The organism is Mesorhizobium jarvisii (assembly GCF_003601985.1).
GTDB lineage: Bacteria > Pseudomonadota > Alphaproteobacteria > Rhizobiales > Rhizobiaceae > Mesorhizobium > Mesorhizobium jarvisii.
The window spans coordinates 219,829-329,684 of record NZ_QZXA01000005.1; the positions used below are offsets into that span (position 1 = coordinate 219,829).

118 protein-coding genes and 2 pseudogenes are annotated in these 109,856 nt (G+C 63.4%); 70 read left to right on the forward strand and 50 right to left on the reverse strand.

All coding sequences use genetic code 11. The features are described from left to right. Positions 1–64 precede the first annotated feature (64 nt). Positions 65–1,045: a quinone oxidoreductase family protein gene (locus tag D3242_RS14630; protein ID WP_064980556.1), complete on the reverse strand. Its 981-nt coding sequence runs from the start codon at positions 1,043–1,045 to the stop codon at positions 65–67. A gap of 97 nt (positions 1,046–1,142) precedes the next feature. On the opposite strand from D3242_RS14630, the gene D3242_RS14635 reads away from it, so the two are divergent. Beyond that, positions 1,143–1,550, forward strand: coding sequence for a winged helix-turn-helix transcriptional regulator (locus D3242_RS14635; protein WP_019860574.1), 408 nt, complete (start codon positions 1,143–1,145; stop codon positions 1,548–1,550). 70 nt (positions 1,551–1,620) lie between these two features. Continuing rightward, positions 1,621–2,430, forward strand: coding sequence for an MBL fold metallo-hydrolase (locus D3242_RS14640; RefSeq protein WP_064980561.1), 810 nt, complete (start codon positions 1,621–1,623; stop codon positions 2,428–2,430). Between the two features lie 201 nt (positions 2,431–2,631). On the opposite strand, the gene D3242_RS14650 is transcribed toward D3242_RS14640, so the two are convergent. Next, the gene (locus D3242_RS14650; RefSeq protein WP_019860577.1) at positions 2,632–3,786 is read right to left on the reverse strand and encodes a sulfite oxidase; all 1,155 of its coding nucleotides are present in this window, start codon (positions 3,784–3,786) and stop codon (positions 2,632–2,634) included. A gap of 498 nt (positions 3,787–4,284) precedes the next feature. After that, positions 4,285–4,890, reverse strand: a complete 606-nt coding sequence (locus D3242_RS14655) for an NADPH-dependent FMN reductase (RefSeq protein WP_064980562.1) — start codon at positions 4,888–4,890, stop codon at positions 4,285–4,287. Positions 4,891–4,982: 92 nt separating this feature from the next. On the opposite strand from D3242_RS14655, the gene D3242_RS14660 reads away from it, so the two are divergent. After that, complete coding sequence (locus D3242_RS14660) at positions 4,983–5,351, forward strand: winged helix-turn-helix transcriptional regulator (protein ID WP_027047286.1); 369 nt, start codon at positions 4,983–4,985, stop codon at positions 5,349–5,351. A 500-nt stretch (positions 5,352–5,851) separates the two neighbouring features. On the opposite strand, the gene D3242_RS14665 is transcribed toward D3242_RS14660, so the two are convergent. Together D3242_RS14665 and D3242_RS14670 are read right to left on the reverse strand one after the other, a co-directional pair. Then, positions 5,852–6,247 carry an acyl-CoA thioesterase gene (locus D3242_RS14665; RefSeq protein WP_010911043.1) on the reverse strand — a complete coding sequence of 132 codons (396 nt, stop codon included), beginning with the start codon at positions 6,245–6,247 and terminating at the stop codon, positions 5,852–5,854. Positions 6,248–6,352: 105 nt separating this feature from the next. Next, positions 6,353–7,294 (reverse strand): phosphoribosylaminoimidazolesuccinocarboxamide synthase, encoded by a 942-nt coding sequence (locus D3242_RS14670; RefSeq protein WP_064980564.1) that lies wholly within the window; start codon positions 7,292–7,294, stop codon positions 6,353–6,355. Positions 7,295–7,510: 216 nt separating this feature from the next. On the opposite strand from D3242_RS14670, the gene D3242_RS14675 reads away from it, so the two are divergent. From D3242_RS14675 to D3242_RS14685, 3 genes are read left to right on the forward strand one after another with little or no spacing between them, the layout of a single operon-like run. Beyond that, on the forward strand, positions 7,511–9,127 hold the full coding sequence (locus tag D3242_RS14675) for a GMC family oxidoreductase (protein WP_064980566.1): 1,617 nt from the start codon (positions 7,511–7,513) through the stop codon (positions 9,125–9,127). Next, positions 9,124–10,338: a mandelate racemase/muconate lactonizing enzyme family protein gene (locus D3242_RS14680; protein ID WP_064980568.1), complete on the forward strand. Its 1,215-nt coding sequence runs from the start codon at positions 9,124–9,126 to the stop codon at positions 10,336–10,338. Before D3242_RS14675 ends, D3242_RS14680 begins: the two co-directional genes overlap by 4 nt. Beyond that, on the forward strand, positions 10,335–11,252 hold the full coding sequence (locus D3242_RS14685) for an NAD(P)-dependent oxidoreductase (protein ID WP_038649014.1): 918 nt from the start codon (positions 10,335–10,337) through the stop codon (positions 11,250–11,252). The genes D3242_RS14680 and D3242_RS14685 overlap by 4 nt, the downstream gene beginning before the upstream one ends. A gap of 93 nt (positions 11,253–11,345) precedes the next feature. Here D3242_RS14685 and D3242_RS14690 read toward each other — a convergent pair whose 3' ends face one another. Beyond that, positions 11,346–12,284 carry a diacylglycerol/lipid kinase family protein gene (locus D3242_RS14690; protein WP_064980570.1) on the reverse strand — a complete coding sequence of 313 codons (939 nt, stop codon included), beginning with the start codon at positions 12,282–12,284 and terminating at the stop codon, positions 11,346–11,348. A gap of 738 nt (positions 12,285–13,022) precedes the next feature. On the opposite strand from D3242_RS14690, the gene D3242_RS14695 reads away from it, so the two are divergent. From D3242_RS14695 to D3242_RS14705, 3 genes are all read left to right on the forward strand, one after another. Then, the gene (locus D3242_RS14695) at positions 13,023–13,457 is read left to right on the forward strand and encodes a membrane protein (RefSeq protein ID WP_032931388.1); all 435 of its coding nucleotides are present in this window, start codon (positions 13,023–13,025) and stop codon (positions 13,455–13,457) included. A gap of 6 nt (positions 13,458–13,463) precedes the next feature. Then, a complete protein-coding gene (locus tag D3242_RS14700; protein ID WP_064980572.1) occupies positions 13,464–14,594 on the forward strand; it encodes a hypothetical protein in 1,131 nt (376 codons plus the stop codon). A 163-nt stretch (positions 14,595–14,757) separates the two neighbouring features. Next, entirely contained in the window at positions 14,758–15,279 is a 522-nt protein-coding gene (locus D3242_RS14705; RefSeq protein WP_027047289.1) for a hypothetical protein, read from the forward strand. 5 nt (positions 15,280–15,284) lie between these two features. On the opposite strand, the gene D3242_RS14710 is transcribed toward D3242_RS14705, so the two are convergent. The 3 genes from D3242_RS14710 to D3242_RS14720 form a co-directional block, all read right to left on the reverse strand. Next, positions 15,285–15,908, reverse strand: coding sequence for a hypothetical protein (locus D3242_RS14710; protein WP_019860592.1), 624 nt, complete (start codon positions 15,906–15,908; stop codon positions 15,285–15,287). Between the two features lie 18 nt (positions 15,909–15,926). Continuing rightward, positions 15,927–17,549, reverse strand: coding sequence for an FAD-binding oxidoreductase (locus D3242_RS14715; protein ID WP_064980574.1), 1,623 nt, complete (start codon positions 17,547–17,549; stop codon positions 15,927–15,929). A 204-nt stretch (positions 17,550–17,753) separates the two neighbouring features. Then, positions 17,754–17,996: a DUF1344 domain-containing protein gene (locus tag D3242_RS14720; RefSeq protein ID WP_027047290.1), complete on the reverse strand. Its 243-nt coding sequence runs from the start codon at positions 17,994–17,996 to the stop codon at positions 17,754–17,756. Positions 17,997–18,440: 444 nt separating this feature from the next. On the opposite strand from D3242_RS14720, the gene D3242_RS14725 reads away from it, so the two are divergent. Continuing rightward, positions 18,441–18,935 carry a YegJ family protein gene (locus tag D3242_RS14725; protein ID WP_064980576.1) on the forward strand — a complete coding sequence of 165 codons (495 nt, stop codon included), beginning with the start codon at positions 18,441–18,443 and terminating at the stop codon, positions 18,933–18,935. A 17-nt stretch (positions 18,936–18,952) separates the two neighbouring features. Here the strand turns inward: D3242_RS14725 and D3242_RS14730 are convergent, their stop codons facing one another. Beyond that, on the reverse strand, positions 18,953–19,903 hold the full coding sequence (locus D3242_RS14730) for a DUF3137 domain-containing protein (protein ID WP_167470427.1): 951 nt from the start codon (positions 19,901–19,903) through the stop codon (positions 18,953–18,955). A 310-nt stretch (positions 19,904–20,213) separates the two neighbouring features. Further along, complete coding sequence (locus D3242_RS14735; RefSeq protein WP_064980578.1) at positions 20,214–21,239, reverse strand: CapA family protein; 1,026 nt, start codon at positions 21,237–21,239, stop codon at positions 20,214–20,216. Between the two features lie 169 nt (positions 21,240–21,408). Between D3242_RS14735 and D3242_RS14740 the strand changes: the two genes are divergently transcribed. Next, a complete protein-coding gene (locus D3242_RS14740; protein WP_064980580.1) occupies positions 21,409–22,671 on the forward strand; it encodes a hypothetical protein in 1,263 nt (420 codons plus the stop codon). Positions 22,672–22,777: 106 nt separating this feature from the next. Here the strand turns inward: D3242_RS14740 and D3242_RS14745 are convergent, their stop codons facing one another. The 4 genes from D3242_RS14745 to D3242_RS14760 are packed head-to-tail and all read right to left on the reverse strand — an operon-like array spanning position 22,778 to position 27,669. Beyond that, a complete protein-coding gene (locus tag D3242_RS14745; RefSeq protein ID WP_019860599.1) occupies positions 22,778–23,068 on the reverse strand; it encodes a hypothetical protein in 291 nt (96 codons plus the stop codon). Positions 23,069–23,101: 33 nt separating this feature from the next. Then, positions 23,102–24,037, reverse strand: a complete 936-nt coding sequence (locus tag D3242_RS14750) for a hypothetical protein (RefSeq protein ID WP_064980582.1) — start codon at positions 24,035–24,037, stop codon at positions 23,102–23,104. Further along, entirely contained in the window at positions 24,037–26,745 is a 2,709-nt protein-coding gene (locus D3242_RS14755; protein WP_064980584.1) for a hypothetical protein, read from the reverse strand. The genes D3242_RS14750 and D3242_RS14755 overlap by 1 nt, the downstream gene beginning before the upstream one ends. Before the next feature lie 54 nt (positions 26,746–26,799). After that, positions 26,800–27,669, reverse strand: coding sequence for a protein-L-isoaspartate O-methyltransferase family protein (locus D3242_RS14760; RefSeq protein ID WP_038649039.1), 870 nt, complete (start codon positions 27,667–27,669; stop codon positions 26,800–26,802). 101 nt (positions 27,670–27,770) lie between these two features. Between D3242_RS14760 and D3242_RS33280 the strand changes: the two genes are divergently transcribed. The 10 genes and pseudogenes from D3242_RS33280 to D3242_RS14810 all read left to right on the forward strand — a co-directional run bounded on the left by D3242_RS33280 (position 27,771) and on the right by D3242_RS14810 (position 38,132). Continuing rightward, positions 27,771–27,974, forward strand: a complete 204-nt coding sequence (locus D3242_RS33280; protein ID WP_147377462.1) for a hypothetical protein — start codon at positions 27,771–27,773, stop codon at positions 27,972–27,974. Between the two features lie 213 nt (positions 27,975–28,187). Next, positions 28,188–29,816 (forward strand): DUF2778 domain-containing protein, encoded by a 1,629-nt coding sequence (locus tag D3242_RS14770; RefSeq protein ID WP_064980586.1) that lies wholly within the window; start codon positions 28,188–28,190, stop codon positions 29,814–29,816. A gap of 126 nt (positions 29,817–29,942) precedes the next feature. Beyond that, complete coding sequence (gene uvrB, locus D3242_RS14775; protein WP_064980587.1) at positions 29,943–33,101, forward strand: excinuclease ABC subunit UvrB; 3,159 nt, start codon at positions 29,943–29,945, stop codon at positions 33,099–33,101. A 293-nt stretch (positions 33,102–33,394) separates the two neighbouring features. Beyond that, on the forward strand, positions 33,395–34,300 hold the full coding sequence (locus tag D3242_RS14780; RefSeq protein WP_064980588.1) for a DMT family transporter: 906 nt from the start codon (positions 33,395–33,397) through the stop codon (positions 34,298–34,300). A gap of 248 nt (positions 34,301–34,548) precedes the next feature. Next, positions 34,549–36,073: pseudogene (locus tag D3242_RS14785) on the forward strand (ABC-F family ATP-binding cassette domain-containing protein). Positions 36,074–36,190: 117 nt separating this feature from the next. Further along, positions 36,191–36,472: pseudogene (locus D3242_RS14790) on the forward strand (type II toxin-antitoxin system RelE/ParE family toxin). A 12-nt stretch (positions 36,473–36,484) separates the two neighbouring features. Next, a complete protein-coding gene (locus D3242_RS14795; RefSeq protein ID WP_019860611.1) occupies positions 36,485–36,784 on the forward strand; it encodes a HigA family addiction module antitoxin in 300 nt (99 codons plus the stop codon). Between the two features lie 133 nt (positions 36,785–36,917). Continuing rightward, positions 36,918–37,103 carry a hypothetical protein gene (locus D3242_RS14800; RefSeq protein ID WP_064980589.1) on the forward strand — a complete coding sequence of 62 codons (186 nt, stop codon included), beginning with the start codon at positions 36,918–36,920 and terminating at the stop codon, positions 37,101–37,103. A gap of 160 nt (positions 37,104–37,263) precedes the next feature. Next, complete coding sequence (locus D3242_RS14805; protein ID WP_019860613.1) at positions 37,264–37,686, forward strand: VOC family protein; 423 nt, start codon at positions 37,264–37,266, stop codon at positions 37,684–37,686. A 92-nt stretch (positions 37,687–37,778) separates the two neighbouring features. Next, complete coding sequence (locus D3242_RS14810; protein ID WP_038649055.1) at positions 37,779–38,132, forward strand: DUF1428 domain-containing protein; 354 nt, start codon at positions 37,779–37,781, stop codon at positions 38,130–38,132. Positions 38,133–38,276: 144 nt separating this feature from the next. Here D3242_RS14810 and D3242_RS14815 read toward each other — a convergent pair whose 3' ends face one another. Together D3242_RS14815 and D3242_RS14820 are read right to left on the reverse strand one after the other, a co-directional pair. Further along, positions 38,277–39,911 (reverse strand): tetratricopeptide repeat-containing sulfotransferase family protein, encoded by a 1,635-nt coding sequence (locus D3242_RS14815; protein WP_064980590.1) that lies wholly within the window; start codon positions 39,909–39,911, stop codon positions 38,277–38,279. Between the two features lie 186 nt (positions 39,912–40,097). Beyond that, complete coding sequence (locus D3242_RS14820) at positions 40,098–40,322, reverse strand: hypothetical protein (RefSeq protein ID WP_019860617.1); 225 nt, start codon at positions 40,320–40,322, stop codon at positions 40,098–40,100. A 323-nt stretch (positions 40,323–40,645) separates the two neighbouring features. Between D3242_RS14820 and D3242_RS14825 the strand changes: the two genes are divergently transcribed. The 6 genes from D3242_RS14825 to D3242_RS14845 all read left to right on the forward strand — a co-directional run bounded on the left by D3242_RS14825 (position 40,646) and on the right by D3242_RS14845 (position 43,748). Further along, on the forward strand, positions 40,646–40,852 hold the full coding sequence (locus D3242_RS14825; protein WP_010911078.1) for a cold-shock protein: 207 nt from the start codon (positions 40,646–40,648) through the stop codon (positions 40,850–40,852). A 168-nt stretch (positions 40,853–41,020) separates the two neighbouring features. Continuing rightward, a complete protein-coding gene (locus tag D3242_RS14830; protein ID WP_064980591.1) occupies positions 41,021–41,290 on the forward strand; it encodes a hypothetical protein in 270 nt (89 codons plus the stop codon). Beyond that, positions 41,287–41,553: a hypothetical protein gene (locus D3242_RS14835; RefSeq protein ID WP_019860620.1), complete on the forward strand. Its 267-nt coding sequence runs from the start codon at positions 41,287–41,289 to the stop codon at positions 41,551–41,553. Before D3242_RS14830 ends, D3242_RS14835 begins: the two co-directional genes overlap by 4 nt. A 39-nt stretch (positions 41,554–41,592) precedes the next feature. Then, positions 41,593–41,730, forward strand: a complete 138-nt coding sequence (locus tag D3242_RS33515; protein ID WP_164987223.1) for a hypothetical protein — start codon at positions 41,593–41,595, stop codon at positions 41,728–41,730. Positions 41,731–41,821: 91 nt separating this feature from the next. Then, positions 41,822–42,040, forward strand: a complete 219-nt coding sequence (locus tag D3242_RS14840) for a hypothetical protein (RefSeq protein ID WP_019860622.1) — start codon at positions 41,822–41,824, stop codon at positions 42,038–42,040. 145 nt (positions 42,041–42,185) lie between these two features. Beyond that, entirely contained in the window at positions 42,186–43,748 is a 1,563-nt protein-coding gene (locus D3242_RS14845; protein WP_064980592.1) for an EAL domain-containing protein, read from the forward strand. A gap of 53 nt (positions 43,749–43,801) precedes the next feature. On the opposite strand, the gene D3242_RS14850 is transcribed toward D3242_RS14845, so the two are convergent. Next, entirely contained in the window at positions 43,802–44,212 is a 411-nt protein-coding gene (locus D3242_RS14850) for a Kazal-type serine protease inhibitor family protein (RefSeq protein WP_027047293.1), read from the reverse strand. A gap of 504 nt (positions 44,213–44,716) precedes the next feature. Between D3242_RS14850 and D3242_RS14855 the strand changes: the two genes are divergently transcribed. The 3 genes from D3242_RS14855 (at position 44,717) to D3242_RS14865 (ending at position 46,087) form a co-directional block, all read left to right on the forward strand. Continuing rightward, positions 44,717–44,929, forward strand: coding sequence for a cold-shock protein (locus tag D3242_RS14855; protein ID WP_006202520.1), 213 nt, complete (start codon positions 44,717–44,719; stop codon positions 44,927–44,929). A gap of 324 nt (positions 44,930–45,253) precedes the next feature. Then, positions 45,254–45,466 carry a cold-shock protein gene (locus D3242_RS14860; protein ID WP_008877668.1) on the forward strand — a complete coding sequence of 71 codons (213 nt, stop codon included), beginning with the start codon at positions 45,254–45,256 and terminating at the stop codon, positions 45,464–45,466. Between the two features lie 177 nt (positions 45,467–45,643). After that, positions 45,644–46,087 (forward strand): BA14K family protein, encoded by a 444-nt coding sequence (locus tag D3242_RS14865; protein WP_064980593.1) that lies wholly within the window; start codon positions 45,644–45,646, stop codon positions 46,085–46,087. Between the two features lie 88 nt (positions 46,088–46,175). Here the strand turns inward: D3242_RS14865 and D3242_RS14870 are convergent, their stop codons facing one another. From D3242_RS14870 to D3242_RS14880, 3 genes are all read right to left on the reverse strand, one after another. Continuing rightward, positions 46,176–46,814, reverse strand: coding sequence for an MBL fold metallo-hydrolase (locus D3242_RS14870; protein ID WP_027047294.1), 639 nt, complete (start codon positions 46,812–46,814; stop codon positions 46,176–46,178). Positions 46,815–46,955: 141 nt separating this feature from the next. Continuing rightward, on the reverse strand, positions 46,956–47,267 hold the full coding sequence (locus D3242_RS14875; protein WP_019860630.1) for a hypothetical protein: 312 nt from the start codon (positions 47,265–47,267) through the stop codon (positions 46,956–46,958). A 145-nt stretch (positions 47,268–47,412) separates the two neighbouring features. Then, positions 47,413–48,306, reverse strand: a complete 894-nt coding sequence (locus D3242_RS14880; protein WP_064980594.1) for a branched-chain amino acid aminotransferase — start codon at positions 48,304–48,306, stop codon at positions 47,413–47,415. Between the two features lie 261 nt (positions 48,307–48,567). Here D3242_RS14880 and D3242_RS14885 point away from each other — a divergent pair, with 261 nt between their 5' ends. The 4 genes from D3242_RS14885 (at position 48,568) to D3242_RS14900 (ending at position 52,648) form a co-directional block, all read left to right on the forward strand. Further along, entirely contained in the window at positions 48,568–49,101 is a 534-nt protein-coding gene (locus D3242_RS14885; protein WP_027047295.1) for a MarR family winged helix-turn-helix transcriptional regulator, read from the forward strand. Continuing rightward, complete coding sequence (locus D3242_RS14890; protein ID WP_019860633.1) at positions 49,088–49,807, forward strand: response regulator; 720 nt, start codon at positions 49,088–49,090, stop codon at positions 49,805–49,807. Before D3242_RS14885 ends, D3242_RS14890 begins: the two co-directional genes overlap by 14 nt. A gap of 147 nt (positions 49,808–49,954) precedes the next feature. After that, on the forward strand, positions 49,955–51,370 hold the full coding sequence (locus D3242_RS14895) for an ATP-binding protein (protein WP_019860635.1): 1,416 nt from the start codon (positions 49,955–49,957) through the stop codon (positions 51,368–51,370). A gap of 255 nt (positions 51,371–51,625) precedes the next feature. Next, positions 51,626–52,648 carry a glycosyltransferase family 4 protein gene (locus D3242_RS14900; RefSeq protein ID WP_064980595.1) on the forward strand — a complete coding sequence of 341 codons (1,023 nt, stop codon included), beginning with the start codon at positions 51,626–51,628 and terminating at the stop codon, positions 52,646–52,648. Between the two features lie 181 nt (positions 52,649–52,829). On the opposite strand, the gene D3242_RS14905 is transcribed toward D3242_RS14900, so the two are convergent. The 3 genes from D3242_RS14905 to D3242_RS14915 all read right to left on the reverse strand — a co-directional run bounded on the left by D3242_RS14905 (position 52,830) and on the right by D3242_RS14915 (position 54,362). Beyond that, a complete protein-coding gene (locus D3242_RS14905; RefSeq protein WP_064980596.1) occupies positions 52,830–53,189 on the reverse strand; it encodes a tRNA-binding protein in 360 nt (119 codons plus the stop codon). Positions 53,190–53,214: 25 nt separating this feature from the next. Next, on the reverse strand, positions 53,215–53,715 hold the full coding sequence (locus tag D3242_RS14910) for a type III secretion system chaperone family protein (protein ID WP_013893499.1): 501 nt from the start codon (positions 53,713–53,715) through the stop codon (positions 53,215–53,217). A 344-nt stretch (positions 53,716–54,059) separates the two neighbouring features. Then, positions 54,060–54,362 carry an accessory factor UbiK family protein gene (locus D3242_RS14915; RefSeq protein ID WP_064980597.1) on the reverse strand — a complete coding sequence of 101 codons (303 nt, stop codon included), beginning with the start codon at positions 54,360–54,362 and terminating at the stop codon, positions 54,060–54,062. A 170-nt stretch (positions 54,363–54,532) separates the two neighbouring features. Between D3242_RS14915 and D3242_RS14920 the strand changes: the two genes are divergently transcribed. From D3242_RS14920 to D3242_RS14965, 11 genes are all read left to right on the forward strand, one after another. Further along, a complete protein-coding gene (locus D3242_RS14920; protein ID WP_064980598.1) occupies positions 54,533–54,793 on the forward strand; it encodes a type II toxin-antitoxin system ParD family antitoxin in 261 nt (86 codons plus the stop codon). Then, the gene (locus D3242_RS14925; RefSeq protein ID WP_317452351.1) at positions 54,790–54,996 is read left to right on the forward strand and encodes a type II toxin-antitoxin system RelE/ParE family toxin; all 207 of its coding nucleotides are present in this window, start codon (positions 54,790–54,792) and stop codon (positions 54,994–54,996) included. The genes D3242_RS14920 and D3242_RS14925 overlap by 4 nt, the downstream gene beginning before the upstream one ends. Further along, a complete protein-coding gene (locus tag D3242_RS34370) occupies positions 54,996–55,088 on the forward strand; it encodes a hypothetical protein (RefSeq protein ID WP_342634142.1) in 93 nt (30 codons plus the stop codon). The genes D3242_RS14925 and D3242_RS34370 overlap by 1 nt, the downstream gene beginning before the upstream one ends. 102 nt (positions 55,089–55,190) lie before the next feature. Next, positions 55,191–55,424: a BrnA antitoxin family protein gene (locus tag D3242_RS14930; RefSeq protein WP_019860643.1), complete on the forward strand. Its 234-nt coding sequence runs from the start codon at positions 55,191–55,193 to the stop codon at positions 55,422–55,424. A gap of 136 nt (positions 55,425–55,560) precedes the next feature. Continuing rightward, entirely contained in the window at positions 55,561–56,421 is an 861-nt protein-coding gene (lgt, locus tag D3242_RS14935) for a prolipoprotein diacylglyceryl transferase (protein WP_019860644.1), read from the forward strand. After that, entirely contained in the window at positions 56,418–57,506 is a 1,089-nt protein-coding gene (locus tag D3242_RS14940; RefSeq protein ID WP_064980599.1) for a class I SAM-dependent methyltransferase, read from the forward strand. The genes lgt and D3242_RS14940 overlap by 4 nt, the downstream gene beginning before the upstream one ends. A gap of 116 nt (positions 57,507–57,622) precedes the next feature. Further along, positions 57,623–58,417, forward strand: coding sequence for a peptidoglycan editing factor PgeF (pgeF, locus tag D3242_RS14945; RefSeq protein ID WP_038649079.1), 795 nt, complete (start codon positions 57,623–57,625; stop codon positions 58,415–58,417). Beyond that, positions 58,417–59,568 (forward strand): M24 family metallopeptidase, encoded by a 1,152-nt coding sequence (locus tag D3242_RS14950; RefSeq protein ID WP_019860648.1) that lies wholly within the window; start codon positions 58,417–58,419, stop codon positions 59,566–59,568. The genes pgeF and D3242_RS14950 overlap by 1 nt, the downstream gene beginning before the upstream one ends. Before the next feature lie 43 nt (positions 59,569–59,611). Further along, positions 59,612–60,226, forward strand: coding sequence for a hypothetical protein (locus D3242_RS14955; RefSeq protein ID WP_019860649.1), 615 nt, complete (start codon positions 59,612–59,614; stop codon positions 60,224–60,226). Between the two features lie 168 nt (positions 60,227–60,394). Continuing rightward, the gene (locus D3242_RS14960) at positions 60,395–61,330 is read left to right on the forward strand and encodes a ribose-phosphate pyrophosphokinase (RefSeq protein WP_019860650.1); all 936 of its coding nucleotides are present in this window, start codon (positions 60,395–60,397) and stop codon (positions 61,328–61,330) included. Positions 61,331–61,472: 142 nt separating this feature from the next. Beyond that, positions 61,473–62,450 carry a Bug family tripartite tricarboxylate transporter substrate binding protein gene (locus D3242_RS14965; protein ID WP_027047297.1) on the forward strand — a complete coding sequence of 326 codons (978 nt, stop codon included), beginning with the start codon at positions 61,473–61,475 and terminating at the stop codon, positions 62,448–62,450. A 25-nt stretch (positions 62,451–62,475) separates the two neighbouring features. Here the strand turns inward: D3242_RS14965 and D3242_RS14970 are convergent, their stop codons facing one another. Continuing rightward, positions 62,476–63,354 carry an AraC family transcriptional regulator gene (locus tag D3242_RS14970; protein ID WP_019860652.1) on the reverse strand — a complete coding sequence of 293 codons (879 nt, stop codon included), beginning with the start codon at positions 63,352–63,354 and terminating at the stop codon, positions 62,476–62,478. A gap of 151 nt (positions 63,355–63,505) precedes the next feature. Between D3242_RS14970 and D3242_RS14975 the strand changes: the two genes are divergently transcribed. Next, entirely contained in the window at positions 63,506–64,735 is a 1,230-nt protein-coding gene (locus D3242_RS14975; protein WP_064981639.1) for an MFS transporter, read from the forward strand. Positions 64,736–64,868: 133 nt separating this feature from the next. Here D3242_RS14975 and D3242_RS14980 read toward each other — a convergent pair whose 3' ends face one another. Then, positions 64,869–65,246 (reverse strand): nuclear transport factor 2 family protein, encoded by a 378-nt coding sequence (locus tag D3242_RS14980; RefSeq protein ID WP_019860654.1) that lies wholly within the window; start codon positions 65,244–65,246, stop codon positions 64,869–64,871. A gap of 238 nt (positions 65,247–65,484) precedes the next feature. Next, positions 65,485–66,342: an alpha/beta fold hydrolase gene (locus D3242_RS14985; RefSeq protein WP_064980600.1), complete on the reverse strand. Its 858-nt coding sequence runs from the start codon at positions 66,340–66,342 to the stop codon at positions 65,485–65,487. A 149-nt stretch (positions 66,343–66,491) separates the two neighbouring features. On the opposite strand from D3242_RS14985, the gene D3242_RS14990 reads away from it, so the two are divergent. From D3242_RS14990 to D3242_RS15030, 8 genes are all read left to right on the forward strand, one after another. Continuing rightward, positions 66,492–66,920, forward strand: a complete 429-nt coding sequence (locus D3242_RS14990; protein WP_019860659.1) for a MarR family winged helix-turn-helix transcriptional regulator — start codon at positions 66,492–66,494, stop codon at positions 66,918–66,920. Between the two features lie 288 nt (positions 66,921–67,208). After that, complete coding sequence (locus tag D3242_RS14995; protein ID WP_064980601.1) at positions 67,209–68,120, forward strand: hypothetical protein; 912 nt, start codon at positions 67,209–67,211, stop codon at positions 68,118–68,120. Positions 68,121–68,441: 321 nt separating this feature from the next. After that, complete coding sequence (locus tag D3242_RS15000) at positions 68,442–69,083, forward strand: 50S ribosomal protein L25/general stress protein Ctc (protein WP_019860662.1); 642 nt, start codon at positions 68,442–68,444, stop codon at positions 69,081–69,083. 22 nt (positions 69,084–69,105) lie between these two features. After that, positions 69,106–69,828, forward strand: coding sequence for an aminoacyl-tRNA hydrolase (gene pth, locus D3242_RS15005; RefSeq protein ID WP_019860663.1), 723 nt, complete (start codon positions 69,106–69,108; stop codon positions 69,826–69,828). A 95-nt stretch (positions 69,829–69,923) separates the two neighbouring features. Then, positions 69,924–71,027 carry a redox-regulated ATPase YchF gene (ychF, locus tag D3242_RS15010; protein ID WP_064980602.1) on the forward strand — a complete coding sequence of 368 codons (1,104 nt, stop codon included), beginning with the start codon at positions 69,924–69,926 and terminating at the stop codon, positions 71,025–71,027. Positions 71,028–71,332: 305 nt separating this feature from the next. Continuing rightward, positions 71,333–72,307 carry a magnesium/cobalt transporter CorA gene (gene corA / locus D3242_RS15020; protein ID WP_064980603.1) on the forward strand — a complete coding sequence of 325 codons (975 nt, stop codon included), beginning with the start codon at positions 71,333–71,335 and terminating at the stop codon, positions 72,305–72,307. Positions 72,308–72,421: 114 nt separating this feature from the next. Next, entirely contained in the window at positions 72,422–72,892 is a 471-nt protein-coding gene (locus D3242_RS15025) for a MaoC family dehydratase (protein WP_019860666.1), read from the forward strand. Continuing rightward, positions 72,889–73,362 (forward strand): MaoC family dehydratase, encoded by a 474-nt coding sequence (locus D3242_RS15030; protein WP_064980604.1) that lies wholly within the window; start codon positions 72,889–72,891, stop codon positions 73,360–73,362. The genes D3242_RS15025 and D3242_RS15030 overlap by 4 nt, the downstream gene beginning before the upstream one ends. A gap of 143 nt (positions 73,363–73,505) precedes the next feature. Here the strand turns inward: D3242_RS15030 and D3242_RS15035 are convergent, their stop codons facing one another. The 6 genes from D3242_RS15035 to petA form a co-directional block, all read right to left on the reverse strand. Beyond that, the gene (locus D3242_RS15035) at positions 73,506–74,051 is read right to left on the reverse strand and encodes an adenine phosphoribosyltransferase (protein WP_027047299.1); all 546 of its coding nucleotides are present in this window, start codon (positions 74,049–74,051) and stop codon (positions 73,506–73,508) included. 167 nt (positions 74,052–74,218) lie between these two features. After that, positions 74,219–75,364 (reverse strand): alpha-hydroxy acid oxidase, encoded by a 1,146-nt coding sequence (locus D3242_RS15040; protein ID WP_027047300.1) that lies wholly within the window; start codon positions 75,362–75,364, stop codon positions 74,219–74,221. Between the two features lie 172 nt (positions 75,365–75,536). Further along, positions 75,537–76,232 carry an acid phosphatase gene (locus tag D3242_RS15045; protein ID WP_064980605.1) on the reverse strand — a complete coding sequence of 232 codons (696 nt, stop codon included), beginning with the start codon at positions 76,230–76,232 and terminating at the stop codon, positions 75,537–75,539. Between the two features lie 125 nt (positions 76,233–76,357). Beyond that, the gene (locus D3242_RS15050; protein ID WP_038649099.1) at positions 76,358–77,215 is read right to left on the reverse strand and encodes a cytochrome c1; all 858 of its coding nucleotides are present in this window, start codon (positions 77,213–77,215) and stop codon (positions 76,358–76,360) included. A gap of 27 nt (positions 77,216–77,242) precedes the next feature. After that, positions 77,243–78,544 (reverse strand): cytochrome b, encoded by a 1,302-nt coding sequence (locus D3242_RS15055; RefSeq protein WP_019860673.1) that lies wholly within the window; start codon positions 78,542–78,544, stop codon positions 77,243–77,245. Positions 78,545–78,560: 16 nt separating this feature from the next. After that, positions 78,561–79,121: a ubiquinol-cytochrome c reductase iron-sulfur subunit gene (gene petA, locus D3242_RS15060; protein WP_010911121.1), complete on the reverse strand. Its 561-nt coding sequence runs from the start codon at positions 79,119–79,121 to the stop codon at positions 78,561–78,563. Positions 79,122–79,436: 315 nt separating this feature from the next. Between petA and D3242_RS15065 the strand changes: the two genes are divergently transcribed. Both D3242_RS15065 and D3242_RS15070 read left to right on the forward strand, forming a co-directional pair. Continuing rightward, a complete protein-coding gene (locus D3242_RS15065) occupies positions 79,437–79,781 on the forward strand; it encodes a cupin domain-containing protein (RefSeq protein WP_019860674.1) in 345 nt (114 codons plus the stop codon). 71 nt (positions 79,782–79,852) lie between these two features. Further along, a complete protein-coding gene (locus tag D3242_RS15070) occupies positions 79,853–80,737 on the forward strand; it encodes an alpha/beta fold hydrolase (protein ID WP_064980606.1) in 885 nt (294 codons plus the stop codon). Here D3242_RS15070 and D3242_RS15075 read toward each other — a convergent pair. From D3242_RS15075 to D3242_RS15095, 5 genes are read right to left on the reverse strand one after another with little or no spacing between them, the layout of a single operon-like run. Then, the gene (locus D3242_RS15075; protein WP_064980607.1) at positions 80,718–81,029 is read right to left on the reverse strand and encodes a DUF6665 family protein; all 312 of its coding nucleotides are present in this window, start codon (positions 81,027–81,029) and stop codon (positions 80,718–80,720) included. The two genes, D3242_RS15070 and D3242_RS15075, sit on opposite strands and share 20 nt — an antisense overlap. A gap of 1 nt (position 81,030) precedes the next feature. Beyond that, positions 81,031–81,498: a GNAT family N-acetyltransferase gene (locus D3242_RS15080; protein ID WP_051726863.1), complete on the reverse strand. Its 468-nt coding sequence runs from the start codon at positions 81,496–81,498 to the stop codon at positions 81,031–81,033. Positions 81,499–81,502: 4 nt separating this feature from the next. Next, complete coding sequence (locus tag D3242_RS15085; protein ID WP_038649108.1) at positions 81,503–83,386, reverse strand: ABC transporter ATP-binding protein; 1,884 nt, start codon at positions 83,384–83,386, stop codon at positions 81,503–81,505. 10 nt (positions 83,387–83,396) lie between these two features. Continuing rightward, positions 83,397–85,283: an ABC transporter ATP-binding protein gene (locus tag D3242_RS15090; protein ID WP_019860680.1), complete on the reverse strand. Its 1,887-nt coding sequence runs from the start codon at positions 85,281–85,283 to the stop codon at positions 83,397–83,399. Between the two features lie 30 nt (positions 85,284–85,313). Next, positions 85,314–85,709, reverse strand: a complete 396-nt coding sequence (locus tag D3242_RS15095; RefSeq protein ID WP_081295906.1) for a hypothetical protein — start codon at positions 85,707–85,709, stop codon at positions 85,314–85,316. A 491-nt stretch (positions 85,710–86,200) separates the two neighbouring features. Between D3242_RS15095 and D3242_RS15100 the strand changes: the two genes are divergently transcribed. The 3 genes from D3242_RS15100 to D3242_RS15110 all read left to right on the forward strand — a co-directional run bounded on the left by D3242_RS15100 (position 86,201) and on the right by D3242_RS15110 (position 87,510). Then, on the forward strand, positions 86,201–86,659 hold the full coding sequence (locus D3242_RS15100; protein ID WP_038649114.1) for a tRNA (cytidine(34)-2'-O)-methyltransferase: 459 nt from the start codon (positions 86,201–86,203) through the stop codon (positions 86,657–86,659). Between the two features lie 154 nt (positions 86,660–86,813). Next, a complete protein-coding gene (soxR, locus tag D3242_RS15105; RefSeq protein WP_064980609.1) occupies positions 86,814–87,257 on the forward strand; it encodes a redox-sensitive transcriptional activator SoxR in 444 nt (147 codons plus the stop codon). A gap of 43 nt (positions 87,258–87,300) precedes the next feature. Beyond that, entirely contained in the window at positions 87,301–87,510 is a 210-nt protein-coding gene (locus D3242_RS15110) for a hypothetical protein (protein ID WP_019860686.1), read from the forward strand. Here D3242_RS15110 and D3242_RS15115 read toward each other — a convergent pair. Continuing rightward, on the reverse strand, positions 87,507–87,764 hold the full coding sequence (locus D3242_RS15115) for a hypothetical protein (RefSeq protein ID WP_023770299.1): 258 nt from the start codon (positions 87,762–87,764) through the stop codon (positions 87,507–87,509). The genes D3242_RS15110 and D3242_RS15115 overlap by 4 nt on opposite strands. A 171-nt stretch (positions 87,765–87,935) precedes the next feature. Here D3242_RS15115 and hemF point away from each other — a divergent pair, with 171 nt between their 5' ends. From hemF to D3242_RS33790, 4 genes are all read left to right on the forward strand, one after another. Next, the gene (gene hemF / locus D3242_RS15120; RefSeq protein WP_019860687.1) at positions 87,936–88,850 is read left to right on the forward strand and encodes an oxygen-dependent coproporphyrinogen oxidase; all 915 of its coding nucleotides are present in this window, start codon (positions 87,936–87,938) and stop codon (positions 88,848–88,850) included. A 192-nt stretch (positions 88,851–89,042) separates the two neighbouring features. Then, positions 89,043–89,228 carry a DUF1059 domain-containing protein gene (locus D3242_RS15125; protein WP_027047304.1) on the forward strand — a complete coding sequence of 62 codons (186 nt, stop codon included), beginning with the start codon at positions 89,043–89,045 and terminating at the stop codon, positions 89,226–89,228. A 260-nt stretch (positions 89,229–89,488) separates the two neighbouring features. After that, positions 89,489–90,067 carry a hypothetical protein gene (locus tag D3242_RS15130; protein ID WP_064980610.1) on the forward strand — a complete coding sequence of 193 codons (579 nt, stop codon included), beginning with the start codon at positions 89,489–89,491 and terminating at the stop codon, positions 90,065–90,067. 86 nt (positions 90,068–90,153) lie between these two features. Further along, a complete protein-coding gene (locus D3242_RS33790; protein ID WP_081295865.1) occupies positions 90,154–91,134 on the forward strand; it encodes a S8 family serine peptidase in 981 nt (326 codons plus the stop codon). Between the two features lie 80 nt (positions 91,135–91,214). Here D3242_RS33790 and D3242_RS15140 read toward each other — a convergent pair whose 3' ends face one another. Genes D3242_RS15140 through D3242_RS15150 form a run of 3 tightly spaced genes read right to left on the reverse strand, consistent with a single transcriptional unit; the run spans position 91,215 to position 93,735 of the window. Next, the gene (locus D3242_RS15140; protein ID WP_064980611.1) at positions 91,215–92,477 is read right to left on the reverse strand and encodes a CCA tRNA nucleotidyltransferase; all 1,263 of its coding nucleotides are present in this window, start codon (positions 92,475–92,477) and stop codon (positions 91,215–91,217) included. Continuing rightward, a complete protein-coding gene (locus tag D3242_RS15145) occupies positions 92,474–93,106 on the reverse strand; it encodes a CoA pyrophosphatase (RefSeq protein ID WP_038653270.1) in 633 nt (210 codons plus the stop codon). The genes D3242_RS15140 and D3242_RS15145 overlap by 4 nt, the downstream gene beginning before the upstream one ends. After that, positions 93,106–93,735 (reverse strand): DUF1285 domain-containing protein, encoded by a 630-nt coding sequence (locus D3242_RS15150; RefSeq protein WP_064980612.1) that lies wholly within the window; start codon positions 93,733–93,735, stop codon positions 93,106–93,108. The genes D3242_RS15145 and D3242_RS15150 overlap by 1 nt, the downstream gene beginning before the upstream one ends. Positions 93,736–93,876: 141 nt before the next feature. Here D3242_RS15150 and D3242_RS15155 point away from each other — a divergent pair, with 141 nt between their 5' ends. The 4 genes from D3242_RS15155 to D3242_RS15170 are packed head-to-tail and all read left to right on the forward strand — an operon-like array spanning position 93,877 to position 100,756. After that, complete coding sequence (locus D3242_RS15155; protein WP_019860694.1) at positions 93,877–94,881, forward strand: AAA family ATPase; 1,005 nt, start codon at positions 93,877–93,879, stop codon at positions 94,879–94,881. Next, complete coding sequence (locus D3242_RS15160; RefSeq protein WP_038649130.1) at positions 94,881–95,858, forward strand: DUF58 domain-containing protein; 978 nt, start codon at positions 94,881–94,883, stop codon at positions 95,856–95,858. The genes D3242_RS15155 and D3242_RS15160 overlap by 1 nt, the downstream gene beginning before the upstream one ends. After that, the gene (locus D3242_RS15165; RefSeq protein ID WP_064980613.1) at positions 95,855–98,674 is read left to right on the forward strand and encodes a DUF4159 domain-containing protein; all 2,820 of its coding nucleotides are present in this window, start codon (positions 95,855–95,857) and stop codon (positions 98,672–98,674) included. Before D3242_RS15160 ends, D3242_RS15165 begins: the two co-directional genes overlap by 4 nt. 3 nt (positions 98,675–98,677) lie before the next feature. Beyond that, positions 98,678–100,756 (forward strand): membrane protein, encoded by a 2,079-nt coding sequence (locus D3242_RS15170; RefSeq protein ID WP_038649135.1) that lies wholly within the window; start codon positions 98,678–98,680, stop codon positions 100,754–100,756. A 177-nt stretch (positions 100,757–100,933) separates the two neighbouring features. Here the strand turns inward: D3242_RS15170 and clpS are convergent, their stop codons facing one another. The 4 genes from clpS to D3242_RS15190 all read right to left on the reverse strand — a co-directional run bounded on the left by clpS (position 100,934) and on the right by D3242_RS15190 (position 102,445). Further along, a complete protein-coding gene (clpS, locus tag D3242_RS15175) occupies positions 100,934–101,239 on the reverse strand; it encodes an ATP-dependent Clp protease adapter ClpS (protein WP_010911143.1) in 306 nt (101 codons plus the stop codon). Between the two features lie 138 nt (positions 101,240–101,377). Further along, entirely contained in the window at positions 101,378–101,692 is a 315-nt protein-coding gene (locus D3242_RS15180) for a hypothetical protein (RefSeq protein WP_032920723.1), read from the reverse strand. Between the two features lie 162 nt (positions 101,693–101,854). Then, entirely contained in the window at positions 101,855–102,109 is a 255-nt protein-coding gene (locus D3242_RS15185) for a hypothetical protein (RefSeq protein ID WP_019860699.1), read from the reverse strand. A 36-nt stretch (positions 102,110–102,145) separates the two neighbouring features. Beyond that, on the reverse strand, positions 102,146–102,445 hold the full coding sequence (locus tag D3242_RS15190) for a hypothetical protein (RefSeq protein ID WP_019860700.1): 300 nt from the start codon (positions 102,443–102,445) through the stop codon (positions 102,146–102,148). A 343-nt stretch (positions 102,446–102,788) separates the two neighbouring features. Between D3242_RS15190 and D3242_RS15195 the strand changes: the two genes are divergently transcribed. Then, positions 102,789–103,505, forward strand: a complete 717-nt coding sequence (locus D3242_RS15195) for a response regulator (protein ID WP_064981642.1) — start codon at positions 102,789–102,791, stop codon at positions 103,503–103,505. Then, positions 103,502–104,911: an ATP-binding protein gene (locus tag D3242_RS15200; protein ID WP_019860702.1), complete on the forward strand. Its 1,410-nt coding sequence runs from the start codon at positions 103,502–103,504 to the stop codon at positions 104,909–104,911. Before D3242_RS15195 ends, D3242_RS15200 begins: the two co-directional genes overlap by 4 nt. Before the next feature lie 6 nt (positions 104,912–104,917). Here D3242_RS15200 and choV read toward each other — a convergent pair whose 3' ends face one another. From choV to D3242_RS15215, 3 genes are all read right to left on the reverse strand, one after another. Further along, positions 104,918–106,099, reverse strand: coding sequence for a choline ABC transporter ATP-binding protein (gene choV / locus D3242_RS15205; protein ID WP_019860704.1), 1,182 nt, complete (start codon positions 106,097–106,099; stop codon positions 104,918–104,920). Next, a complete protein-coding gene (gene choW, locus D3242_RS15210) occupies positions 106,096–106,950 on the reverse strand; it encodes a choline ABC transporter permease subunit (protein WP_019860705.1) in 855 nt (284 codons plus the stop codon). The genes choV and choW overlap by 4 nt, the downstream gene beginning before the upstream one ends. Before the next feature lie 137 nt (positions 106,951–107,087). Continuing rightward, on the reverse strand, positions 107,088–108,023 hold the full coding sequence (locus D3242_RS15215; protein ID WP_020629012.1) for a choline ABC transporter substrate-binding protein: 936 nt from the start codon (positions 108,021–108,023) through the stop codon (positions 107,088–107,090). Positions 108,024–108,280: 257 nt separating this feature from the next. Here D3242_RS15215 and D3242_RS15220 point away from each other — a divergent pair, with 257 nt between their 5' ends. Further along, positions 108,281–108,892, forward strand: coding sequence for a thymidine kinase (locus tag D3242_RS15220; protein WP_038649140.1), 612 nt, complete (start codon positions 108,281–108,283; stop codon positions 108,890–108,892). 22 nt (positions 108,893–108,914) lie between these two features. On the opposite strand, the gene D3242_RS15225 is transcribed toward D3242_RS15220, so the two are convergent. Beyond that, positions 108,915–109,811: a DMT family transporter gene (locus D3242_RS15225; protein WP_064980615.1), complete on the reverse strand. Its 897-nt coding sequence runs from the start codon at positions 109,809–109,811 to the stop codon at positions 108,915–108,917. Positions 109,812–109,856: the final 45 nt, after the last annotated feature.

Below are 109,856 nucleotides of genomic sequence, written 5' to 3' on the forward strand. Positions count from 1 at the left end.
GGGGTGAGTTGATAAAGTCCTCTCCCGCTTGGCTGCTCGATGGCCTCTCCAGGGAATAATACCGTCAGGGCACCAGCACGACCTTGCCGGTCGAGCGTCGCTCATCCAGCAGCCGGTGCGCCTCGCCGGCATGGCCGAGCGGGAACCGGCCACCGATCGCGACCCGCAACCGGCCGCTCGCCGCCAGCTGGAACAGTTCCGACAGGCTCGCCCGCAACACCTGCGGCGACAGCAGCGGCAGCAGCGCGAAGCCCCTCAGCGATTGGTTACGGCCGATCATGGCTTCCAGATCGGAAGGTTCGAGCCCATAGCGGCCGAGTGCAGCGAACACCAGTTCGCCGCCGGGCGCCAAAGCCTGCAGTGACAAAGCCGTCAGCGCGCCGCCAACCGTGTCGTAGATGATGTCTGCACCCTCCCCGCCTGTCAGCGCGCGGACGCGCGCGGGCCAGTCCGATCCGATGTAATCGACGGCGGCATCGGCGCCGAGCGACAGAGCAAGCTCGATCTTGCCCGCGCCGCCGGCGGCCGCGATCACCTTGGCCGCGCCCTTTGCCTTCGCAAGCTGGACAAGCAGCGATCCGACGCCACCGGCAGCGGCAGGCACCAGCACCGTCCTGCCCTCAGGCGGGCTCTGGCGCAGCAAATGCAGTGCCGTCAGCCCCTGCGCCATCAGCGCTGTCGCTTCCTCGAAAGAGACGTCATGCGGCAGCGGCACGGTCAGATCGGCTGATATCGTCACCTGCTCGGCATAGCCGCCATAAGGGCGCTGCGAGGCAAACAGCGGCGCCGCGACACGTCTCCCCAGAAGCGCAGCATCCACGCCTTCGCCGACGGCCTCGACGATACCAGCCACTTCCACGCCGGGAAACATCGGCAGTTGCGGCGTCACCGCGTAGCGGTCCGCGCGCATCAGCACCTCGAAGAAGTTGATGCCGGCGGCGTGAACGCGGACCAGCACCTCGCCGGCCTGCGGCACCGGCGCCGGCAGCTCGACGATCTCGAGCACCTCGGGGCCGCCGAAGCGGCTGAATTGAACGGCTTTCATGGCAAACTCCGATCGCACTGGCATCGGCCATGGTTTGCCACTATCTGCGCAGCCGCGACTACACACTCATTTCTCCCCTGCTGACCAGGAGGTGACCATGGCCGGCCCAGCCAGCAAGATGCCGATCAAGCGACTGCCGATGCTGCCGGCGGAGCGCGCGCTGAAGGTGATCGCCGGGCGTTGGAAGGCGGTCATCCTCTACCATCTCTTCGATGGTCCAAGGCGGCTGTCGGCGCTGAAGGCGATGATGCCTGGCATCACCCAGAAAGTGCTGATCCAGCAGCTGCGCGAAATGGAGGAGCATGGCCTCGTCAGCCGCGAGATCTTCGCCGAAGTGCCCGCCCGCGTCGAATATTCGGCGACCAGCCTTGGCCTCAGTCTCGAGCCGATCCTGCTGGCGCTCTGCCAATGGGGCCAGCACCACGCGGATGCGCTGGACGAGAAGCATCGTCTCGCCGACTGCATCATCCGGCCGCGGCAGGCGCAGCACGCGCTTATGGCCTAGATCGAATTGACTTGCCGGGTTGCCGACGCCGGCTGCCCGTCACAGATTGTCTGCAGAAACGGATCGGCAAATGCACCGCATAGCTTCGGGCGAACTTTATCGGACCTACACTCTTGGTGACCTGCGCATCACCGCCTTGCGCGATGGCTACGTCGACATGCCGGTCGGGCGGCTTCGGCAACGCGGCGACAAGCCGTTTGGCGACGAGTTGCCCGAACAAGTCGCGTTGGTTGGCGGCCAACTCAGGCTTTCCGTCAACGCCTTCGCGATTGACGATGGACATGAGATAACACTGATCGATACCGGCGCTGCGAATGCCTGGCACCCGACCATGGGCCGGCTTCCCCAGGCGCTGGACGAAGCCGGCATCGATGTCGAAAAAGTCCGCACCGTCTGCTTCACCCATACGCATCTCGACCACATCCAGGGTCTTGTGCTTGCCGACGGCCGGGACGCTTTTCCGCGCCTGGTGCGCCTGCTCGTTCCCAGGCAGGAACTCGACCTCTTCCGCACCGATGCGCGGCTCGAGCGGTTTCACGACATGGCTGAACCGTTCGAGGCCGGAGACCGTCTCGGGACCCATGTCGACATTATCGGCGCTCACGGCCATGAAGTGGGTCACAGCTGCTTTCGCGCTTCGAGCGGCGGCGAGAGCATTTTGATCTGGGGCGATACCGTTCACGTCCCATCGCTGCAGTTCGATCGGCCCGAGGTGACGTGGGAATTCGATACGGATCAGGACCAGGCGCGCGAGAGCCGGTTGCGGCTGCTGGCGCTTGCGGCGGGCGATCATTACCTCGTTGCCGGCGCGCATTTGGACTCGCCCGGCATTGGCCGCGTCGTCCGGTCGGGCGGCAGCTTTCGATTTGAGCCGCTATAACTAGAAAGGGCGGCGCAAGCGCCGCCCCGTATCCCTTGGCATTGCGCGCCTTCTTCAGCGCCTTGCCCCACCGGGCGAAATCATTGACCAACGCCGTGGCCGCCTGGCTTAGGTGCTCAAGGTCTTCGAGCTTCTTCTCGCCCTGATGGACGGCCAGGAAGTGCGCCAGGATATGGATGGCGGACTTGCCCGTCGCAACCGTCAACCGATCTGAATGCGGCGCGTCACCTGTCCGTTGCTCTCCCAGTAGGTGTGTTTCTTGGCGATCCACGGATCACTCATCGCCGGCTGGATGTTGCCGCTCGTATCGATCGCGCGTGAGGTGACAGTGTGCTCCCCGGCGGAAGGTTTGGGCCAATCGAGAGACCACATCTTCCAGGCGAACTCCGCCTTGTCGGCGTCGTCGATGGTCGCCGGCATCCACGGCCCATCGTCGATCTTCACCTCGACCCGGTCGACTGGCGCGCCCCAGGCGGCTCCGACGATTCGGTAGTCGTTGCCGATATGGGTAACCCTGGCCGGTGCCGATTTGAGCCTTGCCCGTCCGACGGAGGTTTCCGCCCACACGGTCTCGCCATTATGGTCTTCCTCGCGGACCGTGACGTAGTCGCGTCCCATGAACCGGCTCTCGAAGCGCTGGTCGCGCACGTCGATGCGCTTGAGCCATTTCGCGTTCGCGATCCCGTACCAGCCCGGCGCTATCAGCCGCAGCGGGAAGCCGTTGTCGGGCGGCAAAGGAGCGCCGTTCATCTCGTAGCAAAGGATGTTTTTTGGATCCATTGCTTCGGCGAGCGACATGCTGCGCGCGAAATTCTGCTTGAACGTGACCTCGTCGGCGCGTTTGATCTCACCTTCGTCGGCGCCCCAGAAGACAACCTCGATGCCGCTGTCGTGAACCCCGGCCTCCTTCAGGATCGGGGCGAGCGGCGTACCCGCCCAGCGGGCATTGCCGATTCCGCCGTTGAAAAACGGCAGGCCGGTATTGCCCGAACATTCGATCGTGAAGGTGACTTCCTCGCGCGGCCGGGACTTGATGTCGGCAAGCGTCAGAGCCATCGGCTTTTTGACCAGCCCGCCGATTTCCAGCTTCCACGTGCTTTCCTCGATGACCGGCCGGTTGAAGTGCGCGATCGAAAAGAATTTGTCGTTGGGCGTTACCCAGGCATCGAGATCCTCCCAGACGAGCTGGTTCTTGATGACCTGCGGAACCGGATTCGGCGGCAGTTGATCGAGCCATTTGACGACTTCCTCGCCGGGCCGTGTCGGAAAAGCGTAAGCCCGCGAGGCATGGAGAGCCGCGATTGCGGCAACGGCCACGCTTCCCTGGATAAGTTCTCTGCGTTGAAGATGAGGCATGCTGTTTCCCTCCCAGTTGATCCGGAACGGGCTGCAGCGTGCTATTTGGGCCGTAGCCTGATCTCGGACAGGCGCACAAAGAAACGACTTCCACCCGGAAATATCCGGATGGGTCATGCAATCAGCGACGCGTCTCAAGCATGTGAGGCATTGGGCGAAACTCTTGTTTGGGTTTCGTGCTTGAAGAGTGCGCCCTGAAAAAGGATGTGTCCACAACTTGGACGGGATATGATGACCTTGCGGCCGATTTACGCTCGTTGCGGCTAGGGACCCGCTTCTGGCGCGATGTGTTCGCTCTGACGGTGCCGGTCTAGCTAGGGGGCACTAAGGCCTCTCACCGCCCGCCCTTGGCCTTGCCCATAGGCGTTCGGGCTGGTGTCGGGCGTGTGGCAATCGGATTGCTAGCGGCTACCGGCAACCGGCAACAAGCGTTTCACAATTGAAAAGGGCGGCGCAAGCGCCGCCCCATATCCCTTGGGAGGATAATTCGACCGGCGATCAGGCCGCCTTGATTTCCTCGTCGACCACGTCGGCATCGCGCGCCTTCTTCAGCGCCTTGGCCCACCAGGCGACGTCGTTGACCAGCGCGGTGGCGGCCTGGTTCAGGTGGTCGAGGTCTTCGAGCTTCTTCTCGCCCTGGCGCACGGCGAGGAAGTCGCCCCAGGCGATATGGACGGCCGACTTGACCGGCGCCATCTGCAGTTCGACGGCATGGAGGCGGAGCTGCTCGACGGCGCGGGCGCCGCCGACGCTGCCATAGCCGGCGAAGCCGGCCGGCTTCTTGTTCCACTCGTTGGCGGCGTAGTCGATGGCGTTCTTCAGCACGGCCGTCGGGCCGTGATTGTATTCGGCGGCGGTGAAGATGAAGCCGTCATACTCGGCGACCTTCTTCTGCCAGCGCTGCGCCACTTCGTTGGTCGACGGTACCCATGCGGAAGAGGCGACTTCGTCGAAGAAGGGCAGCGGGAAGTCTCTGAGGTCGACGACCTCGACATCGATGTCGGCATGCGACTTGGCGATCTTGGCGATCCATTGCGTGGGCACATCGGCGAAGCGCGCGGCGCGCGTCGAACCGACGATGATGGCGATTTTCGGCTTTGACATGGGGGGCTCTCCATTCCGGTAATAAGCTGGTATCATTTAGATACCGGCGCTATATGAGATACTGTCAACTGCCGACGCAAGGAGGCACCGTTTTGTTACTGAGGCACCCGCACAACACCGAAGACTGTCGCGCGATTTCGGAAATCCTGCAGCGCGTCGGCGACAAATGGACCGTGCTCGTGGTCGGCAAGCTTGGCCACGGACCACTGCGTTTCAACGAGCTGCGTGCCGCTGTCGGCGGCATCTCGCAGAAGATGCTGACCACCACCTTGCGCGGCCTGGAACGCGACGGCTTCGTCACCCGCACCGTGTTTCCGACCATTCCGCCGCGCGTCGACTACGAACTGACCGAGCTCGGTCACGAACTGTTGATCCCGGTCAGCGCGCTTGGCGAATGGGCACGCAGGAACACGCAGCGTGTGCGGGAGGCACGCGAAAAATTCGACGTCATGCATGGCTGAAACCCTTGCACGGCAAGGAATCCAGAGTTTTGCGTTGAGCGGAATTGCCTGGACGGCAGGGAAGTCGTGGTCCTCTTGGCGCGGGCTCGCAACTTTGTTCTAGGGCGCCGGTGGCAGACCAGCACACACGCTATTTTGAGGACGACAATCGCGGACCAAAAGCAACTCCTTCAGCTTCTCGGCGCCAGGCCATCGCAGGGCGCCGTGCTCAGGGCACACATGTCGCGGCCGGCTTCCGGTCACCCTTGTCGCCTTGCGGGCATGCGATGGGCCGAAGGTCGTTTTTGACTTCGGCATAGGCGGTTACGCCGAGCAGGCAGACCAAAGCGACAAGGGCTGCCACGAGCCAGCTGTTCAGTATGTGTTGACGCATTGTCTCTCCCCCAACGCCGGCACGATCGGGCGTGAAAGCAACCATTGAATGTCGCGGAGCGCATCGCTGGAACGGGCGATGTTACAATTGCCCTGCGCTGGAAAAACGGGACGCGAGAATGGGCTCGTCAACCCTCGGCCGGAACGGCCTTCGGCTTGCCCTCGCCGTCCAAAGCCACCATGACGAAATCGGCGTGGGTGACTTTTTCCATCAAATCGGAGAGATAGCGCTGCGCCCAGGCTTCGACCTTGAGCGTCATCGAGGTGCGGCCGACGCGTTCGACATGAGTGTAGATGCACAGCGTGTCGCCGATCTTCATCGGCTTGGCGAAGGACATCTCCTTGACCGCCGCCGTCACCACGCGGCCCCTGGCGCGTTCGGCGGCGCGGATGCCGCAGGCAAGGTCCATCTGCGCCATCACCCAGCCGCCGAAGATGTCGCCGGCGGCGTTGGCGTCCGAAGGCATGGCCAGGGTGCGCAATGTGAGGTCTCCGATCGGCCGGCCGTCCGCGTAGTGCACCATGCGAGAAATCCCCCGAGGTCGAAGGCTTGAGATCGACTGCCCTCGATCCCGTAGCGTCATGGCGCGGACGCGTCAACGCGCGCCGGGCAAGGCTTCGCCTGGCTGCTAGAAGTAGCGCACCAGGTTCGAACGGATGCGATCGAGAACCGTGTCCCCGGAAAGGTCGGGAACGAATGCCTTGCCCGTGATCGCCTCGTAGGCTTGGGCATAGATGCGCGAGGCCTGTTCGACGATCTCGTCTGGAATCCTGGGGATCGGGTCCTTGTAAGGATCGCAGCGCGCCGCCACCCAGGAGCGGATGAAATCCTTGTCGAAACTGTCCGGCCGCGTGCCGCTGGCCAGTGCCTGTTCATAGCTCGCCGCGATCCAGTACCGGCTGCTGTCGGGCGTATGGATTTCATCGGCCAGGATGATGGTGCCGCTTCTGTCTGTGCCGAATTCGTATTTGGTGTCGGCAAGGATCAGGCCGCGCTCGGCGGCACGCGCCTGGCCGCGCGCGAACAGCTTCAAGGCGTAATCCGAGACGGTGTCCCATTGCGCCTGCGTGAGCAGTCCCTGTTCGAGGATCTCCGCCCTGGACAGCGGCTCGTCATGGGCGCCATCCGCTGCCTTGCTTGTCGGCGTGATGACCGGCGCGGCCAGCTTCTCATTGTCGCGCAGGCCGTCCGGCAGGCGCATGCCGTACATGTCGCGCTCGCCACGACGATAGCGGGTCAGGATCGAGGTGCTGGTGGTGCCGGCGAGATAGCCACGCACGACGATCTCGACGGGCAGGATGTCGAGCCTCGTGCCGACGACGACATTGGGGTCGGGATATTCGAGCACATGGTTCGGGCAGATATCGGCGGTTTCCTCGAACCAGTAGCGCGCCGTCTGGGTCAGGATCTCGCCCTTGAACGGGATCGAGGTCAGGATGATGTCGAAGGCGCTGAGACGGTCGGTGGCGATGATGATGCGCCGCCCGTCCGCCAGATCGTAGTTTTCTCGAACCTTGCCCTTGTAGTAGCCCGGCAGCTCGGGAATGAACGCATCCGACAGGGTCCGCATATGATTTCCCGCCTTCCGCAGAGGTGGCCAGAGCAAACGAATGCCCTCGCATAGGCTGTCGAGCCCATGCTTATCAAGCGCGATTGTCGATATTCCCCGCAACTCGACCTCGCATTCCAGTCGCATTTTTCACAACGCATGCCGGAAGGCCCGGCGACGCGGCGAACCCCTCGCGTCTAGGCTGCGGCCAGATTTCCGGAGCCGCCCGTTTCAATCATGCAGACTTTTGACTTCATCATCGTCGGCTCCGGCTCGGCCGGCTCCGTGCTCGCCGACAGACTGTCGGCCTCGGGCCGCTTCTCGGTTCTGGTGCTGGAGGCCGGCGGCACGGACCGGCGCTTCTACGTGCAGATGCCGCTCGGCTATGGCAAGACCTTCTTCGACCCAGCCGTCAACTGGAACTACAAGACGGAAGCCGATCCCGGCCTCGGCGGCAATGTCGATCACTGGCCGCGCGGCAAGCTGCTCGGCGGGTCGAGCTCGATCAACGCCATGGTCTGGATCCGGGGCGCGCGCGAGGATTTCGACGACTGGCGCGCCGCCGGCAATCCCGGCTGGGGCTATGACGAGCTGTTGCCGATCTTCAAGGCGCTCGAGGACAATGAGGCCGGCGCCGACAGATGGCGCGGCACCGGTGGTCCCCTGCACATCAGCGATACGGCCAACGCCGTCCACCCGCTGACCAAGCGCTATCTTGCCGCCGGCCAGCAGGCCGGCCTGCCGCTCAATCCCGATTTCAACGGCGCTGCCCAGGAAGGCGTCGGCACCTACCAGATCTCGACCAAGAGCGGCCGCCGCATGTCGGCGGCGCGCGCCTTCCTGCGCCCGGCGATGAAGCGCGGCAATGTCCGCGTCGAGACCAGCGCGCTGGCCAGCCGCATCCTGTTCGAAGGCAAACGCGCCATCGGCATCGAATATCTCCAGAACGGTCAGACGAAGACGGCGCGGGCCGGCCGCGAGGTGATCCTCTCCGCCGGCTCGATCAACTCGCCGCAGCTGCTGCAATTGTCGGGCGTCGGCCCCTCGGCGCTTCTGAAAGGGCTGGGCATCGCTGTCGTCCACGCCAACGAGAATGTCGGCGCGAATCTGCAGGACCATGTCGGCATCAACTACACCTTCAAGGGCAAGGTGCCGACGCTCAACCAGATCCTGCGTCCCTGGTGGGGCAAGCTGCTGGTCGGCATGCAGTACATACTGACACGCTCGGGGCCGCTGTCTCTGTCGATGAACCATGGCGGCGGCTTCTTCCGCACCGATCCGGCGTTCTCGCGCCCCAACATGCAGCTCTATTTCCAGGCCTTCTCGACGGTTATCCCGAAGAGCGGCGAGCGGCCGATCCTGACGCCGGATCCCTGGCCGGGCTTCTCCATCGGCCTGTCCAATTGCCGCCCGTCGAGCCGCGGCGAGATCATGATCCGCTCCAGCAATCCACTGGACTATCCAAAAATCACCGCCAATGCCTATTCGACCAATGCCGATGTCGAGGAGATGCTGGCGGCGGTGAAGTTCGTGCGCAAGATCGCCTCGATGCCGGCCATGGCCGAAATCATCAGGGAAGAAGTCCTGCCCGGCCCGTCGATCCAGTCCGACGCCGACCTGATCACGGATTTCAGGAAGCGCTCCGGCACCGTCTATCACCCGGTCTCGACCTGCCGCATGGGCCCCGATCCCGCGCGCGCCGTCGTCGATCCGCGCCTGAAAGTGCACGGGCTTGAGGGCTTGCGCGTCATCGACGCCTCGATCTTTCCCGACAACATCACCGGCAACACCAACGCCGCCTCGGTCATGACCGGGTGGAAGGGCGCCGAACTGGTTCTGGAGGACCAAAAATGAAGATCACCGACGTCAAGACCTGGGTTGTCGGCAACCCGCCGCCCGGCATCGGCGGCAAGTATTTCGTCTTCGTCAAGCTGACCACCGATGGCGGCGTGGTCGGTTATGGCGAAGCCTACAACGCCACCTTCTCGGCCCATGTCACGGCGAAAATGGTCGAGGACATGGCCGAGCGCTATCTCGTCGGCCGCGATCCGCACGACATCGAGAACTTCTTCCGCCGCGCCTATTCCTCCGGCTTCACCCAGCGCCCCGATGTTTCCGGCATGGGCTGTTTTTCGGCGCTCGAAATGGCCTGCTGGGACATTATCGGCAAGGAGGCCAACAAGCCGGTCTACAAACTGCTCGGCGGTCAGGTGCATGAGACGCTGCGCTCCTACACCTACCTCTACCCGCACACCGGCAGTGTCCATTCCGAGGACGCGCCGGACGGCAGGAATGTCTACAACGACCCCGAAATGGCGGCGGCCTGCGCGCTCGAATATGTCGAGCAGGGTTTCAATGCCGTCAAGCTCGACCCGGCCGGTCCCTACACCGCCTTCGACGGCCATCAGCCGCGCCTCATCGACATCGACGTCTCCACCCGCATGGTCAAGGCGATCCGCGAGGCGGTGGGCAACCGCGCCGACATCCTCTTCGGCACGCACGGCCAGTTCACCGCGTCGGGCGCGCTGCGCATGGCCCGCGCCATCGAGCCCTACGATCCCTTGTGGTTCGAGGAGCCGGTGCCGCCCGACATGCCCGAAGTGATGGCGCAGGTCGCCCGCGCGACCTCGATCCCGATCGCCACCGGCGAGCGGCTGACGACCAAGTTCGAATTCGCCCGCGTCATCGAAAACCGCGCCGCGACCATATTGCAGCCGGATCTCGGCCGCTCCGGCGGCATTCTCGAAACCAAGAAGATCGCGGCGATGGCCGAGGCCTATCACATTCAGGTCGCGCCACACTGCTATTGCGGGCCGATCGTCGGTGCGGCCAACATCCAGCTGGCGGTGACGTTGCCCAACTTCCTCATCCTGGAATCGCTGAAGCAGTGGGACGGCTTCCACGCCACGCTCCTGAAGAAGAAGATCGAGTGGCAGGACGGCAACGTCATCCCCTCGAAGGAACCGGGGCTGGGCGTCGAGCTCAACGAAGCCGTTTGCGATGCGCATCCCTACACCGGCAAAGATCTGCATCTGCAGATGATGCAGACCCCGTTGATGCCGTGAGCGAGAGCTACGCCTTCATCGGCCTCGGCCATCTCGGCGGCAACCTTGCCGCCAGCCTGATCCGCAACGGCTTTGCGGTCACTGTCTTCGACCGCGACTCGGCTGCCGTCGAGCGCCTCGTGGCGCTCGGCGCCACCGCAGCCGACAGCGCTGCCGACGCGGCGGCGCGGGCCGGCAACGCCATCACTTGCCTGCCCTCGCCCAAGGTCAGCGAAGCGGTGCTTGCCGGACCCGGCGGCTTGCTCGAGGGCTTGCCCAAGGGCGGCACCTGGATCGAGATGTCGACCAATGGCCGCGACGAGATCGTGCGGCTTGCCGCCCTCGCCTCGGCCAAGGGTGTCGAGACGCTGGAGTGCCCGGTCACCGGCGGCGTGCATCTGGCGGCGGCCGGCAAAATCACCGCCCTGGTCGGCGGCGATGCAGCCCTTTACGAACGCCATCGCGCGGCCATCGAAGCAATGTGCGCACGTTCCTTCCTGATGGGGCCGATCGGCTCGGCCGCGGTGATCAAGGTGATCACCAACATGCTGGCTTTCATCCACCTCGTCGCCGCCGGCGAAGCGCTGATGCTGGCCAAGCAGGGCGGGCTCGACCTCGCCCAATCCTACCACGCCATCGTTGCCTCCTCCGGCAACAGCTTCGTCCACGAGACCGAAAGCCAGCTCGTCCTCAACGGCTCCTATGACATCGGCTTCACCATGGACCTGGCGCTGAAGGACCTCGGTTTTGCGTTGGGCATGGGCAAGGATTTCGGCGTGCCGCTGGAGCTGGCATCCCGCGTCAATGCGATTTTCGAACAGGGCAAGGCGGCCTATGGCGGCAGCGCCTGGTCGACCCAGATCGTCAAATTGCTGGAAGATACGGTCGGCACCGAACTGCGTGCGCCCGGTTTTCCAGCCAGACTGGCAATCTGATCGGCGAGCGGAAAAACAAGCAATTTCATCTGCTTGAATCGATAGCCGGATTCAGTTTCGAAAAGGCTTGAATCAATCTCGCAACGCCTTGATTCAATATCTGAGCGTCAGCGCGCCAGGCAGGATCTCGAAGGTCGCCGGTATGCGTCCGGGCGACTCACCGTCTATGTCGACCAGCGCGCCGTTCTTTTCCACATCGTCGAGCGGTTCGACAACCACTTTCTTGCCGCGCAGGATCGTGATCGCCGGATGGTTGCGGTGCCGGCCGCCATAGAGCAGGCGGATATCCCAGATCAGCTTCAGCTTGCCAGCCGCGCGCAGGATGACGATGTCGAACTCTCCGTCGGTGAGCTCGGCATCCGGCGCGATCATCATGCCGCCGCCGAAGAACTTGCCGTTCGCCACCGCCACCAGCGCCATGCGCGCCTCGACCGGCGCGCCGTCGTCGACGGTGATCCGCACATGCTGGAAGCGGTAGCGGATGAACTCGACCACGGTGCGCCACAGGAACAGCGCCTTGGCCGACATCTTGCCCTTGCGCTTGTCGACATTGACGGCGCGGTCAGTGGCGCCCGACAGGCCAAGGCTTGCGATGTTGATGAAGTGGCGGCTGGCCAGTGCGCCATGGTCGTCGATGTAGCAGATGCGCCCGGCATCGACCTTGCGGCCCTCTGCCCCGGCGATCCGCTTCAAGGTCGCGTCCACCGCTTTCGGCAGGCCAAGACCGCGTGCGAAATCGATGCCTGTGCCGCATGGCAGCAGGCCAAGCTCGGTCGTCCTGCCGCTCTCCTCGAATGCCTGCAGCAGCCCGTCGGCCACTTCGCTGGCGGTGCCGTCGCCACCGGCGGCGATCACCAGGTCGAAGCCGTTTGCCGCGAGGTCGATGGCCAACCGTTCGGCATCGCCCTCGGCCTGTGTCTCGCGCAACTCGAAATCGCCGAAGTGCTTTTTCAGCGAGGCGGCAACCTCAGGCCAATGCCGCTTCAGCCGGCCGCCACCGGCTATCGGATTGAGAACCACCCCGACTTTCAATACGCACCCTCCCCGGCGCCGGACATCCATGTCCGATCGTTTGCCGGCATTGAAGCCCGCGCCCGGCGGCGGAGCAAGGGGCGCTGTCGATCCGAGCGCCGAAAAGAGGGGACGGCTGTTTAAGGCAGCAGGCACCGAAGGTCCCGGGCCCTCGCCAAACGGTCCCCGATAATCCCGCTATCCACAGGCCCATGGCCATTCCCCAGGCCCCTTACCCGGCGTACGTTAAACCCATCTCAGGCGGCCACCGATCGCCAAGCCGAAAGGCGAAAGTGAAAGGCGGATTTCCTGAGGCCCGTACGGCCCGGAGCGAGAGCAGGCTTGCCTGTTTCGAGGGACGGTAGCCGAGACCTACGGGGCCGCGGAAAGCGTGCCAACGCCGACGGCGGACCGATGCTGCCATGAAGGACGGCAAAAACCTTCGATGGCACGCAGGGCAAAGCCCGCAAGGGCCAAGACCAGCGTGGTCTGGAACGGACACTGCCTTGGGGTGGTGGCTGGCAGGACCGTCAAAATCAAGGCCGGCATGGCGCGACGACTTTACGGAAGTTGCTGCCGCGACCGTGTCCTGATCTGACAGGGAGGCGCTGGGAGAAATCCCGGCGCCGACTGTTGTTTTGGCCCTTGATCTCCTTTGCTGACGATCTTGCGGGCGCCGCTTCACCGCGCGCTAAAATCGGTTAGTATCCCAACGTCGTCAGAGTCCGTTTTAACGGGCTCGTAGGAGGGGGATACTTCATGACGCTGATCCAGAAGCTTGCCGTTGCCTATGCTTTCCTGTTCTTCGCGGTCGTCGCCATCGGCTACATACCGGCGTTCAACGATGCCAACGGCAATCTGTTCGGCCTGTTCTCGCTGCAATGGTATGACGACCTGCTGCACGCCTTCTCCGGCGTCTGGGCGCTGGCCGCCGCCTTCATCTCGCATCGCCAGGCAGTGTTCTATTTCAAGCTGTTCGGATCGGTCTATCTGTTCGACGGGGTGCTCGGGCTGATCACCGGCTCCGGCTGCCTCGATGCCGGCATCTTCATCAACGGTTTCCGCTCCCTCAACGACATCGAGTTCCCCACCCGCTTCTTCGCCAACCTGCCGCATCTCGTCATCGGCGGCTTCGCCGTCTATGTCGGCTTCTGGCTGTCGAAGCGCATACACGACCACTTCGCCACGGCCTGACCGGCCATGTTGCTGTTCCGCTGGCTGAAGCGCGTCATCAAGACGATCGTCTGGCTGATCGTCATCATCATCCTCATCCCGATCGTCGGGCTGAGCTACGGTTTCCTGACGACGCCGTCGCTCGACAAGACCCCGCTGCCCGGCATTGCCGATGGCGCGCCGCCCAAGGCGCTGGCCGACAAGGTCCGCGCCGAAATCCCCGGCTACCAACGGCCTGAGGAATCGACCTTCCTCACCTATCCCGAATGGACAATTGTCTACGCCGCGCGCGAATATGCCGGCTTCGTCGCCAAGGACCAGCCGAGCGGATTTCCCTATTGGTCCTATGTCGGCCGCTTCTGGCAGGACTACGCCACCGTGATCCGCGCCAGTTCCCCATACAAGTTCAACTATGCCAACCACCAGATGCTGGTCATCATCGGCACCAGCCACTCGATCGAGCACATATTGCAATGGGCCTATGAGAACACGGTCGGCCGCGTCACCGAGGCGACATCGGCCAAGCGCACCGCCGCCGACATCTACCAGGCCAAGGTGGCGGCCGAATACGCAGGCTTTCTCGACCAGGTGCCGTGGTACCAGTTCGCCTATGCCGAGAAACGCGCCGGCCTGTTTGCCGTGCAGCCGGCGCCGGGCGACAGCTCCGTCCGCACCAGCGAACGCAAGCTCGCCTTCGGCCTCGCCGACACCATCAAGCAGGGCTATGCCGACCTGATCAAAAAGGCGCTCGCCGCGACCTCCGACCCGGCCTTCCTCGACATCCATGTCTGGGCCAAGGGCCCGGTCGGCGAAGCCACCCGCAACGAGCCCGACACCTTGCTGGAGCGCGACCTGGGTCCTGACGGCACCATCTTCGTCACCAAGCGCTATCAGGTCTTCACCGACATGATCCCGCGGCTGATCGACAAGGGCGTCTCCTTCGTCGAGATCGGCGGCAATGACGAGATCATGGTCACCATGCTGTCGACCGACTCGATCGCCGTCCCCGAAGGCATGCGCATCCTGTTCAGCTATCCGCTGCCGGCCGATCCTTCGACGCGCCGCACCGGCATGGTCGTGGCCGTGCGCAAGCTGCATCTGGTGCTATCGTCGCTGATGAAGGCCGGCGCCAAGCTCGAACACGTCTACGATTATTGAGGCCTTTCGGCCACGCCCGGCCAAGATCAGACGCGCGGCCATGCTCATTCCACAATCGCGGCCAAATCCCGCCTTGTTCGCGCGCGATGGAATGGTGCACGTTGCCTGACGGGCGACATGCACCTGAATGGGCTGCCGGGGGGCATCTCGAAGGGACAAGACCGTGATCAAGACCGCCCTTGTCGCCATGACCATTGTCGGCTGCGACTGCGACGCCAAATTGTGCGAATATATCGGCGAGACGCCTGCCAAGTGGTCGACCATCGCCGAATGCGAAGCCGCAATGAAGAGCCAGATCCTGCACCAGCGCAATTTCGACTATCCGCTGGTGTCCGGCATCTGCCGCCCCAAGGGTTCGTCATCCTCCTCGCAACTGGCCGCCACCGCATCCCGCCCGGAACTCAAGCCCGCCAGCAGGATCGTGCGAACGGAAAGCCCGCTGCCTCCGGAACTGAGCCATCGGCCGAGCGTGCCCGTCGGCTCGCCGACGACGACCGTCGACGCGGATGCCGCCCGGCCCGTCGCCTATGAACAGGTGGTCGATGGCGGAACCGGCGTGCTCTACCGCACCAAGAACGGCTATGCCGTGGTCAAGACCGATCTTGGCCGTGCAGCTTCCGCGACCGCCGATGCAGCCAAACGCTCAGTGAACTGGCTGGCCGGCCTGGTGCCAACGGGGCTTTAGTCCCTTTACATCTTGAGCTTCAGGCTCTCCCAGAATTTGTCGATCAGCGGCTGTTCGGTGGCCAGATCCCCGCTGCCGACGCGCGTGACGAACAACAGCCCCCGATCGGCCAGGCCGTAGCCGACGATCTCGAAATACGCGGTGTCGGTGCGCGTCTTCACCTCGGCGCGGATGCCGGTGAGTTCCTTGCCGTCGGCGAGCTTGCGCGTCGTCGGCTGCTGCGTCAGCGTCGCACCGGCCTGCACCGATTCCCTGGTCATCTCCTGCAGCATCAGCTGGTTGAGCGACACCGGATTCATCTTGCCGTATTCCTGCACGACGACGATCGTGCCCAGCGCCGAAGCCATCAGATATTGCGTGATGTTCTCGCCGAGATCGGTCTTGGTCACCGAAATGCCGGTCGGATGGACGAAGGAGAAGCTACCGCCTGAAAAGGTGGCGAAGTCGTTGCGCTCGAGCGTCACCTTGCTCTGCTTGCCGCCGGGCAGCGTGATGGTCGTGCTCTCGCCGGGATCGATATCGACCGCCACGCCGTCGATGGTCAGCTTGAAGGCCTTGAGGTCCTCGGCCCCGGCCGGTCCAGCGCACAGCGCGATGAGAGTAAGGGCTGCGGCCGATAGCATGCGCATCGATTGTTCTCCTGCTTCCTACGCCACCCCGCTCAGCGCCTTGATGGCACGGTAGAAGGTCGAGGAAAACAGTTCCGTCGGGTCATAGTGCCGCTTCGCCGCAAGGAAGGCCGGCAGTTCGGGATAGGAGGCCAGCAACTCCTTGCCCGTATAATGTAGCTGGTAAGGTAGGAAGAAGCGCCCGCCATGCTTGATCGTCACGTCGATCAGCGCCCGCGTCAGCGCCCGCATCTTCGCATTGCCGTCGGTATCGGTCGGCTGGTTGATGTAGAGCACCAGCGAATAGGCCGGCTCCGGCGCATAGGTCAGCGCCACATCCTCCTTATGGACGATGCGCACCGAGGCATTGAGCACCGGCAGGGACTGGTTGCGCAGGATCTCGCGCGCTTCGGTGATGAACTCGACATAGGCGGCGCGCGGAATGAAATATTCGTGCAGTATGTCGGTCTCGTTGTTTAGATCGTTGAACAGATACGGCACCGAATCGTGCATCGGGTTGTTGCGGGTGACGAGGCAGGCCTCGCCTTGCGCCATTGCTGTCGTGCGCGCCACGGTGCAGTTCTCGAATTTCGGCTCAAGCGTCTTTTCGGTGAACCACTTCAGCTCCTGGAACACGCTGCCCCATTTCGCCAGATTGATGATCACCCGCTTCAGCCCGACCGAGCCCGGTTCGCCGATATCAGGCTGGTCGGCCGGCGGCTCTTCGGCCACCTTGTCGTAGCGATAGACGATCATGTCCTCGAGGAAATTGGCCGGTGCCGTCGACAGATGGCCGTAGAACAGGCCGATATCCTTGTTCGGCTCCAGCACATCGGCAAAAAACTTTGGGAAATCGTCGGATTTGATGATTTCGCGCGAAGTGCGGTAGACGGCATTGTCGACGATATCGAGCGTTGCCTCCACCACCACGCCGAACAGGCCGTAGCCACCGACGACATGGCGGAACAGCTCGCTGTTCTGCGTGGCCGAGCAGGTCGTCACCGACCCGTCGGCCAGCATCATCCGCATCGAGCGGATCGAGCCGGCAACCGAACCCGCCTGGTGGTCCATGCCATGCGCGTTGACCGACAGCGAGCCGCCGACCGAAAAAATGTCGGTCGACTGCATCGCCTTTACCGCGAAGCGCGGATGCAGCAGGTTCTGGATGTCGTGCCAGCGCGCGCCGGGCTGCAGCGTCATGGTCCTGGCCGCCGCATCGACGCTGACCTTGTTGAATTTCTTGAGGTCGAGCACCAGCGCATTGTCATCGAAGGCATGGCCGCCCATCGAATGACGGACAGCCGCCAGCGACACTTTCAGCCCGTTGGCACGGGCAAAGGCCAGCGCCTTGGCGATATGGTCCTCCTCGCTGATCTCGACCACGCCATAGACCGGCGTCCGCGACAGGCCGCTGGCATCGTTGATGTCGCCGCCCTTGGCCGACCAGGGCAGCGAAGGATCAAAGGCCGGCGGGCTGGCGATCGGTTTCAGCGGCAGGGCAATGCCATCGATGTCGGCGATGCGCCCGGCATTCTTCGGCCCCGACGGTCCGCGTGCCAGCCGCGCCATTGTTGTTCCGCCCCACAGCACCGCGCCGCCGACGACAGCCGCGCCGAGCACCAGCCGGCGCGACAGGCGAAACCCCTTCTGTTCGTCAGCCATGCGGATCCCCCGTTGGCCAAGGGATAGCGCGGCTCTTTGGCAAAAACCATAGGGGCGCCGTCGGGGCAGCGTTCCGCCACCCTGGCCGCCTGGCGGTGAGTGACCAAGAGCACGAAAATGGCCGATCCCCGAAGGAACCGGCCAAGATTGGAGCAGGGGCTGAAAAGTACGGTCAGCAGGTCTGCCGACGCATGACGCTCGCGGCTACGAAGCCTTCTTGATCGAGGTCACCATGCCGGTCTTGTCATCGACGGTTACCGCCACCTTGGCGCCGACCTTCAGTTTGCCGATCTTCGCTTCCGGCGACAGCTGGTAGATCTTGCCGTCGTCGAGCGTAATCGACTTGGTCGTCGGATCGACCGCCTGGATGGTGCCCTGAACGGACGCGGCATAGGCCGTACCAAGGAAGGCGAGCAGAGCGGCGGTGGTTGCGAGGGTCTTCTTCATCGATAGCACTCCGTGCTGTTTCACTTTTCCGGGGCCGCCGCGTTGGGCAACGACAGCACCGAACGAGCCGACACTGGGCCTGAAAGTCTGCTGGCCGCAAATCACATTGAGTGACTTTTCGCAAAGGAAATCATAGGCTTAATTCTGACACATTGCTTGCGGCTGACGCGGTTTCCAGCCGTTTCGTTTGCCTCGACGAGCGCTGTTCGCCCACGAAAAGAATCGTTTAGGCGATTGCGGCGGGTGCATCGAGGCCATCACGCAGCCGCCATAATCCGCCCCGAATTGCATCACGCAACAGCCCGCTGACCTTCGGTTGATACAAATTTTGTTTCATGGACCAGCTCAACCGCCACCGCAAAAGCGGACAAAACTCGCGCCGTGGTTGCAAATTCGAAATGGATACAGGATCATTGCAACCGCTACGACGAGGGGGAACTCACCATGAAACTGGCAGTCCGAACCATGATATCCCTGATGCTGGCGCTGGCGCCGGGATTGGCCGGCGCACAAGGCGCTGAGCCAGGCGGCGATAAAACGGTTATGTTTGCTAGGGACGATCCCGAGATGGCGGTAGCGATTGCGAAGGCGCGTGCCAGCTTGGATGAGTTCCTGGCCCTGACCGAAGCGCCGCCCTCGGGGACGGACAGGTTCAAATTAAAGGTCGAGGTGCACGATGGGGATATCAGCGAGCACTTCTGGGTCATCCCGTTCCGACGCAACGAAACCGGCTTCGTCGGCATATTGGCAAACGAACCGGTAGCAGTGCGCAATGTCGTCCTCGGCCAGAACATAGAATTCACCAGGGACGATATTTCCGACTGGGGATACAGACGCGACGGGCGTCAAGTCGGCAGCTTCACCGTCTGCGTGATGTTCAAGAGAATGTCGAAGGAAGAAGCAGACACCATGCACGAGGAATCCGGTTACGATTGTTGATCTTATGCCCGGTCCGATTAGCTTGCCTCGTCCTTCGCCCCGATCTTGCGCACCAGCGCCGCCGTCGCCAGCATGGCGCCCATGTCGGAAATCATCGGCGCGACATGCCTGGTGTAGTCGAGAGGCACTGAAATCTCCGGCAGCTCGAAGAAGTTCTTCGCCTGCGGCAACAGCAGGAAACCGTCGCCGCCGTTGAGCGCGACGCGGGCCGGATCGTCGGGCCAGGTCTCGCCGAGCCATTTCAGCGCCTGCGCCAGACGGCCGGTCACCAGCGGCCGCGCCGCCTCGACATTGTCGGTGCGGAATTCGTAGGCCGCGTCGAGAAATGGCTCGCCCGACGACAGTTCCTGCAGCTTGGACCCGAACAGGCCGCGGAAAAAGCCGACGACCGCATTGGTCCGCCGCGTCGCCACCAGGATTCCCGGGAACGGCTCGACCGCTTCGAAGGCGACGATGACACCCTTGAAGGCCGTCGATGAGCCCTTGCCGGTGCCTTCCCGCAGTTCGGCCTCGTAGAGCTCGAATGGAAACCCTTCGTAGTGGCCGGAAACGACATCGTCGAAGGCTTGCCGGTTGAAGGGCCCGACCGCCTCGCGCGGCAGCCGGTCGAACGAGTTCGGTCTGCCGCCATGCTGGTAGCCGATGTCACGGATGAAACCGAAGATGATCGGCAGCAGCGTGTCGCGGAACGATTGCTGCAGCCGCGTCGCCGGCTTCATGGCCTGGAAATACAGCAGGATCGAAGCGGCAAAGCCGATGAAATAGAGGAATACATGCGGCGTCGAGAACCATTGCTCGTTGGGGTCGGCGACCTTGTTGAACAGCCAGGCGATCACCGCCACGGCCACCAGCACCAGGCCGACGAACAGCGGCACCCGCCAGCGCACCTGCCGCACCGCCGAAGCCCGCGCCGCCTCATAGGCCTCGATGTTTTTCCGGATGCCGGCGATGACAGCCTCATCAGGCATGAAATCCGCTGCTTCCACCGCCACCCCCGTCGCCTCGACAAGTTCATGATAGCTGGTTTTGTCGGATGTATCGACTGCGGTGCCTCCACAACAGATGCTCGCGCTGCCCCTCATCGCCCTGCCGGGCACCTGTCCCCGCAAACGGGGCGAAGGACGCCATCATCGATGGTCTCGCCAATTGCCAGCGTTGCAAGTGGAGCGCCGCCGGCACGGCTAATCTCCCTTCTCCCCGTCACTATACGGGGAGAAGGTGCCGGCAGGCGGATGAGGGCAGCACGACGCTTGTAGAATAGTCTCGCCGCTTGCAGCTCTAAGGAAAGATTGCTCTCAACCGTCTTTCAATCTTTCCCCTCATCGCACCGTCCAACGCCTCCACCGGCACAAGCCGCTCATGATCCCCGTCCCGCAGCCGCAGGAACGGATGCACCTGGTAAGCCGCAACAGCACCGCGCGTCCCCTCCTCCGCGCTGACATCAGCGACAAAAATCCCGCCAATGCGCCCCGGCCATGGCTGGCGGGCGAGCGCAGTGCCGAGGAAATCGCCGAGCCCATAGGCGACGACAGTCTCGCCGATCCGTTCCACCGGCTGCACCACATGGGCGTGATGGCCGGCGATCAGCCCGACGCCCTGCCCGGCCAGGCGCCTCGCCAGCGCCTTGGTCCCGGCCTGCGGAAAATGCCGGAACTCCCAGTCCCAATGCGGCACTGCGCAAATAAGGTCGAACCCGCGCGGCCAGCGCTCTGCATCGCTGCCCATCGACACACGCCCGGCAAACAGGCTCTCATCTGCATTGCACCATAGCGTGAAGGCCGCGAAGCCGACATTCAACAGCCCGACCTTGACCGGCTGCACCGAGCCATCGGCGGCAAGGCCTATGCTGCGGATGCCGAGCCGCTTCAGCGCCGCCACCGTCTCGTCGAAACCGGCGACGCCCTGGTCGAGCACGTGATTGTTGGCCAGCGACAGCACCAGTCTTTCGTGCGCGATGCCGGCCGCAGCGAGCGCCTCGGCCAGAAACCGCTCACTCATCGCATGATGCGTGCCGAGCTTCGTGCCGAGCACCGCGCTCGGCCTGCCCACGACAGGGCTTTCGCAATTGCCGATCACCAGATCGGCAGCGCCAAGCAGGGCCTTGATCGCCGGATCGCAGTGCGGCGCCCGGCGGTTGGCCACGGCCGAGATATCCCCGATGAAGGCCAGCCGCACCGTCCGCTTTGGCGGCGGCTCCATCAACCTCCCCGCCATCGGCGCAAACCCGCTGCCGTCACCGCCAAGCGACGGCTTCAGAAAACGCGGCAGCCAGGACAGTTTGTAGGAGAGCGGATAATTCGACACGCGACGCCCAATCGTTTGCCTTCTGTAAACCGTCCGCCGGGCGGGTTGAAGCGCATCCCTCGACAATCATGCAACGATGTGGACAGCGCATCGGCGCTGACGGGCGCGACGCCGCAAATAGCCGCAAATCTGTGTATGGTCGTCGGCGACAAATGCTTGGGAGGGAAAGATGACACGAATAGCAAGCCTGATGGCATCCGCATTCATTCTGCTTGTGCCGCTGTCTTCGGCGCAAGCCGCCATGCCCGAAGCGGCAACCGCGCTTTTCGAGGCGAAGACCGTGGCCGCGCGCGACAGCGCCCTGTCGACGCTGGAGGCCGCCGCACCGAAAGATCCGGCATCGGCCTTTGCCGCCGGGGCCGGTGAGTTCTTCACCGCACTGGAACTGCTCGCCAGCGGCCTGCACCGCCACGGTTTCGAAAGCCCGCAATCCTTCATGCTGCCGCTGATGCAGCTGCCGGTGCCCTCCAATCCCAATCCCGAGCCACTGACCTACGAAGAGTTCCGCGCCATACTGGTCGCGTTCCGCGACAGGCTGGCAAAATCCGCCGCGACGCTGGGCTCGGTGCCGGCCGATGCCGATGCCGATATCGGCATGGTCATCGATCTCACCCATGTCGGCATCGACCTCAACGAGGACGGCATGATCGCACCGGACGAAAGCATGGCGGCCATCATGGCCGCGCTGTCGCACGGCAGCATTTCGCAGGGCGATAGCGCACCGGTGCTGACCTTCCGTTTCGACCGCGCCGACGGCTATTGGCTGCGAGGCTATGCCGAGTTCCTGATGGCGCAGGCCGATTTCTGGCTGGCGCATGATTTCAGAACCACTTTCGACGGCTCCTTTCACATGCTGTTCCCGCGCGCCAAACTGCCATTGCAGGACATCCTGGTGCCGCCGCCCAGCGAGATGGGCTCGAGCATCTTCTCCTCGGAGTGGCGCATCGCCGATTTCATCTCGATGGTGCACATGATCAACTGGCCGGTGGTCGAGCCGGAGCGCCGCAAGGCCGCACGCCAGGAATTGCTCGAAATGATCCGGCTGTCGCGCGAAGACTGGAAGGCAATCCGCGCCGAGACCGACAATGACCGCGAATGGCTGCCCGGGCCGCAGCAGAAGGGCGAGAACCCGCTGACCGGCCTCGAAGTCGGCGAGGAGCAGGTGCAGGCCTGGCTGGCCACCTTGAGCATGGCGGAGGACCTGCTCGAAGGCCGCGCGCTGCTGCCGCATTTCCGCATCACCGGCAAAGGCATCAACATGAAGCGCTTCTTCGACGAGCCGAAGCCTTTCGACCTGGTGCTGTCGATCACCGGCCCTGGCATCGCGCCCTATCTGGAAAACGGCAGGATCCTGACCAGCGAGGATTTCGACCAGATCCAGCGCGAATTCGGCGGCGGCGGGTTTTTGACGTTCGCGCTGTGGTTTAACTGAGAACCTGGGTCCCTGCCCTCGCCAAGTGGTGAAAGGAACCCAGTATCCGCCGGGTCCGCCAGCAATTGCGGGAAAATCGTGAAACGGTTTTCCCGCAGAAATTACGTCAAACAAAAAGCTGGAAAAGCCATCGCTGGAGCCGCAGCAACCCGGCCATGGCGGCTACTATCAGTGCGTTCGATATCACGCCGATCGCGGTGGTCGTCCAGGCAATGTCGCCGGATTGGCCAAGGACAACGAACGGAAATGCAGCGGCGATGACGACAATCGCCGCGCACAATCCCAGCCAGGCCACGCCCGGCCGCTTAACCGACCGGCTGAGGAAATAGGCGATCCCGACCAGCAGGATCCGCAGCGGATCCAACATCTGGGCGATGACAATAGCAATCAGAAGCATGGATAAGAACTGGGACTGGAGTGCCAAAAGGTCTTAGCGCGGGAACCCGTGCAACCGGGCGAGCAGCCACTGCAGCGGATTGCCGACGAAGGCACGGGTGACGAACGTGTCATGGGCGGCATCGGATGCAAGCAAGGCGATGGTGCCGGCTTCGAGGCGGCGCGGCGGATCGGGACTGGCGGCGATGCCCTGGCCCGCCAGCAACTGCCGGATTTCGGCATTGCCGGAGGCCGAGGATTTGCCATAGGCGCTGACGAAGAAGCTCTGCCGGTGCTGCGCGATCCAGCTGGCGAAAATGTCGGCCTCGTCGAAGACGGCGTCGAGCAGGACGACGCCGAGCAGGCGTCCACCGATGTCGCCGTTCCTGAGAATGGAAGCGGCCGGATTGTAGCCGCCGCTATAGGCCACCAGCACCACCGCCATGGCGTCGAACTTTGCCGCCTTGGCGCCGGTCAGCCTGGCCATACTTTGCGCAGCCTCGGCCATGAATTTGGCAAAATAGCCCGGCGTCCAGAAATTACCGGCGCTGGAATCCTGCGCGTTGCTGGCGAATTGCGGCGCCACCAGAACGGCGTTGAGGCCCGACGCCTCGACCTGCGCGACCACTCGCTGGCGGCCGACCACGTCGCGCTGCAAGGTGGCGCCATTGCCGTGGAAGAACACCACGATGACCGCCGGCTTGGCCGGATCGAACCCTTTCGGCACGGCCAGCAGCGTCGAGCGGTCGGAATAGGTCTCGTCTTCCCAATAAATGCCGCCGCGCGGCGAGGTGTGGCCGCGCCTTCCGTCCGCCGCCATGACGTCGAGAAACGGCGCGGAGCCGTCGGGTAGCTTGCCCCAGTAGGGAAAGGGCGATGCCTTGAACGGCACGATGGTGGAGATGGCCTTGCGCAAGCGCGCCCCCTGGCTGGCCACCGGAAACATCGCCGTGGCCAGCAATCCGGCGACGATGGCGCGCCGGTCCGGCATCAGGCCGCCACCAGCCGGATGGACGGCGCCTTCGACGGCAACAGCACGGCGAAGAAGGCCGGAATGGCGATGAGATAGGCAATCGCCGCCCATTGCAGCACGGCGCTTAAGCCGAAGCTGGTGGCGACGATCGGCACGGCGGCCGAGCCGATGACAGAGAAACAGCCATTGATGCCCCAGGCCCAGACGAAAAGATGCTCCTTGCCGAGCCGCGCCAGCCAGGTCATGGCGGTGGCCATCGGCATGCCCATCAGGAAGGCCGGCGGCGACACCAGGAGAAAGCAGAGCAGCAGGCGCACCGCATAGGGATAGGCGCCGATCCGGTCGAGCACCGGCGACAGATAGAAGCCATAGGCGAGCAGCAGCCCGCACACCGCCAGCAGCACGAGCGGCAACATCGTCCTGGCGCGGTCGAAGATGCGCTCGGCAAACAGGCTGCCGAGGCCAGAAAACACCAGCATCGAGGAGATCAGCACCGAGGCCGACACGGTCGGGTTGGCCAGCACGACGGTGAAGCGGCTGATCAGCCCGACCTCGACCATGATGTAGCCAAGGCCGAGACAGGCGAAATAGAGGATGGTCCCGAGCTTGCCGCGCGAGCGCGAGAACACGATGCGCCAGCCGAAGATGACCGGCAGCAGCACCAGCGACGCCGCCGTAATGCAGGCAATGCCGAGCGTCGCCCAGATCAAGAGATAGCCCCAATCGTCCTGGAACAGGTCGAGCCGGTCAAGCGTGCGCGGCAAATCGGCGACCTTCACATAGGCGGCGAAATAGGGCTGGTCGTTGCTCAGCGCCCGCGCGTCGAAGACGTAGTCGCCGGCAAGTTTTTCCCAGCCGCCTGTCAAAAGCGCGTGCCAGGTCATGCGCTGCAGTTCCGTCGCCGGCAGCACTTGCGGGCCGGCATCGCCGCCGGCCCCCGCGCAGGCGTCGAGCGTCGGATCGGCCGGCGCCGTCGGGTCGCAATCAGGATTTGCCGGTGCGGTCGGGTCGGCCGGTGCGGTCGCGCCGGCGGCCGGCTGCTGCGTCAGCGTCGCGTCCTGTCCGCTGCCGAAGATCGAGGCGCGGTAATCGTCGAGTACCTTTCGCGCGCCCGAACCGTCATAGATCATTCCTGGATAATAGACTTCCTCCCAGGACATCGACTTGGTGTAGTCGCGCAGCGTCTTGATTTCGGTCTCGGAGAAGCCGCCGCGCTTGAACAGCACGGTCGTGGTCGAGAGATAGCTCGACACGGCGAAGATGTCGTTGGCGGCACCCTGCGGGTCGAAGGTTTTCGCCGCCTCGGCGACGGTTGAATAGAGCTTCAGAACCGATTTCGGCGGCTCTTCCTTGTTCCACAAGGTGATCGACAGCACGCCGCCATCGGCCAGTGCGTGCATGTAGCTCAGCATCGCTTCCCGCGTGTAGGCGTATTTCTCCGAGATGGCGAAGCCGCCGGGATTGGACAGGCCGACACTGTCGGCGAGGCTGAGGTCGATGACGTCGTACCGCTCGCTCGTGTTGGCGAGGAACAGCCGTCCGTCATAATCGATGACCTTGAGCCGCGGCTCGGCCAGGATATCGCCGGTGACGTCCTTCAGCACCGGGTCGCGGAACGCCCGCAATGTCATCGGATTGCTCTCGGCGACGGTCACCGAGGTCGAACCGGCATTGAGCGCGGCCTGCGTGGAGATGCCGCCGCCGAACTGCACGACGAATGTCTTGGGCTTGTCCTTGATGACATAGGGATAATGCATCGGCAGATAGCGGAAATAGACCTGCTCGGCCGGCGCCAGGTTGCGCATGATGCCTTCCGGCCCATCGCCGTCGCGATACATGCCGACATAGGTGTTGGCCGGCACTTCAGGCATGCCGAAGGCGGCATTGTCGCTCAGGCCCGGCGCGAAATGCATGTAGGAACTGGCATAGACCTGCAGGTCGCCGAAGGGTGAGACGCTGCGGTAGATGCGCTTGCCGTCCGGAAAGTTGCGGGCATAGGCGACGCCCTTGTATTGCGACACGGCAATGTCGGGGATGCCGAGCAGGTTGGGCAGCATGAGATAGCCTGATATCGACAGCGCCGCCACGGCCACGCCGGCGACGACGCTCTTCCAGGCGCCGAATGCGAAGAACCACAGCAGCGAGCCGGCTGCCCACAACAGCAGCGGCACGACGATGATGGTTTCCGGCGCGAACAGATAGAGCGACACCAGCACGGCGAGGCCGGCGAGCCCCGAACCGGTGAGGTCGGCGAAATAGACGCGGCCGAAGGCGGTGCGGCTTTTCAGGAAGACGATGCCGAGGAAGAACGCACCGGCCAGGAACGGCAGGAGATAGAGCAGAAAATTGGCGAGCAGCCGCCATTTCTGCGCCGGGTCGGAAACCAGGAAGATGGCGTTGAACGGCACCGTCTGGGCGACCAGGTTGGAGCCCACGGCGAGCGGGCCGATCAGCAGCAGGGCCGCGGTGGCGGCACCTTGCCAGTGGCGGTCGAACCAGCCCTTGCCGGCGAAGATGACGACGCTGGACAGCGAAAAGCCGAGCATGGCAAGGCTGACCACCAGCGAACCGAAATGCGACCAGCTGCCGACGGCGAACACGCGCATGACAGCGATCTGCAGCGCGATGATGGCGCCGGCGATCAGCCCGACAGCGAGGTAATGCGCGAGCCGTGGCGCCTCCAGCGAGGCGATGCTAGGTCGAGAGGTCGATACAACAGCCGTCATTCAGGCCCCTTGATGCGGCAGTTTAGCCCGACAGGCTTGGACCGGCACGGCAGCTCAGCCGTTATGCGTGCCGACGATCTGGTCGCCTTCCAGCTTGGTGAACGGCACGAACGGCACCACCTTGCCATTGTAGATGTCTGAGCGGACGATGTTGAACGTGCCGTCGGCGAGCTGCTGCTTGGTCACCTTGAGCACGTGCTGCGCGCCCGGCGGGCCGACCGGAATGACCATCACGCCATTGGGCTTCAGCTGCTGCAGCAGCGACGGCGGGATGTGGTCGATGCCGCAGGTGACGATGATCTTGTCGAACGGGCCGACGCTGTCCCAGCCATAATAGCCGTCGGCATTGCGGCTGGTGACCGAACCGAACTCACTGTAGCCGCGCTCGACCAGCCCGTCATAGGTGCGCCGCGTGCGCTGCGCCAGCGGATTGATGATCTCGATCGTGTGCACCTTGTCGGTAAGGTTGGCGAGATAGGCCGACTGGTAGCCCGAGCCAGTGCCGATCTCGAGCACCGCCTCGCCGAACTGCACGTCGATCGACGTCGTCATCCGCCCGACCAGGTGCGGACCCGAAATCGTCACGCCATAGCCGATGTCGAGGAAGGCATGGTCGTAGGCGCGGCCCAGATTCTGCGGCAGCACGAATTCCTCGCGCGGTGTCAAAAGAAAGGCGCGCTTGTTGCGATCGTCCAGCACGTCCTTGTTGTAGACCATGATCTGGAAGCGATCGAATCGCTGCGCCAAGAACTTCGGATCCTCGCCGCGATTGGCCACCATCCAGTCGATGAACGATTTTTTGTCGTTGAACGGCACTTCGGCGTTGCGGTCGTAGGGCACGGGCACGTTGGCCCTGACCGTGGCTGGAAGAATGGAGAACGCCGCCGCACCCGCCGACAGCGTCAAGAAATCCCGACGCTTCATGGAAAAAGCCTCCAAAAGTGGCCTTTGCCACCCCAAAACCAAGCACTTCAACCCGATTGCACCGCCTCCCAAAACGAGTCAATGGGCGTCGAGGGACGACCGTGCAGGCCGAAAAAATGTGGCAAGCGGGCAACAGTTTTGTCGATGCCATCGGCTTTTTCAGGACCGAGGAACGGCGCGCCGCATTGCCGCAGGGCTCGCCGGGGCGGCGTTGTCTTATATTAGCAATGGCTGTTTTGCTTGACTCGGTCGGCAAAAACAGGCAGCAAACCAGTATCGGAAGGGCTGAAATACCGCGTGCATGATCGTGGACGAGCCTTTTTTGGCACAAAGTCCACGTCTCTCGGTTGGTTTTGAGAGGGATTGGTTAACCAACTTTGTCCATATTTTGAAGCAATCGGCAATCAACGACAGGCGCGGCAAACGCGTCGGGGACCACCCTGGGATCACTCGCAGAATGGTCGTCGCGGCTGACAAGGCCACGTACGGGGAAAACCGATTGGAGCGAGATTGGTTGCATGGCGTTGTCGAGTAAACACAAAATAATCCGGGACCAGCGCGAGGGCGGCGAGTTCGTCGATGCGCAGCGCACCCCTTCCTTCAACCCGAAACGGATCGTCCGCTGGATCGCGGTGCCCGGTGCCAGCGCCGCCGTCGGCCTCTGGCTGATCGGCACCATGGCCGGCCTCAGTTCCGTCGGCGCCTCGCTGTCGGCGACATCGAGCGGCCTGCCCCAGACCCTGGCCATGCCGGGCTCGCTGGCGATGGCCGATCCGCTGAAACAGCATTTCCTGAGGTCTTCGGCGCCGTTCGCGCTGGCCAATGCCCATGGCGGCGCCCGGGCCCTGCATGACCATGCCGTGCAATGCGGCGCTAGCTGCTTCAAGCTGGCCCGTGTGAGCCCGCTGGGTGAGAAATCCGCGCGCCTCACGATCCATGCAAGACCCGAACAGCCAATCTTGAAGTCGAAGGCGCAGGAGCGCTTCGACCGCATGGAGGCGTCGCTGTCGCCGACCAAGCTCGCCGCCGCCTTTGCCGGCGCCGGCAAGCCCGTCGCCACGGCCGACGCCCGCCCGGTGATTTCCCAGGCCGCACCGCAGATTACCGAGGCGTCGCTAGTTCCGTCGGTCCAAGTGATGGCCAGCCTGTCGAGCGACATGCCGGCTCCCGTGGCGGAACGCTTTGCCCGTGCCGATACCGGCGTCGTCCAGACCGCGCCGGCGCCGATGGGCCTCGCCCAGTCGCAGACGCCTGACAACACGCAGCTGGCCCTGGCCCTCGTCCAGTCCCTGCCGGTCGAGGACGAAGCATTCGCCTCGCCGCTGCCGATGACCGAATCCTCCGCCGATGTCGCGATTGCACCTGCCGAGACCCAGCCGCAACAGCCCGGCGACGCCGCTTCGCTGCCGGATGCGCTGACCGACGACGTGCCGCTGCCGACCCGCCGCCCGCAATACGACGCGCCGCGGCAGCCAAAGGCCGTGGTGGAACAGGATGAGCCGGCGCCGCAGCCCAAGTTTGCTCAGCCCAAGATCGCGCAGCAGAAGCCGGCGCCGCAGGCAAAGCCGGTCCAGCAAGCCCAGCCCACAAGGCCTGCCCGGGCCGGCCGGTCTGGCGAGGGCGGCGATGTGCTGGCCTATGCCAAGCCGGATACGCCGTCGGGCGGCCTTGGCCAGGCGTTCAGGAATCTTTTCAACGGACCAAGCGGCGGAAGCGGAGCCGGCCACGGCGTCGCCGTCTATGACATCAGCGCCAAGACCGTCTACATGCCGGACGGCCAGCGGCTCGAGGCGCATTCCGGCCTCGGCGCCATGGTCGACCAGCCGCGCTATGTCCACGTGAAGGATCGTGGCCCGACGCCGCCTAACACCTATAATCTGTCGCTGCGTGAATCGCGCTTCCATGGCGTCGAGGCCCTGCGCCTGACTCCGGTCGGCGGTGGCAACAAATACAACCGCGACGGCCTGCTCGCCCATACCTACATGCTGCGCGGCGGCCGCGCCGAGTCCAATGGCTGCGTCGTCTTCAGGGACTATGCCCGCTTCCTCGCCGCCTTCAAGAAGGGCAAGGTCACACGTCTCGTCGTGGTCCCGCGCCTCAACGGATCGCCGACCCAGGTGGCGACGGACAACGCCCGCGGCGCCTGACCGCGGGCAGGTACCCCCTCGGCAATTGCCTTCTCCTGACAGCCTTCTGTCAGGAGCCGCATCGAGGCATGCGCCCCACCGCATCGCGCTCTTTCCATTTTCGCCAAGACCTCCCATATTCGGGGCATGGCCAAATCCCCCGAGAAAAGAACGCCGCCGACGGCGAATGACGACCGCGCCGCGCCGAAGCGGCGCAGCCCGCTGACCGATTTCCTCGACGCCTCGGAACCGCTGCACAGAGGCGGCTTCGCCGAGATGCCGCAGGCCGAACTGTCGGGCACGCCGCTGACCGGTTCGATCGCCGACTGGGCCGAGCAGATCGAGCAGGAGGCGGAGCGCGAAGGGCGCCAGGCCGGCAAGGGCGACGGCGGCAAAGCGCCGAAGGCGGCGAAAAAGATTCCCGAGCGCTCGACCTCCCCCGGCCGCACCGCGCGCGGTACCTCGATGGGTGGCGCGGCGACAGCCAGGGAGCGCACCGCAGCCGGCCTCAATCCGGTCGCCGGCCTCGACATCTCGCTGGAAGAAGCCGAGACGATGACCTCCAGTGGCGTCACCGCCACGGTGGCCGCCCTGTCGGCGCTGATCGAATCCGGCAATCCGCTGCACAAGGACGGCGTGTTGTGGACGCCGCACCGCCCTGCCCGGCCGGAAAAGTCGGAAGGCGGCATCGCCATCAAGATGGTGTCGGACTTCGAGCCGGCGGGCGACCAGCCGACCGCCATCAAGGACCTTGTCGAAGGCGTCGACAACAATGACCGCACCCAGGTGCTTCTCGGCGTCACCGGCTCGGGAAAAACCTTCACCATGGCCAAGGTGATCGAGGAGACGCAGCGTCCTGCCCTGATCCTGGCGCCGAACAAGACGCTGGCCGCGCAGCTCTATTCCGAGTTCAAGAAATTCTTCCCCGACAATGCGGTGGAGTATTTCGTCTCCTACTACGACTACTACCAGCCGGAAGCCTATGTTCCGCGCACCGACACCTTCATCGAGAAGGAATCCTCGATCAACGAACAGATCGACCGCATGCGCCATTCGGCGACGCGCTCGCTGCTCGAACGCGACGACGTCATCATCGTCGCCTCGGTGTCCTGCATCTACGGTATCGGTTCGGTCGAGACCTATACGGCGATGACCTTCCAGATGCAGATCGGCGACCGGCTCGACCAGCGCGCTCTGCTCGCCGACCTCGTCGCCCAGCAATACAAGCGGCAGGACATCAATTTCGTGCGCGGCTCGTTCCGCGTGCGCGGCGACACGATCGAGATCTTCCCGGCCCACCTTGAAGACCGCGCCTGGCGGATCTCGATGTTCGGCGACGAGATCGAGCAGATCACCGAATTCGACCCGCTGACCGGCCAGAAGACCGGCGAGCTGAAGAGCGTCAAGATCTACGCCAACTCCCACTATGTGACGCCGCGCCCGACGCTGAACCAAGCGATCAAGTCGATCAAGGAAGAGCTCAAGCAGCGTCTGGTCGAACTGGAGCGCGCCGGCCGCCTGCTGGAAGCGCAGCGGCTGGAACAGCGCACCCGCTTCGACCTCGAAATGCTGGAAGCCACCGGCTCCTGCGCCGGCATCGAGAACTATTCGCGCTATCTCACCGGCCGCCAGCCGGGCGATCCGCCGCCGACCTTGTTCGAATACATTCCCGACAATGCGCTGGTGTTCATCGACGAAAGCCACGTCACCGTCCCGCAGATCGGCGGCATGTATCGCGGCGACTTCCGGCGCAAGGCGACGTTGGCCGAATATGGCTTCCGTCTGCCCTCCTGCATGGACAACCGGCCGCTGCGCTTTGAGGAATGGGACGCCATGCGTCCGCTCTCCGTCGCCGTTTCGGCGACGCCCGGCGGCTGGGAAATGGAACAGTCCGGCGGCGTCTTCGCCGAACAGGTTATCCGCCCGACCGGCCTGATCGACCCGCCGGTCGAGGTGCGCCCGGCCAAAAGCCAGGTCGACGATGTCGTCGGCGAGATCCGCGAAACGACCAAGGCCGGCTACCGCACGCTGGTCACGGTGCTGACCAAGCGCATGGCCGAGGACCTGACCGAATACCTGCACGAACAAGGCGTGCGCGTACGCTACATGCACTCCGACATCGACACGCTGGAGCGCATCGAGATCCTGCGCGATCTGCGCCTCGGCGCTTTCGACGTGCTGGTCGGCATCAACCTTTTGCGCGAAGGCCTGGACATTCCCGAATGCGGCTTCGTCGCCATTCTCGATGCCGACAAGGAAGGGTTCCTGCGCTCGGAAACCTCGCTGATCCAGACCATCGGCCGCGCTGCCCGTAACGTTGACGGCAAGGTCATCCTCTATGCCGACCAGGTCACCGGTTCGATGGAGCGGGCGATGGCCGAGACCAACCGCCGCCGCGAAAAGCAGATGGAATGGAACGCCGCCAATGGCATCACGCCGGAATCGGTGAAGTCGCGCATCTCCGACATTCTCGACTCGGTCTACGAGAAGGACCATGTCCGCGCCGACATCTCGCAGTTCACCGACAGCGCCGGCGCCATGATGGGCAATAACCTCAAGGCGCATCTCGACGCGATGGAGAAACAGATGCGCGACGCCGCCGCCAATCTCGACTTCGAGAAGGCTGCCCGCATCCGCGACGAGATCAAGCGGCTGCGCGAGATGGAACTGTCCATCTCCGAAGACCCGCTGGCCAAATACGCCGACATGGAAAGCCCGGTCTCGGGCCGCGAAAAGGGCAAGCACAACAAGGGTGTGGCCAAGCATCGCACGGCGGAGGAACAGGAGCGTTTCCGCAAGCTCGACGAGGCACGTGCCGCCGAAGAGGCCGCCAGAGCTGCCCGGCCCAACCTTTTCCGCAAGCCTGATCTCGACGAGATGGGTGCCGACAGCGCCGTGCCGGTGAAGAAACCGCTGTTCGCCAAACCCTCGATCGACGACATGGGGCCTGGCACCGACATGCCGACACCGGCAGGTGCGGTGTCGCGCTCGCTGTTCAAGAAGCAGTCGGCGTCCGAAGCGCACGGCTCCGACTTCGGCATTCCCGGCGAGCCGGTCAAGCCGCTGTTCAAGAAGAACTCGCTCGACGAGATGACCGTGCGGCGTACGGAAAAACCGGTCGAGGGAAAAGTGCCGGCGAAGCCCCAGCCGATCTCCCCCCCTGTGGGAGCCGGCAGGATAGACGCGAAGGATCGCGACGAAAAACCGATCATCCGCCAGCGCACCGGCATCGGCTCCTACGAGGACCCAGGCGACGCGCGTCGGGAGAAGCGCCGGCCCGGGAAAACGGGCAGGCCGGGGAAGTAGCGGCCTCTTCCTTCTCCCCCCTGTTGGAGAAGGTGGATCGGCGCGCCAGCGCCGAGACGGTTGAGAGGTGTTCCAGCAGAATGAGGCGTTGGTGTTCCCTGGATCACCCCTCGTCCGACCTCGCTTCGCGAGGCCACCTTCTCCCACAAGGGGAGAAGGAAAACGCTCCATCGGCGCACCTTGAGTCGGAACAGCCTCTGGACTATGCGCTCGCGCTTGCCGCCAGGCGGTGGAAGCGATAGCACGGCTGCAATCCTGCCTCTGCCAGCAAAGCTCCCATCCGCCCCCACCTCATGAAACCCAGGGACATCGCCGCCTACGCCTTCCTTGCCGTCACCTGGGGCCTTTCGTTCCTCGTGCTGCTCAAGGTGGTGCACGCATTCGGCTGGGTCGGCGCGGTCACCTTGCGCTCGCTGATCGCCGGCATCACGCTCTTCCTGCTGGCGGCGGCAACGCGGCGACGGCTCGATTTCAGCGCCGGCTGGGGGCACGTCGCCATCGTCGGCGCGACGACCGTCGCGGCGCAGCTGATCGGCTTGTCCTACGCCACGCCGCGTATCGGCACGGCGATGGCGGCCATCCTCGTTGCCGCGATCCCGCTGTTCTCGATGATCCTTGGCCAGTTATGGGGGCTCGAGCGCATCACCGTTCGCGGGCTTGCCGGCTTGCTGCTCGGCGCCGCGGGTATCGTGGTCCTGGTCGGCTTCCCTTCGGTGCCGATCACGCCGTCCTTCGCATTCGGCTGCGCCGCCTCGCTGTTCAGCTCCTTCTCCGCCGCCTTCGGCAGCAACTACGCCAATCGCCATCTGCGCTCGGCCGGCTCGTTCGAACTCACCGGCGCCGCCTTCCTGTTCGGCGGGCTGATGACGCTGCCGTTGCTGCTGGCCGTGCCGGTGCCGGCCATGCCGCGTCCTGTCGATTTCCTCTATCTCGTCCTTCTCGCTTGCGTGATGAGCGCGCTGACCTATGTCGTCTATTTCCGGCTGGTGGCCAGCATCGGCGCGACCAGGACGATCAGCGTCGAATTCGCAGTGACCACGATCGCCGTACTGGTTGGCACCATCATGCTTGGCGAGTCGCTGACAATCATCCAGGCCTTCGGCGCGGTGGCGATCATCGGCGGCTGCATATTGGTGCTGGATCCGTTCCCGCGCCGGGCGAAAGCGGCGGCCTTGCCATCCGCCCCGCCTTTGGTGTAATCGCTTCGCACACTCGAACGTCTTGAAAGGAGGGCTCACGTGTTCACGTTTCATCGTCACCATCGTCAGCGTGGCCCGATTTCTGCCCTGCAAGCCAGCTTGCAGGGCTGACCAGGGACGGTCCGGGTTTTTCCCGCTTCGATTTTTTGGTCTGCCCTTCGTGGTGCCGCAACGCCGAGCCTGATGGCCAGCACGCGCACCGTCAAAGTGCATCCGGAGTTGTTTCCGGCAAGACCAGAGAAATCCAAATGGCCCTGATCAGCCTCAAATCCCTCGGCGTCACCATGAGTGCGCCGCTCTTCGCAAACCTCGACCTCACCATCGGCGCCGGCGACCGTCTCGGCATCGTTGCCGCCAATGGCCGGCAAGTCGACCCTGCTCAAATGCCTGACCGGCGAGATGGAGCCGACATCAGGCGACATCACCCGCACGCGCGGCTTGCGCGTCGGCCATGTCGAGCAATCGGTTCCCCCTGCCCTTCTCGGCCGCACCTTTCATCAGGTGGTGGCCGACGCCTTGCCGCCGGAGCAGGCCGAAAGCGAGATGTGGCGCGTCGACGTAGTGCTGGATTCTCTCGACGTGCCCGAGACGATGCGCGAGCGGGAAATGCAGGCGCTGAGCGGCGGCTGGCAGCGGCTGGCGCTGATCGCCCGTGTCTGGGTGACCGATCCCGACGTGCTGCTGCTCGACGAGCCGACCAACCATCTCGACCTTGCCCGCATCAGCCAGCTGGAAAGTTGGCTGAATGCGCTGCCGCGCGACGTGCCCGTCGTCATCGCCAGCCATGACCGCGCCTTCCTCGACGCCACCACCAACAGGACGCTGTTCCTGCGCCCGGAACAATCGCCGGTGTTTGCGCTGCCCTACTCCCGCGCCAGGCAGGCGCTCGACGAGGTCGACGCCTCGACAGCGCGAAAATTCGAGCGCGACATGAAGATCGCCCAGCAGCTGCGAAAGCAGGCCGCCAAGCTCAACAATATCGGCATCAATTCCGGCAGCGACCTTTTGGTGGTGAAAACCAAGCAGCTCCGGGAACGGGCGGAGAAGCTCGAAGAGGCAGCGGTATCGGCACATCGCGAGAAGTCGGCCGGAGCGATCCGGCTTGCCAATCGCGGCACCCACGCCAAGGTGCTGATCACGCTCGACGACCTGGCGGTGGAAACGCCCGACGGCACGCTGCTGTTCAGGACCGGCAAGCGCCATATCTGCCAGGGCGCCCGTATCGTGCTGCTCGGCCGCAATGGTGTGGGCAAGTCGCGCTTCGTCAGCATGATCCGCAACGCCATCGCCGAACCCGAAACGATCGCGAATGTGAAGGTGACGCCATCGACGGTGCTCGGCTACAGCGATCAGGCGCTGTCGGGCATCAGCGGCGACGACACGCCGCTGGCGATGGTCTCGTGCCGCTACGAGGTCGGCGAACAGCGCGCCCGCTCGCTGCTTGCCGGCGCCGGCGTGGTCATCGAGATGCAGGAGAAAAGGATCGGCGTGCTGTCCGGCGGCCAGAAGGCGCGGCTGATGATGCTGGCGCTCAGGCTCGCCAACCCCAACTTCTATCTGCTCGACGAGCCGACCAACCATCTCGACATCGATGGCCAGGAAGCGCTGGAGGAGGAATTGCTGAAGCACCAGGCAAGCTGCGTGCTCGCCTCGCACGACCGCTCCTTCATCCGCGCCATAGGCAACCGCTTCTGGCTGATCGAGAAGCGGAAGCTGACGGAGGTCGAAGACCCCGAGGGCTTTTTCCGCGAGGTGGCCGAAGCCGGCGGCTGAGCGGCGAGGCAGAATTCCGGCTTGCCGTCGGCAGGCCAGAATTTCGTATCATTTCATGAGACGTATCGTTGACTCCCGAAACGTATCATGCCATGGTACGTTTCTTGGATTCGACTGATGATACGCTCGTTCAAGGACAAGACCAGCGAGGCCGTTTCGAATGGCAAGTCTCCAAAGGGCTTCCCGTCGGACCTTGTTTGATCGGCCCAGCGGAAACTGTTCATGATCGACAACGCGACCGAGTTGTCGGACCTGAAGACTCCCCCAGGCAACAGGCTCGAGCCCTTGAAGGGCAACCGTGCCGGTCAGCATTCGATCCGCATCAACGACCAGTTTCGCATCTGCTTTCGCTGGGTGGACGGGCAGGCTGAGGATGTCGAAATAACTGACTACCATTGAAGGAGGTCTCAAATGCTGAACATCAACCCTCCCATTCATCCCGGAGAAATCCTTCGAGAGGAATACCTCGTCCCGCTTGGCCTGAAGCCTTACACGCTAGCCAAAAAGCTGCATGTGCCGCGCACGCGCATCGAGCGCCTGGCAAGCGAGGCGACACCGGTAACGCCCGACACCGCGCTACGCCTTGCCAAGTTTTTCGGAACCACGCCGCAATTCTGGATGAACATGCAGGCGAGCTACGACCTTGCCGTAGAGGGAGAGGCCAAGAAAGCCGACCTTGAAACGATCGAGCGCTTGGACACAGCTGCCTGAATTAAACCGCGCTGGAACAGCCGGTCTCAAGCTGCTCGAAAAAAGATCCAGCGCCCTGTCGGATCGCCTGAACCTGCCGCGTCCTTGGGATGCCGACACGATGATGCCGGCATCAACCCAGGGAGAGAACATCATGTCGGTCCTTTCATCCATCGGTCGCATCGCAACCCAATATGCGGCGGCACGTGCCCGCCATCGCAGCGAACGCATCCTGCTCTCGCTGCCAGCCGAATTGCGCAAGGACATCGGCTTCCCGGAACTCTTCGACGCGCAGAACAACAGCCGTCGTGCAACAACCTTCTCGGCAAAGGTCATATGACCGCGACCAGCCTGTCCATGCGATTGCCCCTCAAACCCGCCGGCTGCCCGGTCCGTCCGGGCCCGGCCCGCAAAAAAAATTTCGCGGCCATGTAGGATTGCCGTCACCTCGTGCGTCCTGTGGTTCGCTAGGCCAAGCCGAACGCAAAGAGGAGCGAGACATGACTGACCAGACCCCCATTCAGCCCAGGGCAGAAGTGCTCGGCGGATTGACGCCTTATCTGCAGGTGGACGGCGCCTTCAAGGCCGCCGATTTCTACAAGAAGGCCTTTGGCGCCAAGCAGGTCTTTGCCTACCCGGCCGACGAGCAGGGCCGTACCATGCACATTCATCTCCACGTCAACGGCTCGACGCTGATGCTTTGCGATGCCTATCCCGAGCACGGCCATCCGCATAAGGCGGCGCAAGGCTACACGCTGCAGCTCCATCTCGACGATGGCGACATCGAGACCTGGTGGCAGCGCGCCGTCGACGCCGGCTGCGAAGTGGTCACGCCGCTGCAGGTGATGTTCTGGGGCGACCGCTGGGGCCAGCTGAATGATCCGTTCGGCGTCGCCTGGGCGATGAACGCGCCGGTGAAGTAGCGAGCAGGCGTCGCCCGCCAGGGTTGACGCGCTCACCGCGCCGGGTCGCATCCCCGCCGACCCGGCGCTCGTTTTTCAGCAAAGGAGGTCACATGTCCTATGTCGACGGTTTCGTGCTTGCCGTGCCAAAGGCCAAACTCGACGACTACAAGAAGCTGGCCAACCTCGCAGGCCCCATTTGGATGGAACACGGCGCGCTCGCCTATGTCGAATGCATCGGCGACGACGTGCCCCATGGCGAACTGACCTCGTTTCCGCGTGCCGTTCAGGCAAAGGACGACGAGATCGTCGTCTTCGCCTGGGCGCTCTATGAATCCAGGCAGAGCCGCGACGCGGTTATGGCCAAGGTGATGGCCGATCCGCGTTTGACACCCGATTTGGGACCCATGCCCTTCGATATGAAGCGCATGATCTTCGGCGGCTTCCAGCCCTTCATCGAGCTTTGAATTGCTCTGCCCCAAGATTGGTTGAGATTGAGGTCAGACCGAGCCGAGAATGGTGGTTTCCGAGAACCGGAACGGAACGTACTTAAGTACGTGAGTACCGGAAGCGCAGGGAACCGCCGTTCGCAGGCCGGCCTCACCTCAATCTCAGTCCAGCTTGTCGAGCAGCGGCTTCAGCCGGTCCCCATAGCGCTTCCACAGGTCGACCGAGCCTTGATACATCGGCTGGCGCACCTGCGCGGCGGAAGCCGTGCGCACCGGCCGGTCGGTCTCGTGGAACGACAGCACGGCATCGTCCCACGGCAGGCCGAGATACTCGATCAGCGCCCGGCTCTGCCCTTCCTGGTCGGCGACGAAATCCTCGTAGCGCACATCATGCACGACGCCGGGCAGCACCTTGTGCCAATGCGCCATGATGTCGGTGTAGAGATTGTGGAAGTCGGCGAGCTCGCCGAGATCGTAGCCGTAGCGGTGGCTGTCGCCGCGGAAATGCACCTTGTAGATCGACAGGCAGGTTGCCGCCGCATCGCGGGCGCAGTGGATGATCTTGGCCTTCGGCATCATCATGTGGATGAAGCCGACAAGCAGGAAGTTGCCCGGCATCTTGTCGGTGACGTGGCTGACATGCGGATAGCGGGCATGCAGCATGTCGAGATAGGCCTGGCCCGCCTCGGCGAAATCCGCATCGTCCGTATCCGATACGCCCCACGGAAAGCCACCCGGCATGGTCGCTGGGAACTGCTTGCCGACCGCGTTCTTCAGGATGCTGAGCTCGCCCGCGCCATAGACCTGCGGATGGCTGGCGATGATCTGCTCGACCAGCGTCGTGCCCGAACGCGGCATGCCGACGACGAAGATCGGCGCGTCATCGGTGATCGGGCTCGGTCTGTGCCTTTCGAAGAAGCCGGCATCGAACACCGTCTTCATCGCCGCGAATTCCTCGTGCGTCCTGACGGGATCATAGTTGATCCCCTTGCGGCGAATGGCGTTGCCTTCGGCAAAATAGTCGAAGGCCTTCTCATAGTCCTTCAGATCGTCATTGGCCTTGCCGAGGCCGAACGACAATTGCATGCGCGCCAGGCTGTCTTGCGGCGCCTTGGCGTGCTGGGCTTCCATGCCGGACAATTCGGCGTCGCGCTCCTTCTGGCGCTTGACCTGCGTCAGCATCAGCCAGGCCGTTGCCATGCCCGGGTTGACCGCCAGCGCCTGCCGGAACAGGTCGGCCGCCTCGTCGAGCTTGCCCTTTTCCATCATTCCGACGCCCAGCCCATGCAGCAGGTCGGCATCCTTGGGGCGGATGGTCAGTGACTCGCGGAAGACAGCCAGCGCCTCGTCCAGCCGTCCGGCTTCCTGCAGGGTTTCGGCAAGCCCGATGCGGGCGCGCACATGGAAGGGATTGCGAGCGACCGTGCCGCGATAGATCTCTTCGGCCTCCTCGAACCGGCCGAGCTGCTTCAGCGACGAGCCGAGATTGTCGCGCGCGGCGAGCTGCTCCGGCCGCAGATCCACCGCGCCGCGGAAAAAGTCGATTGCCGCGGCCACGCGGCCGAGATCGCGCATCACCGTACCGAAATTGTTGAGGAAATCGGCATTCGTCGGCTGCAGGCTCACCGACCGCTCGATGAGATCCAACCCTTCTTCGCTGCGCCCGGTCTGGTGCAGCAGCAGCCCCAGGAAATGCGCGGCCGCCGCGTGTTTGGGCTGGCGCGCCAAGACTTGCCGGTAGATCGATTCTGCCTCTTGCCGGCGCCCGGCCTGGTGCAGTTGCAGGGCCTGCTGCACATACTGGTCGAGACCCAGCGGCGGCTGTCCGCCCGCGCCTGGCCTGGTTCCCGCACCCGCCGCTCGTCTTTGATCTCTGTTAATGGGAAACCTGCCGTGTTTGTCCGCCTGCCGCGATCTAGGCCATTGGCGCTGCAGGTTCAAGTCTTCGCGGGCTTCCGAGCTCTTTTGGGATGCCTTGAGCGATCAGATCAGGCGGTTGGTCTCGGCAACCTGCCTCGCCCGCCTCACCGTGCCATCGGTATCGGAGATCGTCCGCCTTGCCGCCTCATCGCTTCTGATCGTCAGCCGTGCCGACTTGACGATCATCGGCTGGCCGGTCGGGCCAACGGCAATGGCGTGGATGGCGATTGGCTTGATGATCGGATTGACCGCGACGGTCTTCCCCCTTGAGCCTCTTGTGGAAACCATGGTTTTATCCTCGTTCCGGAGTAAATAAAAAATACCGAGCCGGAGAAAAATTCCGACACGCTCTCAAGAATTTTTTAGAAATATGCTGAACCATAGCAGAAATATCGGAGCGCCTATAGCCATCTATTTTTCACTTTGAGCGGGTTTAATTTCCAAATCGTCTTGAATATCCGCGCCAATCGATCTACATAAGATGGATCGTTTTGGCCAGAATTGGCATCTCGCGGCGTCAGAGGTTCTCGACCCGCCAATCTCATTCCAAATCGTCGATGACGCACGGCACATTCGCCCTGCGACGATCTTTCAATCCGCGAAAGACAGATATGACCACGGGAATCGTGAAATTCTACAATGGCCAGAAGGGTTTTGGCTTCATTCAACCAGCTGACGGCGGCAAGGACGTTTTCGTCCATGTCAGTGCGCTGGAGCGCGCCGGCTTTCCCGGCCTCGCCGAAGGCCAGAAGCTGCAGTTCGACCTGGAGCGTGACGGCAAGGGCCGCGAGTCGGCCGCCAATCTGCAACTGATCTGATCCGGCCGAATTCGATGAACACTGACCACGGATGTACTGGCAGCTCTCGAAAGCGGCTTATTTCCAGCGATGGCCGGAAATAGAAAAGCGGGGCTCGTCCCCGCTTTTTTGCATTCAGGCCGCCGTTTTACGTGGCGCCCAAGGCGCGAACCAGCCAAGGCCAGGACAATGCCGGACCGCACCACCCATTCCATCGCCCATTTCGCTGCCTCCTTCATGCTCGGAGGGTTGGAAGGGCCGTTGCCGGCCGGCGACTACGACATCGATCATGATGAAGAGCTGATCGAGGGCATGTCACGCATCGCCTGGCGCCGCGTCGCCACCTTCATCCACCTGCCGGCAAGAGCGGTGAAGAATCCCACGACCAGCCAGCTTGTCGCCATCGACCATCTCGAACTCGAATCCGCGCTCAAGCGCGACCGGGAGAATGCAGCATGATCCGTTTCCAGCAGAATGCGCGTCCGCGCAACGACACGCCCTCGCACCTTTTCGCAATCGGCCAGACGGTGCGCATGAAGAGCCGCACCGGCCTCGTCCAGAAGACGGCGGAGCTGTTCGAGATCAAGAGCAGGCTGCCGGTCAAGGACGGCTCGCCGCAATACCGTATCCGCAGTGAGCAGGAGACCCACGAGCGGGTCACCACGGAAGACAATCTCGAACCGGCCGACAATCCGGCTGTCGCCAACAATCCAGCGGTCTGAGATCCCGAACCGCCAACCAAAACGCACAAGGAGCAGTCCATGTCCAAAGGTCAACAGCGAAGCAATCGCGAAGCGCGCAAGCCGAAGAAGGATAAGGTGGTGGCCAAGCCCGCCTCCCCGTTCGGTTCGGCAGTCAAGCAGGCGGAGAGCGGCCTGAAGCCGAAGTCCAAGGGCTGACAGCCTTGGGGCGCCTCGCATGCGCCCCATCCCCTGCCTTGGGAAGGCGATGAACTGACAGCCCATGCCAAGTCCTGCCACGGAGGCTTGCTTGAACTTCGTCATCGAGTTCTACCGGTCGCGCGACGCCGAGGAGGCAACGCTCGACAAGGTGTCGCTGGAAGCGCCGACCTTGCGCGCCGCCTTGCAGGCCGCGGCCGCACTCTTCCACACGCTCGCAATGCCGCAAATCCCCGACCGCCTGCGCATTTCCGATGAGCACGGCAGCGAGCTCTATGCCGGGCCGGCCGATGGGGCGTATCCATCCTAGCCGGCTGTCGAAGAAGCCGTGCTTGCCGCGCGGCCATTAAAGTTCGTGTAAGGACGAGACAATAAGATCCGCCTGCCTCCGAAAACGGGGGCCCGAGACTATTTCGGCTGGCAAGATCGCCAGCCACGGCCGAGGCAGGAGGCGTATGGACAGGCTACGCATCATCGTGATGGCGGTGGTGCTGGGCTTGGCTGGCGCCATCGCGCCCATCGCGGCGATGTTTCACCTTTCATGGACCCAGGCCGTTCAGAACGAACACGAACGGCTGCATCTGTTCGCCGGCCGTGCCATCGCCAGGGCCGACATGTCGCTCGACGAAGCGCGGGATGCCTTGCGGCAGATCGACCGCTTCACCGGCATCCCTTGTTCGGCGGATCACATCGCCCGCATGCGACAGCTCACCATCAACACACGCACCATCGAGGAAATGGGCTATTTCGAAAATGGCCTGCTCAAATGCTCGTCATGGGGACCGACCGACGGTCGCGTCGCGCAATCGAAGCCGGACTTTGTCACCAGCGACGGCATTGCCGTCACCGCTCGCATGCAGCCGGTGATGAGCGCGGGCCACACGCTGATGGCGCTGCGCTACAAGGACCACAACGCCCTTGTCGATCCGGTGCGTTTTGCCGACATTATCGTCGACCCCGGTGTCCAACTTGCCCTGACGACGGAAAACGGCATCCTGGTCGGCGCACTGAACGCCCCCGATCCCGCCCGTATCGGCAAGATCGTCGCCGGTCCTGAAGAAGGCCTGGACGACGATCTCCTGTTTGCCACGGCGCGCGGAACCGGCTGGATCGCCGTCGCCACCGAACCGCAAAGCCAGATCCTGGACGGTGTGCGCCGGCAGCAGCGTCTGCTGCTCCCGCTCGGCGCCTTCATTGCCGCCTTCATCATCGGCATGGTCGTCTGGCTGTCGCGGAGGCGTCTTTCGCCCCTGGGCGAATTGCAGATCGCCGTGCGCAAGCGCGAATTCATCGTCCACTATCAGCCGATCGTCGAACTCAGGACCGGCACTTGCATCGGCGCGGAAGCGCTGGTGCGCTGGAAGCGGCCGGACGGATCCCTGGTCCAGCCCGATCATTTCATTCCACTTGCCGAAGAGAGCGGACTGATCACGGCGATCACCGATCAGGTCATTGCGCTCGTCGTGTCCGACCTCAACAGCCTTCTGGTTGCCGATCGCTCCCTTCATATCGCCATCAACCTCAGCGCCACCGACGTCGGCACGGGGCGGGTTCTGCCGGTTATCGCAAGGGCATTGCAGCATACGGGAATCCAGCCACGGCAGATCTGGCTCGAGGCAACGGAGCGCGGCTTCGTGGATATCGAGGCGGCGCGATCGACGCTCACGCGTGCCCGCGAACTTGGCCATGCGGTGGCGATCGACGATTTCGGCACCGGCTATTCCAGCCTGTCCTATCTCGAAGGGCTGCCGCTGGATGCGCTCAAGATCGACAAGTCGTTCATCGACACGATCAGCACGAATTCCGCCACCAGTTCGGTCACGCCGCACATTATCGAGATGGCCAAGACGCTGAAGCTGAAGATTGTCGCCGAAGGGGTCGAAACGCAGGCCCAGGCCGACTACCTCTTGGAACGCGATGTCGACTATGGCCAGGGCTGGCTATTCGCCAGGCCCATGCCCGCGGCCGACTTCATTGCCTATTGCCGCCGGGCGAAAGTGCCGTCTGGCAAGGTCTAACTCTTGTTCTAAGCAGCATCCACCTTCTCCCGGGAGAAGGCGGACCTGCCCTCTCAGCACGGGCCATCGCCGACGATGCGGTAGTCCGCGGCGCGGGCTTCGCAGGCATTGGGAAAGCTGCGCATCTCGCCATGGCGGCGGGCGCAGACGGGCGCGTATTCGCGGGTGCAGAACGTCTGCTCTTCGCCACCACCATCGCCGCCGTCGCCGCGGCAGGGGCCGTCGCGCACGATGCGGTAGCCGGCGCGGTCGGCAAGGCAGGCATTGGCGAAGGTCTGGCGGTCGCCGCCGCGCCGGGCACAAACGGGCTCGTATTGCCTGGTGCAGAATTCCGGTTCGGGACGCGGCGGCCGCGGGCGTGGTCCTGGCCCATCATCGACGACCACGGTGCAGGCGGCCAGAAGCGCCGACAGGAACAGGACGGCAAACCCTTGCCGCGAAAAAACCGACGCCAGGAATTTCATGCTGATTTCTCCCTCGATCCCATCCCCGATCACGATCCTCGCCATTCCCCTGTCAAATGCAACCCTGTCGGATGCAACCGCGTTCGCGGGGGCGGAAACGGCGATTACGGCCATGGCCGGCATCCGCCGGCAACACTGGCCCATGCGCGATCCTCTCTGTGGGTCAATGACCGGCCCGGCAACGAGGCCTATTTGCGGCCCGTCGACGCTCAGATCGGTCGATTCTTGCGTCGGGATGCGCTCTGTGTGGCGGCCCGCGGCGGTATCTTGCAACCTTCACGTTTCCGTGCGATAAATTCCGTGTTCGGGCATTTGCGACCCGGAGAGCGGAACGTTTTGGACGACCTTTCCCCGATACTGTGAATCTCTGACGGCCCCGTTTTTCGGCGGGGGGTTTGACCATGCGCCAATGCATGACTGCCGAAAGCAACCACCGGGAACTGCCCTCGACGCCAGGTGGCGGGCAGGACCACCAAAGACTGAACGGGTGAAGGAGTTTCCCCAATGGCCCAGACCGGCACCGTTAAATTCTTCAACGCGACCAAAGGCTTCGGTTTCATCACGCCCGACGGCGGCGCCAAGGACGTGTTCGTCCATATTTCCGCGATCGAGGCATCGGGCCTGCGCACGCTCGTCGACGGCCAGAAGGTCACCTTCGACGTCGAGCCGGACCGCATGGGCAAAGGCCCGAAGGCGGTCAACCTCCGCGCTGCCTGAACCATCGGCGCCGCGCGTCCCTGACGGCGGGCGAACGAGGGTTTGAAGCTTGCCCAGCCTGTGGGCATGCAGACAGATTTTTTAAAAAGGCGCGGCGATTTTCGTCGCGCCTTTTTCATGTCCGTGGCGCAGCATAAGTGCATGTCGGCCAGAAGTGGATCCTACTCCGTGTCAACGACATGCATCATAACAAGGGCTTAAAGCTGACGCGCTTTAAGTGCCCGCAAAACTTTCTCTTGCCGATGACGCTAAAATAAAGGACAAATTTCCTCTCGGGCATTTGCCGGCCCGAGACTGGAGTTTATGGGATCAAAGGAGCTTCCCATGCCGCAGACCGGCACCGTCAAATTCTTCAATCATGCCAAAGGCTTCGGCTTCATCACGCCGGACGATGGCGCGAAGGATGTCTTCGTCCATATTTCGGCCGTGCAGGCGTCGGGTCTTCCCGGTCTCGAAGATGGGCAGAAAGTAACATTCGACACCGAGCCGGACAAGCGCGGCAAGGGACCCAAGGCCGTCAACCTGTCGGTCGGCTGAGACTGTCGGCTCCAGCAGCGCAGCCAGCTCGATCAGAGCCTGGTTTTTGACGCCTCTCTTGGATCGGCAGGTCGAAATCCGTTCAGCCTCCGTTCAGCCACGGTCGCATATTAGTCTTGGGTAAAGCCGGACCGCATCCCCTGCAAAACTGCACGGCCCGGTACGAAGGAGACCAAGATGAACAGAATTTTCAAGACAGCCGTGCTGTCCGCCGCCATGGCGGCCACCATGCTTGTGGCCTTGCCCGCGGCCAACGCCGATGAATGGCGCCATCACCGCCACCACGGCAATGGCGACGCCATTGCCGCCGGTGTGCTTGGCCTCGCCGCCGGCGCCCTGATCGGTGGCGCACTGGCCAATGACCAGCCACCGCCTGATGCTAACCGCTACTACGATGACGGCTACTACAATGACGGTTACTACGATCGTGACGTGCGGATCCGCCCGGCACCGGTTCGCCACTACTATGTCGAACCGCGGGTGGTCTATGCGAATCGCTATGCCGAGCCGTGGACGCGTGACTGGTACGAATACTGCTCGGACCGCTATCGCAGCTTCAACTCCCGCACCGGCACCTTCACCGGCAATGACGGCGAGCAGCATTTTTGCACTGCAAACTGAGGCTTCCCTGCCCCAAACAAAGGAGCGCTGACCGCAAGGCCAGCGCTCCTTTGTTTTGACTCTACGACCTCGAGTGGAGGCGCTGATCTTAGACCAGGAACGGATTGGTCCGCCGCTCCTCGCCAAAACGGCCGCCAGGGCCGTGGCCGCAGATGAAGCCGATATCGTCGCCGAGCGGCAAGAGCTTGTCCTTGATCGAGGCGATCAGCGTTGCGTGGTCACCGCCGGGCAGGTCGGTGCGGCCGACCGAGCCACGAAACAGCACATCGCCGACATGGGCGAACTTGGCCGCGCGGTTGTAATAGACGACGTGGCCGGGCGCATGGCCGGGGCAATGCAGCACCTCGAATACGTGGCCGCCGAACGACACGGTCTCACCTTCGGTTAGGAACCGGTCGGGCACGCAGTTGCGCGCGCCGGCAATACCGTAGAGCCTGCCCTGTTTCTCCAGATTGTCGAGCAAAGGCTTGTCGGCTGCATGCGGCCCGATGATGTCGAGGCCGAGCGCTTCCTTCAGCTCCATGGCGCCGCCGGCATGGTCGATATGGCCGTGCGTGATCCAGATCGCCTCGGCTGTGATCGCATTGTCCTTCAGCACCGCCAGCACCTTGTCGATGTCGCCGCCCGGATCGACGACGACGCCGTGCTTGTCGTCCATGTCGAACAGGATGGTGCAGTTCTGCTGAAACGGTGTGACCGGCACGATGCCGGCATTGAGCTGACCCATGATCGTCCTTTCGATGTTCACGCGGTGATGTAGAGGCGCGAATGAAGGGCGTCCACCCTCGAAAGACGAACAGTCAGTCGTTGCACAAACAGAAATGGGCGGCCGAAGCCGCCCATTTGAACAAACCCGAGACCGTCAGACTTACTTCTTCATGGCGCCCATGACGGCGCCGATGATGCCGGTCAGGATCGCGCCGCCGCCGGCGCCACCGATGATGTTGTCGAGGTTGAGCGCACTGCCGAGACCGCTCGTCGCTGCAGCAGCCGCCGCCGGATCGACCGCGCCGTGGCCAAGCAGGCTGCCGAGGATTGCCGCGCCGCCGACGCCGCCAATGGCGCCACCCAGAATCTTGGGAAGCTGGCCCATCGCCGCGTTCTTGAGTGCAACACCGACCGCCTGACCACCGATGATACCCGTAATCACCTGTACAATGATCGGAAGAAGCGTTTCCATATGATTAGTCCCTCCATAGCTGCCAGCCTCCCGGGCCGACACCATCATGAGACGCCGAATTGACTGAAAGTCAAATGCAGAAACGCTGAAATAAAAGGGGCGGTCCGAAAACCGCCCCTGCTTGCGCGAAAAGCTGTGACTATCGTTATTCTGCGGCGATCGCGTGCTTCGGCTGAACCGCGGCAGAATAGTCATTCATGAGATTCTTGGCGATTTCGCCAACCTCGAATCGGTAAGGTCCGACCTCCGAAACCGGCGTTACTTCCGCCGCCGTTCCAGTCAGGAAGCATTGTTCGAAGCCTTCGAGTTCTTCCGGCAGGATGGCGCGTTCGATCACTTCCAGGCCACGGTCCCTGGCGAGCCCAATGACCGTGCGGCGGGTGATACCGTCGAGGAAGCAATCGGGCCTGGGCGTATGGATCTTGCCGTCCTTGACGAAGAAGATGTTGGCGCCGGTTGCCTCGGCGACCTGACCGCGCCAGTCGAGCATCATGGCGTCGGCATAGCCTTTTGCTTCGGCGGCGTGCTTGGACATGGTGCAGATCATGTAAAGGCCGGCGGCCTTCGACTTCGACGGCGCCGTGCGCGGGTCGGGCCGGCGCCATTCCGCGACATCGAGGCGGATGCCCTTCAGCTTCTGCGCCGGATCGAAATAGCTCGGCCACTGCCAGATGGCGATGGCGACGTTGATGCGGTTGTTCTGCGCCGAAACGCCCATCTGCTCGCTGCCGCGCCAGGCAATCGGCCTGACATAGGCGTCCTGGAACCCTTGCTTCTTCAACAGCGTGGTCGAGGCGTCGTTGAGCTCGGCGACTGAATAGGGAATCTTGAAGCCGAGCAGGCGCGCCGATTCATGCAGGCGCTCGGTGTGCTCGTTGAGCTTGAAGATCTCGCCGCCATAGGCGCGCTCGCCCTCGAAGACTGCGCTGGCGTAGTGCAGACCGTGGGTCAGAACATGGATCTTGGCGTCGCCCCACGCAACGAATTCGCCATTCATCCAGATGAAGCCGTCCAGTTGATCGAAGGGAACGGATGCCATGGTAACCTCCCGCGGGTCGCGGCCCGCATATCCTTAGTGTCGTAGCGTGTTCTTTTTGGCCGCGCCGTGTGATTGGAGACGCCGGCCGGTGTTGCGAAGCGTAGGCGGATAATCGCGCTCTGGCAAACTCAGGAAGTTCCGGAAAAACCGGCCTGCCTTGCCTTTTCGTTCGCAATCCGCCCAAAAGCTTGTCAAAAATTACCATTGCAGGGAAATTACGTCAATAGTACTGACATAATCTCCCGTTCCCATGGAGAAATGATGACGGATCGAAGCCCAGCCGCCGGAAAGCCGATCAGGACCGCGATGTCAATCGAAGACGGCATAGACTTCGCCATCATCGAACTGTTCTTCTTTGCCTATCGCGACTTCACCTCCGATCCTGATCAGATCCTGGCTGACTATGGCTTCGGTCGCGCCCACCATCGGGTGCTGCATTTCGTCAACCGCCGGCCGGGCCTGACGGTCGCCGAACTGCTGGACGTGCTGAAGATCACCAAGCAGAGCCTGGCGCGCGTGCTCAAGCAGCTCATCGACACCGACCATGTCGTGCAATTGCAAGGTCCGCGCGACCGCCGCCAGCGCGAACTCTATCCCACCGCCAAGGGCCGCGCGCTGGCGCTGGCCCTGGCGCGGCCACAGTCACGCCGCATCCGTGCTGCATTGGAAGATTCCGGCGCCACCGAACGGGCCTTGGTGGAACGCTTCCTCGAAGCGATGGTCAATCCGGAACTGAGAGCTCAGATCGACGTTGGGTCCGCAAAAATGTCAGGAAAAAGCCATGGAGAGCACTGAGAGGGTCGATCAGGCGGCCGCACCGGACGACGACGCGCCGCATCTGCTTGTGGTCGACGACGACACCCGCATCCGCAATCTTCTCAAACAGTATCTGACTGAAAACGGCTTTCGCGTCACCGTCGCCGGCAATGCCGGCGAGGCCAGGCGCAAGCTCGCCGGCCTCGACTTCGACCTGCTTGTGCTCGACGTCATGATGCCCGGCGAAAGCGGCGTCGATCTCACCAAATCGCTGCGCGCCGAAAAGAACGTGCCGATCCTGATGCTGACCGCGCTTTCGGAAACCGACAGCCGCATCTTGGGGCTCGAGGCCGGCGCCGACGACTATCTGCCAAAACCCTTCGACCCGCGCGAGCTGATCCTGCGCATCAACAACATCCTGCGCCGCGGCGGCCCGGCGACCACGCCCAAGGTCGAACAGCTGGTCTTCGGTCCCTACACGTTCCAGATCGCCAGGCGTGAACTGAAGCGCGGCGGCGAGGCGCTGAAATTGACCGACCGCGAGCAGGAGATCCTGGCCATCTTTGCCGCGCGGGCCGGCGAGACCATCCCGCGCCACGAACTGGTCGGCGACGATTCGGAGGTCGGCGAGCGCACCATCGACGTGCAGATCAACCGGCTGCGCCGCAAGATCGAGCGCGATCCGTCCAATCCTGTCTGGCTGCAGACCGTGCGCGGTATTGGGTATCGGCTCAGCGTGGAATAGAATACCGGCCGCGGCTCTAGAGCATGATCCCGAAAGTGGGAACCGGTTTTCGGAAAAGATCATGCTCCAACAAAGAGTTAGATCAGGAAGACGATTTAACGGAATCGTCGTCCTGGTCGAGGGCCGCGGGCGAAATGAAAAGAGCCAATGGCAACGACGGAACTGGAAGGGCCGGGACCTGACGGCTTGAGCGCACGCGCTACGCGAACGCTCAAGGCGGTGCCGCGCATCTGGAACCGCTTCTGGCGGCTCGTTTCGCTTTACATGCCCAAGCGCCTTTACGCGCGCTCGCTGATCATCGTCATCGCGCCGATGATCCTGCTGCAATCGGTGGTCGCCTTCGTCTTCATGGAGCGCCATTGGGCAACGGTGACGCAGCGCCTGTCGCAGGCCACCGTGCGCGACATCGCCGCCATCATCGACCTGATCGAGACCTATCCGCACGACGCCGACTACGCCAACGTCATCCGCATCGCCCAGGACCGCATGCAGCTGAAGGTTGACCTGCTGCCGCCGGATCCCTTGCCGCCGCCCGGTCCCAAACCGTTCTTCTCGATCCTCGACGACGTTCTCTCGTCCGAGATCACCCGCCAGATCAACCGGCCGTTCTGGATCGACACGGTCGGCAATTCCAACATCGTCGAGGTGCGCGTCCAGCTCGAGAACAAGGTGCTGCGCGTCTTCGTGCGCCGCAGCCAGGCCTATGCCTCCAACACCCACATCTTCCTGATCTGGATGGTCGGCACCTCGCTGGTGCTGCTGATGATCGCCATCCCCTTCCTGCGCAACCAGATCCGACCGATCCTGACGCTTGCCGAGGCCGCCGAAAGCTTCGGCAAGGGCCGGCCGATGCCGCGCGATTTTCGCCCGCGCGGCGCCGAGGAAGTTCGCCGCGCCGGCTTTGCCTTCATCCAGATGCGCGAGCGCATCGAGCGCCAGATCGACCAGCGCACCGCCATGCTGACCGGCGTCAGCCATGATCTCAGGACGATCCTCACCCGCTTCAAGCTGCAGCTGGCGCTGGCCGGCGGCAAGGCTGAGACCAAAGCGGCGCTCAACCAGGACATCGACGACATGCAGTCGATGCTCGAAGGCTATCTCGCCTTTGCCCGCGGCGAAGCCTCGGAGGACCCGGGACGTTTCGATCTCGAAGCCTATTTCCAGAAGCTCAGCGACGAGGCCGCCTTGCGCAAATGCAAGCTGTCGACAACGCTTTCGGGTGATCCGACCGTGCATGTGCGGCCGAACGCCTTCGCGCGGCTGTTGTCCAACGTCATCGGCAATGCCTTCCGCTATGCCAAGACGGTGGAGGTCAGCGCCGATCACGGCCGTGGCTCGCTCGTGGTCACCGTCGACGACAATGGTCCCGGCATTCCGGCCGACAGGCGCGAGGACGTGTTCAAACCCTTCGTGCGGCTCGACGAAGCCCGCAACCTCGATGCCAGCGGCACAGGGCTCGGCCTGTCGATCGCCCGCGACATCGCCCGCAGCCATGGCGGCGACATCACCCTCGACGACAGCCCGCTCGGCGGCCTGCGCGCGGTGATCAAGGTTCCAGCCTAGGCGGAGCATGATCCCGAAAAGTGGAAACCGGTTTTCGGATAAGATCATGCTCCCAGAAGGACTGCTTCATCCGCCCGTCATGAAATCATGGTGAAGAGCGCGCATGAAACGCGCGACTTCACTTGATTCGGCCTTGCCGCCTCACTTCGATCCCGTGCCCGCCCGGGTGCGCTGGAGCGAAGCGAGGGCTGGCGGCTGGTCGCCGTTCCGGCATCGTCTCAAGGCAACCGTCGACCTTTCCAGCAAAGGGCCGCCATGCGCATATTGATGGTCACCGACGCCTGGCGCCCGCAGGTCAATGGCGTCGTCCACACGCTGGAGCGGCTCACCGAAACGCTGAAATCCTTCGACGTCGCGTTGGATTTTCTGACACCCAACATCTTCCGCACGCTCCCCCTGCCGACCTACCCCGACATCAGGCTGGCGCTGACCACGCCAGGCCATGTCGCGCGCCTGATCGACGCCTACAAGGCCGACCACATCCACATCGTCACCGAAGGGCCGCTCGGCATCATGGCGCGGCGCTATTGCCGCAATGCCGGCCGGCCGTTCACCACCAGCTATCACACGCGCTTTCCCGAATATCTCAGCGCCCGCCTGCCGGTGCCGGAAAGCTGGGCCTATCGCTGGCTGCGCGACTTCCACAATTCCGGCCAGGGCACGCTGGTCGCCACCCAGTCGCTCGCCGATGACCTTTCGGCGCGCGGCTTCAACAAGCTGAGGCCATGGACGCGCGGCGTCGACACCGACCATTTCCGCCCGGACAAGCGCAAGGACCTCGGCCTCCCCGGCCCGGTCTTCCTCTGCGTCGGCCGCGTCGCCATCGAGAAGAACCTCTCCGCCTTCCTCGACCTCGACCTGCCCGGCAGCAAGGTGATCGTCGGCGAAGGTCCGGAGCTTGCCAAGCTCAAGTCCCGCTACCCCAACGCGCATTTCCTCGGCCATCGTCCCAATGACGAACTGGCGGAGTTCTATGCCTCGGCCGATGTCTTCGTCTTCCCCAGCCGCACCGACACCTTCGGCAATGTCATCATCGAGGCGCTGGCCAGCGGCACGCCGGTCGCCGCCTATCCGGTGACCGGGCCAATCGACATTGTCGGCGACGGCTTTGGCGGCGCGGTCTCCAACGATTTGCGCGAAGCCGCGCTCGCCGCGCTCGGGGTCGACCGTGCGCAGGCACGAGAACGCGCCATGCGCTACAGCTGGAAAGCCTGTGCGGAAATGTTTCTCGACACGGTCGAGGAAGCGCTCGGCAGGACGCGCAAGCTGGCGGCCTAAGGACATCGTGGCCTGGGATGTGTTGAGATTCAGGTCAGGCCGAGCCGAGAATGGTGGTCTCCGAGAACCGGAGCCGAGCGTACTTTTGGTACGTGAGCTCAGTTCTACTGCGACGCAGTAGAACGGGGAAGCGCAGGAGACCGCCGTTCGCAGGTCGGCATCACCTGAATATCAACGCATCCTAAAACAACCGCCCGCCGTCCGGCACCTTGCGCTCGATGGCGCCAAGCACCACGGCGCCCTCCTCATCGGGAAAGCCCAGTGTCAGCACTTCCGACATGAACGGCCCGATCTGGCGCGGCGGAAAATTGACTACGGCGAACACCTGCCGGCCGACCAGCGTCTCCGGCGTATAGTATTTGGTGATCTGCGCCGACGATTTCTTGATGCCGATGTCGGGTCCGAAATCGATCTTAAGCTTGAAGGCAGGCTTGCGCGCTTCCGGAAACGGTTCGGCCTCGACGATCGTGCCGGCGCGGATGTCGACACGATCGAAATCGGCAAAACTGATCTCAGGCTTACGCTCGCTGCTCGAACTCATCTCGTCTTGTTTGCCTCGCCGCCGCTCAAGCGTTGCCGTAGGTCTCGAACAGCACGCCGGCCAGCGCATCCTTGGCCGAGGTTCCCGACCAGACGACGAACTGGAAAGCCTGGAAATAGCATTCGCAGGCTTCCAGCGCCGAGGACAAAAGCACCTCCACCTGCTGGCTCGACGGCTCGACCCCGCCGGCCAAAAGCAGCGACTGACGGAACATGATCGCGCCTTCCTGCTCCCAGAGGTCGAAATGCCCGAACAGCATCTGCTCGTTGATCAGCGACAACAGCCGCATCACTTCCAGCGCCCGGGTCTCCGGCACCTTGATATCGAAGGCGCAGGCCAGATGCAGCGCCTCGAAATCCTCCATCCAGGAGAAGGAGACGTGATAGTCGGTCCAGCTGCCTGCGACCGAGATCGAAATTTCATCGTCGCCGGCCCGTTCGAAGGACCAGTCATTGTTGTGGGCCACCTGCTCGATAACATCCACCGGATGGATTTCGCGGGAGAATTCGAGTTCGAGAAGTTCCATGGAATGCTTCCTGTCGTTCTGAGGAGCGCCGCCACACGCTCCGCGGGAGGGCACACACAACGAACAATCTGATCTAGAACTCGGACGGCCAGGACTTTCTTCGCGCTAAAGACTACTTCTCGACGCAAAGACCCCAGACCGGACCCCACCGCCCGGCCGCATGACCCTGCTCCGAATCATGCAACAAATTCAGTCTATTGATCGGGAGTCGCGTGAACAGCCCAATTTTTCGCACTGCGTCATTCGCATGTGGAAAGGCGCTGTCACAAAGATTCATGCAATGCCGTTAAGCGATTCACGGCAAAGCGATTTTCAGGATCGGACTATGTGGAAAAGTTTAACGATTATTTTTTTGCGCGGGGCTTCGCCGCCGCCGCTGGTGCGGCATCGCCGGCGAATTCGGAAAGCTTGGCCTCGAGCGCTTCGATGCGGGCGGCAAGCCTTGCATTCTCGTCCCTGGCCTTGGCGGCCATCTCGCGCGCGGCCTCGAATTCCTCGCGCTGCACCACGTCCATCGAATTGAGGATGCGCTCCGCCTGGCCCTTGAAGGCGGTCTCGACCTCGCGGCGCACGCCCTGCGCGGCACCCGCTGCATCAGTCATCAGCTTGGCGAATTCATCGAGAATGCGGTTCGGTCCGGTCGACATGGCAAATCCTCGCTTTGCTCGAAATGACGTAGTGGCGCGGAGCGCCGAATGCAAGAACGTTGAGGGCCGGTGCGGCATCAAGTCGGATCCCTCACCAAATCACTGGCAAAATCACTGGCAAACTCGATCAATAACTATTATTGTTCTAGGGTATTTTTAGGAGCGCCGTCATGGCCATCAGCGCAGACTTGGGCAGCCGTCTCGAAGATGTCGTGAACCAGCTCGTCAGCACGGGCCGCTACAATTCGAAGAGCGAAGTGCTGCGTGAGGGCGTTCGCCTCGTCGAAGAGCGGGAGAAGCGCCTCGCCACCCTCGATGCAGCCCTCACCAAAGGCATCGCAGATGCCAATGCAGGCAGAGTTAAGCCTGGTGACGAGGTACTGAACAGGCTTGAAGCCAAATACAGGGCAATGGCAGAGAAGACCAAGTGAGGCAATTGGTCTTCACAGATCAAGCCGAGGCAGACCTTGAAGCCATTGCTGATTACATCGCGCTCAACAGTCCATTCCGGGCCATAACGTTTATCCAGGAATTGCGCCGCGATTGTATGGAGCTGTGCACCATGCCGGAGCGCTATCCGCTCCTTGAGCGGCATTTATCGCCATCCGGCGACGCGTCCACGGCAACTATCTGATTTTCTATCGCGTTGGCACCGACACCGTGGAGGTACTGCACATAATACATGGTGCGATGGACATCGAGACGATCTTGTTTCCGGAAAATTGACAACATGAAGGCGCCCTATACGGGCTGGCGCTAAGTCGCCTATTGTGGCGTTTTCATCGCGACTTCCGCCAAGCACGAGTCACCTCCAGTCAGGGTCACCCAATGGCAACGCCCCCACGCCGACCGACAAATCCGTTCGCGGCCGCCGAAGCGGCCTTCAAGCCGGTCAAGAAGCCGGCAGCGCCCGTTCGCGAACCCTCGACCGCCCCGAATGTGCGCGAGCTTGTTTCGATCCGGATCGACCGGGCCGTGCTCGACCATTTCCAGGAAGACGGTCCAGGCTGGCAGGACAGGATCAACGACGCATTGCGGCAATGGGTGGCCGCAAAGGGTTGAGCGCACCACCCCCACGGCGCGATGGCTGGCAATGGTGACCCGTCGCGACACTTGACGGCGACCAGCTTGCCTTGACCCTGCCAAAACCCTGCCGCATGGTCCGCGCCCGAATGCGACCGCAACCGAGAGCTCCCCGTTGAACGAATATTTCCTGCTGCCGCTGGCCTCGTTGCCCTTCCCAAACATCAACCCGATCCTCATCCAGATCGGGCCGCTGGCGGTGCACTGGTACGGCGTCGGCTACATCGTCGGCATCCTCTTTGCCTGGTGGTATGCCAAGCGGCTCGCCGCCAATCCGAAGCTTTGGCCCGACGGTATCCTGCCTATGAAGCCGGAGGATCTCGACGATTTCATCGTCTGGGCGGCCATCGGAGTCGTCCTCGGCGGTCGCACCGGCTATGTGCTGTTTTATGACCTGGCGCGCTATATCGCGCACCCGCTCGACATCTTCGCCGTCTGGCAAGGCGGCATGTCGTTCCATGGCGGCCTGCTTGGCGTCATCCTCGCCATGACGCTGTTTTCCATCAAGCGCGGCATCCGCACTTGGTCGCTGTTCGATGTCGTGGCCGCCGGCGTGCCGGTTGGGCTCGGTCTGGTGCGCGTCGCCAACTTCATCAATTCCGAGCTCTGGGGCCGGCCGACGGATGTGCCCTGGGCAATAGAATTCCCCAATGGCGGGCCGTTCACCCGCCATCCGAGCCAGCTCTACGAGGCCCTGCTCGAGGGCCTGGTTCTGTTCCTGGTCCTGCGCATCCTCACCCATTCGCGCCTCAAGCTGAAGACGCCGCGCTTCGTCGGCGGCGCCTTCATCTGCGGCTATGGCCTGTCGCGCATCTTCGTCGAGTTCTTCCGCGAACCCGACCAGCAGCTCGGCTACCTCCTCGGCACCAACTGGCTGACAATGGGCATGATCTTGTCGACGCCGATGGTGTTGGCCGGCATCTGGGCGATGGCCACAGCCAAGCCGGTGAAGCAAGCACAGCCGCAGGCGACATGACGCGGCTGAAGACCCGCATCGTCGACCTGATCGAGGCGCTCGGCCCCCTTCCCGTCAACGAATACATGGCCATGTGCCTGTTCGACCCCGCGGACGGCTACTACACGACACGCGAGCCCTTCGGCGCCGCTGGCGACTTCGTCACCGCGCCGGAGATCAGCCAGATGTTCGGCGAACTCGTCGCGGTCTGGCTTTATCAAGCTTGGACAGCGATTGGCCGGCCGATGCCAGTGACCATCGCCGAGATCGGCCCCGGTCGCGGCACGCTGATGAAGGACATGCTGCGCACCCTGTCGCGGCTCGATCCTGATCTGGCCAATGGCGCCGCCTTCGCCATGATCGAGACCAGCCCGCGCCTGACTGAAATCCAGAAGCAGACGCTCGACGTGACACCTTTCGCGGTTCGTTGGCACGAGACCATCGACACCCTGCCCGATCAGCCGCTGCTCATCGTCGGCAATGAATTGTTCGACGCCGTGCCGGTCCGCCAGTTCGTCCGCGCCGGCACGGGCTGGCGCGAGCGCATGGTCGGCCTCGACGACGAGGAGACGCTCTGTTTCTTCGCCGGCGCCGGCTCGGTCGACCCGACGCTGCTGCCCCCCGACGCCGCTGAAGCGCCGCAGGGCGCGATCGTCGAAGTGGCACCGGCTCGCACCGCGCTGATGGCCGCCATTGCCGGCCGCATGGCCCCAAACGGCGGCGCCGGCCTGTTTCTCGACTATGGCCATCTGCAGCCGGGGGTCGGCGACACGCTGCAGGCTCTGCGCCAGCACAATCACGAAGATGTGCTTGCCAACCCCGGCGAGGCCGATCTCACCTCGCATGTCGATTTCGCCGCCCTTGCCGCCACCGTGCGCGCATATGGTCTCGACGCCCATCTGTCGACGCAAGGCGATTTCCTGCTCGGCATGGGCATTCTCGAGCGCGCCGGCCGGCTTGGCGCCGATGGCGACCAGGCGGCCCGCGACAAGATATCAGGCGATGTCGAGCGTCTCGCCGGGCCGCAAGCCATGGGCGAACTGTTCAAGGTGCTTGCCGTCCTGCCGCGCGGAGTGCCGATCCGGCCCTTTTCGACGGCGGATTGACTTTTCACCGCTACCCCTCCCAATCTCGCGTCCGGTAAAAGAGCGGCCGAACCGCCGGCCGTCTCGCTTCCCGACTTTTTCTTGACGAAACCGCCCACACGGACAACAACGCCCGCATGCTGAATCAGACCAAACCGGATCCCGTTCGGTCACCGCTGCTGGACAAGGCGCAGGCACAAGGCATCCGCCATGGCTATTTCACCCGCACGGGTGGGGTCTCGACCGGCATCTACCAGGGGCTCAACATCGGCACCGGGTCGGATGACGACAAGGCGCTGGTGGCCGAGAATCGCGCCCGCGTCGCCGCCTGGATGGGCGTGCCGGCAAGCCATCTGCTGACCGCCTGGCAGGTCCATTCGCCCGACGTCATTATCGCCAGGGAACCCTTTGCCGGCGAACGGCCCAAGGCCGATGCCATCGTCACCGACCGCCCGGGCATCGCCATCGGCGCCTCGACCGCCGACTGTGGCCCGGTGCTGTTTGCCGATTCCGGCGCACGCATCATCGGCGCGGCGCATGCCGGCTGGAAAGGCGCTTTTACGGGCGTGCTGGAAAACACCATTGCCGCCATGGAAAGCCTGGGCGCCCGGCGCGAAAACATCGTCGCCGTGCTCGGCCCCTCGATCGGCCCCGCCAATTACGAAGTCGGGCCGGAATTCGTCGCCCGCTTCGTCGAGGCCGACGCGGAAAACATCGGCTATTTCGCGCCCTCCGCCACATCAGGCCATGCCATGTTCGACCTCGTCAGCTACACGGTCGACCGGCTCATCAGGGCCGGCGTGACCGCTGAAGGCCTCGGCCGCTGCACCTATGCCGAGGAAGATTTGTTTTACTCCTACCGGCGCACCACGCACCGCAAGGAACCCGATTACGGCCGGCAGGTTTCGGCCATCGTTTTGGAGAGTGAATAATGGCGCTGCATTTTGAACGATCGGAATTTGACGCGCGGCGCGACCGGCTGATGATCGAGATGGCCGAGAAGAAGCTCGACGCCATCCTGCTGTTCGCGCAGGAAAGCATGTACTGGCTGACCGGCTACGACACGTTCGGCTTCTGCTTCTTCCAGTGCCTGGTGGTGAAGGCCGACGGCTCGATGGTGCTCTTGACCCGCTCGGCCGACCTGCGCCAGGCGCGCCACACCTCGATCATCGACAACATCGTGCTGTGGACCGACCGCAACGGCGCCAACCCGGCGGTCGACCTGCGCAACCTGCTCAACGACCTCGACCTGCTTGGCGCCCGTATTGGGGTCGAATACGACACCCATGGCCTGACCGCCTACAATGGCCGCCGGCTGGACGAGCAGTTGCAGACCTTCGGCCAGATCGCCGACGCATCCGGCATTGTCGGCCGGCTGCGACTGTTCAAGAGCCCGGCCGAGATCGCCAAGGCCGAGAAGGCCGCCAATCTCTCCGACGACGCGCTGGACGCGGCACTGCCGCTGATCAAGCAGGGCGGCGACGAGGCGCTGATCCTGGCCGCCATGCAGGGCGCGATCTTTGCCGGCGGCGGCGACTATCCCGCCAATGAGTTCATCATCGGTTCGGGCGTCGATGCGCTGCTGTGCCGCTACAAGGCCGGCCGCCGCAAGCTCACCAAGAACGACCAGCTGACGCTCGAATGGGCCGGTGTCTTCCATCACTACCATGCGCCGATGATGCGCACGGTGCTGACCGGCAAGGTGTCGAAGCGCCATCAGGAGCTGTTCGACGCCGCGCGTGCCGCCCTTCTCGCGGTGGAAAAGGCGATGACGCCGGGCAATACGTTCGGCGACGTCTTCGACGCCCACGCCCGCACCATGGAGGCGCACGGCCTGACCAAGCACCGGCTGAACGCCTGCGGCTACTCCGTCGGCGCCCGCTTCACGCCGTCCTGGATGGACATGCCGATGTTCTACCAGGGCAATCCCGAGCCGATCGCGCCGCACATGACGCTGTTCGCCCACATGATCATCATGGATTCCGAGACCGAGACGGCGATGACGCTTGGCCGCACCTACCTGACCACCGAATCCCAGCCGAAGCCGCTTTCCCGCCATGATCTCGACTTGATCGTACAGTGAATCCATAATGGGAGGCGTTCTTCGCCAAGGAGTTAGAAGGCAAATGAGACGATCGCATGTGACGACCGTGTCATTGCTTGTGGCATTGGCTCTGGCTGCCTGCACCAACGCAAAGGACGTTCTCGAACCTTCCGCCATCACCCCTCCGGCGACTTCGGGGCCGGTTGCGCCGGGAGCCCAGGGCAGCACGACGGCCACCGTTGCAGTTGCGTCACCCACCGCGCCTGCTGCAACCACCACCACGCCGCTCACCTCGGCGCAAAGTGCTGCCATCCTGTCGAAGACACGGCTGCAGATCGCGCCGATCGTCGGTGCTTCGGTCGAGGCCGCGACCCCGCTGACGGCGGAACTGCAGACGCGCGCCAGGCAGCGTGGAATTACGCTCGCCGGCAGCGCCGACCAGACCGCGACCCATGTGCTGAAAGGCTATTTCTCGGCGATTTCGGAGGGCAAGGACACCACCGTCATCTATGTCTGGGACGTCTACGACCCCTCGGGCAACCGCTTGCACCGCATCAACGGCCAGATGAAGGCGCCTTCGGTCAGCTCCGGCACGGGCGCCGACAGCTGGAAGGGCGTCTCTCCGGCCACCATGCAGGCGATCGCCGACCAGACCATCGACCAGTTCGCGGCATTCCTGGGTGGCAAGGCTGGCTAGCAAGGCATGCTTGAGTGTTGCCTCTCGGCGATGGCACGAACCTTTCTTCAGCTTAGCCGGCGGATTCCCGATCTCGGCGCTTGCAATACCAGCGCGGGCCGCTAAAAGCCCGATTAAAAGGTCCGGGAGAGTCTGTCAGGCCTTCCCATCCTCCACCAGGAACGGTGCATGAAACTCTTCGCGGGCAATTCCAACAGGGTGCTGGCCGAAGCGGTCGCCCGCTATCTCAACATCCCGCTGGGGAAGGCCAGTGTCAGGCGCTTCGCCGACCAGGAAATCTTCGTCGAAATCCAGGAAAACGTGCGCGGCGAGGATGTTTTCATCCTGCAGTCGACCTCCTTCCCGACCAACGATCATTTGATGGAACTGCTCATCATGATCGACGCCTTCATGCGCTCCTCGGCCAAGCGCATCACGGCGGTGATTCCCTATTTCGGCTATGCCAGGCAGGACCGCCGGGCGTCGGGCCGCACACCGATCTCGGCCAAGCTGGTTGCCAACATGATCACCCGCGCCGGCGTCGACCGCGTTTTGACGCTCGACCTGCATGCCGGCCAGATCCAGGGCTTCTTCGACATCCCGACCGACAATCTGTTCTCGGTGCCGGTGATGGCGCGCGACGTGAAGGCGAAATACAAGCAGCTCGGCAATGTCGTGGTGGTGTCGCCCGACATTGGCGGCGTGGTGCGGGCACGTGCGTTGGCCAAGCGCTTCGACGCGCAGCTCGCCATCGTCGACAAGCGCCGTGAGCGCCCGGGCGAATCGGAAGTCATGAACATCATCGGCGCGGTCGCCGGCAAGGATTGCCTGCTGATCGACGACATCGTCGATTCCGGCGGCACGCTGTGCAATGCCGCCGATGCACTCTTGGCCAACGGCGCCACCAGCGTCACCGCCTATATCACCCATGGCGTGCTGTCGGGCGGCGCAGTCGCGCGCATCAGCGGCTCGAAGCTGCAGGAACTGGTGATCACCGATTCCATCCAGCCGACGCAAGGCGTGCTCGACGCCCCCAACATCCGCGTCATCTCGATCGCCGACCTGATGGGCGAAGCGATTTCGCGCACAGCGACCGAGGAATCGGTGTCGAGCCTGTTCGACTAACCCCCCGCGATCGACGAAACGTCGGCCGGGCGCAGCGTACGCCCCTACCGTCGGCTCCTTGTCTGCGCCCCTCGCGAGCAGACATTTCTCCTGGCGCGCCCGCCGTGGCATACTGCCCCCGTAGACAATGGAGGAGTAGCATATGCCAATCCGGCGAAGGACTTTGCTCGGGCTTGCCGTTTCCGTCGCGGCTCTCTTTTCGGCGCCGACGGCTTGGGCCGCCGATTTCCCGGACCGGACCATCACGATGGTTGTTCCCTTTTCCGCGGGCGGCTCCACGGACCTGGTCGCTCGCCTCGTCGCCAACAAGATGTCCGAAAACCTCGGCCAGCAGATTGTCGTTGAAAATGTCGGCGGCGCCGGCGGCAGCATCGGCGCGGCCCAGGTCGCCCGGGCGGATCCGGACGGCTACACGATTCTGATGGGCACGGTTGCGACACACGCACTCAACCCGCTCATCCTCAAGACCAAGCCCTACGATGCGGAGAAGGATTTTGCTCCGATATCGCTGCTTGTGCTGGTACCGAACGTCCTGGTCGTGAACCCTCAATTTCCAGCCAAGGACGTCAAGGAACTGATCGACCTATTGAAGAAGGACCCGGACAAATACGCCTACGCTTCATCGGGCAACGGCACCCCGCTGCATCTCTCGGGCGAGCTTTTCAAGACGATGGCCGGCGTGAGCATGCAGCACATACCCTATAAGGGCGCCGGGCCGGCCCTGAACGACGTCATCGCCAATCAGGTGCCGATGATGTTCGACAACCTGCCGTCTTCATCGGGGCATATCAAGGGCGGGACGCTGAGGGCCCTGGGCGTCACCACCAAGGAGCGCGTTCCCTCCTTCCCTGACGTGCCGGCAATCGCCGAAACCATTCCTGGCTATGAAACCTACAGCTGGAACGCCCTGTTCGCGCCCGCCGGCACCCCGGCGGACGTGATCGAGGTTCTTCACAAGGCAGCAGCCAAGGCGCTGCAGGATCCCGATGTGATTGCGCGCATGGGCCAATTCAGCGCCACGATCGTGGCCTCCACCCCGGAAGAGTTGGCAACGCATGTGAAGGCTGAACTCGCCAAGTGGGAGCCGATCGTCAAGGCGAGCGGCGTTCAGATGGACTAGGCGTCAGTGCGCTCGGCGCCGCTTATTATGGCGCAGGAGCCTCAAGGCGAGGCGGGGCTCGCCTTATGCCTTCGCCATTGTCTCGCGCGCCGCGCATATAGCCGCGCGGCGACGAGCCCAGCATGCGCTTGAACATGGTGATGAAGGCCGGCACGCTGTCATAGCCCAGATCGAGCGCCACCCGGGTGATCGGCTCGCCATCGGCGAGCCGCGGCAGCGCCGCGAACAGGCAGGCCTGCTGGCGCCATGTCGACAGCGACAGGCCGGTCTGGCGCTGGAAGGCGCGCGTGAAGGAGCGCCGGCTCATGCCGGCGGCATCGGCCCATTCGTCGATCGTCGCATGCGGTGAAGGTGCGGCGACGAAGCGGCGGCACAGCGCCGCCAGCCTTGCATCGGACGGGAATGGCAGACCGAGCGGCCGTTCCGGCAAGGTCGGGATCTCATGCAGCAACAGCTTCATGATCAACCCGCCGCGTCCTTCCAGTTCGCCGCCTTGCGGCAGCTTCTCTGATTCCACGATCAGGCTGTGCATCAACGCGGTGACGCCGACGACGCGCAAGCCTTCCGGCAGCCCCGGGATCGCGCCCGGCATGACATAGACCGAGCGCATCGAGACATCGCCCAGCATCTCGACGGAATGCTCGATGCCGGCCGGAATCCACATCGCATGGTCTGGCGGCACCATCCAGCGCCCATGCCGCGTCGTCACCAGCACGACGCCGACCAGCGCGTGCAGCAACTGGCTGCGCCTGTGGCGGTGTTGCGGCACGTGATAGCCGTCGGGATATTCGGTCGGCAACGCCACCGCCGGCCCGGCGACTTCCTCCAGCCATTGCCAGCGGCTCTGGTGCAATTGGCCGAGATCGGCATTGCCGGCGCGGAAGATTTCCCTGCCATGCGGCATCTTGTATGGCCCACTTGCGAAACTATTGGACCAAACCACGAAAGAAGTCGCGCGGCAAGCGGCCTATAAGGCAACCGTCCCTAAGGTGGCCGCGGGAGCGTCCGCCAGATTGCCTGCGGGCGTGCCCGCCAAAAAGACCACGGAGCCTGCCTTGACCGATACGACAGCCGCCAGCGTCGCGTCACCAGCGACCGCCAGTCACGCCTCTGCCCAGGCGACGGCCTTCACCGTCATCCTGGCGGTGAGCTTCTGCCATTGCATCAACGACATCATGCAGTCGCTGCTATCGGCCATTTATCCGCTTCTGAAACAGAATTACGGCCTCGATTTCTGGCAGATCGGCCTGCTGACCTTCACCTTCCAGGTGACGGCGTCCTTGCTGCAGCCGGTGATCGGCATGATCACCGACAAGCGGCCGATGCCCTATTCCCTGCCCTACGGCATGGCCTCGTCGCTGATCGGCCTGGTCGTGCTGGCCTATGCTGGGCACTATTATCTGCTCTTGATCGGCGCCTCGCTGATCGGCGTCGGCTCGGCGATCTTCCATCCCGAATCCTCGCGCATCGCGCGTTTCGCCTCGGGCGGCCGGTTTGGCCTGGCGCAGTCGCTATTCCAGGTCGGCGGCAATTTCGGCCAGTCGATGGGGCCGCTGCTGGCGGCCTTCATCGTCGTGCCGTTCGGACAGACCAGCATCTCCTGGTTCGCCGTCGGCTCGCTGATCGGCATCGTCGTTTTGTGGCAGGTCGGCGGCTGGTACAGCCGCTTGCGCGCCGCGCAAGGCACCCGCAAGGCGGCAAGCTTCGTCTCGCCCTTCCCGCGCCGCAAGGTTATGAGCGCACTGGTCGTGCTGACGCTGCTGGTGCTGAGCAAGAACGCCTACATCGCCAGCCTTGCCAGCTACTACACCTTCTACTCCATCCATAAGTTCGGAGTGTCGGTGCAGATGAGCCAGGTGATGCTGTTCCTGTTCCTCGGCGCCTCGGCGCTGGGCATCCTGCTCGGCGGCCCGTTCGGCGATCGCTACGGACAGAAGGCGATGATCTGGTTCTCGATCGTCGGCGTGCTGCCCTTCACGCTGGCGCTCCCCTACGCCAATCTGGAATGGACGATGGTGCTGACCGTTCTGATCGGCCTCATCCTCTCGTCGGCCTTCTCCAACATCGTCGTCTTTGCCCAGGAACTGGTGCCGGGCCGCGTCGGCATGATCGCCGGCATCTTCTTCGGCTTCGCCTTCGGCATGGGCGGCATTGCCGCCGCCGTGCTCGGCGTCGTCGCCGACATGAAGGGCATCGATTTCGTCTTCCAGATCTGCTCGTATCTGCCGTTCCTGGGCCTGCTGACGGTGTTCCTGCCCAATATGAAGGAAGCAAGAAAAGCCTAGACAGTCGTTGCTAAAGACGGAGGCAGCGTGGGCGTGGATAAGATCATACGCCGCGTTGCCCTCCTTCTCACGCGGCGAAGCAAGGCTCCAAGGCCGGTTTCGGGCATGGCAACTCGTTCAGTGAACGGGCGTATCAGGTGCCGGCGGGATCAAGAAAAACAAAAAGAGAGTGGATCAGGTTGCCGTGCAAATGCGCGACATCGATCCCGGTGACGGCGACAGGGCCGTTGAGCGGCCCGGACTGCCATTGCAGCCGCCCGACGCCGTGATGGCCGACGGCAGGGCCCGTCGCCGTGAAGGCGAACGTCGGCGGTAGGCTCGACAGCAGCTTACTCACCGCATGATTGATGGCGGCATGGCCCGTTGCCGAAGCATCCGGCTCGTAAAGCACGGCATCGCCGGCGTAAAGTTCGCGGATCGCCACAAGGCGCCGGTCGGCATCGCGTTCGCCGAATACTCGCGCAAGGTTAGCCTGCATCAGGCCGTTGTAGTCGATCGATTCCGCGTTCATTTTCCACCCTCCGGATCACGAATGCCGGAGGAGGCGGAGGGCGCAAAAACGCTCGATCCGATGTCTCACGCCTGTCCGGTCAAGAAACTATCGTTCACGGCCGCGCGCAATGCAACGCCCGGGCGAAGTGCGACCGCGACAGGCCGCCAGCGCTGCCAGGCGCGTCCGATGAGCATCGTCTGAAGCCGACCGAAGCACCCGCCGCAATGGCGGGTGCCGCTGTTGTGCCGGGTGCGACCTATGCCTTGAAGAAGGCCAAAAGGTCGGCGTTGATGACATCGGCGTGGGTTGTCGCCATGCCGTGCGGGAAACCCTTGTAGACCTTGAGCTCGCCCTTCTTGAGCAGCTTGATCGACAGCAGCGCCGAGTCGGCGATCGGGACGATCTGGTCGTCGTCGCCATGCATGACCAGCACCGGCACGTCGATCGCCTTCAGATCCTCGGTGAAGTCGGTTTCCGAGAAAGCCTTGATGCAATCGTAATGCGCCTTGGTGCCGCCCATCATGCCCTGGCGCCACCAATTGTCGACGACGCCTTGCGAAACCTCGGCGCCCGGACGGTTGAAGCCATAGAACGGACCGGCAGGAACGTCGCGGAAGAACTGGGCGCGGTCGGCAGCCTGGGCAGCGCGGAAACCGTCGAAGACCTCGATCGGCAGGCCGCCGGGATTGGCAGCCGTCTTGAGCATGATTGGCGGCACCGCGCCGATCAGCACCGCCTTGGCGACGCGGCCGCCCGAGCCGTACTTCGCGACATAGCGCGCCACCTCGCCGCCGCCGGTCGAATGGCCGACATGGATAGCGTTCTTGAGGTCGAGATGCGCGGCAAGTTCAGCGACATCGGCGGCGTAGGTATCCATCTCGTTGCCGATATCCGTCTGCGTCGAGCGGCCATGGCCGCGCCGGTCATGGGCGATGACGCGGTAGCCTTGTGCCAGGAAGAACAGCATCTGTGCGTCCCAGTCGTCGCTGCTCAACGGCCAGCCATGATGGAAGACGATGGGCTGACCGGTTCCCCAGTCCTTGTAGAAAATCTGCGTGCCGTCCTTGGTGGTGATCGTGCCGCTGCCGGAACCGGATTTTGCCTGCGAAGCCATCTCAATCTCCTTTGATTGGTTTTCGCGATAAACAATATCGCGATATCTATATGGCTAGCGCAGCGCGGAAGCCATGTCCACAAAAATATGTATCGCGATATCATTTTTCGTGGTACATATTTCGTGATTAATCGGCAAAGGAATGCGTCGTGCCCCTCCCGTTGGACAATCAGCTCTGCTTCACGCTCTACGCCACCTCGATGGCGATCAACCGCACCTACAAGCCGATGCTGGACGAGATGGGAATCACCTATCCGCAATATCTCGTGCTCAACGCGCTGGGCGAGGCCGATGGCATGTCGGTCGGCGGGGTCGCCCATCGGCTCGCTTTGGAATCGAGCACCGTCACCCCGCTGGTGAAGCGCATGGAACAGGCCGGGTTGGTCACCCGCCAGCGCAGCCAGGCGGACGAGCGCCAGGTCCAGGTCGACCTGACATCGGCCGGGCGCGCGCTGCTCGTCCAGTGCAACTGCCTCAACGAGACCTTGATCGAGCGCTCGGGCATGACGCTGGCTGAGCTCGATACGCTGAACCGGCAAATCCAGGCGCTGCGCGATACGTTGAGCGGCGATCGGTAGCCACCGGCTGACTCTTGACTGCCTCGGCGCGGCTTGACCGCGCTCGCACGGCATCGAAATGCTCCCTAGTTCGCTTCTCGTGCCCAGGCTGGCATGAAACGAAATTCGAGCATGCGGAGTCGCGGGGAATTGACCCACAGGCTCTCGATTCTGCTATAGGGAATGCCGCGGCGAAGATGAGATGAATGGGTGTCATCAGCCCCAGGATAAGTGGCTTCGTCATGACCTGCGGCAGAGGAGAAATTCCCAAGACTTGCTTGCGTTCTCTGCGCTTTTTCTGGATTCGCCATGCACGCCCAGCCGCTTCGTGTTTTGACCCTTCTGGTGCGTCACGGCACCGAAAAATATCCGACCGCATGGCAGGACTTGCGAGCTATGTTCGCCCGCCAGATGCCGGACGTTGAGCATCGCATGCTCGTGATCGACAATTCGCTGCCAGTCGGTCATGGCTCTGATTTGGACCGCGGGGTCGAACTGATCGGCGGGTCGAATGAAGATTGGGAATTCTCCGCGTGGGACTGCGGCATCAATCATACCGGCGCCAAACTTCATCAGTATGATCTGGTCCACTTGGCCACTTCTGCTTTCGCGGCATCAGCACCTGATCATCTCAAATCGATTGATGGTGGCTCGTTGCGGTCGTTGCTTGGTTTGCAGGGAGCGCTGGGTTGCATTGATTCTCGCCGCGAGGCCTTCTCGATTTTCGGAATCCGCTCGCAGGCATGGCTCCGCAGTTCGTTCATCCTGATGAACCCGCGGCAACTCAGCAGCCTGGGATCCCTGGTAAGCGTCGGCAGGGACACGCCGATTTTCACCGGCAACCCTCGACAGCCCTTCCGTGATGACGCACCGATCTCGCGAGCATATCAGCAGTCTTTGCTGCATTGGCTCACCGGCGACGGAGCTGGCGAGGGAGTAATCTGGCATTCAAGGTTCGATCTTACACCTGAAACGCTACCGTTTTTCGAAAGCAAGGCTCGGGCTATTCTCAATGAGCTGATGCTCACCAACCGGTTGCTAGCCAATGGATACGCGCTCGTCGACATGACATGGCTGGCGCAGAAGGTTCGGGCGGGGAGCACGGAATCCGAGAATGTTATTCCGGACTGGCGCGTGCAGATCAGCTCCCGAGCGCGAGTCAGACGCACTTTGATCCAAAAGCTTCGCCGCTGGTTGTCTAAACATATGCCGCGGCAATGATGACTGCCATCGCTGGTTGTCCGCCGCAGGCATGGCAAGCGCTGGCGGACTGTCAGACGAAGATCGACCCTCGAACGGCTCTTCATGCCTTCCAGCCCAACCGCTTGCGCCTCTCGCCACGTTCCGCTATAGAGCCGCCACCCGCGTAGACACCCTTGGAGGCAACGCGGCGGAAGGCTGCCTTCCCTTGTGATCCCGAACAAAGCTCCGTCTCAAAACGGGTGCCCGCATTCGGACATCGAGGTCTGGCGGCTTTCGACGTTTACGGCTTGGGCAAATTGCCTTCCCGCAAACGCTCCATAACACGCGAAAGGAAAAGCCATGAGCCACGATACTTACGAGCTCAAGGCCGAAGCGCGCGAACAGGTCGGTAAGGGGTCCGCCCGTGCAGTTCGCCGCAACGGTAAAGTGCCTGCAGTAATCTACGGTGACAAGCAGCCTCCCCTGGCGATCGCTCTCACCTACAAGGACATCTACTACAAGATCCATGGCGGCGGGTTCCTGACCACGATCGCCACGATCGATGTCGACGGCAAGAAGATCCAGGTCCTGCCCAAGGACTTCCAGCTCGACCCGGTCAAGGATTTCCCTGTCCATGTCGACTTCCTGCGCATCGGCAAGGACACCGAGGTCAATGTCGACGTGCCTGTCCACTTCATCAATGAGGACAAGTCGCCCGGCATCAAGCGCGGCGGCGTGCTCAACATCGTGCGTCACGAAGTCGAGTTCCACTGCCCGGCCAACGCGATCCCGGAATTCATCACCATCGATCTCACCGGCACCAACATCGGCGACTCGATCCACATCTCGGCGGTCAAGCTGCCGGCCGGCGTCAAGCCGGTCATCTCCGACCGCGACTTCACCATCGCGACCATTGCCGGTTCGTCGGCGATGAAGCCGGAGACGGAAGAGACGGCTGAAGTGGCTGCACCTGAAGCAGCTCCTGCCGCCGAAGAGAAGTAACTCTTTCCGCCCGGAGCAGACGATGCTGCTATTTGCAGGTCTCGGCAATCCGGGCGCGAAATACGCTAACAACCGGCACAATGTCGGCTTCATGGCGGCGGACGCAATCGCCCGCCGCCATTCCTTTTCGCCCTGGTCGAAGAAATTCCAGGGCCTGATCGCCGAGGGCACGATTGCCGGCGAAAAGATCATCCTGATCAAGCCGCAGACCTTCATGAACCTGTCCGGCCAGTCGGTCGGCGAAGCCCTACGCTTCTACAAGCTCGAGCTTTCCGCGCTCACCGTCTTCTATGACGAGATCGACCTTGCCGAAGGCAAGCTGCGCATCAAGACCGGCGGCGGCGCCGGCGGCCACAACGGCATCCGCTCGATCGACGGCCATGTCGGCAACGCCTACCGTCGCGTGCGCATCGGTGTCGGCCATCCCGGCGTCAAGGAAATGGTCCAGCACCATGTGCTAGGCGATTTCGCCAAGGCCGACCGCGAATGGCTCGATCCCCTGCTCGACGCGATCGCCGACAACGCCGCCATGATCGTCAAGGGCGACGAATCCGGCTTCATGAACAAGGCCGCCCTTGCCGTCCAGGGCAAGGCGATAGCCGAGCTGGAAAAGCCGGCGCAGAAGCAGCAGCCTAAACAACAAAGCCACATCCGCCAGGCGCGGTCGCAACAAGCACCCGCCAAACTGCCGGAGACCGGCCCGATGGCTGCCATGCTGAAGAAACTCTTCGGCAACAAGGACTGAGCGGGCACGCATGCGGCCTTACGGGGCTTGACGTTGATCACCCCTATCGCCCATAGCCCTCATCAAATTTCGCTTTTCCGATAGGACTGGACAAAATGGGTTTCAAATGCGGCATCGTTGGCTTGCCCAACGTCGGCAAGTCGACGCTCTTCAACGCGCTGACCAGGACGGCGGCGGCTCAGGCCGCCAACTATCCGTTCTGCACCATCGAACCGAACACCGGCGAGGTGGCGGTGCCCGACCCGCGCCTGCAGAAGATCGCGGCCATCGGCAAGTCCAAGGAGATCATCCCGACCCGCATCTCCTTCGTCGACATTGCCGGCCTGGTGCGCGGCGCCTCGAAGGGCGAAGGGCTGGGCAACCAGTTCCTCGCCAACATCCGCGAGGTCGACGCCATCGTGCATGTGTTGCGCTGCTTCGAGGATGACGACATCACCCATGTCGAGGGCCGCATCGACCCCGTCGCCGACGCCGAGACGGTCGAGACCGAGCTGATGCTCGCCGACCTCGACAGCCTCGAGCGCCGCATCGTCCAGATTCGTAAGCGCGCCGGCAGCAAGGACAAGGAAGCAACGACCGTGCTGCCGATGATGGAGGCGGCACTCGAACTGCTGCAGGCCGGCAAGCCGACCCGCATCCTGCTCAAGGGTATTTCCGCCGACGATTTGCGCATCCTGCAGGGTCTGAACCTGCTGACCTCGCACCCCGTGCTCTATGTCTGCAATGTCGCCGAGGCCGATGCCGCGACCGGCAACGAGCACACCAGGGCCGTGGAAAAGATGGCCGCCGCGCAAAGCGCCGGCACCGTGGTGATCTCGGCCGCGATCGAGGCCGAAGTCGCCCAGCTCTCCGACGAGGAAGAGATGGAATTCCTGTCCTCGCTCGGCCTCGACGAGCCGGGGCTCAACAAGGTCATCCGCGCCGGTTATGAGCTTTTGCATCTCATCACCTATTTCACCGTCGGGCCGAAGGAGACGCGCGCCTGGACCATCCACAAGGGCGACAAAGCCCCGCAGGCGGCCGGCGTCATCCACACCGATTTCGAACGCGGCTTCATCCGCGCCCAGACCATCGCCTATAACGACTTCGTCACGCTGGGCGGCGAAGTGGCGGCCAAGGAAGCCGGCAAGGCGCGCGACGAAGGCAAGGAATATGTCGTCCAGGACGGCGACATCATGCTGTTCAAGTTCAATACCTGACGCCTGGCGGATCGCCACCAGGATCTGGCGCTCGCCTGCCGGAGCATCCGCTACAATCTCGCAGAGGCCTGGATAGTGCCTCTTCTCCAACGGTACGGGCCGCCGGAAACCGAGCCGGCGAAGCTTTCCTGGTATCGGCTGCTCGACGAGTTCTTCTGAGCGGCCGATCCCGGCCCGGCTCCAGGGCTTGTCTTGATTTTGTCATGGCACGGGTCTAAGCGGCTGCCACACGGTCGCGCACACGACGAAGAGCCGTGCAATCCGACACGACGCGCAATCCGAACCTTCGCAGGGGAGATCTGGCGATGATCAAGGCATTTGTCGTGGACAATGATCGCTTGCGCGTCGTCGACAACCTGCTGGCCGATGGCGACAGGGTCGTCTGGGCCGACCTGATCAGTCCGACCAAGGAAGAAGAAGCCACCATCGAGAGCTGGCTCGGCGTCGCCATCCCGACCCGCGAGGAGATGGAGGAGATCGAGATTTCCAGCCGTCTCTACATCGAGGATGGCGCCTACTTCATGACCGCCACTTTGCCTGCCCAGACCGAGGTCGACGATCCCCTGATGTCGCCGGTCACCTTCGCGCTTGCCGGCAAAAGGCTGATCACCATTCGCTACCATGAGCCGAAGGCCTTCAAGACCTTCCCGCTGCGAGCCGAGAAAGTGGCGACCGGCTGCACCAGTGGCGACACCATCCTGATCGGCCTGCTGGAGGCGATCGTCGACCGTCTCGCCGACATCCTCGAACGCGCCGGCCGCGACATCGAGGCGATTTCGCGCGACATTTTCGAGGCACGCTCGACCAAGGTGTCGAAGCGCAACCGCGACTTCCAGGAGCTCTTGAAGGCCATCGGCCGCAAGGAAGACATCGCCTCGTCCGTGCGCGACAGCCTGATCTCGCTGCAGCGCCTTGCCGGCTTCCTCGCCCATGTCGCGACCCAGACCAAGATGAGCAAGGATGTCCGCGCCCGCATCAAGACCCTGTCGCGCGACGTGCTGTCGCTCGCCGACCACGCCACCTTCCTGTCGCAGAAGATCTCCTTCCTGCTCGACGCCACGCTCGGCATGATCTCGATCGAGCAGAACGCCATCATCAAGATCTTCTCGGTCGCCGCCGTCATCTTCCTGCCGCCGACACTGGTCGCCTCGATCTACGGCATGAACTTCGACGTTATTCCCGAGCTGAAATGGGAGCTTGGCTATCCCTTCGCCATCGGCCTGATGATCCTGTCGGCGATCCTGCCCTTCTGGTATTTCCGCCGCCGAGGCTGGCTCTGAGCGCCGCGACGGGCAGCCGCGCCCTCGGCCTGGCTCACCAGAAAGGACTTGACCAAATCGCTGCCGGCCTGCATCCGGGTTGCCCGATCCTTGGGATTTAGCCGGATTGCCGACATGACCGCAAAGACATGGGCCTATGAGGATTTCGTCGAGGGCGCCTCGTTCGACCTCGGCACGAAACAGGTGAGCGCGGCCGAGATCATCGAGTTCGCCAGTGAATTCGATGCCCAGCCGATGCATCTCGACGAGGAAGCCGGCAAGGCCAGCATCCTCGGCGGCCTCTCGGCTTCGGGCTGGCACACCTGCGCCATGTTCATGCGCATGTTGTGCGATGCCTTCCTCCTGGACTCCACCTGCCAGGGCGCGCCCGGCGTCGACCAGGTCAAGTGGAAGAAACCGGTCTTGGCCGGCGATACGCTCAGAGGCAATTTGGTTGTCCTGGCCAAACGCCTGTCGCGATCGAAACCGCAACTGGGCTTCATCACCATGCGCAGCGAGCTGGTCAACCAGCGCGGCGAAAGCGTCTTCGAGCTTGAGAATTCCGTCATGTTCCTGACGCGCGATGCCGCGGGGTATCAGGCATGACCTTGGATGAATTCTTCCGCATCGGCACCACGGTGACGCTGGGCTCGCACACATTCGAACCCGAGGCGATCAAGGCGTTCGCCCGCAAATACGACCCGCAGATCTTCCATATCGACGAGGAGGCTGCCAGGAAGAGCGTGCTCGGCGGGCTCTGCGCCTCCGGCTGGCACACCTCCGCCACCTGGATGAAGCTCAACCTCGAAGCGAGCATGGATGCCGAGGGGGCCAGCTGGAACGGCCCCGGCCCGGTCCCGGAATTCGGCCCCTCGCCCGGTTTCAAAAACCTTAAGTGGCTGAAGCCGGTCCATGCCGGCGAGACCATCACCTTCAGCCGCACCGCGCTGTCCCATCGCGCCATCGCCTCGCGCCCCGGCTGGCGAATGCTGTCGCTGCGCGCGGAAGCGTTCGATTCGACCGGCGACAAGGTGCTGGAGTTTGAAAGCGCCGTGCTGGTGAAGGTGGGTGAGTAGCCGGTTCGCGTAAGCGAATTCATCGTGCCAGTGGCACGATGAAAGGCTGACGAACGCGGGGACGCTGCGAAGCAGCGGGGACCCGGCAGGCCGCGGACATCAAGCTCGACCCCGTACTTGTCTCCGTGCAGTATTTTGCTGCCTCAATGCCCCTCGAACCCGATCAGCGTCCTTACCGGCACGCCAAGCGCCTCGAGCTTGGCGCGACCGCCGAGGTCCGGCAGGTCAATGACGAAGCAGGCGGCAAGGATATCGGCGCCGATCTGGCGCAGCAGCTTCACCGCCGCTTCCGCGGTGCCGCCAGTGGCGATCAGGTCGTCGACCAGGATCACCTTTTCGCCAGGGGAAATGCCGTCCTTGTGCATCTCCATTTCGTCCAGCCCGTATTCCAGGCTGTAGGCGACGCGCACCGTCTCGAAAGGCAGCTTGCCCTTCTTGCGGATCGGCACGAAGCCGGCTGAAAGCTGGTGAGCGACGGCGCCACCCAGGATAAAGCCGCGCGCCTCGATACCGGCGATCTTGTCGACCTTCTGGCCGGCATAGGGATGCACCAGTTCGTCGATAGCGCGCCGGAAGGCGCGCGCATTGCCGAGCAGCGTCGTGATGTCGCGAAACAGGATGCCGGGCTTGGGATAATCCGGGATGGTGCGGATCGCGGCCAGCAGCGTGTCTTCGAGCGAAGGTTTCATGAGGCGGCTCCGGATGATCCAGCTGACAGGTTTGAAACGTGCGGGAGGCAGATCGTAGCCCGCCGCGACCGACAACGGCTAGCGCGATGTGGCGGCCGAGACAAGCGCGTCCGGCAAAGGATTGGCCTGGACCGGCGCAGTGACCGTCCGCGCCGATGCTCTGCTGGTCACCGGAAGCGCAGGTTCTCGCGCGACAATTGTCCGATCGAACTGCAGCCCATCAGCTTCATGCCGCGTTCGATCTCGACCCGCATCTGTTCAAGCGCCCGTTCGACACCCGGCTGGCCGGCCGCCGCCAGCGGAAACAGATAGTAACGGCCGATGCCAACCGCCTTGGCGCCGAGCGACAGCGCCTTCAGCACATGCGTGCCGCGCTGCACGCCGCCATCCATGATGACGTCGATCCGGTCGCCGACGGCATCGACGATCTCGGCCAACTGGTCGAATGCCGCCCGCGAGCCATCCAGCTGCCGGCCGCCATGATTGGAAAGCACAATGCCGCTGCAGCCGATCTCGACGGCGCGTTTGGCGTCCTCGACCGACATGACGCCCTTGAGGCAGAACGGCCCCGACCACTGCCTGACCATCTCGGCGACATCGTCCCAGGTCATCGACGGGTCGAGCATTTCGGTGAAATAGCGGCTGATCGACATCGTGCCGCCGCCCATGTCGACATGCTCGTCGAGCTGCGGCAGCTTGAACCCCTCATGGGTGAAATAATTGATCGCCCAGGCCGGCTTGAGCGCGAACTGCGCCATCCCCGCGAGGTTGAGCTTGAAGGGAATGGCAAAGCCGGTGCGCTTGTCGCGCTCGCGATTGCCCCCGGTGATGCTGTCGACGGTCAGCATCATCACCTCGACGCCAACTTGCTTCGCCCGCTGCATCATCGCCCGGTTGAGGCCGCGATCCCGGTGGAAATAGAACTGGTAGACCTGCGGACTGGCGCTGATCCCGCGCGCCTCCTCGAGGCTGACGGTGCCAAGCGAAGAGACACCGAACATGGTGCCGTATTTGGCGGCGGCCTTGGCCACCGCGCGCTCGCCCTGATGGTGGAACAGTCGCTGCAGGGCGGTCGGCGAGCAATAGAACGGCATCGCCAGCTTCTGCCCCATCACCGTCACCGACATGTCGATCTCGCCCACCCCGCGCAGCACGTTGGGAACGAGGTCGCAGGTCTCGAAGCTTTCGGTGTTGCGGCGATAGGTGACCTCATCGTCGGCCGCGCCATCGATGTAGTCGAAGATCGGGCCCGGCAGCCTTCGCTGCGCCATGCGGCGGAAATCGGAAAAGTTATGACAGTCGTTGAGTCGCATCATCGATTTCCAAGGCCGTGGCGGGCCAACATTCGCCGCCCTTCGATGCCTCGAATATCAATCCGATGCAGCCCTGCCAACGGACTAATTGCTGAACTGCCGCCGAGCATGGCCGTGAGAAGAAAGGGGCGCCTGAAGCGCCCCTCGCATCGAAGCCGACTGCTGACGAAGATTACATGCCGAGATCGGAACGAAGCTCTGCCCTGGCCACTTCATATTCGGCCTTGAAGTCGTCGCGGTTGAGCAGGACCGCGGCAATGACGCTGCCGGAAATCTTGCCCATTTCTACGTCGGACGCATAGTGGATACCGCCAACCTCACGGTTGTGGGCGTATTCGGCCGCGCGCGCCATGATCTCGGCGCGCTTCTCCGGAACCATGTCGGCCAGGATGATGCCCATCATGGTGCCGACGGTGGCGTGGCCGGACGGCCACGAGCCGGAGCTCGACAGCTTGACCGCCGGCTTGACGAGATCGCTGAGCTGATGCGGACGCGGCCGCTTCCAGACATCCTTGGCCGGATCGACGACAGCGCCTTCGGTCTCGACCACGCGATCGAAGAAGGCGCTGAATTTCGGCAGCTTCTCCTTGTTGAAATTCGGCCCCATCACATTGGCGAAGCGCCAGACATTCTCCTCGGAGTCGGCAACGGCGCTGGCTGCCATCTCGGTCGTGCGCGTCACCTGCAGCGTCAGCACCTCGCCGAGTTCGGCCTTGGTCTGCGCCGAATCGTTTGCCGGTGGCGGCGGCAGGATCATCGTTAGGTCGATGTCTTTGTTCGTGACGAAGGGTTTTGCGTCTTCGGCCTGGGCGGCCGAGCCGATGACCAGCAACAGCAGACCGGCAGTCAGCGATGCGAATTTCTTCATGGGTGCGATCCTTTGTTGGGAATGGCGCAGGATCGCCGTTGGCGGTGACGGCCATGTGACACAGCCTGTCGCCGGAAAAGCAAAAAGGCGCCTTTCGGCGCCTTTTTGGTCGTTGGTTGCGCGGCTTAGTGGGCCACGCCTTCCCACACCTTGCGCTTGGTCAGGTAGACCAGCGCGCCGAAGAGCAGCAGGAACACCAGCACGCGGAAGCCCGTCTTCTTGCGGTCTTCCATATGCGGCTCGGCGGCCCAGGTCAGGAAGGCCGATACGTCGCGCGAATACTGGTCGACGGTCTGCGGCGAGCCGTCGTCATAGGTCACCTGACCGTCGGAGAGCGGCTTGGGCATCTTCAACGACACACCCGACATGAAGTACGGGTTGTAGTGCGTGCCCTCGGGAATGACCATTCCGGCAGGCGGCGTCTGGTCGTAGCCGGTCAGCAGCGAATGGATGTAGTCGGGCCCGCCCGCGTCATACTGGGTGAAGATATCGAAGACGAACTGCGGAAAGCCACGCTCGACGCCGCGCGCCTTGGCCAGCAGCGACATGTCGGGCGGGGCGGCGCCACCATTGGAGGCAGCCGCGGCTTCCTCATTGGCGAACGGCGCCGGGAAATGGTCGGACGGCTTGCCGGGACGGTCGAACATGTCGCCGGCGTCGTTGGGGCCGTCATGGATGGTGTATTCGGCGGCCAGCGTCTTGATCTGGGCGTCGTTGTAGCCGAGGTCCGACAGCGTGCGGAACGCCACCAGGTTCATCGAATGGCAGGCCGAGCAGACTTCCTTGTAGACCTTCAGACCGCGCTGCAGCTGCGCCTTGTCATAGGTGCCGAACGGGCCGGTGAAGCTCCAGCTCATTTCCTTCGGCTCGTTGATCGGGAAATGCGTGGGTGCCGCCGCATTGTGCGCCTCTTCGGCCGCGAACGCTGCGGTACCGGCAGCCACAAGGCCGACCAGCGCCAGCGAAGTGAGAATCTTTTTCATGCCAAATCCCCTTAGATTCTCTACCGCTCAGCCCTTGGTCTCTGGCGCGGCCGTGGCGCCCGCCGGATGCCCGCTGCCGCCCTTGTTCTTTTCGAGCACCGCCTCGGTGATCGAGTTCGGCAGCCTGCGGGGCGTCTCGATCAGGCCAAGCACCGGCAGCGCGACCAGGAAGAAGGCGAAGTAGAACAGCGTCGCCATCTGCGCCATGAACACATAGCTGCCTTCCGCCGGTTGCGAGCCCAGCCAGCCCAGCAGGATGGCATCGGCCACGAACAGCCAGAAGAACAGCTTGTACCAGGGCCGGTAGACCGCCGAGCGCACCTTGGAGGTGTCGAGCCACGGCACCAGAAACAGCATGACGATGGCGCCGAACATGCACAGCACGCCGCCGAGCTTGGAATTGATCGGCCCGATGTTGAAGGTGATGGCGCGCAGGATCGCGTAGAACGGCAGGAAGTACCATTCCGGAACGATATGGGCCGGGGTCTTCAGCGGGTTGGCGACCGTGTAATTGTCCGGATGGCCGAGATAGTTCGGCAGGTAGAAGACGAAATAGGCGAAGAAGAACAGGAACACGATCATGCCGAACGCGTCCTTGATGGTCGCGTAGGGCGTGAAGGCGACGGTGTCGGTCTTCGACTTGACCTCGATGCCGGTCGGGTTCGACTGGCCCACCACATGCAGTGCCCAGACGTGCAGCACGACGACGCCGGCAATCATGAACGGCAAGAGGTAGTGCAGCGCGAAGAAGCGGTTCAGCGTCGGGTTGTCGACGGCAAAGCCGCCGAGCAGCAGCTGCTGGATCCAGTCGCCGACCAGCGGAATGGCGCTGAAGAAGCCGGTGATGACGGTGGCGCCCCAGAAGCTCATCTGCCCCCATGGCAGCACATAGCCCATGAAGCCGGTCGCCATCATCAGGAGATAGATGATGCAGCCCAGGATCCACAGCAACTCGCGCGGCGCCTTGTAGGAGCCGTAATAGAGGCCACGGAAGATGTGGATGTAGACAGCGATGAAGAAGAACGAGGCGCCGTTGGCATGCATATAGCGCAACAGCCAGCCGGAGTTGACGTCACGCATGATCTTTTCGACGGAGCCGAAGGCGAGATTGGTGTCGGCCGTGTAGTGCATGGCCAGCACGATGCCGGTCAGGATCTGCGCCACCAGCATGATCGCCAGGATGCCGCCAAAGGTCCACGCATAGTTGAGGTTGCGCGGCACCGGATAGGCGATGAAGCTGTCGTAGACCATCCGCGGCAGCGGCATGCGGGCGTCGAACCAGCGTTCGATACCGGTCTTGGGCGTATAGGTCGAGTGTCCCTCGCTCATCGAAATATCCCCTGCCTCAACCGATAAGGATCTTGGTATCGGAAATGAATTTGAATACCGGCACAGCCATGTTCTCGGGCGCCGGGCCTTTGCGGATGCGGCCGGCCGTGTCGTACTGCGAACCGTGGCACGGGCAGAACCAGCCGCCGAAATCGCCTTCCTGGCCGAGCGGGATGCAGCCCAGATGCGTGCAGACCTGAACCATCACCATCCAGGCTTCCTTGCCGGGCGTGGTGCGGTTGGCGTCGGTCGCCGGCGCATCGGCCGGCAGATTGGCGTTGCGGGCGATCGGATCCTTGAGATCGGAGAGGTTGACGGCCTCGCCGTCCTTCATTTCCTTTTCGGTGCGGTTGCGCACCACGACCGGCTTGCCGCGCCACTTGACGATCAGCGACATGCCAGGCGTCAGCGAGGCGACATCGACTTCCACCGAGGCGAGCGCCAGCGTCGAGGCATCGGGGCGCATCTGGTCGATGAAAGGCCAGGCGACGGCGCCGGCCCCGACCACGGCAGCCATGCCCGTGGCGACATAAAGAAAATCTCGACGATTGGGATCGTGGATATCGGTTGCGCTCACGGGTGCCTGATCCTTTCGCCTCTTCCGCGCCGGTGGCCGAGCCTTGTTCCCCGCTCAATCACGCCAACCCGACAGCGCATGGCGAACAGGCTAGCGAATTCCTCCGGCATTTGGACTTCGGTTTATGCGTGAAGCCCGTTTTTGTCCAGACGGGTCAAGGCACAAGGGCAGATTGTCGCGGGGACAAAATCCCCTATTGTCCGGCGGGACGGCGAATGGCCGCAAAAGGCGGCTAAACAACCGGGAAACAACCGTAAATCCAAGGGCTCCAGCTTGCCTCGACACAGGGCGCCGGTGTGATCTATCCTCCCAGGCATGGCACACGTCATAGACCGTGAGGAATGGGCGGTTCGCTCCGACCACTGGAAGGGCGAGCTGCAAGGCGGCGCCTACGGCTCCAACTCCTGCCTGATCTTCAACTACCTGCCTGATGAAGGCGGCGGCCCGCGGCTGCATTCCCACCCTTACAGCGAGATCTTCATCATCCGCCAGGGCACTGGCCTGTTTACCGTGGGCGACAAGGAAATCGAGGCTTCCGCCGGCCAGATTGTCATCGTGCCACCCCACACGCCGCACAAATTCACCAATCTCGGTCCGGGTCCGCTGGAAACGACCGACATTCACGAGAACGGCACGTTCATCACGAAGTGGCTCGAGTGACGGTTGATAGCCCTGTCGATTTCCCGATTGCCGACTAGATCTATGGCATAGGCAGTCGGCAGGATCAGGACATGCAAATCTCGACCGTCGAAATCGAAGGGCTGAGCATTGCCATCCGCGAGGCGGGTCCGCCCGAAGCGCCGGCATTCCTCCTGCTGCATGGATGGCCGCAAAGCTCCTACGCGTTCGAACGGGTGATCAGCCGGCTGGCAGCCGACTACCGGGTCGTCGCCCCCGACCTGCCCTGCATCGGTGGCTCGCAAGGCATGCCCCGGGCCGGCGACAAGCGGACCCTGGCAAGGCTGATGAGAGGCGTCGCCGAAGCTTGCGGGCTGCGGCACCTGGTGGTTGCCGGCCATGATGTCGGCGGCCAGATCGTATTCGCCCTGTTGCGCGACCATCCGGAGATTCTGTCCGGCGCGGTGATCATGGATGTCGTCATTCCAGGCGTAGCGCCATGGGAGAAGGTCATTCGCAATCCGCGGATCTGGCACTTTGCATTCCATGCCGTTCCAGCCTTGCCGGAAACGCTGGTGAGCGGCCATCAGAGCGCCTATTTCGACTTCTTCTTCAATGTGCTTTCGAAGGACGGGGCCTCGATCGCTGACGATGCCAGGGAAATCTACGCAAGGGCCTATTCCCGGTCCGAAAGCCTCCAGGCCGGTTTCGGCTGGTATCGCGCCTTCCCCGAGGATGCCGAGGCCAATGCCAAGTGGGCCGGCAAGCCGATCGCGGTTCCGGTGCTGTATCTGAGGGGTGCGGCCGAGCCCGGCGAGATCGGCGACTATGTCGATGGCCTGCGGCCGGCCGGGCTCTCAAAAGTCGTGGGCGACATCATCGCCGACAGCGGGCACTTCGTCGCCGACGAGAATCCCGAAGCGCTCGCCATCCGCCTGGCGCGATTCCATAGGGAAATCAGCGCCGCAAGCTCCGAGCCTACCGGGCGCCGAGCCTGACCAGCACAGCCCTGGGGATGTCGTATTCGCGGATGACGCCATCGTGCTTGCGCAAGCCGCACAGCTCGCGCTGGATGAAATAGCCGTGCACCGCCTCGGCGGCCTCCTTGAGAAGCCTGGGGCGCAACTCCTCATCTGCATTGTCGCGCAACCTGGCCAGCGTTTCCTCGACCTTTTGGCCGGCACGGCCAAGTGCGGCCGCCTTTTCGGCCAAGATTTCGTGGCCAAGCGCGCCAAAGGCCGCTTCAGCGGCTGAAGAGCCGGCAAGATGGGATGGTGGACGCAAGGACATTTCAGTTCCCCTTCCCGAAACGCATGCGGTGGGTGACGAATTCTTCGCCTTCCACGCGCCGGAAGCCAAGCCTTTCATAAAAGCCGAAGGCGTCCTGCGGCGCGCGGGTGTTCAACGCAGTGAAATAGCGGCGTGCCCGATCGATGACGGTCTCGACCAGCATGCGGCCGAGGCCGGCGCGGCGGTGAGGCGCGCTGACGAACAGGTGCCGGACCCGCCCCTGGTCCCTGCCCTCGACATAGGGATCGATGTTCAGCCCGCATACACCGGCAAGTTCGGCGCCATGCCACGCCCCGAACAACGCCTCGCCCCGCTTCAGGAACTTGTTGCGGCCGCTTGCCCAACCATCCGCCAGGCGCACCAGCATCCAGTAGCCTTCCAGCCGGCTCTCATCCTTCAGCCTGTCGAAGGCCGGCGTGGTCGGCCGCAGCCGCTTGAGCACATAACCGACTTCCGGCGTTCCGCCCATGCGCCTACTCCGCCGGCCGCGTCTCTTCGAGCACGCTTTCCTCGTGATAGAGGAAGCCGCCGGACTGCCGCTTCCACAGCCGCGCATAAAGCCCGTCGAGCGCCACCAGTTCGTCATGCGTGCCTTGCTCGACGATGCGGCCGCCGTCCAGCACCACAAGACGGTCGAGCGCGGCGATGGTCGACAGCCGGTGGGCGATGGCGATAACCGTCTTGTCCTCCATCAGCCGGGCGAGATTCTCCTGGATCGCCGCCTCGATGTCGGAATCGAGCGCCGAGGTCGCCTCGTCGAGGATCAGGATCGGCGCGTCCTTCAGAAAGACACGGGCGATCGCCACGCGCTGGCGCTGTCCGCCCGACAGTTTCACGCCGCGCTCGCCGACAAAGGCCTCGTAGCCGGCTCGGTCCCGGTTGTCGCGCAGGCCCAGGATGAAGTCGTGCGCCTCGGCTTTTTTTGCCGCGGCGATCACGTCGGCGTCGGTTGCGTCAGGCATGCCGAGCTTGATGTTGTCGCGCAGCGAACGGTGGAAGAGCGCGGTGTCCTGGCTGACGACGCCGATATTGGCGCGCAGTGAATTCTGCGTCACGTCGGAAACATTCTGGCCATCGATGGTGATCGACCCGCCCTCCAGGTCGTAGAGCCGCAGGATCAGATTGGCGAGCGTGGTCTTGCCGGCACCCGATGGCCCGACCAGTCCGACCTTTTCGCCCGGCTTGACGACGAGGTCGATGCCGTTCAGCACGCCGAACCCCTTGCCGTAGTGGAACTCGACCCCTTTTACGTCGATGCGACCGCCGGCCACGACAAGCTCCCTGGCGTCGGGCGCATCGACAAGCCCGAGCGGCTGCGAGATCAGCGCCTTGGAATTCTCCAGCACACCGAGATTGCGCAGAATACTGTTGAGCTGCATCATCAGCCGGCCAAGCAGCATGTTGAGCCGCAGCACCAGCGACAGCGTGAAGGCGACCGCACCGACGGTGATCGAGCCCTCGACCCAGAGATAGACGGCAAAACAACCGATCGCCGTGATCATGATGCCCGACAGCGTCGTCAGCGCCATGCGCACGCCGGTCAGCCGGCGGGTGAAGGGGCGCAGCGCGTCGAGATAAATGTCGAAGCCGTTCCGGATGTAGCGGTCGTCGCCGTCGGCCGTGAACAGTTTCAGCGTCTGCACGTTGGAATAGGAATCGACGATGCGGCCATTGATCATCGAGCCGGCCTCGGCGGTCGCCTCGGCATGTTTGCGGATCGCAGGCAGATAGAGCTTTGCCAGCCAGCCGAAGGCGGAGATCCAGATCACCACCAGCACCGCCAGTCTGAGATCCAGTCCGGCGACCAGCGCCAGCGTCGTCACCGTGTAGACGACCATGAACCAGACGACTTCGATGAAACTCTCCATCAGGTCGCCGGTCGCTTGCCCCGCCTGCCAGACTTTCGTCGCGATACGGCCGGCGAAATCGTTCTGGAAGAAGGCATAGGACTGGCGCGACACATGCCGGTGCGCCTGCCAGCGCACCAGATTGTAGAAGCCGGGCGTGATCGTCTGCTCGTCGACCAGTGCCGACAGGCCGACGACGATGGTACGGATGACCAGCACGACCGCGATCATGAACACCAGCTCGGGGCCGGCGGCGGTCCACAGCGCGTGCCAACTGCGCTCGCCGGGAAGCTGGTCGAGTATATCGACCAGCCGCCCGACGAAGTAGAACAGGCCGGCCTCGACCAGCGGCGCGATGCCGCCAATGACCAGCATGGCAAAGAAGGCGAACTTCGCCTGGCCGACATAGTGCCAGAGAAAGCCGCCGACGCTCGACGGTGGCCGAAGATTCGCCGGCTCCCTGAACGGATAGACCCAGTTCTCGAACCAGCGATAGATGGCTGTCATCATGCGGCGGCCATCATTCTGCGGCTTGCCCCTTCGCGATCACGTCATTGGCGATTTCGGCCGGTATGTCCTCGAGCAGGAACCCGCCCGACTGGCGTTGCCAGAGCTGCGCGTAGAGCCCGCCCTTGGCGACCAGTTCGTCATGCGAACCTTCCTCGATGACTCGGCCCTGATCCATCACCACAAGCCTGTCCATCGCCGCGATTGTCGACAGCCGGTGGGCGATGGCGATGACGGTCTTGCCCTGCATGAGCTTGTAGAGGTTCTCCTGGATGGCCGCTTCCGCCTCGGAATCCAGCGCCGACGTCGCCTCGTCAAGGATAAGTATAGGCGCATCCTTCAACATAACGCGAGCAATGGCGATGCGTTGCCGCTGGCCGCCGGACAATTTGACGCCGCGGTCGCCGACATAGGCGTCGAACCCCTTGCGGCCCTTGTGATCGGCGAGCCCGCCAATGAAGTCCAGCGCCTCGGCCCGCCGAGCCGCCTCGACAAGCATCTCGTCCGAAGCATCAGGCCGGCCGTAGAGGATGTTCTCGCGCACCGACCGATGCAGCAGCGAGGTGTCCTGCGTGACCATGCCGATCTGGGCGCGCAGCGAATCCTGCTTCACGCCGGCGATCTCCTGGCCGTCGATCAGGATCTTGCCACTTTCCAGATCGTAGAAGCGCAACAGCAGATTGACCAGCGTCGACTTGCCGGCGCCCGAGCGGCCGACAATGCCGACCTTCTCGCCCGGCTTCACCGTCAGCGACAGGTTTTCGATCACGCCCTTCTGCTTGCCATAGTGGAAGCGGATATCCTCGAAGCGGATCTCGCCCCTGGAAACGGCGATCTCCTTCGCGTCCGGCCTGTCCTCGACAAGGCGCGGCAGCGAGATCGAGGCGATGCCGTCCTGCACGGTGCCGATGTTCTCGAACAGGCCCGACATCTCCCACATGATCCACTGCGACATGCCCCACATCCGCAGCACCAGGCCGATGACCACGGCGACCGCGCCGATCGTCACCACTTGCCCCATCCACAGCCACAGCGAAATGGCGGTGACCGAGAACAGCAGCAGGGCGTTCAGGATGTAGAGCGTGCCGAAAAGCACCGTCACCAGCCGCATCGACCGGTAGACCGTGTCGAGGAAGCCCATCATGCCTTCCCTGGCGAAAGTCGCCTCGCGCTTGGCATGACTGAACAGCTTGACCGTCTGGATGTTGGAGTAGCTGTCGACGACGCGACCGGTCATGACCGAGCGCGCATTGGCCTGCTCCTCGCCGACCTTGCCCAGGCGGGGGATGAAGTAACGCAGCAACAGGATGTAGCCGACCAGCCAGACGCCCAGCGGCGCGGCCAGCCGCCAGTCGGCGGAGCCGACGATCAACAGCATGCCCAGGAAATAGACTATGACGTAGTTGAGCACGTCGATCACCTTGATGACGCATTCGCGCACGGCGAGCGCGGTCTGCATCAGCTTGGTGGCGATGCGGCCGGCGAACTCGTCCTGGTAGAAGCTCATCGACTGGTTGAGCAAGTAGCGGTGCACCTGCCAGCGGATGCGCATGGGATAGTTGCCCATCAGCGTCTGCTGGTTGAGCAGCGAATGCACCCATACCGTGCTCGGCAGTGCGAACAGCACGATGAAGGCCATGGCGGCAAGCTTCCAGCCTTCCGTTTGAAGGAAGGTTTCGCGATTCTGCCCCGACAGCCAGTCGACGATGCGGCCAAGGAAGCCGAACATCCACACTTCCGCGATGGCGATGGCCGCGACCAGCACCGCGTCGACAAGGATATAGGGCCAGGCGCCGCGCGTATAATGCAGGCAGAAGGCCACCAGAGTCTTGGGCGGCTCGACCGGTTCCGCCGCGGGGAACGGATCGAGCCTTCTTTCAAACCAGCTGAACAACAACATAGGTCATGCCTGTGAAAATCTGTTTTCCGCTTACGCGGCGCGTGAACGTACGAAGTCCTCGGACCGTGTGGCGCCGAGGGCCGACGGTCCGGAATCATCCGGACCGTCGGCCCTGCTTCGCGCTATATAGGGGTTCGCGGGCTTTTCGCCGACAGGCTCGTTTGCTGATCCTGACGGCGCGATGTCGACAAGCCGGATTTTCGCGCCCGGCCGGATCAGCCGGATGATCCGGCGCACCAGCGAAGGCCGGCTGGGGTCCGGAACAGCGTGCGAGAAATCGACATCCGGCAGCATGCCGCGATGCGGCCGGCGCCGGACTTCGGCATGGACCGCCGACGAATGGGTCTCGCCGATCAGCAGTGCCCAGGTCGGCAGTCGGTGGATATGCAGGCTCCTCGAGCCCGGTATTCTGTAGGGATCGAACATCGGTCCGTCCTCCGTATGAAAATAGAGATGAAAAGGCCAAGCAACATCGTCCGCCGGCATTCGGCCGGAGGCACGGATTGCCTCGGTCCGCAACCGACGCTCGGCATCGGTCTGGACACGACAAGTGTCGGTCCGGACGCGACTGAACGAGTCGGTCCGGACATGTTCAGGTGGGGCGTTCAGCCCTTTTGACTTTTTGAAAAACATCGCAGGATTCCTTCGAGAGCCGAAAAATCGTTTCGGCGGGAATCGGTGCGATCAAGTCTTAGAGAGTCAGGAGAATCGTCGAACCGAAGCCGCCGGCAGGCGTACAAGCCCACGAGAGGGGCGCTGGATGTGCATGGTCATCATGAGTGTCCCCTCCATCGGTTCGGGTTGACAATGCGACTGACATACCCGACTTCGCAGAAAATGGCCACCCGCAGGTCCAGGAATTTCCAAAACCGGGAAACTCCTGTGGCCGATCTGCCACTTATTAGAAGGATGCGGAAATGAACTGTCGTCTCCGCATCGCGCTCTACCAGCCGGACATTGCCGGCAATACCGGGACAATCCTGCGCTTCGCCGCTTGTCTCGGCCTTGGCGTCGACATCATCGAGCCGGCCGGCTTTCCGCTTTCCGACAAGGCGCTCAAGCGCGCCGGCATGGACTACCTCGAAATGGCTGCCCTGACCCGGCATGTCGACTGGAACGCCTTCGAGGACCGGCGCAAGAAGGACGGGCGCCGGCTGGTGCTTCTGTCGACCAAGGCGGCGACCCCCTACACCAACTTCAGCTTTGCCGACGGCGACATGCTTCTGTTCGGCCGCGAATCCGCGGGCGTGCCGGATCCTGTCCATCAGGCGGCGGATGCGCGGCTGACCATCCCCATGCAGGGCAGCGCGCGCAGCATCAATGTCGCGCTGTCCGTCGCCATGGTGGCGGGCGAAGCCGTCCGGCAGCTCGGATAGGATCGGCGGCCCATCGATGGCCTCGTCGTCGCCGACGACAGCGGTTTCTCCGGTCATTCTCACCCAGGCGCACATCGCCTTCTCCTGTCATTGCCCAATCAACATTTCTTCGCTACAAGCTCAACTTAACTTGAGGTCAAGCGGAAAGTGAGAAATGGCACCGGTAACGGAATTGACGGTCGGCCAGGTGGCCATGCGCAGCGGCGTCGCGGTGTCGGCGCTGCATTTTTATGAGACGCGCGGGCTGATCCGCAGCCACCGCACGTCAGGCAACCAGAGGCGTTATGGCCGCGACGTGCTGCGGCGGGTGGCAATCATCAAGGTCGCGCAGGAGGTCGGCATCTCGCTGGCCGAAATCGGCGAGGCACTGGCCTCCCTGCCGGAAGGCCGCACGCCGACGCGCGACGACTGGGGATTGCTTTCGACCGCCTGGCGCGACGCGCTCGACCACAAGATCGCCCAGCTGAAGAAACTGCGCGACGGGCTGATCGACTGCATCGGCTGCGGCTGCATGTCGATCGACAAATGCCCGCTCAGGAACAAGGGCGACCGGCTGGCGAAGGAAGGCACTGGGGCGAGAAGGTTGGTTGCAACCTGAATGAAAGCAATGCGACTATGAGGCGATACGGAAGGAACCGTCAGTGCTGGGACATCTAATCCAACCTGAAGAAGAGACACAACTCATTACGATCTACCGGGTGGACTCCGGCGGCATGCCAACGCTCTTTACGTCCTTGAGCTTCGACGAGGCGCGGAAAATGGGCTTTGAAAAATTCGGCAAGCTACTTGGCGAGAACCTGATCCTGGATTCTCCAAAATTGCGCGACCTATTTTCTCGTGACGTTCTTTAGTCCGCCGCCGGCAACCGCCTGATCGTGAACTCGATCAGGTCGCCCGGGCGTTCGAACCAGCTTTCGATCTCGGTCCAGTAGGCTTGCTTGGGAAAGCGCTCGAACCACTCCTTGGCCTTGAGCCGCGCATCGGAGCGCGGCAGGACGAAGGTCTCACGCAGAAAACCGTCGCGCGGCATGCGTGCGCGCTCAGCCCGGCTTTGATCGAGCCTTTTCTTCAGGCCATCCAGCGGCGGTCTTGCCGGGGTGCGCACCAAACAACTCCCTGCGCCTGGCGCATGACCCGAAAATCGGAATCCGAGTTTCGGAAAGGATCATGCGCAAAAGCAAAGTGACTTGACCCTGTTCCCTAAGAGATTAGGGATCGCGCCGGCAAAAGACGAGTCATTTGTAGGGGCGGTCGCCCCGCAACCGGAGACGGCATTTTGGAACGACCTGAAATACTGGTAGGCCTGCCCGCCGACATCGAAGAAAAGAAGATGAAGGCGCGCCTGTGGTTCGAGGCGCTGCGCGAACGCATCTGCGGCGCTTTCGAGCAGATCGAGCAGGATCTCCAGGGCCCTCTCGCCTCATGGTCGCCGGGCCGCTTTGAAAAGACACCCTGGGAACGTGATGCCGGCAAGGGTGGCGGCGGCACCATGTCGATGATGCATGGCCGTGTCTTCGAGAAGGTCGGCGTCCACACTTCGACCGTTTACGGCGAGTTCTCGCCCGAATTCAGGAAGCAGATGCCCGGCGCCGAGGAAGACCCGCGTTTTTGGGCCTCCGGCATCTCGCTGATCGCGCACCCCTGGAACCCCAACGTTCCGGCCGTGCACATGAACACACGCATGGTGGTCACCTCGAGGCAATGGTTCGGTGGCGGCGCCGATCTGACGCCGGTGCTCGACCGCCGCCGCACCCAGGACGACCCCGACACTGTCGCCTTCCACCGCGCCATGCAGTTCGCATGCGAGAAGAACGCCGCCATTGCCGACCACCCGAAATTCAAGGCCTGGTGCGACGAGTATTTCTTCCTGCCGCACCGCAACGAGCCGCGCGGCGTTGGCGGGATTTTCTTCGACTGGCTGCATTCTGGCGAGGACAAGGGCGGCTGGAACGCCGACTTCAACTTCGTCCAGGACGTCGGACGCTCCTTCCTCGTCGTCTACGGCCACCTCGTGCGCGCCAATTTCAACGAAAACTGGACAGACGGCGACCGCGACGAACAGCTCATCCGCCGTGGTCGCTATGTCGAATTCAACCTGCTTCACGATCGCGGCACCATCTTCGGCCTGAAGACCGGCGGCAACGTCGCCTCGATCCTGTCCAGCCTGCCGCCGGAGGTGCGCTGGCCGTAGGATCAGCCGGAGCAATTCCGTCCGGAATCGCGTCAAGTCGAGGAGACAGGGCGGGTGGCGCACGATGCTTTGATGCAACCAGACCGCCCCTCCCGTGTTATAGTTCTCGCCCCGCCCACGTCCGGGAATGGACCGTGGGCCAAAAAAGTGGCGGAGCCTCGACCGGCTCCCTGGAGGAAAAGGAGAAATCCGATGAAGCAATTCCACTGCGGCTCGCTTGTTCCCGGCTGTGAGTGGCACACCCGTGCCGACGAGGAAGCCGAAGTGATGCGCCGTGCCGTCGAGCATATGCGCGAGACGCATGGCGAGACGACAATCCGCGAAACTATGATCGAAGCGATCCGCTCGCGCATAGAGAAGGTGCGCGACGCCGCCTAGGCTTTGCCCTGGCCAGGAGCCGTCGGCAACGGAAAAACAGCCGCGTTGGCGCTTCGAGATTGAATGGAAGCGCCATCGCGGACGCCGAGCGAGCCAGACCCCGCAGGGTCAAAAAATCATATTTGCCTCAGCTAAAATAAACCACGCGGTAACCGAACCCGTGCCACTGTCGGTCGGATAATCCGGCTACAGTGGGCTGCCAGAGAAGCCCTTCGCCACCAGGCACTGGTCCGGAATCAGTGGGGCGAGGTGTTTCGCGCATGCGCGAAAAGTCCGGCAGTCGAGTGAGGTTCGGCACGATGGTGTTCCTGCTGGGCGCGCTCATCGGGGCGTCCCCGGCTGCTGCCCAGGACATGACGACATCGTTGGTCGACATACATCAGGGCTCGCCGCTCAGTGATCGCGCGAGAAGCCTGGGCAATGGCGGCTACGAACTGCAGAACGGGACCTTTGTCTCCTTCAACCAATGGTACCGGGCAAGCTGGGTCGACATGCATGTAGACCTGCTCACCCAGATCACGGAGGATACCGGCATCCTTTGGGGATTTGGGACCGGCGAACAGGGCGAGAAGTATCGGATCGAGCCCAGCCTCAAGCTTGGCTTCCTCACTCAGATGCATCCGAACCCGAACAGCACCCTTTCCCTTTCACTCACCACGACCATCGGCGGCAAGCTCACCGAAAAGTCCTGCGAAGCCGACTACGGTGATTTTGGCACCTACAGCGTCAATTGCCGGCTCGCGGCCAGCCAGATGGCGCCTGAGGAAACCTTGAAATATCTGGTTAACGCTAAACCGGAGAGCCAGCACATCTGGCTGAATTACCGTGTTACTTTCTGATCGCCGGGAGGATGTAAATGAGAAAATCATCTCGCCCCGAAATTCGCGATCACCCGTCTTGGTTCTTGTCTGAACGGAGTAAGAGCATGTCCCGGAGTTGCCTGAAATTCGGTATCGCCACGGCTCTCGCCATCCTGTCGGCGCCGATGGCGTCGGCACAGGAGGCGGTCAGTGCGGACGAGATGGCCGCGCTGTGCCACGGCGGCGGCCTGTCCACATGCGTGAGCGCAACGATCCCGGCCGCGGGCACGCCAACAGTGCAGCGGTGGATGAGCCCCGACGTAGGCGCCGCTTGGGCGGCGGGATACAAGGGCAAGGGCGTCACGATCACGATAGTCGACGATTTCTCCAGCACATCGCGCTTCTCCGGCAATTTCGGTGTCGGGGTTCAAACCCAGCGCCACGGTGAATGGACGCGTGAGGAAGCCGGCATGATCGCGCCCTTGGCGACCATCAGGTCGAAGGACTTCTCAACCGGTTCCGCCGTCGGCCTGGCGCCCGGCCTGAACGTGCTCAATCTGAGCTACGGCATGTACGCCAGGGCGGGCTACAGCTCGAACCAGATCGGCTGGGCCCCGGAAGAGGCCTCCATCATCTCCTATGCCACCAGGGGAACGGCTGTTGTTTCGAAGGCCGCGGGCAACGATTCGGTTGCCGTGGGCGGGATCACGAACGGCCAGCAGGACTATCTCGACCTTGCCCTGATTGGAAAACCATCCGCGATCTTCGTCGGTGCGCTGTCCACCAACGGCACAACGTCCAGCAAGGCCCAGCTTGCCTGGTATTCCAACACCGCCGGCTCCAATCCGCTGGTGCAAAGCCACTTCCTCGTTGTTGGTGTCGATGGAAGCAAGACAGGCCTTTATGGCACCTCCTTCGCCGCACCGATCATTTCAGGATATGCGGCGATCATCGGCAGCAAATTCACCAGCGCCACGCCAATCCAGATCACCAACGATCTGCTCAACACGGCTCGTACCGACACGCTGGTCAACTACAACGCCTCCGTCTACGGCAAGGGCGAGGCAAGCCTTTCGCGCGCGCTGGCTCCCACGGCGATCAGGTAGGAAAGCGACGCTTCGCCCGGTCAAATCGTCGCCTCGGTTATGGCTTTTCTTTCGGCACGGTCGTCCGGCCAGGATCAAGTCTAAGCTTCAAGCGCCTTCGCGGCGCGTTCGAGCAGCGCGCCGCGATCGGGGGCAAATCCCGCCTCGATCCATTCGGTCTCGAGGTTCTTGAGGATTTCGCCCAGCTTCGGCCCCGGCGTGGCGCCGAGCGCCGTCAGGTCGGCGCCTTTCAGCGGAAACACCGGTTTTTCCCATTTGAGCGCGAAGGCCAGCAGGCGCGAAAAGCCGCCGGCTTCGAGCAGCGCGTTATTGTCCTCGACAGCGCGCACCCGGGCTCCGGCAAGCGACAGCCGCAGGCGGTCGACAACCCCTTGCCGGTCGCCGCGATAGAGCCTTTTCGCCAGTTCGCCCTCGGTCGTCTTCGGCTCAACGGTCGTGGAGATCGCCCAGTAGCGCAAACGGTCTGATTCCGCGGTCGAAAACCTCAGCCGCTCGGCCAGCGTCTTCATGCGCGCGGCATCCGGCGGCACGATCGCCTCCAGCCGCAGCATCGGATCGGCCGCCCAGCCCAGATCCTTCTCCGCCTTGGTCAGCCCGTGGATCGCGTCGATGCCCCATTTCTCGCTTTCCGGCAGCGCGGCGGTCAAAACGCCAGCCTGCCGCATCCACAACAGCGCCCGCGACGGATCAGGCGCCGAAAGCAGTTTCTTCAGCTCGGACCAGACGCGCTCCGCCGAAAGTTGCGCCAGGCCATCCTTCAGCCGGGCGCAGGCCTTCAGCCCCTCGGCGTCAGGCCGGCCTTCGCCATACCAGGCGAAAAAGCGGAAAAAGCGCAGGATGCGTAGATAATCCTCACGGATGCGTGCCTCCGCATCACCGATAAAGCGCAGCCGTCGCACCTCGATATCGGCGATGCCGCCGACCAGGTCGACGACGGAGCCATCCGCGTCCGCGTAGAGGGCGTTGATGGTGAAGTCGCGCCGCTCGGCATCGAGTTTCCAGTCGCGCCCGAACGACACCTTGGCGCGGCGGCCGTCGGTCTCGACATCGGCGCGCAAAGTGGTGATTTCATAGGGCTTACCGCCGGCGACCACCGTGACGGTACCATGCTCGATACCGGTCGGCACCGGCTTGAAACCCTCCGTCTCGGCGCGGCGGATGATTTCCTCCGGCAAACAGGTGGTGGCGATGTCGACATCGGCGACCGGCTGGCCCATCAGCGTGTTGCGCACGGCGCCCCCGGCGACACGGGCCTCCTCGCCGCCTTCTGCCAGGGCGGCAAGCAGGCGCTGCAAATGCTTGTCGGCAAGCCAGTCGGCCCTGCCCGCGATCGAAACACTCACGCATAGAGCCTTTCATAGAGCGTGCGGATGATGCCGGCGGTGACGCCCCAGATGCGGCGGTCGCCATAGGGCATGTCGTAGAAGAACCATTCGAGATCGTTCCACATGCGGCTGTCGCGCTTGTGATTCACCGGATCCATCAGAAAGCGCAGCGGCACTTCGAAGGCGGCATCGACCTCGTCGGCATTCAAGTCGAGCTGGAAGCCGGGCCGCACGATGCCCAGCACCGGCGCGATGCGATAGCCGCTGCCGGCGACATAGTCGGGCATGCGGCCGATGATCTCGATGCGGTCCTGATCGAGGCCGATCTCCTCGAAGGTTTCGCGCAGCGCCGCCGCCTCCGGGCTGGCATCGGTCGCATCGATGGTGCCGCCGGGAAAGGCCACCTGCCCCGAATGGTTGCGCAGCTTTTCGGCCCGCTTGGTCAGCAAAACCGTCGCTTCGTCTTCGTGATCGACCACGGGGATCAGCACCGCCGCATTGCGCAGCGGCTTGCCCGGGTTCAGCCGCGGATGGCCCGGATTGAAGCGATGGTCGCCATAATCGTCGCCGGCATGGGCATCCGGCTGGGCGGCGAAGCGCGCGCGAAAATCCGCCGATGAAAACGGCATCAGTGACACGCGGTCCATCATACGCTGAGCCGTTTCAACTGGTCCGCCGGCATGATCGGGAACACCGCGCCCTTTGAGCGCACGGCAAACATCGCCTTGCCGCCGATCTCGATCTCCTCGCCATGCCCGACCAGCTCGTACATGACAGGCCGCCCGACCAGCGCTTCCAGCCTGCCGCGCACCAACACATAGGGCTTCAGGCCCCCGGTCTCGTTCTCGTCGATGAAACGCAGCGGCCGTTCCGGCCCCGCCTCGACCACGTCGCCGACATTGGTGCGGAAGGTGATGATCTGTTCGTCGCCACTGCCCGAAACATCCATTTCGACGGCGATGAACGGCGCATCGGCGACGCGGATGCCGACCTTTTCCACAGGCGTGACCAGATAAGTCCTTCCGTCCGCGTCCTTGCGCAGCACCGAGGAAAAAAGCTGCACCAGCGGCATGCGGCCGATCGGCGTGCCGAGATAGAACCAGGTGCCGTCGGCCTTGATCTCCATGTCGAGATCGCCGCAAAAGTCGGGATTCCAGCGTTCGACGGGCGCCGCACCCTTGCCGGCACGCGCCGCGCGCGAGATCAGCGCTTCCAGGCCGCGCGCCTCGGTTGCCTGCGTAAGGCTTTGTTGGCGATGTTCGTCGTGTTCCGTCATCGTCACGAAATAGTCACTGTTGTTCCGCTTGTCAGCCTAAGTCTGTGATTTAAGTTCGACCATAGGCGCTACGCGAGGCCGAATCGCGGCAACCTATGATATGGTGCGGGCCGGTATTTCCAACCAAAGGGATCGAGCCGAATGAGCGTGATGGTCAAGGAAAGCCCGATCAGCGAAACGGATATGATCGCCGAGGCCGAAAAGGCGCTGGCCGACATTTCCAGAATCCGCGACGGGGTCGGCCGGGTGATCTTCGGCCAGGAGAGTGTTATCGAGCGGACGCTCGTGGCGCTGCTGGCCGGTGGCCATGCGCTGCTGGTCGGTGTTCCCGGCCTCGCCAAGACCAAGCTGGTCGAAACGCTGGGAATCGTGCTCGGCCTCGATTCGCGCCGCATCCAGTTTACGCCCGACCTGATGCCGTCCGACATCCTCGGTTCCGAGGTGATGGAGCAGGACGAGACCGGCAAACGTTCCTTCCGCTTTATCCCCGGGCCGATCTTCGCCCAGCTGCTGATGGCTGACGAGATCAACCGCGCCTCGCCGCGCACCCAGTCGGCGCTGCTGCAGGCCATGCAGGAATACCACGTCACCATTGCCGGCGCCCGCTATGACCTGCCCGCCCCCTTCCATGTGCTGGCGACGCAGAACCCGCTGGAGCAGGAAGGCACCTATCCGTTGCCGGAAGCCCAGCTCGACCGCTTCCTGATGCAGGTCGATATCCTCTACCCCGAAATCGAGGCCGAGCGCCGCATCCTCCTGGAAACCACAGGCATCGAGGACGCCAAGGCGCAGAACGTGCTGCAGCCGGCGCGATTGAAGGAGATCCAGACGCTCATCCGCCGCATGCCGGTGCCCGAAAGCGTCGTCGAGGCGATCCTCACTCTGGTGCGTTCGGCGCGTCCCGGGCAAGGCAATGCCGAGACCGACAAGCATGTCGCCTGGGGTCCCGGCCCGCGCGCCAGCCAGGCGCTGATGCTGTGCACGAGGGCGCGCGCGCTCTACGATGGGCGGCTGGCGCCCTCGGTCGACGACGTGCGGGCGCTGGCCGAGCCGGCGCTACAGCACCGCATGGCGCTGACCTTCGCCGCCCGCGCCGAAGGCACCAGCGTACGTGACGTGGTGGCGAAACTCGTGAAAGGGATTTGATGGCGCGTATCGGCGAGGTCCAGGCTCCGGCAGCGACGCGCGACGCGCTCGCCCGTGGCCGGTTGCGGGCTTCGCTGGTGCCCGACCTGCTGGTCGAGGCGCGGCGCATCGTCAACACCGTGATCGCCGGCTGGCATGGCCGCCGCAAACGAGGCATCGGCGAGAATTTCTGGCAGTTCCGGCCCTATGTCGAGGGCGACTCCTCACGCATCGACTGGCGCCGCTCGGCGCGCGACGACCACACCTATGTGCGCGACCGCGAATGGGAAGCCGCCCATACGGTATGGCTGTGGGCCGACCCCTCGCCGTCCATGCTCTACAAATCGACCGGCGCCAGCGTCTCCAAGCAGTCGCGCGCGCTGGTGCTGGCGCTGGCCATGGCCGAATTGTTGTCGCGCAGCGGCGAGCGCATCGCCTGGCCGGGCCTGACCGATCCGTTCACCGCCCGCAACGGCGCCGAGCGCATCGCCGCCCAGCTGATGCATGCCGGCGACTTGCCGGCGAAGCCTGACCTCACCGACATCAGGCGCTTCTGCGACATCGTCATCGCCAGCGATTTCCTCGACCCGGTCGAGGAGACGATGGAATGGCTCGACGTGCTCGCCCGCCATGGCGTGCGAGCCCATCTGATCGAGGTTGCCGACCCGGCCGAGGAAACCTTCCCCTATGCCGGCCGCACCGAGTTCACCGACCCCGAGACCGGCGAAAAGCTGACCGCCGGACGCGCCGAAATGCTCGGTGACGAATACCGCCTGCTCTACACCGCCCGCCGCCAGGAGCTGGCCGGCTGGTGCAAGCGGCTCGGCTGGAGTTTTACCGTCAACCACACCGATCGGCTCGCGTCCGACGCGCTGGTGCGCCTGCACATGGCCATGACCGCCGATGGGGGTTATGCCGGGCCTAGCGCCGGCGGCCGCGCTGGTCAATTCGGGCCGACCGCCGCTGGCGGTCAACCTGGAAAGGTGGTTGGCGCATGAGCTGGCTGCCGCTCTCCTTTGGCGCTCCCACGGTGCTGTGGGGCCTGCTGGCGCTGCCGGTGATCTGGTGGCTGCTCAGGCTGACGCCGCCCAAGCCGCAGGCCGAGATCTTCCCGCCGCTGAAGATCCTGGCGCGCGTCTTGAAGCGCGAGGAGACGCCGCATCAAAGCCCCTGGTGGCTGACGCTGCTCAGGCTGCTGATGGCGGGCCTCATCGTCGCGGCCCTGGCCGAGCCGGTCTTCAACCCGCGCGAAAAACTGCCGGCCGAGGGTGCAGCCCTTGCACTGGTCATCGACAATGACTGGGCGAGCGCCGCCGACTGGAACAAGCGCGTCGCCACCGCCGAGCGGCTCATCAAGGATGCCGGCTCGAACGGCGTGCCGGTCATCATCGCCTTCACCGCCGAAAAGGCCAATGCGGAGATCGGCCCCTTCGATGCCGCCGCCGCACTCGACCGGCTGCGCGCCGCCAAGCCGCGGCCGATCCCGACCGACCGGCCCGCCGTCTATGCCCGCGTCGCCGGCGTGCTGCAGACCTTGCCCGGCGCCAGTGTCGCCGTGCTGGCCGACGGCCTCGCGGCCAAGGGCGACGAGGCCGCCTTCAACACGCTGTTGTCGAAGAATGCGGCACGCGTGGTTTGGGCAACGGCCGACCGGCTTTCGCTGACCGGCCTCACCGGCGCGGACAACCAGGTCGACGGTTTCGCGCTCACCGCCATCCGCGCGCCGGGTGACCCGGCACCGGCGCAGGTCACCGCCGGCGCCTTCGACGACAAGGGCCGCCGCATCGCCGATGCGACGCTGACCTTCACGCCCGGCGAAGCCACCGCCACCGGCACCATGGCGGTGCCGTTCGAGCTGCGCAACGACTTCGCTTCGATCGCCCTCGACGGCGAACGCCAGGCGGGTGCGGTGCGCGTGCTCGACGAAAGCTCCAAGCGCCGCCGCGTCGGGCTCTTATCGCAGGCCGAGGCCGACCAGGCGCAGCCGCTTCTGTCACCGCTCTACTATATCAGGCGCGCGCTGCAGCCCTTCGCCGATCTGGTCGAACCCTCCAGCGCCGATCTCGCCGACGCCATCCCGCAGATCCTCGACCAGAAGCCGGCGATGATCATCATGGCCGACATCGGCACCATTCCGGCGCAGGTCCGGCAGCGATTGGTCGACTGGGTCGACAATGGCGGTACGCTGGTGCGTTTCGCCGGCTCGCGGCTGGCCGCCGCCGGCAATGACGACGATCTGCTGCCGGTTCGCCTGCGCACCGGCGAGCGTTCGCTCGGTGGCGCGCTGTCCTGGACCTCGCCGCAGCCGGTCACCGAATTCCCCAAGGCCGGTCCCTTCGCCGATCTGGCGCCGCCCACTGAAGTCACCGTGAGCAGGCAGGTGCTGGCCGAACCGACGCCCGATATCGTCGAGCGCACCTGGGCCGCTCTTGCCGACGGCACGCCGCTGGTCACCGGGCTGAAGAAGGGCAAGGGCACGCTGGTGCTGTTCCACGTCACGCCCGAGGCGACATGGTCGAACCTGCCGATCTCGGGCAGCTTCGTCGAGATGCTGCGCCGCATCGTGCAGCTGTCGCGCAACCAGGGCGCGGCGATCGCCAATGCCGAAGCCGCCGCCACATCGCTGGCACCCTACCGCATGATCGCGGCCGACGGCTCGCTGGTGCCGCCGACGCCGGATGCACGGCCGCTGGTGCCGAGCGCCGGCGCGCGGGTGACCTTCGAGAACCCGCCCGGCCTTTACGGCTCGGATACCGGCGTCTTCGCCCACAACCTGCTCGACGCCGCAAGCACGTTCGTGCCGCTGGCGCGCCCGCAACTCACTGTTCCGGTCACATCAATCCAGTACGCCTTCGATGAATCCCGCAATCTGAAAGGTTCGCTGGTCACATCAGCCCTGGTGCTGATGCTGCTCGACACGCTGGCCGTGTTCTGGATGGGCGGGCTGTTCTCGCGCCGGCGGCGCCGTGCCGGCGCTGTGGCCACCACCGCAGCGGTCGTGATCGCGCTTGGCGCGCTGTTCGGCCATGCCGATTTCGCCCGCGCCGACGATGCCAAGCCGGGCGACGAGGCGGCCATCACGGCGATTTCGAAGACCCGCATCGCCTATGTGCTGACCGGCGTGCCGGGCGACGATTCGATCAGCCGCGCCGGGCTCGAGGGCCTGACCCGCTTCCTGATCGAAAAGACCGCGCTGGAACCCGGCGCGCCTGCCGGTGTCGACATTGCGAAGGACGAACTGTCCTTCTATCCGCTGATCTACTGGCCGATCGATCCGGCCGCCCCGATGCCGAGCCAGGCTGCGATCGCCCGCATCGACGCCTATATGCAACAGGGCGGCACGGTGCTGTTCGACACGCGCGACCAGTTCGCCAACGGCATCGGCGCCGATTCGACCAGCCCGGCGACAGAGCGGCTGCGCGACATCCTCGCCAACCTCAACGTGCCGCCGCTGGAGCCCGTGCCGTCGGACCACGTGCTGACCAAGTCCTTCTTCATCCTGCCGGAGTTCCCCGGCCGCTTCGCCGGCAGCCCGCTCTGGGTCGAGGCCTCGCTCGACGCCAGCAACGCCGACAACCGGCCGGTGCGCACCGGCGACGGCGTCTCGCCGATCATGATCACCGCCAATGATTTCGCCGGCGCCTGGGCGGTCGACGAGAATGGCGACCCGCTGCTGCCGACCGTGCCAGCCGACCCGATGCAGCGCGTCTACGCGCTGCGCGCCGGCGTCAACATCATGATGTATATGCTGACCGGCAACTACAAATCCGACCAGGTGCATGTCCCCATTCTGCTCGAACGGCTGGGGCAGTAACCAATGAACTGGTCGATCTCCTTCGAACCGCTGATCTCATGGCCATTGCTGGCCCTCGTGCTGGTGCCGCTGGCGCTGCTGGCGCTTGTCGGCTTGTGGTTCCGCCAGCGCGGCGGTGTCCTGCGCTTCGTCGCCCTGCTGGCGCTGGCCGCCGCCCTGTTCAACCCGGTGTTCCTCAATGAGGAGCGCGAGCCGCTGAAGAGCGTCGTCGCGCTGATCGTCGACCGCAGCCAGAGCCAGGACATCGGCGACCGTACCAAGCAGACCGATGAAGCGCTCGCCGGACTGCAGCAGCGTCTAGGCCGCTTCAAGCAGTTCGACGTCCGCGTCGTCGAGGCCGGCAAGTCCGATGCCGCCGAGGAGCGTACCGAAACACGGCTGTTCGGCGCGCTGGAAGGCGCCTTCCGCGACGTGCCGCCGTCGCGCATCGGCGGCGCCATCATGATCACCGATGGTGAGGTGCATGACGCGCCCCCGGGTGCGCCCGACTTCAACGCGCCGCTGCACGCCTTGATCACCGGCAACGACCACGAAAAGGACCGCCGCATCCGCTTCGAGAACGCGCCGCGTTTCGGCATCGTCGGCAAGCCGCTCGACATGACCTACCGCGTCATCTCGACTGAAAACGAAGCCGCCCCGGTCGATGTGCGCGTCTCGGTCAATGGCGAGCAGGTCTCGGTCGAGCATGCCACCGTCGGCCAGGCCATGCCGCTGCAGGTGACCATCCCCGGCGCCGGTCGCAACATCATCGAACTCGCCATCGACCGCGAACCCGGAGAACTGACCGACACCAACAACCGCGCCATCGCGCTGGTCGACGGCATCCGCGAGAATTTGCGCGTGCTGCTCGTTTCGGGCGAACCGCATGCGGGCGAGCGCACCTGGCGCAATCTGTTGAAATCCGACGCCTCGGTCGATCTCGTCCACTTCACCATTCTGCGGCCGCCGGAAAAGCAGGACGGCACGCCGATCAACGAATTATCGCTGATCGCCTTCCCGACGCGCGAACTGTTCGTCGAGAAGATCAAGGATTTCGACCTCATCATCTTCGACCGCTACCAGCACCGCGACGTGCTGCCGATCCTCTACTACGACTACATCTCCGAATATGTCGAAAAGGGCGGCGCGCTGCTGATCGCCGCCGGCCCCGAATATGCCGGCGAGGCTTCGATCGCGCGCACGCCGCTGATGTCAGCGCTGCCGGCCATGCCCACCGGCGAAGTGGTGGAAAAGGCCTTCTATCCGCGCCTGACCGACCTCGGCCAGCGTCACCCGGTGACGCGCGGTCTCGATGGTTCGGCCACCGAGCCGCCGCACTGGAGCCGCTGGTTCCGCACCATCGGCGTGCAGAATCCGCAAGGCGAGGTGGTGATGAAGGGCGCCGACAACCGGCCCCTGCTGCTGCTCGACCGCAAGGGCGAAGGCCGCGTCGGCATGCTTCTGTCCGACCAGGGCTGGCTGTGGGCGCGCGGCTTCGAGGGCGGTGGTCCGCATGTCCAGCTCTACAGGCGCATCGCCCACTGGCTGATGAAGGAGCCCGAACTCGAGGAAGAGCGGCTGACCGCCGAGGGACGCGGCATGGTGCTGGAGATCCGCCGCCAGACCATGGCCGACGATCCAGGCTCCGCGCAGATCATCACGCCCTCAGGCAAGACAGTGACCGTCAAGCTCGATAAATCCGAGCCCGGCGTTTTCCTCGGCAGCGTCCAGACCAATGAGATCGGCCTCTTCCAGGTCGCTAATGGCGATCTCACCGCGCTCGCCCATGTCGGACCGGTCAACGCGCCGGAATTCGCCGACGTCGTCTCCACCGAAAACCGGCTGAAGCCACCGGCGGAAGCCACCGGCGGCAGCGTGCGCCGGCTGGCGTCATCGACGGCGCTGGGCAGCGACGTGACCCTGCCGTCCATCGTGCCGGTGCGCTCGGCCGGCGATGCCTCCGGCAGCGACTGGATCGGCCTGCGCACCACCGACGATAGCGTCTTGAAGGCCGTCTCGCGCGTGCCGCTGTTCGGCGGCTTCCTCGGCCTCGGCCTGCTGCTCCTGGCCATGGGCTCGATGTGGTACCGCGAGGGGCGGTAGCGCAGCGCCTCTTCCTTCTCCCCTTGTGGGAGAAGGTGGATCGGCGCGCAGCGCCGAGACGGTTGAGGGCTGTTACAGCGGAGTGAGGCGTTGGTGTTCGCTGGAACACCCCTCATCCGACCTCGCTTCGCGAGGCCACCTTCTCCCACAAGGGGAGAAGGAAGAGGCGCCACTCCTCTACTCCTCCGGCTCGGTCGTGAACAGCAGCGGGTAGCCCTTGGCCTTGCCGGCGTCGGTGGCACGCGTCGCCTTGGTCTCGGCGACATCCTTGGTGAAGACCGCGACCACGCAGACGCCACGCCGATGCGCGGTGATCATGATGCGGTGCGCTTGGTCCTCGCTGAGCTTGAACTCGCCCTTGAGCACCGTGACGACGAATTCCCGCGGCGTGAAATCGTCATTGATGAGGATGACCTTGTAGAGCTTCGGCCGCTCGGTCTGCGGCTTGACCTTGGTTCGCGGTTTTGTGGTGATTTCTGGCATCGGAACCGACAGTTTCGCGATCGGGCTTTACCCGGTATTTTGCCACGGGCGGCAGCGATCGTCCATTTTGATTGGCATGCGGGCGGCCGGTGGGCCGGCCCGGTATTCACAATCATGTGGGAAATTGTCGGGCGCGGTTCAACGGCCCTGGCGGCCGAAGATACGGCGGTTGGCACCGGCATCCGCCCGGCGTTCCATCCAGGCCGCGATCGGCCATCCGACGACGCAGACCAGCGTCACGGCAAGCAACACGATCAGCAGCCACGCCTGGACAGGTGTGATGTAGTCCCAGTTGCTGGAAATTATCGGCGCGAACAGCGAGGGCTCGGTGCGGCCACTGGCAGGATCGGGCACGGGGCTGGCGGTGAGCAGAATCAGCACCCTGGCGACACCGGTGGCAACCAGGCCGCCAATCACCATCGAACGCAAAATGGACGAAAGCCGCTTCTTCATGCGGATTGTCCTACATGGCCGGCGTTGAAAACGGGTTAAGTCAGATCGAGGTGGCCGGCTGCAAGCCACCGGTATTCAGCCGCTCGATCAGGTGCCTGGCAGAAGGCCGCCCCAGCCGGCTACGGCTGGAACGGCCTTGATAGAAACGGGCTTCGGAGCCGATCAGGGCTTCTTCGGAGCAGCCTTGTCCGTCGCCTTCTTCACAACCTTCTTGGCCGGAGCCTTCTTGTGCTTGACCTTCTTGACGACCTTCTTCACCGGGGGCTTGGCGGTGGCGTCAGCAGCCGGGGCCGGGGTGGTCGTGGTGGCAGCAGCAGCCGGAGCAGCGGTCGTGGTGGCAGCGGCGTTGCCAAGAGCGGGCATCGCGAAAGCCAGAGCGACGGCGAGACCAGTGGCGGAGAGGATGGACTTCTTCATGGCTTCATTTCCTTTTTATGCGGGTCAAGTTGAGTGTCACTGGACCGGGTCGTTCGGTGTCACTCCAAGCAGCTTCAAAGCGTTGGCGAGCATCCGGATGCCCTGTGCCTGTTTCTTGGCGGCGCAGTACCGGTTGCCCTTTCTCTGAAGTGCCTTTGCCGCGGTGACCTGCGTTGCCGTGGCATGGGTTTCGAGGGCTTCATCAAATTGGTGGCTGAGATTGGCGCACCGTTCGCTCCGGGTGAGCGGCGCCTTTGCGTCCGATTGTCCAACAGCGGCAGTGACCAGGCCAAGGCCCAGCAACGCACCCAACAAACTGATCGACAAGCTTGGCATCGGTTTTTCCGTGAACCCGGAGATTTTGCGTCGCAGCCGGTAATCTGACCGCCACGGCTCCGTTATGCCGCCCTACCTTTTCAGGAGTTTTTCCCAATTGTAGAATTTTGTTTCTGGATTGTGTCTGGCCCGCCCGCCCCATGCGTATCGTCCAAATCGGTCCCGGTTTTGGAACCGCACGCATGGAAACAAAGAGCTTCAGCACGGCCATCGCTTTCCATGTGGAGAAGGCCGAATTCGTTCTCCCTTGAAAAGCAAGGCACTGGCCAACATATGGCCCGAATTCTATCGTGTGGCTCACCTGCCAGGAATGACTTGGCCGGCAATCGAGACAGGGCACCTCGTGAAATCCGACGCACACATACTGATCGTCGACGACGACAAGGGCATCCGCGACCTGCTTCAGGAGTTCTTCCAGAAGCGGGGCCTGCACACTTCGGTTGCCGCCGACGGTACCGAGATGGAGGCTGTCCTGCGCCGCGCGCAGGTGGACCTCATCGTGCTCGACGTGATGTTGCCCGGCAAGAGCGGGCTGGAACTGTGCCGCGACCTGCGCGCCCAGTACTCGACGCCGATCATCATGCTGACCGCCGTCACCGAGACCACCGACCGCGTCGTCGGCCTGGAGATGGGCGCCGACGATTATGTGCCCAAGCCCTTCGATCCGCGCGAACTTCTGGCGCGCATCCGTGCCGTGCTGCGGCGCAATGGTACTTCGGAACCGAAACGCACCACCACCAAGCAGATCTACCATTTCGCCGGCTGGACGATGGACTGTTCGCGGCGCCGGTTGACGGCGCCCGACGATGTCAGGGTCGAGCTGACCATGGCCGAGTTCAACCTGCTGCAGACCTTCGTCAAGAGCGCCCAGCGCGTGCTGACCCGCGACCAGCTCATCGAGCTTTCCGGCGGCGACAGCGACTATTCCTTCGACCGCAGCATCGACATCCTGGTCAGCCGGCTGCGGCGCAAGATGGAAGATGACCCGAAAACGCCGAAACTGATCCTGACGGTGCGCAGCGGCGGCTACCAGTTCCTGCCCGAGACGACCTCCGAATGAGACGTTTCCTGCCGCAGACCTTGCCTGTCTGGGTGCTGCTGATCGTCATTGCCGGCCTTCTCATCAGCCAGGTCGCGACCCTCTATATCGTCTCGCGCGACCGCGCCGCCGCCAACGATGTGGTCGACCTCTACCGGCTCAACGACCGCGCCTTCTCCTTGGTGCAGCTGATGAGCGGCGCCACGCCCGAGGAGCGCAAGGCAACCGCGGCGGGCCTGTTCAACTCGACTTACGCCCTTACCGTCTCGGACACGCCCGCCGTCACCTCCTCGATCGCCGGTGATGACGAACTGGCCGAACTCGAGGATATTCTCGTCGGCCGGCTGTCGAAGTTCGGCATCACCGATGCGCGCGTGCGGCGCGATCCGGCAACGCGTGAGGCCGACGACGCCAGCGGCACAGCATCCGGCCCCGATATCGGCCAGGTCGAGCGCGACCTTCTGGTGCTCGCCGCCGATTTCGCCCAGAGCGACAAGCTGACGGCCTCCTTGCGCTTCGCCGACGGCCAGTGGCTGAACTTCACCGAGCCGATCACGCCCGTCGGCCCGATCCTGAGCTTCGACAGCCTGCCGCTCTATTCGCTGATCGCCGGCCTGGTGGTGATCATGTCGATCTGGTCGCTGCGCCGGCTGACCGCGCCCTACCGGATGATGGAAACCGCCGTGAACCGGATCGGCAAGGACCTGAAAAGCCCGCCGATCGCCGAGTCGGGCAGCCGCGAGGTGCGGGCCGCCGCCAGGGCGATCAACGCCATGCAGAAGAGGCTGCGCGAATATGTCGAGGACCGCGAACATCTCGCCGCGGCGCTTGCGCATGATTTGCGCACGCCGATGACGCGCATGCGGCTGCGGCTCGAACTGTTGCGCAAATCGGCGGTTCGCGAGGCGCTGGCCCATGATCTCGCCGATGTCGAAAGCATCGCCAGTTCCGTGATCGACTTCGCCACTTTCGAGGTGAACGAGGAGAAGGCCGAGCGCATCGACTTCTGGTCGCTCGTGGAATCGATCGCCGACCCCTATCCGGAGGTCTCGTTCGACAATGACGACACCCGTTCGCGCGGCCTGATCTGCATTGCGCGGCCGGTGGCACTCAAACGCTGCGTAACCAATCTGGTGCAGAACGCCGTCACCTACGGCAAGAAGGCGCATCTCAGCCTGCACCGCTCGGACGGCACGATCACGCTCACCATCCGCGACGAAGGGCCTGGCATACCGCAGGCGCAGATCGATGCCGTCTTCGGCTCCTTCGTGCGCCTCGAACAGTCCCGCAACCGCCAGACCGGGGGCCTCGGCCTGGGACTCACCATCGCCCGCAACATCGCGCGCGCCGCCGGCGGCGAGATCCGCCTGTCCAATCATCCGGACGGTGGGCTGGTAACGGAGCTGCGCCTGCCGCAGGCGACCTGAACCGCTCTATCTTCTCAACACCGCGCTCAGCACATCCCTGATGCCGATGGCGCCGACGAAGCGCGACTGGTCGTCGAACAGCGCCACGGGGGCCGTCTGCGAGCGGTGCATGGCCAGCATCACGGTTTTCAGCGACGTGCCGGGATTGGCCCAGAACACTTGCGCAGCTTCCTCCGACTGGGCCTCGACATCGGCGCAGGACACCCAGACCGCCGGCTTGCCGTCGCGTTCGGCCGCCGCCACCAGGCCGTGATCGTCGATCTTGAAGCGCGTCGTCTTGCGCCGGTCGAGCCACACCCAGCCATTGTCGCCGTGCTCGAGGTCGCGGCGGTCGCGCATCACATTCCAGGCGGTCAGCACCGAGAGCGGATTCACATTGGCGATGAAGTCGCGGACATAGTCGTTGGCGGGTCGCAGCACGATGTCTTCCGGCGCGCCGGTCTGGACGATGCGCCCGCCCTCCATGATGGTGATGTGGCTGCCGATCTTCAGCGCCTCTTCCAGGTCGTGGCTGACGAAGATGATGGTTTTCTTCAGCTCGGCCTGCAGCTGCAGCAATTCGTCCTGCAGCTTGGTGCGGATCAGCGGGTCGAGCGCCGAGAACGGCTCGTCCATCAACAGGATCGGCGCCTCGGTGGCGAAGGCCCGCGCCAGGCCGACGCGCTGCTGCATGCCGCCCGACAGCTCGTGCGCGTATTTCTTCGACCACTGGTCGAGATTGACCAGCTTGAGCTGCTTGTGAACGCGCTCCTTGCGCTCGGCGTCCGGCACGCCGGCAAGTTCGAGGCCCAGGCCGACATTTTCCTCCACCGTGCGCCACGGCAGCAGGCCGAACTGCTGGAACACCATCGCCACCTGCTTCTGGCGCAAGCGCCGCAAGGTCGGCTCGTCGCAGGTGACGACGTCGACAATCTTGTCGCCGTCCTTGACCAGCACCTGGCCGCGCGACACCACATTGAGCCTGTTGACGGCCCGAAGCAGGGTCGACTTGCCGGAACCCGACAGGCCCATCAGCACCGAGATCTCGCCTTCATGCACGGTAAGGCTGGCGTCGGCGCAGCCCAGCACATTGCCGGTTTTCTCCAGGATTTCGGCGCGTGTAGCGCCCTTGTCGATCATCGCAAGCGAACCGGCCTGGTCGGCGCCGAAGACGATATCGACGTTCTTGAAATCGACGGCGACGGTCATTTCTTGCCTCCAACGCCAATGCGGGTCATTCGGTCGAGCACGATGGCCAGCACGACGATGGCGAGGCCCGCCTCAAGCCCGAGATCGATGCGGCGCGAGCCGAGCGCGCGGTTGATCTCCGTGCCCAGCCCACCGGCGCCGATGAGGGCCGCGAACACCACCATCGACAGCGACAGCATGATCGACTGCGTCAGACCCGCCATGATGGTGGGCAACGCCGATGGCAGTTCCACCTTCCACAACAGCTGGCTCTTGGTGGCGCCGAACGCCTCGCCGGCCTCGATGATCGACTTCGGCACCGAGACGACGCCCAGATGCGTGAGCCTGACCGCGGTCGGGATGACGAAGATGATGGTGACGATGAGGCCGGGCGCGTTACCAAGGCCGAACAGGGTCAAGACCGGGATCAGGTAGACGAAGGTCGGCAGCGTCTGCATCAGATCGAGCACCGGCAGCATGATGCGGTAGACCTTCGGCTTGTGCGCCGCCCAGATGCCGAGCGGCACGCCGATGGCCATGGCCATGGCTGCGGCAGCGACGACCAGCACCAGCGTCTGCACGGTCTGCTTCCACAGGTTCTGGTTGATGATGAAGATCAGGCCGAGGAAGACGCCGATGGCGAGTGGCCGCGAGCGCTGCAGCAACCAGGCGATGACGGCGATAACCAGCGCCAGCAGCACCGGCGGCACCATCAGCAGGAGGTCGACCAGCCCGTCGAGAATGAAATTCAGACCGTTGGAGAAGGCTCTGAAGATGGTGTCGAAATTATCGGTCAGGAACCCGAAAAAGGACTTTCCCCAGGCGCCGATCGGGATCTTGTGATCGACCATGAATTTGGAAATCGGATCCATCTCACCCCTCTTCCACCAGGGCTCTGCCTTCGGCCCCGCGCTGTCGCAACGTCATCTTGTCACAGGATGTGAAAAAGGGCAGCCCTTTGTCAAACGGCTGCCCATCTTCATCCGGTCATGCCGGATGCGAAGTCGGCTCAGCTTCCGAGCGCTGTCTTGACCGCCGCCGCGGCGTCACCGCCGTCGAAGGTGGTCACGCCGGCGATCCATGGCTTGACCGCGTCCGGGTTCTTCTTCAGCCAGTCGGTGGCGACCGTCTGGGCGTCACCGCCCTTGAGGATCGCGTCCATCATCTGGCCTTCCATGTCCAGATTGAACTTCAGGTTGGCGATGAACTTGCCCGCATTCGGGCACTCGGTGGTGTAGCCCTTGCGCACATTGGTGAACACGGTGGCCGCGCCGAAACCGCTATCGCCCATGCCGTCGAGATAGGTGATCTTCATGGCGCCCATCACCGGATGCGGCGTCCAGCCGAGGAAGGCGATCCACTCATTGTTCTTCATCGACTGCTCGGCCTGCGTCAGCATGCCGGCCTCCGAGGATTCGACCAACTCGAAGCCCTCGAGATTGTCCTTCGGGTTCTTGATCATGTCGAGGATGATGCGGTTGCCGTCATTGCCGGCTTCGATACCGTAGATCTTGCCGTTGAACTTGTCCTTGAACTTGCCAAGGTCGGTCAGCGACTTGACGCCGGCGTCCGCGACATAGGTCGGCACGACGATGCCGTAGCCGGCGCCGGTCAGGTTCGTGCTGATGGTCTCGACCGAGCCATCGGCGGTGTAATCCTTGATGTCGTTGGTCATCGACGGCATCCAGTTGCCGAGGAAGACGTCAAGGTCCTTGTTCTTCAGGGAAGCCATGGTCACCGGCACCGACAGCTGGATCACCTTCGGCTCGTAGCCGAGCGCGGTGAGCAGCACCGAAGCGAGACCGGTGGTCGCCTGAATGTCGGTCCAGCCGACATCGGAAAGACGCACGGTCTTGCAGCTTTCGGCGTCACCGGCGAAGGCGGCGCTCGTGGACAACAAAGCCGCCAGGCCGAGGCCGGCGACGAAGGAATTCATACGCGACATAGACAGTCTCCCATTGTGATTCTTTGGCGAAGCGTGGAAACGGTTTCTCTGCCCGCCTTGTTTCGTCAGCCAAACACCATTCTGGTGTAGTTTCAAGCGTTAAGGCAATCACGATCAACGGCGCGGACTGGCCAATCAGCGACACGGCTGACGCTTTTGTCACGCCGCTTATCTTTTTCAGCGGCGAGCCGGCTTTTTCAGGGGAATGCGCCAGCGGCCCCTCCCCGCTTTGGGCCAAGTCGGCTTAAAAGAGCGGCATGGCCAAGCTCTACTTCAACTACGCGACGATGAATGCCGGCAAGACGACGATGCTCTTGCAGGCCTCGTATAATTATCGCGAACGCGGCATGACGACGATGCTGTTCGTCGCCGGCCATTACCGCAAGGGCGACAGCGGCCTGATCTCGTCGCGCATCGGGCTGGAGACGGAAGCCGAGATGTTCCGCGACGGCGACGACCTGTTCGCCCGCGTCGCCGAACATCACGACCATACGACCGTGCACTGCGTCTTCGTCGATGAGGCGCAGTTCCTCGAGGAAGAGCAGGTCTGGCAATTGGCCCGCATCGCCGACCGGCTGAACATCCCGGTCATGTGCTACGGCCTGCGCACCGATTTCCAGGGCAAGCTGTTTTCCGGCTCGCGCGCGCTGCTGGCGATCGCCGATGATCTGCGCGAGGTGCGCACCATTTGCCGCTGCGGCCGCAAGGCCACGATGGTCGTGCGCCTCGGCCCGGACGGCAAGGTGGCCCACCGGGGCGAACAGGTGGCGATCGGCAAGGATGTCTATGTCTCGCTCTGCCGCCGTCACTGGGAAGAAGAAATGGGCCGCGCCGCGCCCGACGATTTCATCGGCTTCATGAAATCCTGACCCTGCTTCCCTGCGACTCGCGTCAGGCCGCAGAGACGCGCCTCAGCGGAAACCGCCAGCCCAGCCGGACACCGAGTGTCGCCACGGCGATCAGCGCCATGCCGGCGGCCTGCGCCTGCCCGAGCGGATGCCTGTAGATCGCCCAGTCGATGATGATGGCAACGACCGGATAGATGAAGGTGATGATGCCGATCACCGGCGTCGTCAGGCGCGGAAAGGCCGAGTTCATCAGCACATAGGCAATGCCGGTGTGCAGCACGCCGATGCTGGCCAGCCAGCCCCATGCATGCACGGGAACATGCTGGCCGATATCGGCGAAGGGCGCGAGCATGACGATCCCGACGATCGTCTGGCAAAGCACGGTGACCTCCGCGCGCTGCCGGCCCAGGCCCTTGGCGAGGATCGTCGCCACCGCATAGAGCAGCGCGGCGACCAGCGTCAGCGCGATGCCCAGCGCCCATGCCGTGCTGGCCTGCGCATGCGAAACCACCAGCCCGCTGGCCAGCACGACGCCAAGGAACGCGCCAAGCATCCACAGCATCTGGTCGAGCGAGATACGCTCCTTGAGGAAGACCACCCCGATGATGACCACGAAGAACGGCTGCACGTGATAGACGATCGTCGTCGTGGCGATCGACGTCATGGCGAAGCCGGCGAAGAAAGCCGTCCAGCTCAGCACCATGCAGGCGCCGGCAAGTGCAGCCAGCGCGAGGCGGGACGGCGACAGCGTCCTGTCCGGCAGATAGCCCCGCAGCAGGCACCATGCGCCGAGGAACATGGCGCCGAACACGCAGCGCCAGAACACGATTGTCACGGGATGAAGCCCCGCTTCCGTGACAAAGGCGCCAACCGTGCCGGCTATCGTCATCGCCAAGGCCAGGCTCGCGGCCGGAAAACGGGAAGTTGGCATGTCCTTCATCGAAAATCCCTCAGACGGGCGAAACCCATCTGGCCACCAGTATAG

What these genes read in the sequence shown, in the direction of transcription:
- D3242_RS15180 (WP_032920723.1), bottom strand. Translation starts at nt 101,692, where the DNA reads ATGAAGAAGCGGCTTTCGTCCATTTTGCGTTCGATGGTGATTGGCGGC.
- D3242_RS15150 (WP_064980612.1), bottom strand. Translation starts at nt 93,735, where the DNA reads ATGACGGAACACGACGAACATCGCCAACAAAGCCTTACGCAGGCAACC.
- D3242_RS14675 (WP_064980566.1), top strand. Translation starts at nt 7,511, where the DNA reads ATGCAGACTTTTGACTTCATCATCGTCGGCTCCGGCTCGGCCGGCTCC.
- D3242_RS14760 (WP_038649039.1), bottom strand. Translation starts at nt 27,669, where the DNA reads ATGAAGCGTCGGGATTTCTTGACGCTGTCGGCGGGTGCGGCGGCGTTC.
- D3242_RS15040 (WP_027047300.1), bottom strand. Translation starts at nt 75,364, where the DNA reads ATGCGACTCAACGACTGTCATAACTTTTCCGATTTCCGCCGCATGGCG.
- D3242_RS15215 (WP_020629012.1), bottom strand. Translation starts at nt 108,023, where the DNA reads ATGTCGCGTATGAATTCCTTCGTCGCCGGCCTCGGCCTGGCGGCTTTG.
- D3242_RS15045 (WP_064980605.1), bottom strand. Translation starts at nt 76,232, where the DNA reads ATGAAGAAATTCGCATCGCTGACTGCCGGTCTGCTGTTGCTGGTCATC.
- D3242_RS15090 (WP_019860680.1), bottom strand. Translation starts at nt 85,283, where the DNA reads ATGTTGTTGTTCAGCTGGTTTGAAAGAAGGCTCGATCCGTTCCCCGCG.
- D3242_RS14715 (WP_064980574.1), bottom strand. Translation starts at nt 17,549, where the DNA reads ATGGCTGACGAACAGAAGGGGTTTCGCCTGTCGCGCCGGCTGGTGCTC.
- D3242_RS15100 (WP_038649114.1), top strand. Translation starts at nt 86,201, where the DNA reads ATGAACTGTCGTCTCCGCATCGCGCTCTACCAGCCGGACATTGCCGGC.
- pth (WP_019860663.1), top strand. Translation starts at nt 69,106, where the DNA reads ATGCTGCTATTTGCAGGTCTCGGCAATCCGGGCGCGAAATACGCTAAC.
- D3242_RS15050 (WP_038649099.1), bottom strand. Translation starts at nt 77,215, where the DNA reads ATGAAAAAGATTCTCACTTCGCTGGCGCTGGTCGGCCTTGTGGCTGCC.
- D3242_RS14750 (WP_064980582.1), bottom strand. Translation starts at nt 24,037, where the DNA reads ATGCCGGACCGGCGCGCCATCGTCGCCGGATTGCTGGCCACGGCGATG.
- D3242_RS14860 (WP_008877668.1), top strand. Translation starts at nt 45,254, where the DNA reads ATGCCGCAGACCGGCACCGTCAAATTCTTCAATCATGCCAAAGGCTTC.
- clpS (WP_010911143.1), bottom strand. Translation starts at nt 101,239, where the DNA reads ATGCCAGAAATCACCACAAAACCGCGAACCAAGGTCAAGCCGCAGACC.
- D3242_RS14825 (WP_010911078.1), top strand. Translation starts at nt 40,646, where the DNA reads ATGACCACGGGAATCGTGAAATTCTACAATGGCCAGAAGGGTTTTGGC.
- D3242_RS15145 (WP_038653270.1), bottom strand. Translation starts at nt 93,106, where the DNA reads ATGGACCGCGTGTCACTGATGCCGTTTTCATCGGCGGATTTTCGCGCG.
- D3242_RS14885 (WP_027047295.1), top strand. Translation starts at nt 48,568, where the DNA reads ATGACGGATCGAAGCCCAGCCGCCGGAAAGCCGATCAGGACCGCGATG.
- D3242_RS14670 (WP_064980564.1), bottom strand. Translation starts at nt 7,294, where the DNA reads ATGCGGACCCTGTCGGATGCGTTCATTCCCGAGCTGCCGGGCTACTAC.
- D3242_RS14875 (WP_019860630.1), bottom strand. Translation starts at nt 47,267, where the DNA reads ATGGAAACGCTTCTTCCGATCATTGTACAGGTGATTACGGGTATCATC.
- D3242_RS14995 (WP_064980601.1), top strand. Translation starts at nt 67,209, where the DNA reads ATGCACGCCCAGCCGCTTCGTGTTTTGACCCTTCTGGTGCGTCACGGC.
- D3242_RS14890 (WP_019860633.1), top strand. Translation starts at nt 49,088, where the DNA reads ATGGAGAGCACTGAGAGGGTCGATCAGGCGGCCGCACCGGACGACGAC.
- D3242_RS14940 (WP_064980599.1), top strand. Translation starts at nt 56,418, where the DNA reads ATGACGCGGCTGAAGACCCGCATCGTCGACCTGATCGAGGCGCTCGGC.
- D3242_RS14970 (WP_019860652.1), bottom strand. Translation starts at nt 63,354, where the DNA reads ATGCCGCATGGCAGGGAAATCTTCCGCGCCGGCAATGCCGATCTCGGC.
- D3242_RS14740 (WP_064980580.1), top strand. Translation starts at nt 21,409, where the DNA reads ATGACACGAATAGCAAGCCTGATGGCATCCGCATTCATTCTGCTTGTG.
- D3242_RS14680 (WP_064980568.1), top strand. Translation starts at nt 9,124, where the DNA reads ATGAAGATCACCGACGTCAAGACCTGGGTTGTCGGCAACCCGCCGCCC.
- D3242_RS15130 (WP_064980610.1), top strand. Translation starts at nt 89,489, where the DNA reads ATGCGCGAAAAGTCCGGCAGTCGAGTGAGGTTCGGCACGATGGTGTTC.
- D3242_RS14845 (WP_064980592.1), top strand. Translation starts at nt 42,186, where the DNA reads ATGGACAGGCTACGCATCATCGTGATGGCGGTGGTGCTGGGCTTGGCT.
- D3242_RS14770 (WP_064980586.1), top strand. Translation starts at nt 28,188, where the DNA reads ATGGCGTTGTCGAGTAAACACAAAATAATCCGGGACCAGCGCGAGGGC.
- D3242_RS14870 (WP_027047294.1), bottom strand. Translation starts at nt 46,814, where the DNA reads ATGGGTCAGCTCAATGCCGGCATCGTGCCGGTCACACCGTTTCAGCAG.
- D3242_RS15185 (WP_019860699.1), bottom strand. Translation starts at nt 102,109, where the DNA reads ATGAAGAAGTCCATCCTCTCCGCCACTGGTCTCGCCGTCGCTCTGGCT.
- D3242_RS15220 (WP_038649140.1), top strand. Translation starts at nt 108,281, where the DNA reads ATGGCCAAGCTCTACTTCAACTACGCGACGATGAATGCCGGCAAGACG.
- D3242_RS14640 (WP_064980561.1), top strand. Translation starts at nt 1,621, where the DNA reads ATGCACCGCATAGCTTCGGGCGAACTTTATCGGACCTACACTCTTGGT.
- D3242_RS15025 (WP_019860666.1), top strand. Translation starts at nt 72,422, where the DNA reads ATGACCGCAAAGACATGGGCCTATGAGGATTTCGTCGAGGGCGCCTCG.
- D3242_RS14930 (WP_019860643.1), top strand. Translation starts at nt 55,191, where the DNA reads ATGGCAACGCCCCCACGCCGACCGACAAATCCGTTCGCGGCCGCCGAA.
- D3242_RS14630 (WP_064980556.1), bottom strand. Translation starts at nt 1,045, where the DNA reads ATGAAAGCCGTTCAATTCAGCCGCTTCGGCGGCCCCGAGGTGCTCGAG.
- D3242_RS14855 (WP_006202520.1), top strand. Translation starts at nt 44,717, where the DNA reads ATGGCCCAGACCGGCACCGTTAAATTCTTCAACGCGACCAAAGGCTTC.
- D3242_RS33515 (WP_164987223.1), top strand. Translation starts at nt 41,593, where the DNA reads ATGTCCAAAGGTCAACAGCGAAGCAATCGCGAAGCGCGCAAGCCGAAG.
- D3242_RS14700 (WP_064980572.1), top strand. Translation starts at nt 13,464, where the DNA reads ATGTTGCTGTTCCGCTGGCTGAAGCGCGTCATCAAGACGATCGTCTGG.
- D3242_RS15225 (WP_064980615.1), bottom strand. Translation starts at nt 109,811, where the DNA reads ATGAAGGACATGCCAACTTCCCGTTTTCCGGCCGCGAGCCTGGCCTTG.
- D3242_RS14955 (WP_019860649.1), top strand. Translation starts at nt 59,612, where the DNA reads ATGAGACGATCGCATGTGACGACCGTGTCATTGCTTGTGGCATTGGCT.
- D3242_RS14960 (WP_019860650.1), top strand. Translation starts at nt 60,395, where the DNA reads ATGAAACTCTTCGCGGGCAATTCCAACAGGGTGCTGGCCGAAGCGGTC.
- D3242_RS15160 (WP_038649130.1), top strand. Translation starts at nt 94,881, where the DNA reads ATGGCGCGTATCGGCGAGGTCCAGGCTCCGGCAGCGACGCGCGACGCG.
- D3242_RS14920 (WP_064980598.1), top strand. Translation starts at nt 54,533, where the DNA reads ATGGCCATCAGCGCAGACTTGGGCAGCCGTCTCGAAGATGTCGTGAAC.
- D3242_RS14800 (WP_064980589.1), top strand. Translation starts at nt 36,918, where the DNA reads ATGTCGGTCCTTTCATCCATCGGTCGCATCGCAACCCAATATGCGGCG.
- D3242_RS14980 (WP_019860654.1), bottom strand. Translation starts at nt 65,246, where the DNA reads ATGAACGCGGAATCGATCGACTACAACGGCCTGATGCAGGCTAACCTT.
- D3242_RS14900 (WP_064980595.1), top strand. Translation starts at nt 51,626, where the DNA reads ATGCGCATATTGATGGTCACCGACGCCTGGCGCCCGCAGGTCAATGGC.
- D3242_RS14730 (WP_167470427.1), bottom strand. Translation starts at nt 19,903, where the DNA reads ATGCCTGATGAGGCTGTCATCGCCGGCATCCGGAAAAACATCGAGGCC.
- D3242_RS14795 (WP_019860611.1), top strand. Translation starts at nt 36,485, where the DNA reads ATGCTGAACATCAACCCTCCCATTCATCCCGGAGAAATCCTTCGAGAG.
- D3242_RS15075 (WP_064980607.1), bottom strand. Translation starts at nt 81,029, where the DNA reads ATGTCCTTGCGTCCACCATCCCATCTTGCCGGCTCTTCAGCCGCTGAA.
- D3242_RS14655 (WP_064980562.1), bottom strand. Translation starts at nt 4,890, where the DNA reads ATGTCAAAGCCGAAAATCGCCATCATCGTCGGTTCGACGCGCGCCGCG.
- D3242_RS14810 (WP_038649055.1), top strand. Translation starts at nt 37,779, where the DNA reads ATGTCCTATGTCGACGGTTTCGTGCTTGCCGTGCCAAAGGCCAAACTC.
- D3242_RS15200 (WP_019860702.1), top strand. Translation starts at nt 103,502, where the DNA reads ATGAGACGTTTCCTGCCGCAGACCTTGCCTGTCTGGGTGCTGCTGATC.
- D3242_RS14835 (WP_019860620.1), top strand. Translation starts at nt 41,287, where the DNA reads ATGATCCGTTTCCAGCAGAATGCGCGTCCGCGCAACGACACGCCCTCG.
- D3242_RS14820 (WP_019860617.1), bottom strand. Translation starts at nt 40,322, where the DNA reads ATGGTTTCCACAAGAGGCTCAAGGGGGAAGACCGTCGCGGTCAATCCG.
- pgeF (WP_038649079.1), top strand. Translation starts at nt 57,623, where the DNA reads ATGCTGAATCAGACCAAACCGGATCCCGTTCGGTCACCGCTGCTGGAC.
- D3242_RS14985 (WP_064980600.1), bottom strand. Translation starts at nt 66,342, where the DNA reads ATGGCTTCGCAGGCAAAATCCGGTTCCGGCAGCGGCACGATCACCACC.
- D3242_RS14830 (WP_064980591.1), top strand. Translation starts at nt 41,021, where the DNA reads ATGCCGGACCGCACCACCCATTCCATCGCCCATTTCGCTGCCTCCTTC.
- D3242_RS15085 (WP_038649108.1), bottom strand. Translation starts at nt 83,386, where the DNA reads ATGATGACAGCCATCTATCGCTGGTTCGAGAACTGGGTCTATCCGTTC.
- choW (WP_019860705.1), bottom strand. Translation starts at nt 106,950, where the DNA reads ATGGATCCGATTTCCAAATTCATGGTCGATCACAAGATCCCGATCGGC.
- D3242_RS14635 (WP_019860574.1), top strand. Translation starts at nt 1,143, where the DNA reads ATGGCCGGCCCAGCCAGCAAGATGCCGATCAAGCGACTGCCGATGCTG.
- D3242_RS15065 (WP_019860674.1), top strand. Translation starts at nt 79,437, where the DNA reads ATGGCACACGTCATAGACCGTGAGGAATGGGCGGTTCGCTCCGACCAC.
- D3242_RS15165 (WP_064980613.1), top strand. Translation starts at nt 95,855, where the DNA reads ATGAGCTGGCTGCCGCTCTCCTTTGGCGCTCCCACGGTGCTGTGGGGC.
- D3242_RS14965 (WP_027047297.1), top strand. Translation starts at nt 61,473, where the DNA reads ATGCCAATCCGGCGAAGGACTTTGCTCGGGCTTGCCGTTTCCGTCGCG.
- D3242_RS14650 (WP_019860577.1), bottom strand. Translation starts at nt 3,786, where the DNA reads ATGCCTCATCTTCAACGCAGAGAACTTATCCAGGGAAGCGTGGCCGTT.
- D3242_RS14850 (WP_027047293.1), bottom strand. Translation starts at nt 44,212, where the DNA reads ATGAAATTCCTGGCGTCGGTTTTTTCGCGGCAAGGGTTTGCCGTCCTG.
- ychF (WP_064980602.1), top strand. Translation starts at nt 69,924, where the DNA reads ATGGGTTTCAAATGCGGCATCGTTGGCTTGCCCAACGTCGGCAAGTCG.
- D3242_RS15125 (WP_027047304.1), top strand. Translation starts at nt 89,043, where the DNA reads ATGAAGCAATTCCACTGCGGCTCGCTTGTTCCCGGCTGTGAGTGGCAC.
- D3242_RS14745 (WP_019860599.1), bottom strand. Translation starts at nt 23,068, where the DNA reads ATGCTTCTGATTGCTATTGTCATCGCCCAGATGTTGGATCCGCTGCGG.
- D3242_RS15095 (WP_081295906.1), bottom strand. Translation starts at nt 85,709, where the DNA reads ATGTTCGATCCCTACAGAATACCGGGCTCGAGGAGCCTGCATATCCAC.
- D3242_RS14755 (WP_064980584.1), bottom strand. Translation starts at nt 26,745, where the DNA reads ATGACGGCTGTTGTATCGACCTCTCGACCTAGCATCGCCTCGCTGGAG.
- D3242_RS15030 (WP_064980604.1), top strand. Translation starts at nt 72,889, where the DNA reads ATGACCTTGGATGAATTCTTCCGCATCGGCACCACGGTGACGCTGGGC.
- uvrB (WP_064980587.1), top strand. Translation starts at nt 29,943, where the DNA reads ATGGCCAAATCCCCCGAGAAAAGAACGCCGCCGACGGCGAATGACGAC.
- D3242_RS15190 (WP_019860700.1), bottom strand. Translation starts at nt 102,445, where the DNA reads ATGCCAAGCTTGTCGATCAGTTTGTTGGGTGCGTTGCTGGGCCTTGGC.
- D3242_RS14895 (WP_019860635.1), top strand. Translation starts at nt 49,955, where the DNA reads ATGGCAACGACGGAACTGGAAGGGCCGGGACCTGACGGCTTGAGCGCA.
- D3242_RS14915 (WP_064980597.1), bottom strand. Translation starts at nt 54,362, where the DNA reads ATGTCGACCGGACCGAACCGCATTCTCGATGAATTCGCCAAGCTGATG.
- D3242_RS15035 (WP_027047299.1), bottom strand. Translation starts at nt 74,051, where the DNA reads ATGAAACCTTCGCTCGAAGACACGCTGCTGGCCGCGATCCGCACCATC.
- D3242_RS14905 (WP_064980596.1), bottom strand. Translation starts at nt 53,189, where the DNA reads ATGAGTTCGAGCAGCGAGCGTAAGCCTGAGATCAGTTTTGCCGATTTC.
- D3242_RS14805 (WP_019860613.1), top strand. Translation starts at nt 37,264, where the DNA reads ATGACTGACCAGACCCCCATTCAGCCCAGGGCAGAAGTGCTCGGCGGA.
- D3242_RS15155 (WP_019860694.1), top strand. Translation starts at nt 93,877, where the DNA reads ATGAGCGTGATGGTCAAGGAAAGCCCGATCAGCGAAACGGATATGATC.
- D3242_RS14665 (WP_010911043.1), bottom strand. Translation starts at nt 6,247, where the DNA reads ATGGTGCACTACGCGGACGGCCGGCCGATCGGAGACCTCACATTGCGC.
- D3242_RS15055 (WP_019860673.1), bottom strand. Translation starts at nt 78,544, where the DNA reads ATGAGCGAGGGACACTCGACCTATACGCCCAAGACCGGTATCGAACGC.
- D3242_RS14910 (WP_013893499.1), bottom strand. Translation starts at nt 53,715, where the DNA reads ATGGAACTTCTCGAACTCGAATTCTCCCGCGAAATCCATCCGGTGGAT.
- corA (WP_064980603.1), top strand. Translation starts at nt 71,333, where the DNA reads ATGATCAAGGCATTTGTCGTGGACAATGATCGCTTGCGCGTCGTCGAC.
- D3242_RS15170 (WP_038649135.1), top strand. Translation starts at nt 98,678, where the DNA reads ATGAACTGGTCGATCTCCTTCGAACCGCTGATCTCATGGCCATTGCTG.
- soxR (WP_064980609.1), top strand. Translation starts at nt 86,814, where the DNA reads ATGGCACCGGTAACGGAATTGACGGTCGGCCAGGTGGCCATGCGCAGC.
- D3242_RS15000 (WP_019860662.1), top strand. Translation starts at nt 68,442, where the DNA reads ATGAGCCACGATACTTACGAGCTCAAGGCCGAAGCGCGCGAACAGGTC.
- D3242_RS15080 (WP_051726863.1), bottom strand. Translation starts at nt 81,498, where the DNA reads ATGGGCGGAACGCCGGAAGTCGGTTATGTGCTCAAGCGGCTGCGGCCG.
- D3242_RS14725 (WP_064980576.1), top strand. Translation starts at nt 18,441, where the DNA reads ATGAAACTGGCAGTCCGAACCATGATATCCCTGATGCTGGCGCTGGCG.
- D3242_RS14880 (WP_064980594.1), bottom strand. Translation starts at nt 48,306, where the DNA reads ATGGCATCCGTTCCCTTCGATCAACTGGACGGCTTCATCTGGATGAAT.
- choV (WP_019860704.1), bottom strand. Translation starts at nt 106,099, where the DNA reads ATGACCGTCGCCGTCGATTTCAAGAACGTCGATATCGTCTTCGGCGCC.
- D3242_RS14950 (WP_019860648.1), top strand. Translation starts at nt 58,417, where the DNA reads ATGGCGCTGCATTTTGAACGATCGGAATTTGACGCGCGGCGCGACCGG.
- D3242_RS14865 (WP_064980593.1), top strand. Translation starts at nt 45,644, where the DNA reads ATGAACAGAATTTTCAAGACAGCCGTGCTGTCCGCCGCCATGGCGGCC.
- D3242_RS14720 (WP_027047290.1), bottom strand. Translation starts at nt 17,996, where the DNA reads ATGAAGAAGACCCTCGCAACCACCGCCGCTCTGCTCGCCTTCCTTGGT.
- D3242_RS14695 (WP_032931388.1), top strand. Translation starts at nt 13,023, where the DNA reads ATGACGCTGATCCAGAAGCTTGCCGTTGCCTATGCTTTCCTGTTCTTC.
- D3242_RS15070 (WP_064980606.1), top strand. Translation starts at nt 79,853, where the DNA reads ATGCAAATCTCGACCGTCGAAATCGAAGGGCTGAGCATTGCCATCCGC.
- D3242_RS14710 (WP_019860592.1), bottom strand. Translation starts at nt 15,908, where the DNA reads ATGCGCATGCTATCGGCCGCAGCCCTTACTCTCATCGCGCTGTGCGCT.
- D3242_RS14780 (WP_064980588.1), top strand. Translation starts at nt 33,395, where the DNA reads ATGAAACCCAGGGACATCGCCGCCTACGCCTTCCTTGCCGTCACCTGG.
- D3242_RS33790 (WP_081295865.1), top strand. Translation starts at nt 90,154, where the DNA reads ATGTCCCGGAGTTGCCTGAAATTCGGTATCGCCACGGCTCTCGCCATC.